The organism is Pedobacter faecalis (assembly GCF_030182585.1).
Taxonomy (GTDB): domain Bacteria; phylum Bacteroidota; class Bacteroidia; order Sphingobacteriales; family Sphingobacteriaceae; genus Pedobacter; species Pedobacter faecalis.
This window is the reverse complement of record NZ_JARXOW010000002.1, coordinates 288358-403403: the sequence shown is the minus strand read 5'-3', so window position 1 is coordinate 403403 and position 115046 is coordinate 288358. Positions and strand designations below refer to the sequence as shown.

The following is a 115046-nucleotide window of genomic DNA, read 5'->3' as shown; positions in this document are numbered from 1 at the left end:
AAGCAGAACTATGTGTATACAGCGACTCTGTCAAGCGGAACCTTGAGGAAATGCGTATCAGTGTATCCAGATCGCTGAGAACCCTGGCAGAGGAGTTGCCGGAAATTGATGCTTCGGAAAATGATAACGATACAGAGGATGAAGATTAATGAATGTTGTTGAAAACCTGCAGTCTGTGCTCTTACAGCAACTGCCGTCAGAGCTGAATATTTCTTATGTCAGTGGTATATTGCTGATCCGGGATACCACAATTGAATCCGGGAAAGGATACCGGGTAGAAATAATTAAAGAACAGCGCTATTTTCGGGCGGTCTTCGGATTCGAGGACTACGCCCGGCAGCTGGCCGACCATGCTGCCGGCCAGATCTCCGGGGATAAATCTTTCCTTGCTGATTTAGCGATGAAATATCCTGCTTTCAGTGGCCGCATATTCAGACAGACCAGTGAGGACATTTTTGACACTGCCTCTGTTCAGCAGGATCAGTGGTGGCTCGCATTCGAATATATGGCAGGTGATGATGAAAAGGAAATGCTGATCTTTACAGACATTCTCCTTTTCCTGCTGTTCTTTCTGTTTCCTTATCAAACCATCGGTGAAGAAGAAGGCAACTCAGCTGAAGGAGTCACTACAACAGTTGAAAGAAGCAGGTTCAACCGTTCTTTATGCCTTGCCTTCCATGGTTACGATTGTAAGGCCTGTGGACTGAATATGCGTGAAACTTATCGGGGAGTGAAAAACAATTTTATACATATTCATCATCTGAACCCTGTTGCAGCAACAGGAATGACCAAGCCTGATCCAATACGGGACATGGTCCCACTGTGTCCTAATTGTCATGCAGTTGCACATTTGAAAAATCCTCCGTATACTGTACTGGAAATTAAAGAAATGATCAAAGGCAATGGCTGAATATGCTCTCGATAAATATGAATTCAAAAAGTATCTGCTGGAGGAACTGCCGGATACGCGTCAGGAGGAACTGATCTTCTGGAAAAAGAATATTCCCATGCCTGTCGATCTTATTTATAACATTTTTGACAAGCGGGGAACATTATTAAGTACTTATCTGAATCACATCGGGGCTGCCTATCTGTTTGCCTGGATCGGGCAGACAGAGGGCACGGACTGGAGGATATCTTTTTCCGTTCAGCCAACAAAAGAAAATATCGGCCACAAGGTTTCCCTACTGGAACAATTTACCCAATATTTTGACCAGGCAGCAACAGGAGAAATGCTGGCCGGTTTTTCAGAACTTTTTCTGCTCGAGAATTATCACGCAGATCCTGCAGCACTTGTGGAAGCCATCTGCCATGAGGGTAGAAAATACAAAAGGCTTTACTTACCAACCCCCGTTAGGCAAAAATTGCAGGAGATATTTCCGGAACTTTTGCAGTTTATGGCGCTAAGCAACTGGGATATGTTTTCAAATGTAATTGCTGACGAGCTGAAAATATACCGGATGGGTTTTGCAGATGCATTTAACGGGATCTTTATCAAGCTTATTGAATTTGTGCTCCGCTTTTCCGGAACCACACAAAAGAAGTATGTCAGCGCTGCCGGTTATGATCTCCGGCAGGCTAAAGTAAGTCATTTAGCGGAGAGTGAAATAACATATGGAAATGTCAGTGATGGCAGTATCTGGGAACCAGCATATGCATCAGGCAGGACATATGCAGTACTAAATAAGCTTCATCCTTATTGCAATGAGGTGCAAAAAAATGGAGACCAGGCTGAAAGCAGTTTTAGCGAACTTTTGAATGTCATGGCAGAGAAAGAAAATCAAATTCTGCGTGACCGCGACAAGAAAGTAATTGAGACTTTTAGGCAGGATGTGTCAAGGGAGTTAAGGATAAGGGCTGAACAAAAAAGCCAGCAGACCGCATCATAATTATCAAGCAACTTTGTGGCCTTCTTCAAGCCCCCCCATGCGGCGTAAAGTTTGCACGAGCTCTTCACCTACTAATTGAATTAACGGCACTACTACCGAATTGCCAAACTGGCGATAAGCTTGGTTATCAGATACTGGAATCTGGAGGGACCGTAGCTCATCATTAGTATTTATAGGAAATATGGGATACCCCTGTAGCGCTGCGGCTTCTCGTGGTGTTAATCTTCTTGGATTCTTTCCTTCTTGAGGAATAAGGATTTCAGCACCATCTTTGTAATATCTAGCACTTATCGTCCGGGACACACCTTCCAAGTTAGTCATACCAAATCCAAAACCATTTCCTTTTGCTTTGTGCTTAGCAGCATACTCCTGAAGGTAATTCCATAATTTGTCACTAAGAGTATATTTCGGAGCGGCATTGGGCTCAAGAATCGTTCTAAATGTTTGTTTATCTTCAGGCAAAATGACATTACAGAAATCAAACTTAACTTCCCGGCCGAACTGTTTACGGTCAAACCCAACCATGATAATACGTTCCCGATGTTGCGGAACAAAGTGACTACCATCAATAATTTTGAAATCGAGGGAATAATCCAGAGCTTCAAAAGTATCTCTGATTACTTGAAAAGTTTTCTTCTTGTCATGTGAAATCAAATTTTTGACATTTTCAAGAAAAAAAGCTTTTGGGCGATGTTTATCAATAATATCGGCGACGTGGAAGAACAAGTTTCCCTGCTTTTCATCTGCAAAACCATGACTTCGGCCTAAGCTGATTTTCTTAGAGACACCGGCAATAGAAAATGGCTGGCACGGAAATCCTCCACAAATTACATCGAATTTTTCGGGTATAAGATTCTTTATGGCCTCTTTTGTAATGTCTCCAAATGGGTAGTCCCCGTAATTGGCAAAATAAGTCTGCTTAGAAAATTTGTCCCATTCTGAGGTAAAAACGCATCTCCCCCCTAAGTTTTGGAGTGCCATACGGAAACCACCTATTCCTGCAAACAGATCTATAAATGTGAATAACTCTTTGCCATATGCGGGGCCTGGAAATGGAACATCACACTCACCGAACAATTTTTTTTGAACTAAGTTATACAAATATTCAACTGTTGGTTCTTGAAGTTGATTTTGTAACTTATCAACTACCTTAAGTGCATCGCGATAAATCCTCTGCCCAGTCGAGTGAAAATGACTTAAAAGCGCTAGTTCTTGATCTTCCGGCAGTATTATTTTTACTTTTTTAGAGTTCTTCGTTTTATAAACAGTTTCTTCCATGCTCGGTATATACCTTATGTTAACAAACTAACAAAATAACTAGTAATCCACCTAGCTAAATCTTTCCACATGCTAGTTTACAGTCGCAATTTACTAATAATATTAGTAAACCCAGTGATACAATTATTAGTTCTTGACGATTTGACGAATTGCATTCGCCAATTCATTGATCCGATTTGAAAATGATTGTTTTTTTAAATCACACTCCCACACCTCGATGACGCTCCATCCTGCATTGATTAACAACGCCTTTACTGAGAGGTCTTTGTTAATATTACCATTAATTTTAGCTTGCCACCATTCTGTCCTTGTTTTAGGGACAACATAGTATCTACATCCTTCATGTCCATGCCAGAAACATCCATGTACGAAAATAACGGTTTTATATTTGGGCAAAACAATATCCGGCTTACCTGGAAGGTCTTTAACATGCAGCCTGTAACGAAAACCCTGAGCATGAAGAAACTTACGAACCAGCATTTCCGGTTTGGTATTCTTACCGCGGATTTTGCTCATGTTATATGAACGGGTTTCTTTTGAATGTACGTCTGCCATACCGAGTAAACGCAAAAGGTAGCTATCAGATTATAGAAGTTATTATAAACCTTATATACTTTGTATTAATCTCTCTACCCTTTTATCCTTTTGTCCATTAGAGCAAGGTACTTCATTCCATTTTGGTTGCCTATATTCTCCGGCCTTTCAATTTGGAGCACCGAATGAACAGCGTGCATAAATGCTGGAGCTGCCGTAATCAATGCACCAACAGTTCCCGCAACAGGTAGCGCCTGTACGGCGGCTATTAGACCACAAACCGATCCAAAAATGATATCACCAAACCGACTTTCATTCATCATGGCTGAGAGCTGCTTTTTGCTATCTTTCAATTTATCGAGTTTTACGTCGAACAGCGGACTTCCGGCAAGAATATTAGCGTCAAGCGTAATTTCTTCTACCTCATTTCTAAACGTCCTTAAAAGATCAGAATGCCTTTCCTTGAATTTCAGTAATTGTTTCAGATTAATATCCTTTGGAAACGGTATCAATTCGTCCAGAATAGTTTCTCTTTTTTCTTTTTGATTACGACTTTCTCTACGCCACAACTTCGGCTTCACAAAATCAGTAGTTGGCAATCTATTAGTCTTTTCACTTATAACTGAAGCAAGATATTTCATCAGATAATTCCCAATATTACTTTCAACGTTATACCACTGATGATCAATCCTATCTGCTAATCCCATGTCCGTCAAGACGTAGAAGATTTGTTCGTCAAATTTATTGCTATGAATTCTGACCATCTTGTATTTCCTTTCTTGTCCCGCGAACTTTATTTGTGGTCTTTTTATCTTTTGCTGATTATCATTGATATATAGCAAAAAGGGCTTTACTAAATCGAAAGAATTTCCCAAAACATCAAACGGATTAATCGGTGTTACCAGATTTTCGCGCACAAGCTCAAGCATAAAAGGTTCATAATTGCATTCAGGATTGAAGGAATAATCCTGCGGAACAATGGAACCGACATTGTCGTAATATAGTAATGTACGCAACGTCCAATCCGTCCTTGGCAGATTTATATAAGGATAGTAGAGTATTTGACTTGGCATGGTCTGGGTTAATGACGGTATCGCTGTCTAAAATAAAATTAATAAATCTAAACCAGCCACGTGCCGATCAAATTTGTAACATAACCATATTTACATAACTTGGCGAGATGATGTAAGAAGTTAAATGATTCTAGAAGTCGCCATATTGAACATCATTCCCGTGCAAACTGATGCTGTATTTTACTCTTTAAGCCCATCAAGCAGCTCAATGTTTGTTTGATACAACCCCTGATAATAGGCGTACAATTTTTGATCTGCATCAGTAAAATCGGAGTAAGCGTAATGAAGGGTCGAGGTAACACCACTTTCCATTTCGCCTTCAATATAAACGACGGCACCGCCACCAAAGTGCTGGGGAATTTTCTCACTAACAAAAGGCAGCGCATAGAAAGGAAGATTCGGATTTATGGCGATTCGGAATTTTACAACCTTATCCAGCTTCCTTCCTTTATACTCATGTTGTACCACCTTGGTTCGCTTTACTAAAAAGCACTGCTGGCCATTGATCACCGTGTCTTTCTCCTTTACATAATCGGTAGGCTTAACATCCTGCTGCAAATAGGGTTCAATGATAAAGCCCGTACCTCTTTTCGGCTTGTCCACATGAACTTGATACGGCTCAATTGTTTTAGAAGATGGTGCCTGGTCAACGTCAAAAAGCAATCCCACCATCGCTTTCAGATCAGTGAAACAATACCACTTCACCCTTGATCCAGATGAGATCTCTCGATGGGTAGTGGCTCCCGTTCGCGGATCCAATCTTGTTTCACTATTTGAAGTATATAATTTAATTGGTTCTAAAATATAGTTGTTACTTACAAGTAGAGAGTCTGTACGAACCATCCTCTGACCAGCCTTGTTACGCATTTCCATTCTGCTTGTTACCACAACTCCCTTACGCGCTACTTTTTGGTTGTGAGGCGAGGCAGCTCGAGAACTGTTTTGCACGCCCTGGCAAAACGCAAATGGAGCCGTTAAAGGTAGAATAGCTAGTAAGAGCACTTTGTAACAGAGCGTCGTCATAGGAGATTATTTTTTTAAAAATACATTTATTTGTCTGTTCTTGCTAAATTGTAGTTATGAAATCGCTCCAATCTAAACTGTATCTACTAACAGTCCTCGTCCTATGCACCTTCTCAACGCAAGCACAAACTAATTTGTTATGGGAAAAGCTACACGAAATTATTATTCCTAAAGACCGATCTTATCTGGAACGCGAAAGTGTAATAAAGCCGGTTATAATGTTTTCCTACGCGATTGGGACAGATAAACATGGTAAAATTGACACCATTGTTTTTTCCAATTCAATACATCCGAGGGATGCGGAATTTATGCAAATGGATAGGGCAAAAGAGGCTTTAAAAAAGGAAAATCTTCATTTTAAAGCCAACAAAAACACCTTGTTTCTGGGCAATGTACTCATAGCGAATGGCGAACACCAGGAGGTAACAGCAAACGGAATATACTGGGCCTGGTCGAGACTGTATGAGGATATAAAGCCATTGATTGGTAAGAAAAAACTTGTCCTAATGAATCCGATGTATTACCTCTTTTATTATAAGAAGATTATGCATTAGTGTTACTGATCCCGACTAGGATATTTCATTTTTACTCCTGGAATCAAATAAAGTTCCAGCAGCTCATCGCTTTCATATTCGAAAAGACTGTATTCTAGAGCAGCCAGTTTCTTCCGCTCTTCTGCGGAATTTGTCCGCGTCCTCGACATAACGTCATCATATTTATGCTTTTTAGGTAACAAACCGAAGATTGTTGCCTCGGGGTTGTCTTGGTTGCTTCTGTCCTGAGCCGTTGTAGTGGACACAGCAAGGCAGGTTAATATGAGCAGGCTACAGAAGAGTGCTTTCATAAAAGAGCTTTTGAACGTGCCGAATGTAGGTATTTTTTTTAGTAGCAGCGGGAATATTTCCTTAACTTGATGTCCTGATTTCGCTTCAATAACCGAATTGCTCTTTCATGTGTTTCTCAAAAGAATCCATTAAAAGGGATTTTAGCGGGTTCATTTTCTTTACGAGAATCCCACCGTATAATGGCCTGTCCTCATAATTAACCGAGCCACATTTATGTTCAATATCACAATCTGCCTCATGGCACCACCTAGCAAACGTAATACTTCGATGCCGGGCATAAGCATCATCGGATAACAAAAATATAGTAAAGCATTTTCGCCGTGCCTATCGAAGAAATCACCTATGAGTTTTATAATAGTGTTTTTTATTTTATAGTCATACCGGAACTCAAACTTTTTAGCGGCATAACTTCCATCACGTTCAAAACCAAAGCTATAAACGATATGCTCGTTTCCATCTGAATCATAAAGACTGTAATTAGTAAAGAAGGCTGTATATTTTATACCAGAATCTGTCCTAAAATGGTAACCGGATTCATCTACGGTAAGCCTATATTGGGAAGGCAAATTTTATACCTTTTAATTTAGACACATCTTCGCCTTTTTTGATTGCTTCGACAATGCGTTTTTTATCTTCGATCATCTGAACAAAAGAACTCCCAGATGAGGCTTTATCTTTAGTTGACCGATTTTTAGAAACGCTCTTCATAGCTCAAAGATTAAATGAACACAAATATAATTATAATAACATAATTTATCAAATAGCAACAATGTCTGTGCCACCATATAAATGACGTTGATACCCTAATTGGTCTATTGACAAGAAAAAACTTGCGGACTTCTGATCGAATTCTTCAGACTATCATAAGAAGACTTGAGCTGTAAGGTAAACCCTCCTCACAGCTTTTGAACGTTACGGTTATGCATCAATTTCTTAGTAGCAACGGGAATATTTTCCTTAACTTGAAGTCCTGATTTCACCCTGATTCAATCAAATCTGTGATATGAAAACGCTTATTGCTCTTCTCGGCTTCTCTTTGCTCGCTTGTAGCAGCTTATATGCTCAGGCTCAGGCCCAAGAGGAAGAGGTCTATTATTTCGTAGACACGATAAATGTGAACCCTGCCAACAGGGTTGTTTCCATTGGCATGACTGGTCCTCCTGGTGGAAATCGACAACGATACTACACGGTGCACTGCAGATGTTTAACGAAGAATGAATATGTGTATCCGATGTTTTATCATCCCATCGATCGTCGGCAGCCGGAAGTGAAATTGAAGGATTTGCCCACGGGAAGATATTTATCCTGGAAGGAACTGGAGAATGGGCTTTACAAGCATCAGCAAAATTTCGACAGTTTTTATGCGCTCACCATCGTTGAAAAATTGCCGGACGGTATGTATATAAAAAACAAGGTAAGGCTTTTTATAATTAAGCAAGTAGTGACGGAATGATTGTTTTTTAAGCTTTAATTGATGACTTCGAACTTAAAGATGAAATTGCCCATGAGAATAATTCATTCAAACCTCACTAATGATGCGCGTTAACCCACTGGTGATACGGCTCTAATAGCGTAAGCTTTCGGTTTTGGTCTCTGGCCGAAAGTACCGGCCAAAGGCTTTTAAAATCGGCTTCGAAAGTATTTTTGTCCATCTTGGTATGACGGGCGTTGGTAAATAGAATTGGGAACAGTATTACCTCGTTTTTATAACTCTTTACATCGGATAGGTTTTTAGCTATGCTTGCTTTCATCCTCTCGCTCGGTTTTAAAACAGCCTTTACCCTCGCACGCATATTTTCGGAGAAATAAACGGTATCGACCAATCCTACACCATTGAATGAGACTGCGACTGATAAAAGAAAAACATTGTCTTCAGGGGCTTTGATTAGCGAATCGAGCAATGCAGTGGTTCGCATAGCTTTGATAATGGGCAACCGTACATCAAAAGGTCTTTTGGTTGGTTTAATGGTATCAATGACAATTTCCTGCTGGTGATCGACCCTTTCGCTTACCTGACTAAATACCAGCTCCCAGGAGAAGATTAAGAATAGAAAAAGCAAGACCTTTTGCATAACCGGTTTAATTTAGTCAATATTTTAGAAGTGTCGCACATATTCTATAACTTGTACTCGTGACTTCGCTCCTATTTATAAAAAATCTCCTCTTAATTGTGGGCCTCGCCGTTATAAGCTGGACTGCTTCAGCGCAGGGGATAGCTTTAGCTGGCGGTGCCAGTTTACAACTACCTGAGAAAATGCGGAAGGCTTCTGAAGCGAGCGTTCGTTCGCTCGTCAAGGAAAGATATGCCGCAGCGGAGAGTTTGACTCGGTTAGTTGGAAACAATCCTGGTAAAATCTACATGGCAGGTGATATACTAGTTTTCCTAAACTCAGCGATTATCGAGAGAGATCCTAAGCTTCTAGAAAAAACAAAACTTGCCAGCGAGGATATGGAACAACAGATCAAAGGTTTCTCTCAAAAAATCGAAAGCATCGGAGATAAAAGGGTGCTTGTGGTAGACCATATATCTGAAGGAATACATTTATACCGCTACACCACAATGAACGAGGCCGGAGATTTGGTGGTCAACGGCTTTGTTCAGTACAAACCCGGACAAGAATCACCGGCAAGAGCCGTTCTTGTAGGTTTGATAAATGGTATAAGTTTTAAACTGTAAGGGAATGAACTGGAGAATGGGCTTTACAAGCATCAGCAAAATTTCGACAGCTTTTTACACCTTTACTGTGGTTGAAAAGCTGCCAGACGGCATGTATATAAAAAACAGGGTCAGGCTTTTTATAATTAAGCAAGTAGTGACGAATTAATCAGTAATCAGTTGGAAGAAGTTAGTCACATCGCCACTCCACGGAGCAGCGATGCGAAACGTACGGCTGTCGCTTTCGCTGCTGCGATTTCCCCATTTAGACAATACCTTCCAACTGTAGGCACGATCTGCAGGCAGATCTACCACCGTTTCAGTAAGGTCTGTTTTGATCACCCAGCCTTCGTCGGATGATATGTTCCCAGCATCTTTGAGAACGGGCCCCAATGTACCGGCCCTGCTGTACCATGCCTTTATGAACTTCCTGCTCTACATCATGTACTATTGGTTGCTGCTCAAAAGATTGATCATGATGGAGCGATGGGTGATGGCCGGACTGAGCGCCATCGTTTTCTCGGCAATCAAGAGCCTGTACGATAAATACCTTGTCACTTTTTTGGCCAGCCAGACAGACTGGTTTGGTGTAAGAGAACAGCAATTTTCTGGGAGCCGGTTTAAGCTGATTGGTTTCCATATTGATTTCGCTTATGCCATGAACTCGAGTTTCCTGATCATGGTAGGCTGCGCGTATGTAATCAAGTCTATACAGCAAAAGGAAGTGATACAACAGATAAAACACAGTAAGCTTCTTTCGGAACTGGTTTACCTGCGGGCCCAACTACAGCCGCATTTCTTTTTTAACACGCTTAATAACATCTACGGCATGGCCATGAAGCAGTCGGCAGCCACGGCACCGATGATCTCCAGGCTTTCTGAGATGATGCGATACATTATCTATAAGGCCGATGGCGAGCAGATTTCACTAAGCCAGGAGGTCGACTTCATAAGCAACTACGTAGAAATTGAACGGATCAGGTATGCGCAGGAAACGGACATCAGTTTTGAGACGCAGGGCGATATAGACCTTTACCAGATAGAGCCTTTACTGCTTTTGCCTTTGGTAGAGAATGCCTTTAAACATGGCCTGGGTGATGGAAGCAGCGAAGGAAAGGTAAGAATACTTTTATGCGTGTATGACGGTCAAATTCATCTTGAACTGGAAAACAGCCTGGCACAGAATACAAAGCCGGCAGAAGGGGGTGTTGGACTGTCTAATCTGCGAAAGAGGCTGGCATTGCTCTATCCGGAACGTCATGAGTTAATCATAAAAAATGATGGAAATACCTATTTTACGAGTTTAAGCCTTTTTGCATGAAGATTGCCTGTATCGTGGTAGACGATGAACCGATTGCCAGGGAGTTGCTGGAAACTTACATAGACAAATGCCCGGAGCTTAGCTTGGCCGGGAGCTGCGCCACGGCGCTGGCTGCTTTCGACCTGCTGCATAGCGAACCTGTGCAGTTGATGTTCCTGGACGTAAAGATGCCCGGGATGAATGGGATTGAATTTTTGTCGGCACTGAAGCATCCGCCCAAGGTAGTTTTTACTACAGCGTACTCGGAACATGCTCATGCCGCGTTTGAACTGGACGCGGCAGATTACCTGCTTAAACCGGTTACCTATGAACGATTCTTAAGAGCGATCCGCAAGGTATTAATGACTGGTGAGGGCCACATCCCGGTTGAGAAACGTTACACTTATTTCCGGGTATCAGGCAAAATGCTGAAGATTGATCATGAAAACCTCACTTATGTGAAAGCGGTTAAGGATTACATCCTATTGCGAACTACGACGGGGAGCCACCTCTGCCATATGAGCATGAAAGCTGTGGAGCAGTTGCTTCCTGCCGGGGAATTTACAAGAACGCACCGTTCGTACCTTATCAATCATGAGCATATCCAGGAGATCAGGAATACTGTTTTGAAGATAGCCGGGGAAGAGATCCCGTTGGGTGAGTCTTACAGGGAAATGGTACTTCAGAAGCTTTTGAGTAAAGTGTAGGTGTGAGGGCCGCAATAATTGTGTTAACTTGTACGCATAACAGGTACACCAATATTGAGCGCTTATTTACCGTATGACAGATTTTAATGGATATATTCAAACGATAAGACTGGCAGCAAAGGATGACCTGCCAGAGGGATACCCTTTCAATATTCCAGTGATTGAAAACTTTAAGGAGTTAAGGCTGCATCCGAAAGTTACTTACTTGATTGGCGATAACGGTATGGGCAAGTCTACCCTGCTTGAGGCTATTGCGGTCGGGCTGGGCTTTAATGCAGAAGGTGGCACTAAAAACTTCAACTTCAGCACGCAGGCAACGCACTCGGATCTGCATAACTATCTGAAGTTTACTAAGGGCGCACATCAGCCGAAAGATGGCTTTTTTCTGCGCGGAGAGAGTTTTTACAACGTAGCTTCGGAGATTGACCGGATCGGCGATGGCATTCACCAGTGGTACGGCGACAAATCACTGCATGAGCAATCGCACGGCGAATCTTTCTGGGCCTTATTTATGAACCGGTTTGGCGGAAATGGTGTGTATATTTTGGACGAACCCGAGTCTGCCCTGTCTGTAACCCGGCAAATGGCGCTGCTGGCACGCATGAATCACCTGGTGAATAAGCGATCGCAATTCATTATTGCCACCCACTCTCCTATTGTGCTGGCCTATCCCGATGCGGATATTTATCAGTTGACGGCTAGTGGCCTTGAAAAGGTACAGTATAGGGATACTGACATTTACCGGCTTTATAAGGCTTTTCTTGACAATCCGGAAGATGTGACAAGGCTTTTGTTGGAAGAGGAACCCGTCGAGTAGTGGGCATGCTGCCCCCTGGCAGGTACCTAATCCTAGACTAATGGCAGTTTAATCAAAGGCTTCTTCGCAAAACCGGGTACCTTTTGTGGATTAGTCCCGAACGAGTCTGCCATTAGTCTGCCATTTGGTGGACACCAGGTAGCACCTTGCCCTTTATGAAGTGAGTAATTAATCGTAGCAAGTGGTGAATTCTTGCAGACATAATTGTATATTGAATTAAATAATACACAATCCATGAAAAGGATATTTGTCTTGTTATTAATGGCTCTTAGCGGTTGCGGAGTTAACGCTGTTGAGGAGTCTGAAACGCTGGCAAAGTCCTTTTTAGCAGATGTGCAGAACAAGGAAATCACAATAGCCGATGTAGCAGCAAAGCACTTGTGCGCGTTGGATGAAAAGGACCAGAAACAGTTGGCATATTTGCAGTTGGAGGCTCTTCGTGGGGAGCTTGCAGGGAAGAAAACTGTGGTTTTGCCCTTAGCGGAAGTTCCCGAGGACGAAAGTACTATTCTGAGTCAGCCTAACGGGCATGTGTACCGGATTTCGGCTGATGGTGTTAGCCCTGTTTTTCTGTTGGTTGAGAGTGACAAAATATCTTCATTTTCTGTGATGAGAAAAGGTTCTGAAGATTCGACAGGGGTGTTTCTAAAGCTTTGTAATTAAGGTGAGTACATTCTTTAGCGTAATTGCAGAATTGATCATGACGCTGATTTTTAAGGTCCTGTTAGAGGGACTTGGCTACGGGACACGCAGACTGTACTATTCGTTTTTTCGGGGGTCTGTGGAAGAGTCTGATAAGGCGTACAGCAAAACGGATACTTTTTCCGGCCTATATTGGAATCTGAATATTCAGGTCGGAGTTTTAGTTGTCGCAATACTATTTGCAGCCGTGTATGCTCTATATAGCTAATTGCTATCAACGCTTTATTAACCAAATTATTATTAACGCAGTAATGGGCGTTAAAAGTAGTGCTACCAAAATTGAACCCCTATATCCGAGCCATGTATCTTCGCCATACTTGCCTGTTTCATGCAAAATGAAAAACATTAACAGAATAAAAAGGGTAATTACGAAACCTTGCATCTAGTTTTTAAATAGTTACCAATATACGCAACCGCCTAAATAAACGGAAAATCAAGAACGTCTTCCGACTAAAGTCGGCTCTCATATACGACAGTTATCGGCTAGTTTGCTCCATCCTCAAGGGTAGCTGGTCTGGGACTGGTCTGGGACTAATCTGGGCTTTGTTCGCAAAACGGGGTACCTTTTGTGGACAAAGCGTGGATATGCCTTTGATTAAGCCCGGTCTTGGTGGACAGGATACTGCATGTGCTCGAAGATTAACCGCAACACAAATAAAGATAAATTAAAGTAAGGCTTTCTTCATAAGTTCTGCGAGTTTAATCCAGATGGCTACGAAGTCATTTGATACTACTAATACATGTTTAAAAATACCAAATCTTGACTGCCCGATCTATACCAGATTGTACAAAAATTTTAACCGTGCTTTCCATTAACCGACCATTGCTGATTTTAGGTCGCCACCGCGTGGCTTCAAGAATTTTAATAATTCTGTTAATACAGCTAGTTTCGTTGGCCTCAACAACACGGAGGCCGCTGATGCTTCCATCCTTTTTAACTACGCCGGTTATCAAAAGATTTGAATCGCATGGCTGTATAGAATTATCCTGTAATATCTGATGCAACGCGGCGGTCAGTTTCGTCAAGTTGTCTTTCAGAACCGGGCGCGGCTGGACTGGACCGCTCATGTGATGTGTCCCCGAGGCTTTATAGAACTCGAAAACATGTGTACTTGAGTCGCGCCGTATGGTTGTAGTAAGTCTATACGGAAGGCCTTCTCTAAAACACTTAGATTTATTCGCATATCTTTCCCGAAGCATTTTAGGATTTGTAAACTCAAAACCAGCGTACTTTTTCTGAAAGAGAAACATATCACCACCAAAGGCAAGATGGAACTGCTCGTCAAGTCTTTCAAACTTATCACCTGGCCTTCGGCGGTACACCTTCACCACTCTGGGGGTATCATTCCAATACTCAACCGACAAATGGGTAACCAGCGGAAAGCTCTTAAAAAGCTTTGAAGAAGAATGCTCAGCCGAACTAACCCTAAAGACACCTTGAATATTGCTTTGTGACCTTGCATGCGGTGATACCAACCCTAAAACAATGACACTAAGAATCAAATACTTACTCATAACTACCTCACATCCTCAGCTGCCTGATCAGCTCAGGCAGCTTCTTGTCGTCGAGCAAGCCTGCCACTACATATCTAATCGTATTGTTCAGGTCTATGATGATATGCATCGGGTAGCTGTCTACTTCAAACATATCATTGGCTTGCTTTCCATCCAGCACGGGCTTAAATGGAAAAGGACCCTTTTTGGCAAACTGGCTTACTACCTCATTGTCTTCATAGGCAATACCCAGGAACTCTACTTTCGGGTTTTGCCTGCGCAACGAGTCTATCAATTTAAATTCATCGATACAGGGCTTGCAGGTTGTCGTCCAGAAGTTGATGTAAGTCAGCTTGTTCTTCTTTTTTTGAAAGCTGACGTCTTCGCCATCGAAAGTTTTTAGCGAAGTAACAGGCAGGGTTTTCCCTATGTAGTTGAAGGGCGTTTTTTCCTTTTTTACAAGGCGATAAATTTCTCCACCTGAACTACGCTCCCACCGGGCCAGGTATTTAGACGTGGCGATAGAATCGTTAAAACGCCGAAGCGGAATTTCATCTCCTTGCTCTGAAAGCAATTTACCTTTCTTGGGTACCTCCCCAAGTGGGCTGCCGATCATAACAATCGAGCCCTCAGACACCACAATTTCTTTTCTTGCAGATGCAGCTGAGGCACTTTGAGAACCGGTTTGGGCCATACAAGTAGTGCTAAATAATAATGATACGACGAACGCGTAGACAGGTGTTAAATGTTTCATATCTCACTTCCAGTAATCGATAGGGAACTTTTCCGGAAAGTACTTCTGGAATTCGCTTTTCATGTTATGACTGGCAAAGTTGTCGTCTTGTATTTTTCCATCGGCAGTTACCAGTACGTAGCGGGGGATTCCGTTAAATTTGAATAGTTCCCGCAAGGCCAGGTAGTCGTCGGCCGGAATCCTGTGGGTATTCGTCATCAGGTTCTTTTTGGTGTAATCTTCATAGAATACTGCCGCGGTACTTTCACTGTCGGTTACAAACACATATTCAAAATCCGGATTGTCTTTATACTTGGTCCTTAGCGCAAGGCTGCTCTCTATCCCTGCCCTACAAGGTCCGCACCATTCTGCCCAGAAATCGACAATGAGTACTTTTCCTTTAGAGGGGCCAATGATCTTTTTAAACACGGCCGCTGCAGGGGTATTAGGAAGTTCGTATGCTACATTGCCTAGCTTATATCTTTCATAGGCGGCGTTCATTTCGCTAAGTACGAAGGGGTCGCGCATGGCTTTTGATAAGGCCGCTGTTTCGTCAGCAAACGTTCGTTCTTTATATTGGTAAAACCTAAAGTTAGAAGTTAACGCCCGCAATTTGGCTATGTCGTAAACCAGGTTAGTTTTCTTATTATTAGCTAGGTATGCAGAATCAAGTTGTTTATACCCAAATTTGTTAGCCTGATGTAGAAGCTGTCGCTGGAACGCAGGCGAAAATTCGAAGCGGTTTACAAAGGTGGAGAAATCGTTTGAAACAAGCAGGCTTTGATCGTTCATATCGATCTTTTTTAAATAGTCAAAATAATCTGCCCGCATAGGCATTTTCAGGATCGCGTTATCTGGTTCCTGTTTCTGGTAGTAACTACGGTTGCTTTCGTAATCAAACAAATACACGGCGTAGTCGAGGTCAACCTGGCTTTCGATCAGTCTTCTAACGTTCTTTGAGGTTCGCTTTGCGTTCATGGCGCTGTCGGCCACCCTCCTCGCCTTATCCCATTCCTGGAGCTGGACCTTTTTAAAGTCTTCGGGAGCCTGGGTTTTCACGTAATCGTTCAACTTATTGTAGTCAGGCCGAGGTGTCTCAATAGCAGCCAGTTGTTCGTTGATAACTTTATTGACGCCAAGATATTTAGGGTTCTGGAAATCAAGAATTAGGCCTGTTGTGGTTCCTGGCTCTGCGTAGAATTTTATGGTGTGATTGTTTAAATATATACTGGATCGGATGGGATGTATTCCGAGCATGGCGCATTCAAATCTTCCGTCAGGATATATTCTTACTGTTGTCGGAAAATCTTGCCTTATGATGTTATTGGCGTGGTAGATAATGCCGCTGGCGTAGCCCGAGCTTCTATCATAGCCTTTGATGTAGCCGACGATCTTAATGGAGTCGCGCAGGAAAAAAGCTTTTGACCTGGCTTTAGATTTTTTAAAAGCCGTTTTTTCAGATAGCCATTTCTGGATGTGCGCCGGTACATCGGTGTCTAGTTGTTCTTTGGTTTGTGCATTTGCAGTAAATACAAAAAAGAGGAGTGCAAGCGTACTGAGGTATTTCATGAGATTTGGTTAATTATCAAGTGAATATACAAATTATTTCGTATTCGATAACGTTTTTTACGTATCTTGGATAGACCTTAACGTATCTAAACATGACTACACGCCTTAAACTTTTAACAATCTCCCTATCCCTGGTTGTCGCTTCTTGCAGCAATTATCGCGAAGATCACAGCATTTTGCTGGAATCGCCGGGTTCGCCTGAACGTTATAGCAGTAAACTCACTAACTCGTTGTCTTCAGAAGATGCTTCTGAAATGACCTATGTGATTAATAGTTACTTCGAAGAAGGAGGTAAAAAGTATGTGACTGTTAAAGTATTTGGTGATGGCATACGTGCAGAAATCCCATTACTGATCAACAAAGAAGAGTCGCTGGCAGGTGTTATACGCACAAAGGGAGTAAGCTACCGCGGTGCAGAACTGCGTGGCCTGCAACTGGCAAAGGTTGCTGATCCGGTGGCGAAGTTTGGGATTGCTGATGTAGACTGGATTCTCGACTAAATAGGTGGATGTCGCTTTCACCCCCTTGTTTTGTCTTATAAGGCACAGCTGTTGAGTTCAGTTAGAGACTATCTTTGAGTTAATCAATCTTAACTGTATGTCGCAAACTAAAAACCCGAGCACCAATCTGGAAGTGGCAAGGCTCTTTTCCTCAGGTGCTTTTGATCAGGCTGCCCACCGTTTGGCTAAAAACGTAGAATTTCATATTTATGAAGATGATAAGCATCTGATGGGTCAAGATGATGTGATGGAGTTTTGCCGTGACATTGCTGCTTACTTTAGCTCCGTTGATACAGACTTCCGGGAATATGGCTGTCTGGAAGCGGGAAATAAGGTGGTTGTTTATGGTTATGCGACATTTAAGCGAGATGGCCGACTTGTAAATAGTGTTAACTCCTGCGATGTTTATGAGTTCAATGGCGATGGCTTTGTGGAGAAGATTCATTCTTATTGTAACTCCAAGCCGGAGCCGAAAAAAGGACCTACGCTACTCTCCTATCTGATCTGTAGTGGGGTGTTATAGAAATTAACCGTTTCAAGTTCAGATTTTTCAAGTACCTTTCGGTAAATTATTAGCGTAGATGAACAGAGGCGTGAAGACGGTTATTGCCGGCACAGGAAGTTATATTCCGGAGAAAGTGGTGAGTGGAGAGGATTTTTTGAATGCAAGCTTTTTCGAAAACGGTGTATTGCTGGAGAAAGAAAATGCGGAGGTGGTGCAGAAGTTTTCTGAAATAACCGGTATTGTGGAGAGAAGGTATGCGGCGGAAGATCAGGTAACGAGCCACATTGGGGCTATAGCGGCTGAGCGGGCGATAGAGGACTCGGGCGTGGATAAGGAGTCGATCGACTATATCATATGCTGTCACAACTTCGGCGATATGCTGCCCGGAAGCAACAGGATTGATATGCTGCCCTCGCTGGCTTCTAAAATAAAGATGATTCTGGAAATTCAGAACCCTGATTGCGTGGCTTATGATTTGATTTTCGGTTGCCCGGGCTGGGTGCAGGGTGCTATTCAGGCAGATTACTATATCAAAAGCGGCGACGCCAAAGCAGTTCTGGTTATAGGTGCGGAAACGCTAAGCAGGATTATCGATCCGCACGACCGCGACAGCATGATATTTGCAGACGGCGCCGGGGCGGTGGTTTTCAGTGCAGGCGAAGAGCGCGAAGAGGCGGGTATTTTGTCGCACAAGACACAGACACATGCGGTTGAGTTTGGCGGACTCCTCACGATGGGCAGGTGCGCCAGACCAGACGCTCCGGACGAAAACTACTATATGAAAATGCAGGGCCGGAAATTGTACGAGTTTGCCGTATCAAATGTTCCGCAGGTGATTAAAAAAGCGATCGACAAAGCCGGATTAGGTCTTGCTGATATCAGCATCGTGTTTATCCATCAGGCCAACGACAAGATGGATGCGGCTATCATGAAAAGGTTGTTTAAGTTATACGGCCTGGATATGGTGCCGGAAAAACTGGTGCCCATGACCATCGCATGGCTGGGCAACAGTTCAGTGGCTACGGTTCCTACGTTGCTTGATCTGGTTAAAAACGGTAAGGTTGAGGGCTATGGGATCAGCAAGGGCGACATCGGCGTATTCGCTTCTGTTGGCGCAGGAATGAACATCAATGCCTTTATTTACCGCTTTTAATCAGGCTCAAATTTTATCTTCTTTCGTTATAAACACCTACTTCTGCAAGAACGGGTGGCTTGCTGAACCCACTGATCGTCAGTTTTAACCTTTCTGCCCAAACGCGATCAAAACGGAAGATGGTGATACGACCGGCTTCAACTTGCTCTGCTTTGAGCGGATGCCATTGCCCCGCTGCATAATACTGCAACTGGTAGTTGCTATCTCCTTGTCTGCCCTCAGTAACCACCACCATGTTAAATGCTTGTGCTTTTTCAAAGTTTAGCTCGTACCAGGGCGACTTAACCTCACGGTTAGACACCCAGCTGCTGCCGAAATTGTCGTCGTTTGCGAAATCCATGATGTTCATGTCGTCCGACCAGCTGCTGTTGCTTTTCACGTGCTTCGCGATGTTGCTGGATATGATCGGAGCCGCATGTGCAGGAACTTTGGGAAGTCCGGCAGGCTTTTGATAGATCTTACCAATCTCTTTTAATGCTACCAGGGCGTTTTCATCGATCAGTCCGTCGCTGTTTGGCGCAACATTTAAGATGAAGTTGCAGTAGGCTCCGTTGTAAGGTGCAATGAACTTATTGACAAGCTCGTTGACGTCTTTTACGGGCGTGGTTGGAAAGGATGTTTTCCAGAACCAGCTGGCCTGCAGAGGCAGACAAGCCAATGCCGGAAGCTTATTGTGCTCTTTGGAGATGAACTGACCTGCGCCTTGCTCGTAAGATTTGATGTCAGTATAAAACAGTGCTTCAGCCGGATATTTCGCGGCGTTAAGGTCCATAACCAGGCAATTGGGCTGAAGGGATTTCACCAGGTGATAAATGTCTTCGAAAGGGACGTCGTCGTACGAAATTCTCGACCATGGTGCATCCCATCCATCTATCACCAGTGCGGTGATCTCTCCATAATTGCTCAGTAATTCTGTAATTTGGTCTTTGATCATTTGGATATGCTCTGGTGTGATCTGATTGGGCCGGATGCCATGATGTGTGTCGAGAATAGAATAGTACAGCATCACTTTCAGACCGTTTTTGCGGAACGCGTCGGCGTATTCTTTAACCACATCACGCTTATGGGGCGTGTTCATCACATTGTATGCCGTGGTTTTTGTATTCCAGATGGGAAAGCCACTATGGTGTTTTGTGGTTAAACAGCCATAAGTCATGTTGGCCGATTTGGCGGCCTTGGCCCACTGATCAGCATCGAACTTAGGCGATTTGAAAAGCGAGAGCGCAGCATTTGGGTCAGACCAGTCCTGATCCATAAACGTAGGCATGCCGTAATGAATAAACATACCGAAGCCTAGGTCTACAAATTCCTGCTGAAGCTGGGGAAGAGGTCGGGGGGCCGACTTCTGCTGTGACAGGGCTTGTTGTGCATGGGTAATGGCCAGCACGAGGGTCAAGGCCATGAAAATTCTTTTGATCATATGTGTGGTTTTAAGCTGAGTCAAATCTAGCTATTGGGTATCACGAATTTATCGAACAGATCCGTAACAGATGCTTAATGAAAACTTAACGGCACACAACTAACCAAAACTTAAGCTATTTTTAGGGATTGATATCATCGTAATGACCGGCCGGATATATAAAATAGTGGTGCTGATCAGCTTTCTGATCCTTGTTGGTGTACAGCTAAAGCTAATCTATAACACGTATACGCTGCTCGACCGGGATTTCAACCTGAAGGAGAAGAAGCTGCTCAACGACGAGTATGGAAAGAGCATTCCTAATGATAAAGTTTACACAGGCGGGGGCCGGATCTTAGATTCAATCCTGAAGGATAAAATGCCTGCACTAAAAGCTGCATATCTCCGTGACAAAAATGAATTCAGAAAACTTGCCCGGCAAACCAGCAATATTATATTGAGCAAACTAACTGCAGGGAGCACGATGGACAGTGTTTTTCGCTCTATTGTGAAGCGAAACGGACTGGACACTAGTTTGCATTATCTGCTGACTGTTCAGGCTTTAGAGATTAATTTTGATCAGCGGATCGGTGACATCACCATTTTTAAAAAGGTGCCCTACGGGGCGGTTATCGATGGCAATCTGCGCAGTCCTACGCCCGAAAACCGCGTGACCAGCCTGGCCGTAAGCGGCTCGCTGCTGTACGATTACCGAATCACTTTTTATCTGTTTGCCGACTATCCAAATCGCTCATCCAGGGTCGCCTACCAGATGCTTCCTACATTTTCGCTCGTCGTCCTTTGTATTCTGATCATCATTGGCATCAATTACTACACCTATGTAAGCTGGATGCGCCAGAAGAAGGATGCTGCCATGAAATCGGATTTTCTGAACAGCATAAAACATGAATTTAATACGCCGGTTACGACCATTATGGTGGCAGGTAAAAGTCTGGCCGAGGATGAGGTCCTCTCCGATCGCGATCGTGTGAAAGCGCTGGGCCAGATCATCGAGCGGCAGGCCAGGCGCCTGCATACGCATATCAACCAGATGCTGGAGGTATCTATGCTCCAGGAAAAGATTCACATGGAGGAAACCGATCTGAACGAAGCAATCAGCATATTGATGGAGGATTACAGGTTAAAACTTCGGCCGTCCGACGAGCTGTTATTTAAGCGGCATCCGGCCAAACTTCTGGTTCCGATAGATCGTTTCGTGTTTTCGACCATGATGCAGAATATGCTCGACAACGCCTTTAAGCATAATTCTAAAGCGGAAAGAAGCACCGTAATAACTATAGAAGAAAATAGTGAGCACTTTGTGCTTGGTATCAGCGACAATGGCAATGGTATTGAGCAAAATGCCCGCGATATGATATTTAATAAATTTTACAGATTGCCCCGCAACAGCACGCTGCCGGGTCTGGGTTTGGGCTTGTACTATGTAAAACAATGCCTTGACATCCACGGCTGGGACATTAAGTTAGATTCCGAGCTCGGCCAGGGCACTACTTTCCTGATATATATTCCCAAGTATCTGCTAGAAGAATTGTGATGTACGACATCGTTTTAATTGAAGATGAGCCCGATTTGGGAACCGTTGTTTCCAGCTTCCTGAAAATGAGGGGTTTCAGCGTCATTTGGTTTCAAACTGCCAATGAAGCGCTTGGCTACTACCGAAAGCATGTTATGGCCAACCGTTTACTCATCATTGATGTGCAGCTGCCGGATATGAATGGTTTTGATCTGGCCGCGCGGGTGCAAGAATTAAATCAGCATCAGATATTTCTCTTTTTGACGGCTCATAGTGAAAAAGGCAACAGGCTCCGCGGCCTCAACCTTGGGGCTATTGATTATATTTCGAAGCCTTTTGAAATTGATGAGCTGGTGCTTCGGGTCAGCAACATTTTAAAGACCTTCTCGCCAGCCCCGCCCGATCATGGGGAAGCTGATCGGCAACAAACGGACTTTGGCGACCTGACGTACTATCATGACCAGTTGCTTGTTTTGCTGCCGGGCGGCAGGGAGGTATCGCTGACGCGCAGAGAATCTGAATTGCTAAACTATTTGATAAAGCATCCGAACCGGGTAGTAAGGAAGAGTGATGTTTTAATGGCCTTGTGGGGCAGCGACGATTACTTTAACGGGAAAAGCCTGGAGGTTTTTATTTCAAGATTACGTGGTTTTTTTAAAGCATCGGAGCTGGTTTCTATTGAAAATGTTTACGGACTGGGTTATATCCTGAAGATAAAAAAAGCGGGGAATGATCATTCCGATACATTCCCCACCATCTAAATTAACGCTCTCGTATATATTACGCCCTCGCGGCCGCTTTATTATATAGACTTTAAAATATTTCTCTTATTAGCCCCCAAGTGGCTTGAAATAATTGAGATTTTCCCTTTCTTTACAGTTTTCCGACAAACAGACTATTTATTCAAACATGGAAGGACTACTGACTAGTATTAACGACTTAATCTGGAGCAATGCGCTCATTATCTTGTGCATGGGTACAGGCATATATTTCTCTATCGTAACCCGGTTTCTGCAGGTGCGGTACATCAAGGAAATGTGGCGCCTGTTGTTCGATGGAAAAAGCTCAGACAAAGGGGTTAGTTCTTTTCAGGCTTTTGCGATTGCCATCTCCGGACGCATTGGTACCGGTAATATTGCCGGCGTAGCCACGGCCATTGCTATGGGCGGGCCGGGCGCGGTGTTTTGGATGTGGCTGATCGCTTTTTTGGGTGCTGCTTCTGCTTTTATTGAGGCTACACTCGGACAGATCTATAAGCAGGTTAAAAACGGGGAGTACCGCGGGGGACCGTCCTATTATATTGAAAAAGGTTTGGGCCTTAAATGGTATGCGGTTCTCTTTGCGGTGGCCACGGTTTTAAGTACGGCCTTTTTCCTTCCGGGTGTACAAAGCAACAGTATCGCGCTCAGCATGCAGAACGCCTTTGATATTCCCGTAGCATATACGGGGGCTGCCGTTGTCATTTTACTGGCGCTGATCATTTTTGGCGGTGTAAAGCGGATCGGTAAAGTAGCTGAGATCATAGTTCCGTTTATGGCGGGCGGCTATATTTTAATGGCAATTGTGATTATGCTGATGAACATCGCAGAGATACCATCGGTGATCGGTCTGATCTTCCGGTCGGCCTTCGATCTGGAACCAGCCTTTGCTGGCATATTTGGTATGGCTGTAGCCTGGGGTGTGAAGCGCGGCATTTACTCCAATGAGGCCGGACAGGGTACTGCTCCGCACGCTGCAGCGGCAGCGGAAGTTAGCCACCCTGCAAAGCAAGGACTGGTGCAGGCCTTTTCGGTTTACATCGATACCCTATTTGTGTGTACTGCAACGGCCTTTATGATCCTCTTTACCGGAAAATACAATGTGCTTAATCCTGATGGCAACTTTTTAGTGGAAAATTTGCCTGGTGCGAAGATCGGTGCGGAGTATACGCAACAAGCGATAAGCTCGCATTTCCCTGCGCTGGGCTCTGGCTTTGTGGCTGTGTCCTTGCTGTTTTTTGCTTTTACGACCATTATGGCCTATTACTATATTGCGGAAACGAACTTGAGTTATCTGGATAAAAAAGGCAATAAATGGGCAATTAACATCCTGCGCCTGTTATTGTTGTTCTCTACTTTTTACGGATCGGTTAAAACCGCAGAGGCCGCGTGGACATTAGGGGATATTGGTGTCGGTATGATGGCCTGGCTAAACGTTATCGCTATTCTGCTGCTGCGCAAACCTGCACTGAAGGCACTCAAAGATTACCAGCAGCAGCGCAAGGCGGGTAAGGACCCGGTATTTGATGCCAGGGCAGCGGGAATTGAGAATACGAGCGAGTGGTAAAAGAACAGTTGCAGCAACTACTTCTCGATATTGTTATCACGAACGCTGATTGCTGCAAGCCGCCTTTCTACGACGAGCTGCGATTCTCTTAAACATTCCAGGTAGTTCTCCAATAGGTATGGATTTTCAAACTCATCAAAAATAACCGACCTGAGTGCGGTTTGAACATTATGAGCCTTTAATTTGCAGTCTTCTAATAAATCTATCTTGACCATTTAACTGAGAGTTTACAAGCGTTTCTACGAAAATACTCAGAATTCCCCAAAATACCCCATCGTTGGGCAAATAAATTTATTTTTGGCTAAACAATCGCTTTATTGCCCCCATCAGCTTACTTTGTGCAATTGGCTCGAGCAGTGATCCGTCCGATTGCTGTATGTCTTCCAGGTCTATTCCTGTAGGCAATTGCTTTGGATATAGAATGATAAAACTGTTTTGCTCAAAATAACGCGAAAGATAGTGCGGCAGCTTTTGCATCTGCGGGAGGTACGAAGCCGTCAGTTTCCGCGCTGCCACAATAACCATCAGGTCATTAGCCTTTACCGTCTTACCTAAGATCAGGAAGTCTTCCCAGTTGTTAAACTCATGGTAAGCTGCGTTGGCGGCCGATTTCTGCTTGGCGAGTACCGACTTGATTGCGGCCAGCGTGTGCTTTGATCCGTAGAACAGAATGCTCATGCCCGCTTCGCCAGCCAGGACGAGGGAGCGCTGAACCCAGTGACTGAAGCCGGGCTCTGACTCTGCATTTTGGGGAGCCAGCACAATAAGCCGCTTAAGCGTATTGAGCGGCTGAACGGCCTTGTACACATATATGGTATCGTGGAAACGCCGCACAGTACTCTCCACCGTCTGTCCGAAAAACTCTGTTGCATTTGCGTTCTTATGCAGACCAACCACCAGGTCGCTGATCTGATGTTCCCTGGCGGTGTACACAATTCCGTTGCTTACGGAGGCGTCGTGCCGGGATATCGGTATAAGCTGCTGCTCAACCGCAGCGGCATGAACCAGGGCCCTGTCGAGAATACGGATCTGCGCCTTGCTGATTCTTGGCAGCTGTTTATCGTCGATCACATTAAGCGCATACAGCGGCGAGGTGAGGGCTTTCTGCCGCAACATGAAACCAAGATCAAGCAGATCGGCCATCAGCTCGGGGTGCGACAGGGAAACGAGGACCCTTTGGTCAGGCCCTGTTACCGGCTCGGCGGGGTCTTCAAGTGCCAGGGTACGCGCGGCGCGTTCGACGACAAACGAACTAACGGCGCAACTTACCAAAATAAGAAGGATCGTACCATTCAGCACATCCTCATTCAGCAGGCGGATGGGTTCTCCGGCGGGTGTCTCGCCAGTGATGATGTTGTACCCTACGAGGATGATGGCCAGTGTAGCTGCCGCGTGAGAAGAGCTTAAACCGAAGATCAGGTTACCCTCCACCGGCCGCAATTTAAATGCTTTGGCGGTGATGACGGCCGCGAGGTATTTGGACGCCAGAGATACGACGATGATCACGCCGGCAACCTTCATTGCTCCCCAGCCTTTGAAGAGCACGCTCACGTCGACAAGCATTCCTACGCTGATCAAGAAGAATGGGATAAACAGCGCATTGCCTACAAAATCGATCCGATTCATTAAAGGTGAAGTATGCGGCACAAACTTGTTGAGCACCAATCCGGAGAAGAATGCACCGATAATGGATTCCATACCCGCTGCTTCGGCCATAAAGGCGGCCAGAAATACCATCCCAAGCACAAAAATATACTGTGACACACTATCATCGAACTTCTTAAAGAACCAACGGATAATGATCGGAAATACGAAAAGCACGATACCCACGAAAACAAAAGAGGACACACCGAGTCTGATCCAGAACAAACTGGACACATCGCCCTTGCTGCTGCCCGCGACACCGGCAAGAATAAGAAGGGCAAGCACATCAGTGATCATGGTCCCGCCCACCGTCATGGTTACGGCGCGGTTCTGTACAATCCCGTACTTACTTGCGATGGGATAGGCAATAAGGGTATGTGTGGAGAACATACTGGCCAGAAGCAGGGATGCCATAAAATCAAAATTCAGAACATAATAGCTGGCCAGGGAGCCCAGACCCAGGGGGATAAGAAAGGTAGTAAGTCCGAATACAAGGATCTTGCCTTTATTCTTCTTGAACTCACCCAGATCTATTTCAAGTCCGGCCAGGAACATGATATAAAGCAACCCCACTGTACCGAACAATAGGATACTGCTATCCCTGCGCAGCAGGTTGAGCCCATAGGGCCCTACCAGCGTACCAGCCAGGATAAGCCCAATAATGTGCGGGATGCGTATTTTATTGAAGAGAATAGGCGCAAAGAGAATGATAAAGAGCACCAGCGAGAAAATAATCACCGGGTTGGTTAGCGGCAAAGTAAACTCCAGGGAAGATAAAATCAGCATATCGTCAGAGTTTGTCGTTGCTATCCATCAATTCAGCACTAACGTCATATACGATGCGGCAGTCGGCCTGCGTTATAAAACGCTTCCCCTCCATCTTGCCCGCCGCGGGCGGAAGCATGGCAACCGTAATCGTGGCAGTCTGCACGTTGGCCGGATCTTCGAGCTGAAGGCCCCTGCTGGTAAAAACACCAGTATAAGTGCGGCTGAGCTTACCTTTGTCCAGGACCTGCACCATGATAGATTCTTTGGTATATGAGATCAGCCATTGCTCCGATTTGCTATCGCCTACTGCCGACCCGTCGCAGTTCGTTTCTGTGCACTTCATGCTAACACGCCAGCGGCCGATAAGTGCGGGGTTGTACAAACCAAGGTTTAAGGTATCTGCCTGCAGACTATCGACCTGTCTTTGCAGACCATAGATGGTTGTCTCCTTCTCGGCAAGCAGGGCTTGAAGGTCTTTCACTTCGCTGCGAACAGTTTTCAGATCATCCATAAGTTTCTGTGTCTCCTGTGCCGGTTGCCCACCGCAGCTCCATAAAATGAGAGAAAACACAGCCATGAAAAGCAAATCTCGTATCCTCATATGGCCAAAGCTAAAAAAAACGCATTTATTATACGCAGTTTAAAAAAACTTATATATCTCTGGGAAAATGAAAAATTTATTCTATCATTGACTTGGTCGCGCTGCGCCACAACCAAATCTAACCAAATGAACGGCAAACCCCTGTTGAACGAGTCTGAACTGCTGGCAAAAATTGCCGATGGGAACGAGCGTGCCTTCCGGGATCTGTTTGACTACTATCAGCAGTATGTGTATACCTTTGCCTTGAAAATTTCGCGTTCAGATACCGATGCCGAGGAGATTGTACAGGACATTTTCCTGAAGGTATGGTCGGGCCGCAGGCAGCTGCCCGGTATCGGGAATTTCGGGGCTTATCTTAACCGACTAGTCCGCAACCATACGTTCAACCTGCTGCGCCACGAGGCAATCGTTATGAAGGTAAAGACCCAAATAAGCCTCAGTGCAACGGAAAACGACCTGGGTACACAGCAGGCGCTTGATTACCGCGAAACGAAGGAACTTCTGGACAATGTGGTAAGCAAACTGCCCGAACAGCAGCGCCGTGTATACGCGCTGTGCCATTTCGAGGGACTTAGCTATGATGAGGTTGCAGCTAAACTTAACATCTCTCCTGCCACCGTTCACTATCATATGAAGCAGGCGCTGGCAACCATCCGCACGCATTTCAGGCATTATGCGCTGGTTTGTTCCGCACTGATTATCTTTTTTTTAAAAAATTTTTAGAACGACCTACCCCAGGCCTCAGCTGAAGTGTCAGTGTTTATAGGGCAGCACTTAATGCTGTGTAACCCTGAACCAAATATATGACCGAACACCACGAACGACTGACTACGTTGTTTTCTAAATATCTATCAAAAGAGCTGAATGAGGAAGAACGCCTCGAATTTCTCTCTTATGTACAGAATCCGGCTTATACCCAGCAAATAGATCATTTAATTTCCCACAGTTATGAACACCCGGAAACGCTGCACAGCCTCGATCGCACTGCGGGAGATAGAATTTTCGGGTCTGTCGTTGCTGATCGCCCGCAAAAAAGTTCCCGCCTGATCGGCCTGTGGCCGCGTCTTTCAGCAGCCGTCGCAGTGGGTATTCTGCTTGTTGGCGTAGTCCTTTGGAATAATAACAGCTCTGAACAGACTCAGCGTGATGCCTACCAAAACGACATTACTTCCGGTGTTACCGGGGCTACGCTGACACTAGCAAACGGGAAGAAAGTGAGGCTGGGCGATGTTAAGACTGGCGAAGTGGCTAAAGAAGCTGGCGTAATCATTAAGAAGTCGGAAAGCGGCGATGTTGTTTATGAGATCGTGGGCAATACCGGCGAAAGCGAGGGAACCAATACGTTGTCGACCACCAACGGCGAAACCTATAAGCTGCGCCTTCCAGACGGCTCATATGTGTGGCTCAATTCAGCTTCGAGCTTAACCTATTCGTCCAGACTGATCAAAGGCGGCAAACGAAGGGTCTCACTGACAGGTGAAGGCTATTTTGAAATCGCCAGGGATGCTGCCCACCCTTTTGTGGTTACGACGAGCAAACAAGAGGTGGAAGTACTGGGCACGCATTTTAACCTGAACAGCTATGGCAACGAAGCACTTGTGACCACAACCCTGATAGAAGGCTCTGTACTTGTCAGATCGGGCAGGTCGACGCAGATACTTAAGCCAGGCGAACAGGCCCTGAACGACGGAAAAGCGCTACGTGTGAGCGAAGTAAATATTGACAATGTGGTCGACTGGAAAAATGGCGACTTTAACCTGGATGAATTGGATTTCCGCCTGGCCATGCGCAAGATTGCCCGGTGGTACAACGTAGATGTTGTTTATGAAGCCTCTGTACCTTCAAACATCAGATCTGGTGGCTGGATTTCGAGAAGCAAGAACCTCTCGGAAATTCTAAAGCACATCGAATCATCAGGGCAGGTCAGTTTTAAGATAGAGGGAAGAAAGGTGTATGTAGCTAAAGGAAAATAAATTGTTTACCCAAAATGCATAAAAAATATACTCAGAGTACAGCACTAAAATAAGCAAACCAGAAGTGAAGCACTTCTGGCTGCGTTTGGACAACTTATAATTTTACAAGTGTTAACCACAGAATGCCAACACGTTTCCAGCGCCGGAGGCATACTGCTTTAGAACCAAATTAACCAAATGTATCGATTTTATACCAAACCTGGTATAACGGCCTCGTTATACCTTAAACTATGGCGAACTATGCGACTGATTACCATTATAATCGTAGCATCCCTAATGCAGGTCAGTGCCGCTACCTTAGGCCAGCGGATAACCATCACGCAGGACCGTATGTCGCTGAAATCTGCCTTTAAGGAAATCAGAAAGCAAAGCGGCTTCGACTTTTATTATGAAGGGGGAATCATTTCAAACAACCAGCTGAAGGACCTGAACCTCCGGAATGTGACCGTTGATGAAGCCTTAAGAACTGTACTCAAAGACCTGCCCCTCACCTACGTGATCGAGAATAAGAACATCACCATCCGGAAAGCGGGGAGCAACTTTCTCCGCAATCTCGTAACCAGCTTCAGGGCTATCAATGTAAGGGGGAAGATCGTTGACGAAAACGACCAGCCCCTTATTGGCGCTACGGTGGGATTAAAAGGAAAAGGGAGATCAGTTAAGACGGACCAAAACGGAGCTTTTTACATGGAAAATGTTGCTGAAGACGATAAACTTGTGATCAGCTACATTGGCTATGAACTCATGGAAGTTAACGCGGCCCCTGATATGGGCAGCATTAAGCTGGTGCGCACAACCAGCGACCTGAACGAGGTTGTGGTAGTGGGCTATGGTACCATGCAAAAAAAGGATCTTACAGGCTCAGTTACACAAATTATCCCCGACCGGATTGCCAATGAAAACCCGAAGACCGTACAAGACATCCTTCGCGGAACGCCTGGTTTGCGGGTAGGTTATAATCCTTCGGCTAAAGGAGGCGGCGAGATAGAGATTCGCGGCAGGCGATCGGTTTACGACGAAGGGGGCCACAACAGTCCATTGCTTATTCTAGATGGTATGATCTTTTATGGCGAGCTTTCAGAAATAAATCCCGATGATATTGCCCAGATAGACATCCTCAAAGATGCTTCTGCGGCTGCTATTTATGGGGCAAAGGCTGCGAGCGGGGTGATCATCATCACCACGAAGAAAGGGAAGCCCGGAAAGCCGGTGATCAATATGACGATGAACGTGGGCTCGACAGGGTTGAGCGATTATCGCGACCGTTTTGATACGGAAGCCTATCTGCAGCACCGCCAGGACTGGTTTACAAAAAACACCTATGGACTTAACCCGGCAACCAATGTGTACGAAGCTTATCAAACCGGAGTTTATGCCTCGCAACCTGGGTTTTTTATGCGACCGGACCAGCTCCCGTCCAGCATTTCTTTGGACACCTGGCGGGGCTATACCGAAAACCAGGCAGACCAGTCGGACCTGAACATATGGGCACAACGCCTCGGCCTGGTAGGCAACGCCCTGCAAAACTTTCTGGATGGAAAGACGGTAGACTGGGCCGACAGAACGTTCCGTACGGGCTTTAACCAGGATTATAACGCAAGCGTTAGCGGTGCCGGCGACAGGATCAATTATTACCTGTCTATGGGATATCTGCGCAATCAGGGCGTAGTGGTAAGCGACGACTACCGGTCGGTACGCAGCAATATGAAGATTGATGCTAAAGTGAACAACTGGCTGGAACTTGGCGCTAACGTGAACTTTCAGGACCGTTCAGATGGGAACGTGGACATAGATATCGACCAGTCGCTGCGCAATAGTCCCTTTGCGGATTATTACGACGAAACCGGTAATCCCGGACAGTTTCCTTTAAATGAAAAGTATAGCCAGCGCGGCTATAACTATGACTTCCAGAAACAATATCTTGAACTTGAGAAGGGATACACTGTGGTCAACACGATCTTGAATGCAAACGTTAAACTGCCACTGGGGATTACCTACTCTTTCAATTTCTCTCCGCGCTATCAAAACTTTTACGACCGGTATTTTATGTCGGCCAATCTGCCCGGATCTGATCCTGCCACCCGCGGAGCTAACCGGGAACAATCGAAAAGTCTGAACTGGTCGCTCAACAACACGCTGGCCTGGGATCATACCTTTAAAAAGAAGCACCATGTTATCCTTACCCTGGTACAGGAGGCCGAACAGAACAGGTTCTGGAGGGATCGGATAGAGGCCAGAAAAATATTGCCTTCCGACGTGCTCGGATTTCACAATACGAAGAACGGCAGTAAAGAAAACAGTACCTTTTCAAGCGAGGATAATGAGCAATCGGCCGACGGCCTGCTTGCCCGTTTGTTTTATTCTTATGACGACCGTTATCTGATCACCACTTCGGTGCGGAGGGATGGCTACTCGGCATTCGGAACCTCCAATCCCTATGCTGTTTTTCCTTCCATGGCCGTAGCATGGTCATTCACCAACGAGAAGTTTTTTAAATGGGGCCATATCATGAACAGCGGTAAACTCCGGGTGTCATACGGCGAAAACGGAAACCGGTCACTCGCCAACCCCTACATAGCGCTTTCCAACCTGTCCGAAGGCGGCGGTAAGATGCAGGGCTATTTAAATTCGGCGGGCGAACAGATCTTATACCGCTACCTGATGGCCGACAGGCTGGCAAACCCCTTCCTGCAATGGGAAAAGACAGCATCATGGAACTTTGGTCTTGATTTCGGATTCCTCGGTAATCGGTTGACCGGCAGCCTGGAATACTACAATATGAAAACTCATGATATGATCATGAAAGAGCGTTTACCAAGCTTCACAGGCTTTACCAATATCACAACAAACTTGGGGCGGGTAGACAACAGCGGAATTGAGTTTGCACTTAATACTGTCAATATGCGCAGAAACGCTTTCGAGTGGTCCAGCACCTTCGGGTTCTCGTACAACAAAAACAAGATTACCCATTTGTATTACGACTATGAGGATGTGCTCGACGCCAACGGTAATGTTATCGGAAGAAGGGAAATGGACGACCAGCCCAACGGCTGGTTCATAGATCGTCCTATTGGTGTCATCTGGGATTACCGTGTTACTGGCATATGGCAGGCAAACGAGGCGGAGGAAGCCAAGAAATACGGACAGGTACCTGGGGATCCGAAGGTGGCCAACAGCTACACTGCCGACGATGAAATCAACGCCGATGGTACAGCTAAACCTGTATATAACAACAAGGACAAAGAGTTTCTGGGTGAAACGTCTCCCCCGTACCGCTGGTCGCTACGCAACGATTTTTCGCTTTGGAAAGACCTGAGCGTTTCCTTTAATATTTATGCATACACCGGCCATAAAAGCTTGTTTGGCGAATACCTGAATAATGATGATGACGGCGGACGCATGGCCTATGCCTTAATCAACCTGCCGCGCAAAGCGTACTGGACCCCAGAAAATCCGACCAATGAATTCGGACGTATTGAGGCAAAGGGACCTGTTGGCGCAGCCGGGGCGCAGCGTTTGTACGATCGGTCTTTCGTACGGCTCGACAATGTATCTGTTGCTTATACCCTGCCCAGTAAATGGACGTCCAGATGGGACCTTAACCGTGTCAGGGTATATGGAACGGTGCGCAATGTTGCCACCTGGACTAAAGAATGGACTTACGGCGATCCTGAAACGCAAAGCCCCGATAATGGCCAGGGATGGGCTACGCGTGTATTTACGCTCGGCTTAAATCTCGTTTTCTAACTATTAATCGACCGACATGAAAAAGTTAACTCAAAAAATTAATCGCTTTAAAAGATATCTCATCGTTTTTGCTGGCAGCGCAACACTGCTAAGTGGATGTAAACGGGAGTTTCTAAACCCCGAACCTCTATCATTTTACGAGCCGTCGGCCACATTTACCACCTTATCAGGCCTTATGTCGGCCCAGGCCATATGCGACCGGCATCTAAAACTCTATTGGGCAACAGACCACAATGAGATGCTTACGCTGGGAACGGAATATATTTTTTCAGACCTGATGGTTGCTAGCGCTACAGATAAGCGCAATATGCTTGCTGATGTGGCCAACATGCTGACCCCAACAAGCGAAACATCCTATCAGAATATAGACCGGACCAATAGCATCTGGTATTTCTGGGAGGAAACCTATAAAGGGATTATGTATGCCAATACGATCATTCAGTATGCAGATAAAGTTGAAGGCCTTGACGAAAACACCAAGAATGAGTATGTAGGCCGGGCTTACTTCCACCGCGCATTCAGGTATATGGCGCTGACGTTTCAGTTTGGCGATGTGCCGCTGGTAACCAAGCTTCTTGAAGTGCCTAAACAAAACTATCGCAGCACAAAACAGGAAGCCATTCTAAAAATGATTACCAGAGACATGGAGCTTGCGGTGCAATGGGTTCCAGATCAGAGCGCAATGAGCCTGGTGGGTATGGTAAACAAAGGTGCCTGCAGGATGCTGCTTGCTAAATGCTACCTGGCTTTGGGTGAATACGAAAAAGCAAAAGAACAAACCGATATCCTGATCGATCAGTCGGGTTATTCACTGATGACCAATACCTTCGGTACTTTTAACGACGGCGGTGAACCGCTTACCTGGAAAATTACGCGAAACGTTGTATGGGACTTGCACCGGCCAGAGAACAAACTGATTGGGGCAAACCGCGAGGTAATCATGGGTGTGCCCAACAGGGGCGCTAGTGCCGAATCTTTTGTCCAGATGCTGACCATGCGGATCCTTTATCCGTTCGTGTTCGACAACCGTATCCAGACCACAGACGGTAAACAGGCGCTTATGAACATCAGGCGTAATTCGTCCGATTACAATGCGACTTACGATTACATGCGCGCTTTTGGTCGCGGTATCGCCACCTTCCGCCCCACGCACTTCAGCACGCATACCTTATGGAAAGTGAACGGGGTAATGGATGCAACCGATCTGCGTCATAGCGCTGAAAGCGGCAACTGGGTGCGTATGGAAGATTACCGTGTAAACAACAAAGCTTCGGTAGACTTTGGCAAACCTTTGAGACTGTACCATCCCACCTCTGGTAAATTGCTATGCAGTGATACCATAAGAAGGTGGTTTGATGTGCCGCACTATAAATTTTTCCTGGACGACCCGGTTAACGAAGCCAATATCGCTGGCTCCGACGGCTTACGTGGCGCTACAAACGGCTCAAACGCCGATTGGTATGTTTACCGGCTGGCAGAAGCCTACCTGCTTCGTGCCGAGGCAAAATATTATATGAACCCGGCCGACCCATCTATCGCGGAAGACCTGAATATCATCAGGCGACGGGCTAAATGCACTCAGCTGTATACCGGTGCGGTAAGCATTGGCGATATTATGAATGAGCGGGCCCGTGAGTTGTATTGGGAAGAATGGAGAAATGTGGAGCTGACCCGCGTTTCCTTATGCCTGGCACGTAGCGGAAAACCAGACGAATGGGGGAATACCTATACGTTGAACAACTTCGACAAGCAAAGCGGAACCGCACCTGCCGGCGGAAGCTATTGGTTCCAGCGCATTAATCACTATAGCCTGTATAACAAAGGCCCTATCCAGATTAACGCAACGGGCAACAGTAATCCGAATTATACCATGGATAAGAAGAACCTTTACTGGCCCATACCAGACGCCGCTATTACGGCAAACAAGCGAGGTCAGCTAAGTCAGAATTATGGCTATGACGGTTACGACCCTAACACCCCTAAATGGGAAAACTGGGAAGATGCTGTAGCCGACGAGGACAACGTCGATTAAAAAAACGTACCTCCAATAAAAACGGGCATGCGATCACCTCGCATGCCCGTTTTAATTTAGATCGAGCAGTTAGAAATTTGTATTCGCGATCAGCTGACTCCTGGATGAGTCGATAAAATCCAGAATGACTACACCATATTTACCACTCGTGTTATTGGTAAAAAAGGTGCTTACCTTAGGATTTATAAAGTTGGATACCGTGGTGATGCTTGGAATACCGAACAAGCCGGGCTTGTATCCGCTACAGAAATTCAGGTAAAGGCGGTTAGACGTGTCGTTATGCGCATCGTTCAACTGTGTTTGAACGTTTGTCCATTTTGTATTTACATCGTTTATATTATAGAAATCCTGAACTTTCAGGTTAGCTGCAGAATTGTTGATGCTAAACGTGGTGTTATCAGCCCAGGCCGTAGCATCGATTCCTTTAGGGCTTCCGGTGCCAAATCTCCTCAGCAATTTAATCTTGCCGCGGACAGTTCCAAGGTTAGGTATACCGGTACCAAGATCCCATTTAGAGCTGTTTTGCGCTACATAGCTATCAAAAGTCTGCTCAAAACTGCGGGTATTGTTTGAGGGTGTATGCTCCTCCTTCACGCTCATAATAATGGTCTCGGTAGGATTGCTGTTAAGAAAACTGATACAGGCATTCAGCACATCATTGAAATTCAGGTTCTGATAAATGGCACCGTGGTGAATGGCAAAGGCATTATCGATATGCCTGCAGCGGATGTCGAGGAAGCGTACGCCGGCCGACAACTGTTCTGCAATACTGAGATTCTGACACTTGGCAGTACCACCGATGGGCTCGGTACGGGCGCCTGAATCATGCGTACCGGGGATTGACATCTGAGCGATGCTCGTATTGTCGGAAACGGCCCCCATCCAGTTACTAAGTCCGTAGCCCGGCGGGACAACGCCAGCTGCCGATACATTGCTCAAACGCTCGGGTTTAAACTTTTCTACTGGATTGTCTTGTTTTTTGCACGACGCAAAGGCTAGCGCCGCAACCAGGTAAACTGGCAGTCGTAGTTTTAATGTCTTCATACGAAGGTTTTTAGGAATGAAAAAATATTTGGTTATTTACTCATCCTAAAACAGAAACAGACCCCGTTTGGTTTTCTACCATTTGCTTTCTGCTGGACGGCAGTAATAAACATAGCTAAAAAATGATATTTTAATAGTGGCAATTTTAGGCTTAATTTAGCCTCACCGATATGAAGTTTCGATCTGAACATCTTGCCATCATGAAGTACGCCTTGCGGTGGACACTGCTTATTGTTCCAGCGGCTATTGTCATCGGAAGTGCGGTTGCGCTCTTTCTCTGGCTCCTGCATTGGGCAACGCAGTTCCGGTTTCAGCATACCTGGCTGCTTTTTCTATTACCACTGGCAGGCCTGCTTATTCATCTGCTCTATACCACCATCGGTAAATCCTCCGAGAAGGGAAACAACCTCATCATCACGCAGATCAATGACGGCGGAGACGGTATTCCAAGAGTCATGGCGCCGATTATTCTGATTACTACCGTGCTTACCCACCTGTTTGGCGGCTCTGCCGGACGGGAAGGCACTGCTGTCCAAATGGGCGGCGGCATTGCAGATATGTTCCGCAAATGGTTCAGATTAGATGAGGCTGAGACGAAAGTTATGCTTACTGCCGGTATCGCTGCCGGATTTGGAGCCGTGTTTGGCACACCGCTCACAGGCGCAGTATTTGCGCTTGAGGTATTGGTACTGGGCAGGATGCGGTACAATGCGCTGCTTCCGGCGCTCATTGCAAGCATAGTTGGCGATCTCACCGTATCGGCCTGGGGGCTCCATCATGCGGCATATCATATCAACGTTGCAGCACAGTCTGATTATAGCTACGCCAGGTATTTCGCGATAGATCTTCTATTGCTCCTGAAAGTTATTGCAGCCTCTGTAGTATTCGGACTGGTAAGCTGGTTGTTCATTGCCTCGCTCAATGGCGTCAAAGCTTTTTTCGGGCGTTTCTTTACGCATCAATGGATGGTTCCGGTTTTAGGTGGACTTACCATCATTGCGCTTAGTTTTGCGCTTGGTAAACCCGATTATCTGGGGCTGGGCGTGGAAGCCGAATATCCGGGGGCTGTGACGGTCTCCTCAGCTTTTGAGGCCGGAGGAGCAGATGCCTGGAGCTGGCTTTGGAAACTGGTTTACACCTCCATAACGCTCGGCAGCGGCTTTAAGGGCGGCGAGGTAACCCCGCTGTTCTATATCGGGGCTACACTCGGAAATACCTTGTCGGCCATACTAAACGCACCAGTAAGCCTCTTTGCCGCCCTCGGCTTCATTGCGGTGTTTTCTGGTGCTACCAACACGCCCTTAGCATGCACCATTATGGGTGTCGAACTCTTCGGCAGTCAGTATACGCTGTTTTTTGCTGTGGCCTGTTTTACGGCTTATCTTTTTAGCGGCACCGCCGGAATCTACAGTGCCCAAAAGAAACCTGTTGCTGGCAGGCATCATTTCATGGAGTGAAAACCGATGGCATTGCCTTCGGAGTCTTCACAGATGGAACAAAATCCATACTCGCCCAGCGACATCTTTCCGGCGATGACCTTGCCGCCCGCAGCCTCCACCCTGCCCGTCTCAATGTCACAGTCCTCGCTATGAAAATATACCATAGTACCGCCCGGACCTGGCCGGTTCATACCAGAACGTACCAATGTACCGCTGCAGCCCGGCCCCATCATATCGCCGGGAAAAGCTATCATCTCAAAATAATCGTCGCTCCCGGGCTCGGCCTGCATGCTCTCCGGCACCGGGAGGTCAGATAGCTGCACCTGCAGTACGGTTTCGTAAAATTTCTTTGCTCTTGCCAGATCAGAAACGCTGATCTCGGTCCACACAAACGGATTTTTTGCTGTCATATACAAACTTTTAAATGGTTGATCTTAATCTCTAAGTTCGCGAATATCAACGGATTTAGGAGGGTGCGATTAAGACAAAAGAAGGGGCAGATACCGTCGGCCGCGCGACTTCTTACTTTAGCCAAAACTCTATATGCTGCCGGGTTGTTTAATGACAAACATATATCAATGGAAATGGAAGAACAACACCGCACGACTTACCTCGAGCCGCTCCGCGGGAGCGATTTTGAAATCGCAGATCATCAATCGGACATTACCGGCTGGGAAGTGGTCGATACCGATGGTAATGATATCGGCGAAGTTGAAGACCTGATCTTCGACAGCAATGAACTTAAGGTAAGGTACCTGATTGTGAGGCTGTCGGCGGAAATCAGTTCCAGTTCAAAAGCTGTGCTGATGCCGATCGGCGTGGTAGATCTGGATGAGGATGATGACGAAGTGATCGTACCCGGCGTATCTGGAGCTTTCCTGGAGTCGCTGCCCGAATACGAACCAGGTAAGGTGCTTTCGCCTGCCGCAGAACTAGCCATCAGATATGCTTTTTTGGGCGAGAACGCCTTGCCGCATGCCGAAGCGGTGGTCTACGATACCCATCCCTCTGATTTCTACAAGCACCAGCACTTTGACGATGCCCGCCTAAACCGGGGCAGATAATACATGAATACCCTAAAGAAACATCATATGGAAAACGAAAAACAACACAACAGCTCATTGCCTTCAGACGGGCCGGTGAGCAACAGCGAAATGGGCAATAATGATGACCTTACCGGGGCACTTTCGCCTACCGACCCAAAAACGGCGGGCGACGACTCAACCGATGAGGATGCCGCAGATCCCGAAATGGCTGCCAACGATACATCAAAGGGCTTTGACCGCGACCAGGAGGCCTTAGACCTCGGTCTCGACGATGGCGACCTAGACAATGATGTACCTAAGGGTTCATAAACCGCAGGTACGTAAAAGATCGCTAAATAAAAAAAGGATGTCGGCCGACATCCTTTTTTGGTACATATGGTATGCTGTAGCGGCAGCTTACTTAATTTCGATCTGTCGGGCGATGGATTTCGCTTCTTCTCTTTTCGCGATATCGATCTTCAGAATACCATCTGTATAGCTTGCATCTATCTGATTCGGATCGGCACTTTCAGGAAGTGTGAACGATCTTACGAACGAACTGTAGCTGTACTCACGCTTGCTGTAATTCTTTTCCTGATCCTTGTTTTCCATGCTCTGCTCAACCGAAATGTTAAGCATGTTACGGTCGAGATTTAGTTTGAAGTCGCCTTTATTTAAGCCTGGGGCCGCCAGTTCAATATGGAAATGATCCTGGCTTTCGCTGATGTTTACAGCGGGTACCCGGCTGATCATTCGATCTGAGAAAAAGGTGTCGTTGAAAATTGAGTCAAAAACGTCATTAAAGCCTGGCATTAATGCATTGTTTTTTTGTGCTGGATTAAATTTAACCAATGTCATAGGTTTTTCCTCCTTAATTTTTATTAACGATTAAAACTTTGATTAATTAAACTCAGAACCTCAGTTCCGCTTAGCAATTTACAACAGCTGTGCCAATGCTGTTTCGAGCCAGAAACGACGGCTGGAAATGATTTTTTTTCAGCAATGATGAAAATTTTTCAGCCTGATCATGCCAGATTTTCACTATAGGCGGGGCCTCTGTCCAGTTCTATTTAAGATTGATGGGCAAATTGTACAGGACACGCACCGCCCTTCCCCCCTGTACCCCAGGTGTCCATCTGGGCATGCGTTTTACCACCCGAAGCGCCTCTGCATCGAGACGCGGGTGAAGGCTTTCACGTATTCTCGGTTCTACGACATAGCCATCCTGATCTACAACGAACTGAACCACTATGCGTCCTTCCGGACGAGGACGCAGATCGCTCGGGTAGCTGTAACTGTCGCCAATAAATTTATACATCGCCTGAGCTCCACCCGGAAACTCCGGCTGCGACTCGACATTTGTGGCCACTGCTGCATCGCCTGTCGGCAAGCCCACATCCTCAACACTTCCGTTATATGTTTCCTCAAACATCAGGCTCAATCGTGCCGCCCAGATTTCCTGGCGCTTCAGGTCGGAACCGTGACTGGTTGCCTCATCGTAGTCAGACTGCAGCGCGTGAAAATGATTTCTCAGGTATTGCGCAAAAGCTGATCGAATTTCCTCCTTATAGTTTGCCGACCATACCTTCGACGAGAAAAGCTTTTCTGCCCTGTTTGCACAGATGAAACCGATGAGCAGATGACCTTGCTCATGGCTGATCATTTTATCGAAAGGCGGACTGCTAAACTTGTCGCGGTTCAAGTAACTGCTTTCTTTTTTCTGATCCACCTTCGTGATGAATGAAAGCTTAACCTTATTGTCTGCCAGCGTCGTAATGGAATCTAACCGATAATAAATCCGCACGTCGGTAAAAGCGGTTCTTGCGTTACTTTCGGGAGCAGCACCTTTATAATCTTCAGCGGTTAAGTTGGCAATGTCGTGTCGTCTGAGATGCTGGCTTAAGGCTAAATTCGAATACATGAAGACGAAAAGCAGAGAGAGCAAGGTAATAGGTTTGAGCATTAGTATTTGGTTTTGTCTGGTTCGCAATAATAGCAATTTTTCATCAAAACCAATTGGCCGCTGCTGATGTTTGCTTAAAGGAAAACTACTACACTATGAAAAACTCTATCAGATTACCAATGCTGGCTATTGCCGCTGCGATGGCCTACTCATGCGGAAATGCGGAGCGTGGCGACCGCGACGCGGCTTCCACCCAAGTGATTGATTCTATCAGTGATACAACCGAACGTGCGCAGGCTATGACGGCCGACATAGATTTGCCCGGCGATGAAAAGACATTTATCAATGCGGCCGCTACAGGCGGGTTGATGGAGGTTGAAGCAGGCAAAGCGGCACTAACCACCTCTAAAAATGAGTCGGTGAGAAAATTTGCTGAGATGATGGTGAGGGATCATACCAAAGCCAACGCCGAACTGGCCACTATCGCGTCCAAACTAGGCATACAACTGCCTACATCTTTACCTAAGGATAAACAGGCGCACCTAAAGGGCATGCAAAGTCTGAACGACAAAAAGTTCGATGAGCAGTACATGCTTATGATGATCAAAGACCATTCGGCGACTGTAAAACTGTTTACCGAAGGCGCCCGGTTGTCGGATGCCGACGTGAAATCTTTCGCCTCTAAAACTTTACCAGTACTTACCCAGCACTATAACGAGGCGCTTAAAATTGGTAAGACCATGAACCTGAACAATTCCGGCAACGGCGATGATCCGCAGGGCATGAGTCCGGCACCAGGCCATACCAATTAAGCTATAATTTTACAGCAATAAAAAAGCCGGCAAATATGCCGGCCTTTTTGTTATTTAGACTCGTATTAGCGCCTGCTTTTACGGCACGATAAGTAGATGATATAACTCAGGGCAGCGAAAGTGGCTATCTTTACCACCATACCTTTTTTGTTGTGCTTCCACTCGGCTTTCCAGCCTCGTTCGGCAATGATGTTAGGGAAGTGCCCGCGTTTTATATCATCGACCAGCCCTTCCACCACGTTTATCCTGTCGGCCAGAATCAGGGGCAGCCAGTGCCTGTACCTGTCTTCACTATGCCGGAAAGCATAGCGCCTGATCATACCGCTTAGTCCGCTAGGCGGAAGGGTATTCCCAAATACGCGTGGCACTGCAGGGCGCTCTATGGACATCAGCAGTTCCACGTCGACGGGTTGCTGCTCAGAGCGCTCATAATTTATCCGGTTATGATCGTCTCCGGTATAATGCTTCATCGGATAGGTGGGTTCGTTCTCCGGATCAGCGTCCATTCCCCAACCTGGTATATCTCTGTAATTAGTGTTTAACGGTTCCATAATCTTAAGGTTTAGCCGATGGGATCAGCACGGTTTTAATACAATTGTCTAACTTGGATGAGAAGAGCCGGTAGGCATCCGACACCTCTTCGAGCGGAATACGATGCGTGATCAATCCTTTAGGGTTAAGCCTGCCTGACTGCACATGGTCGATCAACCTTGGCAACAGCCGCTTCACGGATGCCTGATTTGCACGGACCGTAATACCTTTATTTAACACGTTTCCAATTGGGATAAGGTTGAACGGCGGGCCGTACACACCTACGATGGAGACGATTCCGCCTTTTTTCACAGAGTTTATCGCCCACTGCAAAGCCGTACCTGAGCCAGCCTGCATCATCATCACCCTGCCGCTGAAGGTCTGTAACGTGTTTCCTTCGGCCTCACAGCCTACACAGTCTATACAAACATCAGCACCGTACCAGTCGGTAATCTTTTTAAGGAACACTACAGGGTCGTTCATTTCCTTGAAGTTATACGCCTCACACTTAGCATAGTTGCGCGCAAATTCCAGGCGATAGTCGACATGGTCTATGATAATTACACGCGAAGGGCCAAAGAACCAGGCACATCTTGCGGCCATAATGCCGATAGGTCCGGCGCCAAATACGACTACCGTATCGCCTTCTTTTATACCTCCCATCTCAGCAGCCTGGTATCCCGTGGGAACCACATCCGTCAGCAAAACAGCATCATCCGGATCCATGTCGGGCGGAATGACTGTAGGGCCAACATCGGCGTAGGGTACTCGGACATATTCTGCCTGTCCGCCATCAAAACCACCTGCAGTGTGTGAATACCCGAAAATACCGCCAACCGCTGTGGCCATAGGGTTCGATTCATGACAGTTACCATACAGGCCCTGCTTGCAGAAATTACATTTTCCGCAGGCAATGTTAAACGGCACCAGTACCTGATCGCCTACTTTCAAATTCTTGACCAGCGGACCAACTTCTTCAACCACACCGGTAAACTCGTGACCAAAAGTCTGGCCCACCCTGGTGTCGGGCACCATACCATGATAAAGATGCAGATCGGAACCGCAGATGCAAGTACGCGTTACCCGGACAATCGCATCTTCCGGGTGAAGTATCTCTGGCATCGGCCTTTGTTCTGCCCTGACCCTATAGGGGCCTCTGTAATTCATTGCTAACATACAATAAGGTTTATAGTGAATAAATCATATAAATACACTGATATATAGAAGGCTTAGCGGCCAAAAAAGTTTTCACTATTTAAACTAAGAGAATGCTACCTGCTCCAGGTCTTTCTGAGGCGGGCCGCACAGCACTTTACCTGATGTGTCGAACCTGCCGCCATGACACGGACAATCCCAGCTTTTTTCAGCGGCATTGAAATTAACGATACATCCTGCGTGCGTACATACGGGACTCAGCGCAGTAACCTTACCGCCTGCGTCTTTGTAAACCGCAAGGCGGTCGCCATCAAATTCCACTACCTTTCCTTCGCCTGGCTTCAGATCGGCCACCGCCTCAAGCTCCTCGGTTCCGAAACGATCGGCCACAAACCGCCAGGCTACATCAGCGTTCTCCTTTACAAATTCAGAGAAGCCTGCGATAGGCTTAAGCCGCGAAGGACTATAAAGCTGCGAATATGGATTTTCTATGCCGAGAATCTGATCGCTGATGATCTTTCCAGAGATCGTTCCGAAGATCATCCCATTACCGTTAAAACCTGTAGCGATATAAACTTGCTCGTCGGCAGCCGCCATCGAACCTATATACGGGAGGCCGTCGACCGGCACATAATATTGCGACGACCAGCGATAGTCGATACTTTCCACCTCATAATACTGCCGGAGATAAGACTCCAGGTTCGCAAAGGCTTCTTCGGGATTATCGTGACCGGTCTTATGGTCTTCTCCACCAACGATCAGATACTTCTGACCTTCTATTTCATGCGTACGGAAATAATGATAAGGCTCCTGCATATCGTAGGTCAGACTGCCTGGATACTGTTCATTTTTAAGTCTGGCGCCGATCACATAACTCCGGTATGGCGCGCAGCGCAAACTAAAAGCAGTAATTCCCGGCGGCAGATGTGTAGCATAAACCACGTTACGGCCTTTTATCTGAGCTTTATCCGTAACCACCTCACTCAGCCCGTCTTTACTTTTACGATTGGTCACAAAAGCATTCTCCAGTACGATGCCGCCCATATCGGTAAATGCCTTGGCCAGGGTTGCCAGATATTTCATCGGGTGAAACTGTGCCTGATTGCCAAACCTGATCACGCTTTCGAAAGGAACCGTCACCCCGTTTTCACTGGCTTCCTCCACTTCCACCCCAGCTTCAGCGGAAGACTCCAGGATCTCTTTTAATTCCTTGGTTTCACGCTCATTTTCTGAGTACAGATACCCGTCTTTACACTCGAAATCGCAATCTGCCTGATATTTGTCGATATAGCCCTTAATGATGCCCATGGCCTCTTTACCAGTTTGGGCGACAAGCTTAGCCGCTTCTTTACTGAAGTCGCTCTCAATCTGAGGGTAAGTTGTGTCGAAAAAGGTGTTCAGGTGCGCGCTGGTTCCTCCTGTAGTGCCATAGCCAACGTTGCCAGCTTCGAGTACGATACATTTCTGACCCGCCTGTTGAAGCATCAAGGCAGTGGTTATACCCGTTATCCCGGCGCCAATGATAACGGTGTCGAATATTTCAGTGAGATTGGTCGCGGCGCCGACCTCTGGCTTTCCGATGGTTTGCCAGGGACTTGCAGTAATGCTATCCCTTAATATATTCTTTTTCATATCGCTTTTCATAGTTCTTTAGAAACCCTGAAAAGCGATCATTTGTTTAAATCATGTTTTTTTGCATTGCAGCGCGGATCAGGCTTGCAGAATTGCGTGCACCTGTTTTCTTTAAAAGCGCCTGCCGGTGTCCCTCTACCGTACGCTTGCTTAGAAATATTTTATCGGCTATTTCAGCGTTGGTGAGTCCGTCGGCAATCAGCTTTAACACCTCCATCTCACGATCCGTGAATTCTTCAGCGTCGTATGTATCTTCGGTTCGTCTGGCGGCCGGTAATCTTTCCAGAAGCCTAAAAGCAAGTTCAGAACAGATATATCGCTGGCCACCTGCCACAAACTTGATGGCAAAAGTAAGCTCCTGGGCATCTGCATTTTTGAAGAGATAACCCGCAGCACCACCCGCAATAGCTGCAGCAATTTGCTTCTCATCGTCTATCATCGACAGGAAAACTACCCTGACATCCGGATATTTAGCTTTGACTTGCTGAAGCATTTCGAAACCGTCCATTATTGGCATCGTGATGTCAGACAAGATCACATCAGCAGTAGTATTGTCGCCCAACAGTTCCAATACGGACTGTCCGTTTCTGGCCTCGGCGACAATATGGAGATCCGGGTCGTCGCTCAACAGCAATTTTATACCGGCACGAACGATTTGATGGTCTTCAGCGAGGATGATATTAATCATTATTGATGATCCTTTTATATTGAGTTAGAATTGTTAATAGTTTTCGGAATATTCTTCTGCAATATTAATCTTTTTAGCGATTCGGATTTTTTGATGATATACGCGTTTTTTCCCGTTTTTATACGCTTAAAACAAGCACAAACCGCAAACAGCGTTTTATTACGCTTTCTGCGATTATTATAAAACAAGAATCTCGCAAAAGTGTTTTAACGACGATAATCACTAACTTATGAAAACCGTTCAAAAAACCATCGACGCTGGCGCATTCTCAAAACCTTTAGCTCACGGCGGGCCTAAACAAGAGAGCAAAATTGAAAAAGAGGTTAAGTCTAAGAACTTCAAAAAGCCATCCCGGCCCGATTATAAGCTGCGGCTGCTGTAGCCGGCATGTTGGCAGATTGTCAAAAATACGCCAACTCCCTACTTCATAGTGTGGTTTCAATACCTTTGCTGAAAACACACTATGAATACGTTATCAATTTTCAGAAAAGTTGCCGTTGCTGAAGGGATTTCATACATCCTGCTTATATTCATCGCCATGCCGCTCAAGTACTGGCTTGATATGCCTGAAGCGGTGAAATACACGGGCTGGGCACATGGCGTACTGTTCATGCTCTATGTTGTAGTGCTTATTATGGCATGGCAGGAATATAAATGGAACTTTAAACGGGTTGCGCTCTTTGGATTTGCATCACTTCTGCCCTTTGCTCCGTTTTGGGTAGACAAGCAATTGAAAGAAGATAATTAAAATATTCTTTGATAATAGCGAAGCAATGTATACATTTGCGTCCCGCTAAACAGCAAATGCCTTGGTGGCGGAATTGGTAGACGCGCTGGTCTCAAACACCTGTGGGAAACCGTGCCGGTTCGACTCCGGCCCAAGGTACAAGAATGGAGTTAGTTCTTTTATAGAGCTAACTCCATTTCTTTTTCACTCCAAATTTATTGTTAATGTGGCAGATAAATCTGAAGGCCAAGTTCATTTTAGCGGTTCCACTTTTCCCGGAATACCCACTTTCGCGAAGATATTGGGTTTGATTTGATCTAATTGTTCAAAGACTCTTCAATCATTAATTCGACAGCCTCTTGCTGATCCCTGTTGTGAGCTTGAAAGTTCTTCCATAGAATATTTCCGAACTGGTCAATTAAAAAGTTTACCGGCGCGCTGCCATTATTCTGTAAGTTTCCTTTGTCCCAGCTATTTGACACCTTTAGAGGCAAAAATGTATAACCAGTGTTCTTAATAAAAGGCAGTACAGCTAGATGGATGCCAACACTCATCGGAAATTTTCTACGCCATTTCTCATATTGTGTGATTACAATAGTTGAATCGATATCTCGGAACGCCTTTTGATAAGCAGCATGAACTGACGCGCTTTCGGGATACAGTTCGACATTCTCGATCAACTTTTCGACGCCAACCACTAATGTTTTCACATGTTGTGAAAAAAGGCTAAGCGAGATAGTCATTAGATATGCAAGACAACATGATGTCCGCACTAATTTCTTATTTTTCATTAAGTTTCGGGAGAAGCAAATCCAATACAGAAACCGAAGTTTTTTTTTTGGGGGGGGGGGTGATAAAGTTTTTAGAAGAACGCTAAGCATAGATGATAGGTTTTATTAGTCATCAACTCTTTGTACGCCAATCCGCAAAACATTTGAGCGTTGACAAAAGATAATAATTAATCCAAGATACTAATATCCAAACCATTACACGTAATTTTTTCTCCATTTTTTTCTTAGTGTAAATATTAATCGGCACCACTCAGTAAAACAGAACCCATTGATTATAACAAAAAGCCCTTGCGTCTCTGCAAGGGCTTATACTTTAAAGTCCAATAATCTTAATCAGTATTGAAAGAATGATTTAAATAGATCGCCAGCTATCGCTTCAGTGCGCTAAAGTTTTCGGCATACCGGCATGGGTCATCAAGGAGTAAGAAATATTTCAGGTACCGCAAATACCGCGTTCACGTCTATCGGCTTAATACCAATTATGTTAATTGGCCCAACATAGAAAGCACATAATTTAACGTCAAGCCTATCCTTCCAAATAACACTTCCTGTAATCCGGTCAGTTTCCGGATAGCAATCTATATGCTCGACCCATCTAAATTCTACATGTTCGCGGGGGGCGACGTCTATATCCGGCCACGATCCGGCCATATGAGTTACCGCAGTCATTGATTGTCTGAATAATTCAAACCCATCCTCAGCCCCAGGGTTCGGATTTTTAGGAATAATATGCGGGTGACCGACAGGACTGCGTATAACGTTGAACTCTGAAAAGTCATGGGTGTTATAGAACTCAGATACGGTGCGGCCATAAAAATGAGGTTTCTGATGCACCATCGAGCACCATTTATGATTGCAAGGCCCTGTATGGCTTTTTATAAGGCATACGGGAGATTCAATATTTGGCTGAGGAACAGGGATCACCCTGATTTTTTCATTTACAGCTTCAACCTGACCAGGGAACTGTTGACCTGCTAAGCATAACTTAGCAGGTTGATTTTTACAATTGTTGTTTCGCATAACATTGTTAAAAAAATCCTGGGTGCTGCGAAACAACAATTAACTCTTTACAGAGGTAAATCAGATACGGCTCCAAACCGCTCACCCAGGAATATTGTTAAAATGATTCTACTTGAATTGTACCTCTTTTAAGTTTGTAAGTCTATTAATTATTATTTCGCACAACTAAGATGCAAACTTTCTATAGAATTCCAAAAATTATCAGAATTTTTTAGTCCAAAATGTCTAAAACCCATATTTACCGGCTTGCTCTTCGTAATAGCCATTTTTCAAATCTGCATTCACGTTAAACTTCGCTTCCTTTAAACGCTCTACCATATCAATGATATTTTCCTTCATTGCAGGCTTCGAGATGCTTTTGAAATACTGTTCTACCAATTTGGATATACTAATCTTATTGTTTTCAGAATATTGTTTGACGCGGGACAATAAGGATTCATCAATTGTTAAATTCAATCTGGCTTTCATAAAACAAATATTCGCATAATTTATTTAAGTGTATATATTTACGCTTGGATGTTTTAAGCAACGTTGCGGAGCTCATATGGTCGAATACCCCTAACCGCACTCTGTTTCCTCAAAAAATCTCAGCCGCTATCACAAGCCAACAAACACAACATAATCAAGTCACCTCGTTCGTAATAACCAGGATATATTTAGATAATAAGTGCATAATAAGTAGAGGGTTGATATATCGTTGGTATATCCTTGGCATATGGTTGGTATATCGTTGATATATCGATTAGATATACCAACGATATGTCAATGATAGCTTAACCATAAGCCATTTATCTAGTTATTATCTACTTATTATCTAAAAATAATGGAGTTATTAGCAACTACTTGTTCAGCTTTCGCTATAGATGAGTCTTGGTAATCTTCAGTCTGTATGAATTATTTGACTAGAAATCCTAAACTACTCACCAAAAGTCATTTTAGATAAAAACTGTTGTTACCGGTGGTTGTCTCTGTGTGTATTATAAAATCGAAGTCCGCAAGAAGGTTGCCGTGTGCAAATTGCCTATCCGTCACACCGTATCCTAGTAACCTGTAACTATACGCTGGAGAACGGTTATTTTTTACTTTGGAAGATTCCAGAAAAAATATTGGTATACCTGTTGAAGAAAAATAGTATTCAAAATCTGTATTCTGTGGTTTTACAATGATGTTTCTATTCGTCACTTTACCAGCGGTCGGATTAAACCCGGTAAAGTATCCTGTTGAAGTAGTTTGACCCACCACCGCATAACTTTCTTTTAACTTTTTCTTCAAAAAATACCCCACAGACTTTGAATAAATACTGGGCGTTTTTTGCAGATGTGCGTTGTGTGCCCAAAGTATAATATTATTTTCTCCGGTAACATTATTAACAATGTTTAATGCCATCAGGGAATCTCTTAGCAACGAGAGCTTACTCATGCTCAAGGAATCGTTTGTTAGAACAAGGTTGTTTAGTTTCAGAAATTGATTGTAGCTTTCAATGTATTGATTTAGCTGTGAATCCTTATTACTGTTCGCCTGCATATTATCTATGACTTCTTTGCTTATCGCATTTAATTCTGAGAAAGTTGAAGGGTCAATACTGTGCGAATAAAGCTCGTTATTCAGTTTTGTATAAGCCTTAATGAGACCTTGAATTTTTTTGGCGTTCAAACCCTTTCTGAGTTGGTCTGTCTTATACAGATATTCTAGACTTCCAAAAGGGCTTTGAAAATCAAACCCAAAGAATTTAATTTTTGAGACCGCGTGCTTATTATCATCTTTGAGGCTTTCTACCAGCGATTCAAATTCAGAGCACTCAAAGGTGTATTGGCGAAAGCTCTTTAAAATTTCCTTCAAGTCACCTCTTCCTTCCAGCACATAGCCGTTTAAATTTTCTACTTCCGCAAACGGTGCTTCCAGGCCGACTAAGTTATATCCATATTCACGGCTCAATGTAATAATAAGGGCTTTTTTTGTTTGAAAAAATTCATGTGTACCGTGAGTTTGTTCTCCAATACCTAAAACTTTGAATTTCCTTAACTTATTGAATACACTTTGTTTGTATTCATTATGGCCTTTGTAGAAACCCCCTGTATCAATGGGAACTACATGGTTCTTAATTTCAGTGAGGATAGCCGGTCCATCTTGAGCAAAAGATGAATTAACTGTTGTAAATAGCATACAAATCAGAGAGAGGCAGAGATTTTTCATATAAACAAAAGCTTGTTTGTGGAAAGATGCGATTGCTTAGAAAATTCCATAAAATAACACACACATGCTTTATAAGAATGTATAAGAATCAGCAAAGCCTGGTCATTTAGTAAAAATATCTAATGGCTTGCCCTGAGCAAGGTCGGCATACTTAATAAACCAACCATTTAAGGGAGCGCCCCCAATGGTAAGTTTTGAGATATTCTTCCCTTTTCCTCTTTTGTTGATCGTAAATACTTTGCCATTGCCAAGTTGCATTTCAACTTTGTCAAAAATAGGTACAGATACGATGTATTCAGGGTCTGCGGGAGAATAAGGATATATGCCCATGGCGTTTAATACGTACCAGCCTGTAAGTGACCCATAATCGTCCATCCCTGCAAGGGCAAGTCCTTCAGGCCCCATGCCGAAATAATCTGACATGAGTTTGTTGAGTATGGCCTGTGACTTCTCGGGTTTATTCACAAAATAGTAGAGGTAAGGATAACCGAAGTCGGGTTGGTTTCCCATACAGAATTGTCCGAGAAATACCGAGAGGTTATCTTTAGCATAGCCGCCCCAGGGAACGGAAAAAAGTGAGTCTATTTTAAGTTCAAAATCGCGGGGACTTTGATATAAGGATATCAGTCCCTTGGTATCCTGTGGGACAAAGAAGGAGGCCTGCCAGGCATTTGCTTCCCGATACATAAATTCATAGTAAGGGTAGCCCGGATCAAACGGGCTAACCCATTTTCCATCGGCGAGACGCCCCCTCATGAAGCCGGTCTGTGCATCGAAAACATTCCGGTAGTTCTGGCTCCGTTTCATCATGATGTTATAAGTATCATTGTCGCCCAAGGCTTTTGCCAGTTGTGCGATGGAGTAATCAGAATAGGCAAACTCAAGCGTCTTGGTAGTGCCGGCGGTAGACACCGTTTCGGTGGTAGGGTTCTTGATATCCGCTTCTGGCAGATAGCCTAATTTCAGGTATTGGCCGTTATGGGGTCTTGGTCCCCTAACACCTTCGCCCGTTGGGGTATTGGCATTGTTAAGCATAAGGCGATAGGCTTCCTTAACGTCGTAGTCCCTTATTCCGCGGGCGTAAGCACCGGCGATATAGGTCGACGCGAAATCGCCATGGAATGACGTGGGCAGAAATCCGGAACGCTCGCCATTGAGGATCATAGATCTGATAACATTATTACTTACCTCCGGCTCAATTAAATCCAGAACGGGGAGCTGGGTACGAAAAACATCCCAGAGTGCGGGACTTGCATAAGTTTCGAACCCCGGATTGCTCTGGACAAGCCCGCCTGTTTTGCCATCGGCATCGCTGGTTATGCTCGGGTAACAGAACTGCCTGTACAGACATGAATAGAACATGGATTTTTGCTTCTCTGTTCCGCCTGTAACCTTGATTTTACCGAGGAGTTGTTCCCAGGTTTTATCTGCTTCGCTATACACCTGATCAAAGTCCTTGTTGGCAATCTCCGCGTCATAGTTAGCTTTTGCACCCTCGGGGCTGACTCGTGAGAGGGTAATTTTAAGCTCGAGCGGGCGATTGGAGTTCTCAAAGGTAATTACGGTAACATCGAGGTTTCCGGTGAGTTTTCGCTGGCCCCCGGCGCCCTGCCCGCTGCGCGGAATTTCTGGCTGATTCGGATTTCGTTTGTGTGCATCGATGCTTTTTATCTTATGGTTCATCACGGCATAGAAATAGAGATTGCCCTGCCTTCCGGTTACCGCGTAGTCGCCTGCCCGACTGAGTTCCCAGGTGCTGCTTCCCCCACCAGCACGAACAAGATCGAACGCCAGTTTCTTGGCCTGACCGCCTGTATACGTATATTTATGATATGCGGCTCGTTTTGTGGCCGTAAGCTGAGCCTTTACCTTATAGCGTTCCAGCACGACCTCATAATATCCGGGTCGCGCCACCTCCGTGGAGTGACTGTAGACAGAAGCAAAATCATCTGCCGTAAAATCCGTTCCCTCCAAAGGCATCACCGGTATGTTAAGGTCGCCCCAATGGTTTCCGCTCGTTTGCGCAATCGCCTTTATGGTATTTACCTCGTACTCATATCCACTGCCGCTGCCATAGGTGGTCACCGGCACCACCTGTACCATGCCGTGCGGCACTGTAGCGCCGGGGCCTGTAAGGCCATTCCAGGTGCGCCATGGCGGGTTGTAGCCTAAAAGCGCGGAATCGGTCAGCACCGTGGTACCCAATAAAGGGTTGACATAATTTGTTAAGCGGACTTGCTTTTGTCCGAAACTCAGCATTGGAAAAAAGAGCAACGCCATGACAAAAATATTCCTCGCAGCGGAAAAGAGCGATCGCAGGTAAGTAAGGTTCATATCTGGTTTTTTTGTGTATACACCCCAATATCGTATATTAATCGTTGTGGGATGATTAAAAATAGGTAAAAATGAAAATGCTTAAAAATTTGATAGTCTTTGTCTTACTATTATTACATCAGGTCTGTGCGACTGCACAGGGGCAACATCTCTCCAAACACCTTTTTGGGAAAATCGACGGACAGGAGATTTATGAATACGTATTAACCAACGCACAAGGTATGCAGGTGAAGCTCATAAGTTATGGAGCTACAATTACGGATATCCGTGTTCCCGACAGAAACGGAGTTTTGAGCAGCGTTGTGTTAGGGTTCGATTCGCTTCATGCGTACACATCCCCTCGCAACCCCTTAATGGGCGCCATAGTAGGTCGTGTGGCCAACCGCATTGCTAAAGGGCGATTTACCATCGGGGCTCAGGAGTATATCCTGAGCTCGAATATTCACGGCGGTAAACTTGGCTTTGATAAAAGGATCTGGAATGTAGAAGAGATCAGGAAGGGCGACGGGCCTGGCATAAGAATGAGTTACCTAAGCCGGGACGGAGAAGAAGGCTATCCTGGAAATCTTGAAGTAAGCGTGGTTTACACGCTGACCAGCAAAAATGAACTGAAGATGGATTATACGGCTATTACCGACCGGCCTACGCATGTAAACCTTACCAATCACACTTATTTTAATCTCTCAGGCGGAAGTCCGGCGACTGTTTTGGATACGGAATTACGCATCCTGTCTGACAAATACCTGGAGGCCGACAGAAACAATATCCCCTCTGGGAAAATCCTGCCTGTAAATGGGACAGCATTGGATTTCTCCAGGGCACAAGCGATTGGCAAGCGGATAAAGGACGAGCACCCAGCATTGAAAATAGGTAACGGCTATGATCTTACTTATGTGTTGAAAAATCAGTCCGGGAAGTTAAGACTCGCTGCGCAGGCTTACGAGCCGCACTCTGGCCGTGTGTTGAAAGCCTACTCTACCGAGCCGGGATTGGTGTTTTATACAGGAAATCACCTGAACCCCGGCTTAACAGGCAGACAGCAGCAGCCCATGACGAGATACGGGGGTTTTTGCCTGGAATTTCAGCATTATCCTGACGCTCCCAATCAACGGGCATTCCCCAGCACATTGCTAAAGCCAGGTGAAGTTTACCGCTCGCAGACGGTCTACGAATTTACGAATCGGTAAAAAACACCATAACTCAGGTAAGCAATACCATTATTACCGATCAATATCAGGTAACTTTGTGGTATGAAAAATGAGATTCCTATATACGATATCAGCAGCTTCACAGGCTTTCGTAAGGAAGACATCATTGTGAGCCGGTTTGGCCCCTATTCTAAAACGCATCAGCATTTACATTACGCCCATCGGCATAGCTTCTATCATGTCGTACTTTTTACAGAAGGATCCGGACATCATTCCATTGATTTCGAGAACTTTGAGGTTAAGCCCTGGCAAATCTATTTTATGATTCCCGGGCAGGTACACAGCTGGAGCTTTACCGGGGCGGTCGACGGCTACGTGGTTAACTTTTCCAGTAATTACTTTCAGTCCTTTTTACTGCTTACCGATTATCTGCAAAAGTTCAGTTTCTTCTCAGGCGTTGTCAGGGATTCCGTTTTGGAAGTCCCTGAGGATTGTCGCCGGGCCATAGGCGGGATATTCGAGGAGCTGCTCATCGCAGGAAATCAAAGCAAGCGGTTTAGCGACGACTATATCAGAATACTGTTGTTAAAAATGTTTATCATGCTGTCTGACCTGGTTGCTGAAAAGCCCGACGCTTACGTTACATCGTACAACTATACCCTGCTCAAGAATTTTCAGCAACTGATTGAACGGAACTTCGCTGAACTCAGACTGCCTAAGGCCTATGCGGAACTGTTGTACATTACGCCTAATCATCTGAATGCCTTATGTAACGATCTGTTAGGCATGCCGGCCGGCGAAGTGATCCGGAACAGGGTGGTGCTTGAAGCTAAAAGACTGCTCGTAAATCTCGATCTCCCGATCAGCGAAATCTCCATGCAACTGAACTTTAACGACAACTCCTATTTTACGAAGTTCTTCAAGAAGTATGTAGGTCAGACACCGGAAGAATTTAGAAAACATACTTTAAAAAAATAAGACGATGAAGCCTTTAAAAATTGATACGAGTTCAGAATTTTCGGCAGCGATGCACGCCAAATGCCCAAGATGCAGAAGAGGAAACATGTTCGACGGACCAATGTACGGTTTTAAGCTTCAGAAAATGCATGTCACGTGCCCGCATTGCGGACTAAGATTTGAACGTGAGCCGGGGTACTTTTACGTTTCGATGTTTATCAGCTATGCCATGAACGTGGCGGAGATCATATCGATTGCTGTAGCCACCTACGTTTTAACGGGCAACCTGGAAAACATGTGGCTGTATATTGCCACCATATTTCCGGCAGTACTCATCCTTTCGCCCTTCAACTACCGCTTTTCGCGGGTAATACTGCTCTACTGGCTTACACCCGGACTGCATTATAATCCGGAAATGAGCAGGGACGCGTAAGGCAAGTAACGACACGTCTGCAAGACTCGTAAGCTAGAACGCAGCCCGCCTGGCGCTTACTTGAAATAATTTTCCTATTTTAGGGAACCGTTTTACGCGATGTAAAACGCGGAACCTATAGTTAACACACAAATGATGAACAAAACCAAACTCTTCGGGCTGCTAACCCTAGTGGCCTGCGGTTCGCTTGCCAATCCGGCCGGCGCGCAGGACCGAAAGGCCCCAGCCTACCCCCTCATTACCCACAATCCAAACTTTAGTATCTGGTCGAGCACCGATAAGCTGAACGAGTCGGCCACCCAGCACTGGACTGGCGCAGATCATTCGCTTTTAGGTATGATCAACGTAGACGGCACGATTTACCGTTTTATGGGCAAAGAGGCGCCCAACTACCAAACCGTGGTTGCTGCCTCCGACGATGCGCCATACCAGGTAAAATATACCGAGAAGGAGCCTGAGGGCGACTGGCAGTCGGCCGATTACGATGCATCAAGCTGGCGTACAGGTGCTGCCCCAATCGGGGATGATGCGAAAACGGCAAAAACCATGTGGAAATCGCACGACATCTGGGTGAGAAGAACTTTTGACGTAACAAACCCGGAGTCTGTAAACGAGCTTTATCTAAAGCTGAACCATGATGATAACATCAACCTGTACCTGAACGGGAAGAAGATTTATACCAAGGTGGGCTGGACATCGAACTTTCAGTACATCGCGCTTAGCGACAGCGATAAGCGTGCCTTGAAAAAAGGCAAAAACGTGATCGCGATACACCTGGTAAACACGGCGGGAGGCCGCTATCTCGATTTCGGACTTTCCAATAAACTGAAAGACGAGTCGGGCGCCGTACAACTTGCCAGGCAGACGAACGTAGAGTTTAAGGCAACCCAAACCGTTTATGATTTTACTTGCGGAAAGGTAGATTTGAAACTGACCTTTACGTCTCCCCTGTTGATGGATGATCTGGGTGTGCTTGCACGTCCGGTATCTTATGTGACCTACCAGGTAAAAGCCAACGACAACAAAGCGCACCAGGTAAAAGTATTTATGAGTGCCTCTTCGGATATTGCCGTGTATCGCCCGGCGCAGGAGGTAACGGCGCAAAAATACAGCACAGCCAAACTAAATATCCTTAAAACCGGTACCGTCGAGCAGCCCGTACTGCAAAAGGCCGCCGATGATATGCGTATCGACTGGGGTTATTTTTATGTAGCTGCGCCTAAAACGGCTGGAGCCATTCAATTTATTACGCCTCAGAAGAATGCAGCAGATGCGTTCAGAAAAGGCATTGTAACCACCACGGCTCAAAAAGGTCGTTCGCTGGCACTGAATACCATCATTCCTTTTGGAAGCGTGAACAGTACGCCGGTTGAGAAATATATCCAGCTGGCTTACGATGAGATCTATTCCATTCAGTACTTTAAGAGGAACCTCAGACCATGGTGGAATACATCGGGTAAGGAAACCATTGAGGGACAAATGACGGATGCTTCGAACGCTTACAAAGCTGTTTTGGCAAAGTGCGAGGCATTCAACAAAACTGTTTATGCGGATGCCCTGAAATCTGGCGGCAAGGATTACGCGGAATTATGTAACCTGGCATACCGTCAGAGTATTGCCGCTCATACCCTCGTGAAAAGTCCGGAACGGGAAATCCTTTGGTTGTCTAAGGAAAACAACAGCGGTGGCTTTATCAACACGGTAGACGTGACCTACCCATCGGCTCCGCTATACCTGATCTACAACCCTCAGCTGCTGCAGGGCATGCTGAACGGTATTTTCTATTTCAGCGAGAGCGGTAAATATCCGCATCCATGGGCTGCGCACGACCTTGGCACGTACCCTCTGGCCAACGGACAAACCTACGGCGAGCCTATGCCGGTGGAGGAGTCGGGCAACATGATTATCCTTACCGCAGCCATCGCAAAGGCACAGGGAAATGCGAATTATGCTAAAAAGCACTGGAAAACTTTGACGACCTGGGCAGACTATCTGACCAGGGAGGGACTGGATCCGAAAACACAATTGTGTACTGACGACTTCGCGGGCCACCTGGCCAGAAACGCGAACCTTTCTGTAAAAGCTATTGTAGGTATTGCCTGCTATGCGCAATTGGCAGAGTCTCTAGGTTACAGCGAGACCGCAAAAAAATACCGTGACATTGCTAAGTCCATGGTACCTCAGTGGATGCAAATGGCAGACGCGGGAGATCACTATGCGCTGACTTTCGACAACAAGAATACCTGGAGTCAGAAGTATAACCTGGTTTGGGATAAAGTATTGAACTTAGACCTTTTCCCTCAAAAGGTGTACGACACGGAGATCAAATACTACCTGACCAAGCAAAACCGGTACGGACTGCCTTTAGACAGCAGAAAGGCCTACACCAAGAACGACTGGATCTTGTGGACAGCCACCTTTACGAGCAATGAGAAGGACTTCAAAGCCCTGGTTGCACCGGTTTACAAGCATGCGGTAGAAACCGAGTCGAGAGTACCTCTAAACGACTTCTACGATACCAACACGGGTATTCGTGATAACTTTAAAGCGAGAAGTGTGGTGGGCGGCTTTTATATGAAGCTGTTCTCCGACAAACTGAACCGCGTTAATGGCAGTCTTCCAGGCAAATAACCACCTGGCTATGCAATTAAAAAGCCCTTGTCTCAGACAAGGGCTTTTTTTGTTACTTCGGGTTTTATACCATGGCTTTGCTGATGTTACCTCTCAGCCTTTGCAAATATTTCCCTCGGTAATACAAGTCTTTGATCTTTTGCAGCGTTATCGCCCGCGCTTCCCCTTCTTGTTGCGCAAACTCCTGAAAGCGCTCGTCGAGGTGGGCTGACAGCCCTTGTTCGATTGCCGCCACTTCCTGGTCGAGCAAGGCAAGGCGCTCTGCATCGGGTTCCATACTTAGATCCATGAGCGATTCATTGATATCCATCATATCCATCAGGAAATCCTGAGGTAGAGCGTAGTTTTCGCCCTCACTAATCACACCTTCCAGTTCAAGCACATACTGAATCAGGCGCTCCCTGTTGCTCAGCACCTGGTAGGCTTTGTTGTTCAGTGTACTGAGCTCCAAAACCTCCGACTGCTTCTCCTCACTTTCATTGATGTAAAAGTCGGGGTGATAACGCTTGCTCAGCGCATAATACTGCTGCTTAACGAGCTCCTGATCGGGATTGAAGCTCAGCGGTAGCCCGTAAAAAGCAAAATAATCTGTCATCGCTACTGCATTATCGCTTTAAATATATCGTTGCCCAGCACAAATACCATGAGCGACAGCAACAATACAAAGCCCACAATCTGCGCCCGCTCCATAAACTTATCGCCCAGGGGCTTGCCTTTGATCATCTCAATGATTAGAAATACGACGTGACCACCGTCTAGCGCCGGAATAGGAAGCAGGTTCATGAAGGCCAGTGCAATAGAGATAAAACCGGTTGAAGCCCAGAACCTGGCCCATATCCATTCACCTCCGTAAACCTTACGCGCAATCTCTACAGGGCCTGAAAATGCCTTGTTGGCATGTATCTTTCCGGTAAGCACCTTCCAGATGCCCTTTCCATTGTCGCTAAACACCTTCCAGGCCTGATTTATTCCTATCGGCAGCGACTCAAACAATCCGTAGTGAATGGTTTGCTCGCGAAGTTCGTTTGCATGATTGAAATAGACGCCGATGGTACCGGCTGTATCTACGGGGATGGTTAAGCTAAGCTGCTCGCCGCCGCGCATGATGTCAAACGTAACCGGCTTGGCTTTATTCTGCTTGACGATCCTTTTAACATCAACGTCATATTTTACGGGCTGACCATTAACTGCAAGCACCTTATCCCCCTTACGCACTCCGGCTTTATACGCAGGCATTGTTTCAGGAATGCTATCGAGCGTTGTAGATACCAGCGGCATCCTGCTGATGAATTCTTCAATACCAAGGTCAGAAACCTTGTTTAATATATTGTCGGGCACTTTAATGTCCAGTGCCTTGCCATCGCGGATCACTGTAAGGTTCGTATTGCCTAGCAGCACTTGAGAACTGATCAATTCATCAAAACGGATCACCTTCTTTCCGTTAACGGCCACAACCTTATCGCCCTGCTTTAAACCAATCTCCTTGCCGATAACACCAGGATTAATACCCGCAACCGTTGAATTCGGGATAAAACTTTCGCCGTATTTGAACGTCAGCATCCAGAAAATCAGGATACCTACCACAATATTCACAATTACACCGCCCAGCATAACGATGAGCCGCTGCCATGCAGGTTTTGAACGGAACTCCCAGGGCTGTGCGGGTTGCTTCATCTGCTCGGTATCCATAGATTCATCGATCATCCCAGCGATTTTCACATAGCCGCCCAAGGGCAGCCAGCCGATTCCGTACTCGCAGTCGCCCCTCTTTATGCTGAACAACTTCACGCCCCAGGCATCAAAGAAAAGGTAGAACTTTTCTACCTTAATTCCGAATGCCCGTGCCGCAAGGAAGTGCCCCAGCTCGTGCAAAATAACCAGTATCGATAATCCCAGGAGTAACTGGGCCGCCATAATCAGTCCGCTCATATCTTAGTCTAATATTTTATGTTTTGAGTTAAATAAGCTTGTTTTGTTACCAAGTCGCCGGCAAATATACGGGTATAGCTGTCGGTTTCTAAATAATTATCGAGGCTTGGCTTTTCTATAAAGGGGATATCTTCCATACAACGCTCAATCACGTCGCTCATTTGCAGAAAGCCGATCTGGTCGTTTAAAAAGGCATTGACCACAACTTCGTTGGCCGCATTGATGATACAAGGCATATTGCCGCCCTTCCTGAGCGCATGGTATGCCAGCTGCAGGTTGCGGAAGGTATGCATGTCAGGTTTGGAGAACGTGAACTCCGGATAATCCATAAAACTAAAACGTTCGTAGCTGCTCGTTATTCTGCCTGGATAGGCTAAAGCATAGTGGATTGGCAGCTTCATATCGGGCAAACCCATCTGGGCTTTTATAGAACCATCGGTAAATTGCACCAGTGAATGTACGATAGATTGAGGGTGAACAATGACGTCGATCTGATCCGGGTCAAGACCAAACAGCCAGCGTGCTTCGATCACCTCCAGTCCTTTATTCATCAACGAAGCAGAATCGATGGTGATCTTTGCGCCCATGGTCCAGTTTGGATGCTTTAAAGCCGCAGCTTTAGTCACCCCCGACAGTGCTTCGCGATCCTTTCCCCTGAACGGGCCACCCGATGCAGTCAGGTAAATCTTTTCTACCGGATTACCTTCCTCACCTACCAGGCACTGGTAAATAGCCGAATGCTCGGAATCAACCGGAATGATCTTTACGCCATGCTGCTGCGCAAGCTGCGTCACGATGTCGCCTGCAACAACAAGCGTTTCTTTGTTGGCCAGCGCAATGTCCTTCCCGGCCTCAATGGCAGAAATGGTAGGCTGTAAGCCCGCAGCGCCCACCAGCGCGGTAAGCACCAGCTCGGCCTGAGGCAATGCCGCTGCTTCGCACAGCGCCTGCTGACCGGTCAGTACCTTGATGCCCGGCAAGGCTGCTTTTACTTCGCCGTAGCACTGGTTCTCACCAATCACTACCAGGTCCGGCTTAAACTTTTGCGCCTGACTGATCAGAAGTTTGGCGTTCGAATGCGCGGTAAGCGCGCAGACGCGGTACAAATCTGCGTGGGCTTCAACAACCTCCAAGGCCTGGGTCCCGATAGAGCCCGTTGCACCTAGTATAGATATATTCTTCAATGTATAAACGCGATTAAATCATCCGCAATCTTCCTGTCATTAGCCAGTCGCGGCACCTTGTTTTGCCCTCCCAGTTTACCCTGCGAGCGCATATAATTGACAAAAGCATCTTTTTCCAAAGGTCTTATAATTAACGGCTGCAGGATTTTCCCTTCAATCAGGTCAAAATAGTAAATATTCTTCTTTTGTAGTGCCTCATCTACCTTTTTGCTGAAAGCAGGAAGATCGGCCGGCGGCCTGGAAAACTCTATAAACCATTCGTGATAAGGAAGTTCTCCGGCTTCAACCGCTATGCGGGGCGCTACCGTAAATTCTGTGATACCAACCCCTTCTTTATTAGCTACGCTAAGCAGTGCGTGCTCCACTTCTTCACCGATCACATGCTCGCCAAAAGCCGATATAAAATGCTTGATGCGTCCTGTAACCACGATCTTATAGGGATTGAGGGACACAAACTTAACTGTATCGCCAATGCTGTAACCCCATAGCCCGGCATTGGTGTTCAGAATCAGCGCATAATTCTTATCAAGTTCCACATCCTTCAGGCTAATCCGTTGAGGGTTATCATTGTAATACTCGTCGGCCGGCACAAACTCATAAAAAATCCCAGCATCTGCGAGCAGCAGCAAGCCCTTATCGCTCTGAGAATCCTGGTACGCAATAAAGCCTTCGGAAGCCGGATAGGTCTCTATCGCATCGATGCGTTCGCCAATACTGGCTTCGATCTTTGCACGGTATGGTTCAAAATTGACGCCTCCGTAAACATACAAGCTAAAATTCGGGAATATATCTTTTATGGGTTTGCCACCCGATTGCTGTATCAGACGATCAAAATACATCTGTACCCAGGGCGGGATTCCGGAGATCAGCCGCATGTCTTCATTCACCGTCTCGGAAACAATGGCATCTACTTTCTGCTCCCAATCTTCAATACAGTTGGTGGCAAACGAAGGCAGCCTGTTTTTTTGCAGATAGGCCGGGACCAGGTTGGCCACAATACCCGAGAGCCTGCCCACTTTAATGCCATGCTTTTCGCTAAGCAGGGGGCTGCCCTGCAGGAAAATCATCTTTCCGTTCACAAAATCGGCTTTGCCGGTTTCATGGATATAGGTCAACAAAGCGTTCCTGGCTGCTTTTATGTGCTCAGGCATAGATTCTTTGGAGATCGGGATATACTTAACACCCGAGGTAGTACCTGAAGTCTTGGCCAGGTAGGCAGGCTTTCCCTTCCACAACACGTCGGCTTCGCCAGCTATCACGCGGTCTACATACGGACGAAGCTCCTCATAGTCGCGAACAGGAACCAAGTGCTTAAAATCACTGTAGTTCTTGATAGAGGAAAACTGATGGTCGCACCCAAAGGCCGTATGCTGCGCCTTGCGTATCAGCATACGTAGCGTTTCCTCCTGCGCCTTAACAGCGTCCTTCTTCCATTTGTCGATACCCCGCATTACCAGGGCGGCAAATGGTTTGCTTAATGCCGCTTTCCAGCCCATAAAAATATGTTAAACGATATTATGAATAATATCCGGTTCTCCATTGTCCTGATACTCGCTCATCATTTTACGGTAGGCCACAGTGAGGGCCACACTGGAAAGCGGGACAACAATGAACGAACTGAGGATATTGACGAAAAAGGCCACAAAAGGCCAGTGTATGTAACTGAAAAATAAGTAAAGCAAATGAAAACTTAGCAAAATGAGCAGCAGCAGCAGAATCTTGGTAAAGTTGCCCCTTGTGGTGGCCAGACTATATTTAATAGAGGCGAAGGGCGGCAGGTTCTTGTCCAGGATAAAGAACGGAAAGAACGAAATCCTGATCCAGGTAATGAATATGGCTACAATGCCTACTGAAATGGCGACATTGGTGATCACTTCCATACGTATGCCTGTATAAATGAAAGGAAAGGCAAGCAGTATTACCAGCGTATAAACGCCCACAATACACAACATAAAATATAGAGTGGCTACCAGGAACCTGATAATATGCCTGCGGGTAGGGATAGTACTTACAATACTTACATCATGCTCCTCATCGTCAAGCAAATGAAATATATACCTGAACAGCGACAAGTTGATGGTAAAGTAAAACATAGCGAAAATAAAGGCCATCAGAATACTTAGACCCTTACTTACGTCTTTCAGAAAAAACGCCATCAGTCCCGAAGCATTCGAGGTGATGAACATCAGAAAGCATAAGGTAGCAATAGAGAAGTAATTTCGCTTGGTTACCGTCCAGGCTTTGCCGATCACTTCATTAACAGCAAAGGTACTTTCCTTTAAAAAATCAATCATTGTTTAAATACTACTCTCTTTATAAAATCCTGCATAAAACCAAGTCCATACGCTGTGAGCTGTATAAACGAAGCAACAACACTCAAAATTGCAACTTTTAACGACTTGTTGACAACGCAGGCGTGAAAAAATATCAACATAAAGTATACCAGTATCAAAATGTTGGCAGTAAATGCCAGCGGCAGACGAAACACATTGAAAAGTATGGTAAGGCCTGCAAAACAGGTGAAGGCCGCAGGAAAGAAATGTACGAGTTTTAGTTCGGCCGGGAAATGCTTATACACATTGATGCGTGCGCGACCGAAAAAGTGAAGTTGTTTGTAAAACTGCATGAAGCTGGTTCGGCGCTTATGATACACATAGGCATCAGGTATCAAACCTATCTTAAAACCTGCCTCATGGATTCTGATGCTGTATTCAATGTCTTCCCCCAGCCTGGTCAGGATAAATCCGCCGACTTTCTCCCAGACCTGACGCGATACGCCCATATTAAAACTGCGTGGATGAAACTGTCCGATATGCTTCCGGTTTCCGCGGATCCCGCCTGTGGTAAAGGGTGAAGTCATCGAATAACTGATGGCTTTTTGGACTGGTGTAAAACTGCCATGCGCCGCATCGGGGCCACCATAGGCGTCTAACTTGTGCTCATACAGATAGTCACGCACGGTTTCCAGATAGGTGGAAGGGATCAGGCAGTCTGAATCGAAAATAACAAAGTAATCTCCCGAGGCACGCTCAAAACCGAAGTTACGGCTAAAACCCTGTCCCGAGTTCGGCTTCACATAATATTTAATATCCAGTACATTGCTGTATTTCTGTACGATAGCCGCCGCATCGTTCACCGATCCGTCTTCTATAACGAGCACTTCAAACTGCATATAGCTCTGTTTGGTGAGTGTATGCAACAGCTCGTCGATCTCCTGCGGGCGATTGTAAAGCGGAATTATGATGGAAAAAAACATGTGTTAATGAAGTTCCCTTTCAATAAGATACTGGTTCCGTTCCGGTGCGTTACGGGTAACGAGTTCTGCAACAAAACCAGTTAAAAACAGCTGTGAACCTACAATAATGGCCACAAGTGCGATATAGAATAAAGGCTGGTCGGTCACATCCCTCCGATAGGGTATGCCGGCCGACAAATGATATAGCTTCTCGCCGATAAGCCAGAGCGCCATAAAAGTACCCATCAGAAAACTCAATACGCCAAGTGAACCAAAAAAGTGCATGGGTCTTTTGCCAAACTTACCCACAAAGAAAATGGACAGCAGATCCAGGAAACCATTAATAAAGCGGCTCAGACCAAACTTGGTGACGCCATACTTACGCGCCCGGTGTTCTACCACCTGCTCCCCGATCTTTTTAAATCCTGCCCATTTCGCAATTACCGGTATGTACCTGTGCATTTCGCCGTAAACCTCTATGGTCTTAATCACATCTTTGCGATACGCCTTCAAACCACAATTAAAATCATTCAGTTTGATGCCCGACATGCGCCTGGTAGCCGCATTGAACAGTTTGGTAGGGATCGTCTTGGTTACCGGATCATAGCGTTTCTTTTTCCATCCGGAGATCAGGTCAAACTTTTCTTCTTTAATCCTGCGGTAAAGTTCCGGGATCTCATCCGGACTATCCTGCAGGTCGGCATCCATGGTAACTACCACATCGCCCTGAGCAGCCTCAAAGGCGACGTTCAGGGCAGCCGATTTGCCATAGTTCCTTCTGAATTTAATGGCCCGTATGGCGGGGTATTGTTTTTTAAGATCTTCTATAACAGCCCAGGAATTGTCTGTACTCCCATCGTCTACAAAAACAACTTCATAAGTGAAGCGGTGCTCATGCATCACCCTGGCTATCCAGGCGGCTAGCTCAGGGAGCGACTCATCTTCATTATATAAGGGAATTACAACAGATATATCCATTTGCGCATTGCACTTAGTCAACGTGCAAACTTAGACAAAAAAACAAAATAATTATGCACCATAACTTCCCAGCTGAAACGTTCGCGGGTAAATGAAATAATGGAAGTGGCGAGCGCTGTTTTGTCGGCCGCACCGGGCTCAAAGTTATTTAGTTCGTTGATCCATCTCTCCGCATTTCCGGGCGGCAGCAAGATGCCATTCTTCCCGGGTATGACGGCATCCGTTATACCCCCGCTTGCCGCGGCAAAAACCGGAAGGCCATACATGCAGGCCTCCAGACAAACAAGACCGAAACCCTCCATATCGCCGTCAACCTCAATATTTGGCATCACAAAGGCGTCGGCTCCGGCAAAAACTGTATTAATATCTGCCCGCGGCAAACCCTGCAGGCGGTAGACTCTCTGCGACAGCGTACTGCCTTTCAGCAACTTGTCTATCATACGGGCGTCGCCCGGATAGCCGAGGAACAACTCAACCCGCGCTCTGAGGAACCCGGGCAATATGGCCAACAGACGGTCGGTCGCCGTGTTCCAGGCTCCAGGGGAAATCAGCAGTACCAATACGTCGTGATTTAAACCTGGCACCACATTCCGCAGGAACCAGGAAAATCCTTTACGTTTCACCGCGCGGCCCATCGCCAGTAACACTTGCTTTCCTCCTGGGTCAATGGCATATTTGTTCAGCAACAACGCCTCCAGTTCCGGCCGGGCCGCCGGATGTTTTTCACTGGTATCAACGCCATTGTTGATCACAACGATCTTTTCCTTACTGATTCCCCTTATGATGCAAGCCTCGGCAGTAGCACGGCTCACTGCAATGATCAGGTCGAAACGGTTGAACCTTGGTAAAATCATACGCTGGTAAATCCATCCCGGGAACACTACGTCTAGCCCGTGCATCGTTACACAACGCCTTAGATGTGCATAGCCGGTATGCATTAAGCTTACCGCAGCAATCAATCCGTCGTTAAAGTGGATTACGGATATTTGCGGATTCTCCCTTAATACAGCCAGGATACGGCTGTTCAAGGTTGACAAGAACCTTAATCGCCCGCCCCCTTCATAAACGATCGTATGTACCCGGGCATAACGGGACATGCCCTGTATTAACTCATAGCTCTGTTTTTCCATGCCGCCTATTGAAGGTGGATACTTGTGGGTTACAAACAATATTTCCATCTCATGCCTCCTGCATTCTTAAAAAAAGCGAAGTAAATGACGAGCCCGAGAAGCACCCAGAACAGTTGCCTGGCCCTGCGCAAAATGGACGCTGTAATCCATATACCCGCACCCTGTACGCCGATAATGAGCAGCATTATCTTATTACCGTACTCTTCTACGCCTAGCTGACCGGGAATAAATGCGCCGGCCGATTTAAATAGAATGACACCCATATCTACCATCATCGCCTGCAGGGCGCTGATGTGAATGTCAAGCATATCAAGAATCAGCCAAAACTCCATGGCACCAACAACCCAGTGTAGGGTGGCTAACAGGAGCGACCATAAGAGCAGGATTTTATGCAGGCGAAGCTGCATTTTCATTGTCTCGAATGTTTCACGCAGCCGCCTGTTACCCGATTTTTTTCCTATAAAATACAGAATCATCGCTGCTACACCGATCAATACGACTCCGGCGATCAAATACCGTGGGTAAGGCCCATAGGGTAGCGCCAATTGTTTACCCCTCAAGGCCAGCAAAGTGACTGCGGTGAACAGCATCAACTGACTGATGACCATAATTGCCCTTGACAGGATAACAGAACTACCGGCAGCGCCGCCGGCTATGCCTGCTTGTTTAAGAAGCTTAACTTTTAGCCAGTCGCCCCCAACCACACTTACCGGATTAAACACACCGAAGGTTTCGCCTGTGTGGCGGATGATGAACAGGCGGAAAAGGGAAAGCTTTTTTGCAGAACTGCCAAGACAGCATTGCCAGCTCAGGGTACCCAGAACATACGCGCAAAGCGTAATACCCAGTAGTAACAAAAACTTAGGACCAATACTGCCTACAGCAGCCAAGGCCAGCGTCAAGTCGGCCGCACGGATGTACATCACCAAAGAAGTCAGGGTGATCAGCATCAGCAGTATCGTTAGCCAGCGCCTCACGAAACGCGGCAACTATCTTTCTCCCTCCGGTCTGCAAGTAAGCTCACTTCATCAAAGTAAGCCGTAGCTAACTGATCCCAGTCGAGCCCGAAGCACTGTGCAAGGCCGGCGGCGGAAAACTGCCTGGCCAACTGGCGGTCATTCAACAACCTGCGAATGCGCATTACATAATGGTCGGCATCATACGGGGCACACTTAAACCCGTTTACACCATCCTTAATAAAGTCGGCCGAACCCCCACCATCTGCAATAATGCAGGGCAGCCCCGAAGCCATCGCTTCGAGCACGACGTTTCCGTAGGTTTCCGACACAGAGGGGAATAGGAAAATACTTGCACTGGCATACAAGGCGGACAACGCATCGTGTCCGAGCTTACCTACAAAGACCGCACGTTTCATGCGGCTTTGGCATGCACGCTTTGCAATACCGTCGCCCGCAACAATAAAATTAACGTCTAGTCCGGCGCCCTGCACCCCATCATATATTTTAAACAGCGTCTCCAGGTTTTTTTCCCATACCAGGCGACTGGCAAAAAGGATAGCGGGGCGGTTGTTACCGGTTAACCGCTCTATAACGCGAGCGTCGCGTTTATCCGGTGAAAAGAGCCTGGCATTAATTCCCCGTTTCCAAAGTTTCATGCGGTTCGAGTCCACCCCATATCTCTTCAGCTCAGTCATGATACTGGTTGACGGCACATAAATGGTATCGCATCTGTTATAAAAAAGCTTTTGGTTATCCGCCAGCATCTGCTTCACCTTTTCAATCAAAAAAGGCGCATATTTTAAGTAGTAATCTATATACGACACGAAGTGCGTATGATAAATGGTCATTACCGGGAGCCCCTGCCGGTTGGCATATTTCAGGGCGAATCCTCCGAGCAGCGAGGGAGTGGCAATATGAACCAGGTCGGGCATAAACTCCCGGAGCCTCTTTTTTAGCTGTTTTTTCATCAGGCCCGGTAAGGCCATGGTATATGTAGCGTTGATGGGCAGTGTAACTATTGGAAGTTTAATGCATTCAAACTCCACAAGCTTGTCAGGCCCTACCCCGCAAAAGAAGAGAAACTCAAAGCGGGAGGGATCAATTCTCTTGATCAGTTGAAACATCGTGCGGGCAGCCCCGTCAAAGTCCTCCACCAGAATTTCAGCAAAAAAAGCAACCTTAATCTTTTTCATCATTTAAGGCCTTTAAGAATTCGACGATGTCTTTTATTTCCTGTCTGGAAAGGTTCAAAGGATCGGCCGACAAGGTCTGGTTATCCAGAGCAATTCCAATCCCCGCCCCGCCTCCGCGATTATAGAAATCGAGAACCTCTTCCAAAGTTTGATACACGCCATTGTGCATGTATGGCGCCGTGCGCGCTACATTTCGTAGCGTAGGTGTCTTAAATGCAAACCGGTACTGCGGATACGGGTTCAGTGTGTATCTTCCTCCGTCCGGGTCAACCTTTGCGCCGACAGTATCGGCGGCGGCTGGCACGCCTAATACTTCACCTTCACTTTTTTGAAACAAGGGTGCCGGGGTGCCATTATATAAAGGTGCAAAATGGCAACTTCCGCATTTTGCCTTGCCCATAAACAAATTATACCCCCGCTTCTCTGCCGCACTTAATTTGGATCGGTCGCCCCGCAGATATTGATCTGTCCGCGACGAAAAGGGTGCAAGTGAGCGAATGTAAGAAGCGATGGCATGCTGTATCCTCCAGGGCGTAGCCTTCTGAGAAGTGTCGCCATAAGCGGCTTTGAAAGCAGGTACATAGACACCTGTGCGGTTGATCTCGCGGGCAGCATCCTCCAGCGACCCGTCCATTTCGTTTTTATGATGAACCACGTCCAGCGCCTGATCTTCTAAGGAGGCTGCCTTCAGGTCGTAAAAGAACGCGCGTTGCATACCGGCATACAGCAAGCTAGGCGTATTACGCAAAAGAGATTGCCTGCCGTTAATTCCCGCGGCAGTCTTCAGTCCGTCAGTGAAAGCCATAGACTCCCGGTGGCAACTGGCGCAGCTCCGGTCATTTTTCTTAGAGAGCAGGGCACTGTTAAACAACGTTTTACCCAGGCTAACCTTGGCATCAGAAATAAACTCTGTGTGGTTACTTGTAAAGCGGTTTACGTCGAACGCCTGCTTCTGAAACATCGTTACGGCCGAATCTTGCAAGGCCGAACCGCTTGCGGCAGTCTCGATGTCCAACTGTTTACGAAGTTTTGCCAGGCTTTCACTTACCTTTTGCACATGTACCGCAGTAAATGTAAGCCGGTCGAACGCATTAAAATCTTTAGCCTTATTGAGGTAAGCGATTGCCTCTTCAAGATTGCTTTTTAGTTGCCCGTGACCAGGGTAAGTCTCTATGGCCTGCATCATTCCCGACAACGCCGCCGAGGCCTCGGGAAGCGACGTGAGTGCCGCCGGACTGTCGAAGCCGGTAATACCGAGACTTATAATACGAAATACCTCCAGCCGCATGGCATCAAATAACTGTGCATCGGTAATCTGGTATTCCGCATTGTACCGCACAGCCCGCTTCAGGTCGACCTGCATCTTTTTGATCTCGTTGATCAGCTCTGCCCTGCTTTCTGCAGTTTGCTTCCCAAAAATAAGTTCTTCCATGACCTGAAAGCCCGTTGGTGGCTCTACCAGATTCTCCCCAAGTTCAATTTCATCAATGGGTGGCCCGTTTACGAGCACCGCAGTCTTCGGGAAAAAATACTCGAAATAGTATTCGATCCGCTTGTATTGTTCCCTGGCCCTGGCAAGAGATAATTTCATTTTTTGGCTGTCGCCCCCTTCGGCAGCGGGCAGCAAGTCTCCATCTACCACCTCCTGCAAACGCTTCAGCTCCTGCTCAAAAATTGCCTTAACGTTTTCAGCTGTATCTTGCTGTGCTGTTTTACAAGCTTGTAGCCCAAAAAGCAAAACAACGCAGGCCAGGCCTGCGTTGAAAAATCTATTGATCATCAATATGTTATCTAGCTATGCCACGTACAATAACCACCTGGCCACCTTCGCTATTGTTTGTCAGACGAGTCGTTCCGCCGTCGGCATTGCGATACTTATTGTCTGTCCAGGTATGCGGGTGCAGGTTTACTGCAAAGGTTCCAGGGATACCGGTAAGATCTGACACGTCGTACATCGCACCGTATTCCCAGGTGCTCAACTGCAGATTTTTGGCAGGGTTATACTTAGCGCTGAATGCTGCATCATTACGTCTGTGATCCATTTGAAGCATGGCTTTCAAGGTTTTGTTCCCCATTGCAAACTGCCAGATCGTACCATCATGATTGTTGTTCTTATAGAACGAGTCACCATCCTCCTGGATGTACACATAATTCTCCGTTACACAAAGGTTATCAGGGTTTACAATGCTGCTGCCCGGGCTGTCATTTCCGTCTACCGCTACCTCTAGTTTACCTCTCAGCGGATCGTTAGCGTCGAGCACAAGCTTATACACGCGGCCCCACATCGTTTTGCCTGTTACCGGGGTAATCTTATCGGCCTGGCTAACACCTGTTGCCGTGAAATAAACCTCCCGTCCATTTGCAGCGCTTCCCTTACGATAATCGATATCCTCTACCCGTGCCAGCATCAATGCCTTCTTGTCGATGGTCTGCTGCTGCAATTGTGCACCTGTACTTGTTTTCACATTGTCGAGTTCCACAAACTCTACATTATAGCTCCGGCCCTTCACCATATTCGTCTCTACAGGGTCGTTGTTGTCCCGTTTCATCACGTAAAGCTTACCGTTGTTCAGATCGCCTTGCGCGGAAACGTACATGGCCAGCTGACCGTCGCTCTCATCTTCACCAATAAGGATAACAGATTTGCCAGGAAAGCTACCTTTAGGGAGAGGTACAGCATTTTCAGCGCTCCAGCGTCCCAGCGCCTGCAGCGTACGCTGATTATTCTTTTTATCGGCCGGCGCCAGAGGATCTATGGCGTGGATCATTGATTCTGCACCGCTCTCTCCAGCGGTAAGAAAGACTGGCTTGGCGAAACCATGCTCCTCCGGTGTTGCCATGGTAGCTGAGCAAAGGCGCGTCATACCACCATCGGAATCAACAATGTACTCACCCTTCACAGGCTTGAAGTTTTTATCCAGGTATACGCGTGAAACCGATTGCAGTATCTCATGATTGTTGATCATAATGAAACCGTTGCCTGCGGGATCTTTAATAATGCCAGCCCCGTCAGGCTGTGCGCCAAAAATAAAGTTGGGCGATTCAGGAAGTACATCGTCACTGCTGATCAGCGTCGTGATCTTCAGGCTTTCAAAACCGGGCATGGTTTTGAGCAGCGAGGGGTTTACAGAATAGTCTTTCAGTTCAACCGGGACGATCGGGTTGGTATCATCGTTCTTTTCCTTGTCCTTTTTACAGGCACTAAGCATGATTGTTGCAGTAAAAGCAAACACCGCTGCGTGAAGCGTGTGTCGGTTAAGTAGGTTTTTTGTCATGTCTGATGTTATATGCAGACAAACCTAGGGTATCGGTATAACCTCAATTTAAAAATGATGTTAAAAATAACTACCGTTTCGGGCAAACGAAGAGCGCCAGCGCAGACCAAAATCCGGCTCCTGCTAAAGGTCGCTCAAATGAATGGAAAAAACATCCTTAAGTGCCCGCTTTGCCGCATGATAGCCACACATGCCGTGAACGCCTCCTCCCGGCGGCGTAGAGGAGGAACAGATGTAAAGGCCTTTGGCCGAACTGCGGTATGGAGACATGCGCAGTGCCGGCCTGGTAAATAGCTGCGCCAGATCAATCACTCCCCCGTTGATATCACCGCCGATATAATTTGGATTGTATTCCTGCATCTGCGCCGTGTTCATCGTATGGCGGGCCAGGATCAGGTCGCGGAAGCCAGGCGCGAACCGTTCCACCTGGCCTTCTATAGCTGTAGTCATATCTTTGGTCGACCCATAGGGTACGTGGCAATAGGCCCAGGCGGTGTGCTTACCTGAAGGTGCCCGCGAGTCGTCGAACAGACTTTGCTGGGCAAGGAGTACAAAAGGCCTATCTGCATGTTTGCCCTGCCAGCATTCCCGCTCCGAAAACTCAATTTCCTCCATGGTGTTGCCTATATGAACGGTTCCTGCACGTCTCGCTTCTGCTGCTGTAAAAGGAACAGGGCCATCCAGTGCCCAATCTATTTTAAATACGCCCATACCGTAACGGTAACGCTCGAGCTGCCATTTGTAAATGGTCGAAAATCTGTGTCCGGCAATCTGCAGCATTTGCCGGGGGGTAACATCAAAAAGAACCGTCTTGGCGGTTGGAAGTTCGTCCAGACTGCGTACATACCAGTTGGTTTCGATGCGCCCGCCCAGACTGAGGAAGTAAGAAGAAAGCGCAGCGGCTATTTCGCCCGAGCCCCCAGCAGGCACGGGCCAGCCTTTGAGGTGTGCCGCAGCCATAAGTACCAGGCCAATCGCCGAGGTGCTTAGGTTGCTGAGCGGCTGTATCGAATGTGCTGCCATACCTGCCCACAGTCCGCGGGCCTTTGCCGTTTTGAAACGCCGCGACAGATAAGTGGCAGATGTGAGTGCCTTTAAGCCAAATGAGGCCAGCTTCAATGGATGCTTCGGAAAACGAAGCGGCCCGAGTACATCAGCCGCCAGATCGGGCCAGTCTTCCACAACAGGTCCCATTAGTTTTAAATACCTGCGCTCGTCGGCGCCCAGGCAGCGGGCTGTATCTCTCAGCGAACTGCTCAATACGGCCGCGGTCCCGTCGTCGAACGGATGGGCAGCGGCCAGCTCCGGGTAAAGGTAAGTTAACCCATGGTCGGACAGTGGCAGTGTCTGAAAGAAAGGTGAACCCACAGCAAGTGGGTGTATCGCCGAACATACGTCGTGCATAAAACCCGGAAGGGTGAGTTCGGCCGACCGCAATCCGCCGCCTATTTTATCCTTGCCTTCGATAAGTAGCACAGAGAGCCCTTCCTGCTGAAGGGTGATGGCGGCGGCCAGTCCGTTCGGCCCCGATCCTACAACAATGGCATCGTACGCGGTTTTGCTCATGACTCAATATCTGGGTGATTACTCAGTGCCTGGTGAAGATAACCAAAATCTCTTCTGGCCCGGTTTATGAATTGATTTTTTTCAATAGATTTGAGATGTTATGCAAAAGATATACATGGGAGACGCAGGCCCGAAAGTTTCGCCTGCCGTTTATGGTTTTTACAGATGGGATGACGTGGCCGACACATCAAAAACGTTGCGCAGGATTGTGGAACTCTGCCTGGAGCTCGGCATCAACACCTTTGAGCACAGCGACCATTACGGGAATTTTACCTGCGAAGAGTTGTTCGGCAACCTTATACAGGAGGGCGTAGTAAAACGCTCGGAAGTTGTGTTGTTTACCAAATGCGGATTAAACGTTCCGCATGCCGAAAATCCTGGCGTGCGCATCAGGCATTATAACACCTCCGCCAGCCAGATTACCAGCAGCGTAGAGCGTTCCCTGAAGAAGCTTAAGACAGATTACCTGGATATCCTGCTGCTCGACAAGCTCGACCCGATCTCTAACCTGGAGGAGACCGCCCTGACACTGGAAAAGCTTAAAGACTCCGGAAAAATAAAGAACATCGGCGTTGCTAATTTTACGGTATTCCAGCACCAGTTGCTGGCTTCATACCTCAACAAGCCGATCGTAACCAATCACATTGAACTTAACCTGCTCAACACGAAAGCTCTGGAAAACGGGCAGATCGACTATATCAAACAGCGCTACATGCGTCCTCTGGCTTATGCCCCCCTTGCTGAAGGACGGATCGCTGAGGGCAAAGATCCTCAGGCCGTAGCTGTAAGGAAGAAACTTGAGGAACTGAGCAGCAAATACAACGCAGACATCGAATCACTGGCCATTGCCTGGCTTAACAAGCTGGGTGCCCTGCCACTGATCGGAACACGCAACGAACAGCGCATCAGGAATATTGCCAATGCATTTTCGATCGATCTGGACCATCAGGACTGGTACGATCTGTATAATGTATCTACCGAAGGAGCATAAAAAAAGCCGGTCGCAAGACCGGCTTTTTTTAAATAAATTTTATTCCTCGTCGAACTGCAGATGCGGCGGAGGACTCTTTTTAAAGATAGCTGCAAAGATCAATGCTCCTATAAAGTACATCACCAGTTGTATACCCAGGCCTACCACCATCTGTGAAAAACTTGGGTCGAACTGCTTTTCCATATCGGCACTCTGCTTGCGCATAGCTTCATCGATGTCGTCCTGATCCATATTCATCGACTTGAGCATTCCCTCAGTCTTTTCATAGATAATTGCCTTCATACGTTCCGGGTATGTAGTATCAATATATTTCCCAAAGGCTATCGTAAAGAAGTAGACCACTACCGCTGAAATCATAAACATCACAAAAATGTGTGTAAGCGCCTGCCCGAAGGTCCAATATCCTCCGATCTTTTTACGCATGTCCAGGATCAGCGCTATGGCAATAAGCAGACCCACGATCATCTGGCCTATAAACATGATCGTCGATCCCATCATATCGGGAAGGACATAGTTGGTGAAAAGAAACAGGACAATACTTACCGCAGCCATAATAAGCCCGTTTTTAATAGATTCCTGTTTGATATTGACGTTCGTCGCAGTTGTTTCCATAATTTCTTTCAGATTACTTATTAAAGTTAGCAATCAATGCGTAAACCGCCACATCAAAAGTTTTATTTTCACTGTACTTTTCGATCTCGCTTTCCAGTTTCAGATCACCTCCCGGCTCTAAGAAGAAGCTCATGAACGAAACAAACAGTTCCCTGATCTCCTCCGTCTCCGGGATTTGCAATGCATGCCTGCAGATGTCCTGTACGCTGCTTTCCGCAAGCTGCTGATTGCTGATCAGCTCCTCGTAAATGTGGAACTCATCCTGAAACTCGTCCTCTTCCACCAGCAAAAACTCCTTCAGGAAGTCGCCAAGTTCCGGCTCTATATCCTCATCGTGACATTCATTGATGTACAGCAGCAGGTTAAGCAGTTCAGTACCCCGGTCGAGCGTCTGTTCCTCAATAGCTTCCCACTCTGGTGAATCGAGGTAATCTTCCTCCAGTTTCTTTACGTCGCTTGCAAAGAAATTGATCATCAGCAAATCAAAATAGGTTTCCCGAAGCTCTTCAAAAGCCGGGTAATCGTCCATAGCCGCATCAAAGGCATCTACCTTTTCCATAAAGCCTGCTTCCATGTCGAACACGCCGACCAGTTTATCCATTAGGCTAGCAGATTCCTGACCGCTTACCCGCGTAAAGCTTTCCAATGATGCCGTCAGAGCGGCCTTTACATGATTATCCATAGGTTTCTATTTGACTATTGTTGCATACCAACCTTACCTTACCGGTAAGCGTTTTGTTCATCAGCGGCGTGTTGGCGGATTTTGAACGGTTATTCTCTTCTGTATAGGTCCACGCCCCGACAGGATCGTAAAGTACCACATTAGCGGCGGTATCCTCGGTGATGACCGGGACTTCCAGCTTAAGGAGGTTCCTTGGATTCAGGGCAAGCACACGTGCAATCTCCTCTCCTTCTAGTCCGGCCTGAAGTAATAAAGAGAGCGTAGTTTGCAATCCTGTAACCCCATACGAGGCAATTTCAAACTCTACTGCCTTAAATTCGATCTCATGCGGACGATGCTGCGATACCACCGCGTCTATCGTTCCGTCTTTCAGTCCACGCCGCAAAGCCTCTACATCTGCCTGGCCCCGCAACGGTGGCTTTACTTTATAATTGCTGTCAAAATCGTTCAGCAGTTCCTCTGTCCACACCAAATGATGTGCAGCTACATCGCAGGAGACCTTCAGGCCCTTAGCTTTAGCGCTGCGCATCAGTTCCACAGCACCTGCGGTTGATATGGTGCTGATGTGTACGGGCGCCTCGTAGTGTTCGGCAAGGAACAGGTCGCGGCTAACGTGCATTTCCTCGGCCAGGGCCGGAATGCCTTTCATGCCCAGCAGGACACTTGTGCCGCTCTCATTCACCTGAGATTTACCGGCTATCGACTTATTCTCCGGGTAGGTCATAATAAGACTACCAAAACCTTTGGCATACTGCATGGCCCTGCTCATGAAACCATCATCAGCAATCGGCTTATCGCCATCCGTAAAAGCAACCGCCCCGGCAAGCTTCATATCGTACATCTCTGCGAGTTCCTTGCCTTCGCGGTTCTGGCTCACTGCACCAAGCGGGTACACGCTCACCAAACCACCACTGGCGCGGTTCTTTATATATTCCACCTGAGCTTTCGATTGCACGACCGGCGCCGTATCGGGCAGTACAGCAATACCCGTGAAGCCCCCTGCCGCCGCCGCTGCAGTGGCCGTAGTGATGTCTTCACGCGTTTCATAACCCGGATCGCCCACGGAACAGTTGAGATCAAAGAACCCGGGAGAGAGCACCAGACCTTTGCCTTCTATCACCTCAACATCCTTTGTGACATCTGCTGCAGTACCCGCCGCGGACACTGCCGTAATCCTGCCGGCCTCTATACGCACATCACATTGCTGCCCGTTATATTTGCTGTTCGGATCGGCTATCGTTACGCTCTTTAAGAGAAGGTTCATCATACTAAATTATCGTTTTATTTACTTGTTTGTTGCTTGCATCATAAAATCGGATCAGCAATACCTCTGCGATCAGGCAAAGTATCGCGAAAATAGCACAAAGTTTCCAGAACTCTGTAGCTTCGCCCCTGGTATGTATGCTGATGGAGCCGGTATCGGTTTTCGCATTCAAAAGACGCCCATGTGCCTTACCCGCCAGCGTGCGCAGCTCACTATCGGACGCATAAGTCATGTCCGACTCCAGCCGGTTGTCGTTAAAAGCCAATACTGCCAAGGTAGAATCGCCGAGTTTCAGATCGTAAAATCCCGCCTCGCGAATCTGGTCGGCCACGTACAAGGTTGTTTTACCCGGGCTCTGCCGTACCTCCGGGATCACCTCAAAAGTGCCTGTCGACAATCTCGGTACCTGCTTGTCGGGCAAACTGATTCTTCCAGTCTCGAGCAGGTTGTCTCGCCCCGCAATATAGAACAGTGGCTGCGGCCTGGAACTGCTAAACGCAGCCTTAAACATCAGTGGCAGAAAAATCGGATGCCGGGCCAGGTTGCTATCCTCCTCACTTAGCGATACCGCCGAGAGGTATACACGCCCGTCGCCCAGAAGATAACCTGAGAGTAAACCTCTGTTCAGCGGCAGGCTTAGGATATTTTGCCGGCCCAGCTTTCCTGCAGGACCATACTCGAAATACCGCGTGACCTGCGGCAGATCCATTTGGGCAGGTATCTGCTCAAACACATCATCAAACAGCTCACTGCTCAGATCGGCAGAACTGCGCAGTGAGGCTTCCTTGTGAAGTTCTTTTACCTGTGGCAATGAAAGTCCCGCCAGAAAGGCATTGTGCACGGGGGGCTCTATCTCCGTATCTGGAAAAATAATCAGGGAAGCCCCGCTCTGCACCTGTGTTTTCAGCTCTGCGGCCAGCCCGGCAGAAAGCTGCTTCAGGCCGGACACCACGATAAGTTGATAATTCCCTAGCGCTGAATACTGGATGTTGCCTTCCGGCATCTCCTTAAGCTCAAAGTATGGATCTGATCTGAAAAGGGAACGGATCACGGGACTGGACAAATCGCCGCTGATGTGCAGTACAGGCATTTTTGTGCTTACCGGAAAACTGAAGTTCAGCACGTCGTCGAAGGTAAGCGGATAATCCGTGATGCGAAGTTCTGCCTTTTGCCAGGCTGCATTGAGGCCGCTGAACGATAAGGTGTCTTTTACTGTTCGTAAGGCGGGAACGGATACCGTTCGTACGGCTTTCTGCCGACCGCCTATACTAAGTTTCAAGGGTACCTGCTCGGCGTCCTCCATTCCGAAATTTTTAAGTTGAACAACGAGTTGCACAGGCTGGCCGGGCCGATGTACGGGCGACAAGCTCCAGAGGGTGTCGACAGTTATATTCGGCTGACTGTTGGCGTCCAGCTTTACAAAATGATAACCGGCAGCCGGCACGAATCCGGCAACCGGCTTCTTCCCTAAAAAGCTCTTTTGAAAATCGGACAAGAGGTAAAACACCTGGTTTTGTGCTTTAACCGCGTCAGTTTGCTGACGGTAGATGACCTGCTGCAAATTTCGGGAGGAAGGCGAGATATTCACTTCTGCCAGCAGATCGATGAATTCCTGGCGGTCGACCAGCCGCTGGTGCCTGCCCTCAAAATCATTGGTAATGAGTTGAAACCGGTCGTTCAGTCCGTACGTCTTGGCAATCTCCGCAGCTTTTCGCTTAGCCTCGTCGAGCAGCGTACCCTCCCGGTTCAGCGTTTGCATACTATAGGAATTGTCGACATAAACACTCACCACCGTACGCGCATCGGGACTGACCGCCTGGTTACCCGCGGATATATAAGGACGGGCAAATGCAAGTACAAGAAATACAATGGCCAGGATCCGGCTCAACAGCACGAGCCGGTGTTTCAATTTCCTGCCCGTTGCATGCTCCTGCTGCAGCGACACCAGAAACTGGACATTACTAAAATAAACGCGCTTTAACTTCCTGAAATTGAAAAGATGAATTACAATAGGAATTGCTATTGCCCCCAGTGCGAAAAGGAAACCTGGATATAGGAAATTCATTAAAAATCAAAGGTAAGTATTCGGGCTTAAGTTTGGTAAATTTATTGTGTGGTACTTTCAAGGCGCCGAAGTGCCTTTAACGAATCCTGGTTGTCGGGGTTAAGTTGTACCGACTTCCGGTACATATCAAGCGCATCGGCCTGCTGCCCGATTTGCTCCAAAGCCTCAGCATAACTGTTAAAGGCATTGTCGCTTGCCGGGAATAAAAAACAGTTGATCTTGAAGACCTCAAGAGCCTTTTGCTGAATCTTATCATGCAGCAGAGCGTACCCCAGGTTGTTTATGTCGTTTTCGTTTAGGGTATAGTTAAGCGTGTCATTGCGAAGCTTCATGAGTAGTTTCGCTGCAGCGTCAGCCTTCATTGTCATGAGCCAGCGACCGTACAAGCGGGCAAGATTCTTTTTTGAGGGTACAACCTGCCGCCCGTTCAGCAGCCGTAGACCGTTCAAGGCATTATTATAAATTCCTTCACTGCCCATATTGTCTAGAATGATCACCGTTGACGCCGAGCTGGGATCAAACAAAAGGATAGTGACCGCACCCGACATTCCGCCCGCATGGAACAACGTTCCCGCTCTGGGGCTTTGGTTGAAGACAAACCATCCCAAGCCGTTTACGGTGCTGCCCATACTTCCAATGTTCATCCATACGGCATTTGGCCGACCGTTCTGTAAACTGGTGCCTGTCGTCGCATGAGTCACCATAGCCGGGGACACCAAACGTCCGCCGAAAAATGCCTGGCTAAATTTGAGCAGATCCCGGCATGTGCTGACAATGTTACTATGCCCGTAAGCGCGTTCCGTATAGTCGCCCCCACTATTGTCTACCCTTTCACGGTATGGTGCATACCTTTTAGGGTAGTCATAATTGCGTGCCTGCCAAATTCTCTCGTCTTTTTGCGACATGCGGAGATAGGTATGCTCCATGCCCGCAGGGCTCCATATATACCTATTCAGATAATGTGGAAAACCGAGACCAGACACCTTTTCGACCAAAGTAGCTAGCAATTCGAAGCCAAGATTGCTGTACCACCACTTTTCACCAGGCTTTAGCTTTAACTTCACTTTCGCTTCAGCAAGCATAGCTACGAGGTCGGCGTTGCAGTGTCGGCGCCCCAGCCTGCGTTCAAAGGCTGCCTGGGCGTCCGACAAATCCTGATCTGAAAGCCCGGAACTGTGAGAAAGCAATTGCGCGATCGTAATATCTTTGTATGGAAACTGAGGGAAGTAATGGGAGAAGCGCTCACTCAGATTCAGCTTTCCGGTTTCAGCCAGTTGCATAATGGCGACAGCAGTAAAAGGTTTTGATAGAGAGGCCAGCTGAAATGCTGTAGCCGCTTCATTACGTCGCTTATGTTGTATGCTGGCCCAACCAAAATATCGCTCATAAAGCACCTGTCCTTTGGACGCCACCAGTACACCCCCGTTCAAGCGGCCCTCGGCCGCCAGGCTGGAATAGAAGCTATCAAGCCTAGCGGGTAAATGTTGCGCGGCGACATTTCCAAACAGACCAAGCATCGATAAAAGCAGAACAATTTTTTTCATGCCGTAAAACTAAGCCAGATCATACTTTAAAAATAGAACAGGATTTGCCTGCCCATGGAACTTACCAACGTTCAAAAGCCTTGGGCAGGAGGCCGGTATTCGCTTTAAACGCCCTGATAAAATGACTTTGGTCAGCAAACCCACACATTAAGGCGACAGTAGTGAGCGAATATTTGCCCGACCTGATCAGTGCAACGGCCCGGCCAACCTTCAATTTTCGGGTATATGAACTTAGCGTTCCGCTAAAATATCGGCTGAATGACTTTGAGATGGTAATCGGGTGTACGCCTGCAGCCTCCGCAATTTCAACTAGGCCAGGCCATCTGTACCAGTTATCCTCCAGAAACGTCCGTACCACAGCAACCCAATCTGGCTCCAACCTTCCCAGGGGGGCACTTGCCGCAGCCCCAAGGATCATTGTAGCCGTCTGCTGCAGATCGGCACCGGGATAAAAAAGTTCATGTAAAACTCTGATAATATCGGCCGCCTGTAACCCCCGTCCTGCTACAGCTTTTTCCAATTGTATCGGCGTTAGTCCGCTCATTAAAAAAAAATCCTCACTCAGTTCAAGATTGATGTTGCGCGAAGGAAACAGCGTATGATCATTTCGGTGAAGTTCCCCATGGTGGTAGAAAACCACTTGCCCGCTGCTGAGTTGCAACTCCCTCCGTGGACGCTTTTCGAGGTTACCGCCATTGAGAACAAGCGTGAGGTGCGCACAATGGTGCGAATGCCAGCCTGAATATACGGGCTGCCTGTAGCTCGTATCAACAATCGTAAGGCCGTCTGACTCAAACCGCGTTATGTTCTCCCCAAGATATTCACCTTTGCCTAGTGTGACCATCGACGCTAAGATAAGAACTTTGCGTCGGGATATGGCAAGCATACCGGCAATAGTCAGTACCTGGGTGAATTAGAGATTCCGCCGATTTAATTGTGAAAAGCTGTTTTGATTTCACAAAGCGTTTTTTATATTTGCATCGCCTCGGAGATGCTAGTCATTGTTGATAAGGAACTTAAATAAGTTATGAATACAATTTTGAACCATCACTTACATTTTCATCATCGCCTGGCGGCGATGTAATATGTAATGTTTTGTACTTCAAAACTTGTTTCGACTTTATTTCTTGTTCATTAATTCAATAATTCTAAAAGCATATAGTGAAAACACTCAAAATAGCTATCCAGAAATCGGGTAGATTAAACGAAAAATCAGTAGAGATCCTTAAAAATTGTGGTTTGTCTTTCGAGAACTACAAGAGCTCGTTAATATCCTCTGTCACCAATTTTCCGCTGGAGATACTCTTCCTTCGTGATGATGATATCCCGGAATATGTGCAGGACGGCATTGCCGATCTGGGTATTGTTGGTGAAAATGTGATTGTAGAGGCGGGCGCTGAGGTGACCTACCTGCAGCGGCTTGGCTTCGGTAAATGCACCCTGAAGATTGCCGTGCCTAACGACAGCAGCATTACCGAGGTGAGCCAGTTGAAGGGCAAGGCGATTGCAACCTCCTACCCGGTTATCCTGGAGAAGTACCTTAAGGAAAATAATGTGGATGCTGAAGTGCGCACCATATCCGGATCGGTAGAGATCGGCCCGGGCCTGGGGTTAAGCGATGCGATCTGCGATATTGTGTCGACCGGCGGAACACTGAAAAGCAATGGTCTGAAACCTTTCTCGGAAGTGATGAAATCGGAAGCCGTGCTGATTGGCAAGGAGGGGTCTGACCTGCTGCCGGAAGTTCAGGAACTCCTGCAAAGGATACGTTCTGTACTACGCGCCAAGGAGACAAAATATGTGGTATTGAACGTGGCAAAAAGCAACCTGCAAAAAATCGTGGACCTGCTGCCAGGCGTGAAAAGTCCGACCGTAGTGCCTTTGTTTGACGAGGATTGGGTGGCTGTGCACTCAGTCATCGCAGAGCATGATTTCTGGGAGAAAATAAACCTTTTAAAGGCAGCCGGTGCACAGGGAATAATGGTGATGCCGATAGAAAAAATCATTGCATAAGCATTAACTATTAATTAATAATAAAATATAAATCATTGAAAATCTACAGATATACTGATTTATCTAAAGAGGAAATTGAATCGATTTGCCTACGCCAGCTTGAAGACGATGCCAGTATACAGCAACAGGTTGAAACTATTGTAAAGCGGGTAAAAGTGGAAGGTGACACGGCCTTGTTCGACTATGCCAAACAGTTTGACAGGGTGGAAATGGAGCGTCTTTGGTTGGGTCCTGAAGAGCTTGAAATGATAGCAGCTTCTATTCCCGCAGAGGGCAAACGGGCTATCGATATCGCTTACGAAAACATCCGGGCATTTCACGCTGCACAGGCTTGCCGCGAGGAGAAGATTGACACGATGCCCGGGATAACCTGCTGGAGGGAAAGCCGAGCGATAGATCGTGTTGGTTTGTACGTCCCGGGCGGATCGGCTGTACTGCCGAGTACTTTCCTGATGCTAGGCGTTCCGGCAACGCTGGCAGGCTGCCGGGAGATTGTGGTATGTTCTCCTCCGCAAAAGGATGGCAAGACGAACTGCTATGTGGCCTATGTGGCGATGAAGCTCGGTATTGAGCGAATATACCTCATCGGCGGCGCGCAGGCTGTAGCAGCGATGGCCTTCGGTACGGAGACTGTACCCCAGGTTTACAAGATCTTCGGGCCGGGCAATCGCTATGTGACTCAGGCTAAACAATTGGTACAGTCGGCCGCCGGAACTGCGATTGATATGCCTGCTGGTCCATCGGAGGTTTTGGTACTTGCGGATGAGACTGCCAATCCGTCATACTTAGCATCCGACCTGCTTGCACAGGCAGAGCATGGTACTGATTCTCAGTCAATTTTGGTGGCTACCTCAAGTTCCATACTAGACGAGACAATGAAGGAACTGGAGGCGCAGCTGGCCGTCTTACCAAGGAGGGATGTAACCGCTAAAGCGATTGCCAACTCGTATGCCGTACTGGTCGATAGCCTCGAACAGGGTATGGAATTCAGCAATGTGTACGCGCCGGAACACCTCATTGTGGCTTCAGAAAAGTATGAGAAACTGCTGCCGCTGATCCGCAATGCGGGTTCGGTATTTCTGGGCAACCTGACGCCGGAGAGCGCGGGCGACTATGCTTCGGGAACTAACCATACGCTTCCGACAAGCGGCTTTGCAAAAGCATACTCAGGGGTATCACTCGACGCTTTCGTTAAGAAAATCACTTTTCAGTATATCGACCGGCAGGGACTGGGGCAGATTGGGCAAACCGTAGAGACACTTGCGGAGGCTGAAGGCCTGCAGGCGCACAGAAACGCGGTGAGCATACGATTAAAAGACATTTAACCATGGACATAACGAGTTTACAGAGAGAAAACATAAAGAACCTGAAGCCTTACTCTACGGCGAGGGACGAATACAAGGGCCAGGCCAGTGTATTTCTGGACGCCAATGAAAACAGCTTTGGTTCACCGCTGAACGGTGAGCTGAGCAGTGCTTTGCAAAAGGACTACAACCGTTATCCTGATCCCCTGCAACTGGATTTGAAGGATGCGATCAGCAAGATTAAAGGGGTGCCGATTGAGAATACTTTCCTGGGCAACGGAAGTGACGAGGCGATAGACCTTCTTTACCGGGCTTTTTGCGAGCCTGGGGTGGACAATGTGATCATCCTCCCCCCAACTTACGGCATGTATGAGGTTTCGGCAGGCATCAACAATGTGGAGGTGCGCCGGGTGAACCTTACGCCCCAGTTTCAACTGGACCTTGACGGCATTGCAGAAGCGATCGATGAGCATACGAAAGTGATCTTTATCTGCTCACCAAACAATCCGACGGGTAATTCAATCATCCGTACAGATATCGAAACCATACTGGCTAATTTTAAGGGTCTTGTGGTAATCGACGAGGCTTATATCAATTACGCCAAGCAGCGCAGTTTTATCCAGGAGCTGACGGAATACCCGAACCTGGTTGTGCTCCAGACCTTCTCAAAGGCGTGGGGACTTGCGGCTTTGCGGCTGGGAATGGCTTTTGCATCGAGACAGGTGATCGATATTTTTAACAAGGTGAAGCCTCCGTACAACATCAATCAAGCTACTCAGGACATTGCCTTAAATGCGCTGAAAAACATTGAACAGGTGAATGAATGGATCAGGGTTACGGTGGCCGACCGGGAGCAACTGATTGCGGACTTGCAGGAGCTGGACAGCGTGCTTAATGTTTATCCTTCAGATGCTAATTTTATACTGGCTAAAGTTAAGGATGCGACCGGAACATATAATGCGCTGGTAGATCAGGGGATTATTATCCGCGATCGCTCTAAGGTAACACTTTGCGAGGGCTGCCTGAGGATTACGATTGGGACACCGGAAGAGAACAAAACGCTGCTGGCAGCGCTAAAAGATATTTAACATGAAAAAAGTACTCTTTATAGACCGTGACGGCACGCTGATCAAAGAACCGGAAGATGAGCAGATTGACTCATTTGCCAAGCTGGAATTTTATCCGCGGGCTTTGTATTACCTGTCGAGGATTGCGGCAGAGCTTGACTACACGCTGGTGATGGTGACCAATCAGGATGGTTTAGGAACGGATTCACATCCGGAGGAGAATTTCTGGCCGGTGCATAATTTCATCATGGACACCTTTGCGGGCGAAGGCGTAGTATTCAGTGAGGTGATTATTGACAAGACCTTTGCGAATGAGAACGCAATTACGCGCAAGCCGAACACGGGTTTGCTGCAGCATTTTCTGGGCGAGGGTTTTGACCTGCCGAATTCTTATGTGATTGGCGACAGGCTCAATGATGTGATCCTGGCGAAGAACCTTGGCGCAAAAGCGATATGGCTGCGTAATAATGACGCCCTAGGATCGGGCGAGATGCTGGAGAAAGCGGAGTCCCTGGGCGCGCATATTTCCCTGGAAACGCAAAAATGGGAAGATATTTACACGATGCTGAAAGCGGGAAGCCGGCGGGTAAAGCATGAGCGTAATACCAATGAGACGAAAATAGCCATCGCTATTGATCTTGACGGTACCGGAAAAGCGGAAGTTTCTACCGGTCTGCATTTCTTTGATCATATGCTGGATCAGATTGCCCGTCACGGCAGTGTAGACCTGAGCATTAAAACGGAGGGCGACCTGCACATCGACGAGCACCATACGATAGAAGACACGGGTATTGCACTGGGTGAGGCTTTTGCAAAAGCCATTGGCAATAAACTCGGCCTGGAAAGATACGGATTCTGTTTGCCGATGGACGATTGTCTGGCCCAGGCGGCGATTGATTTCGGGGGGCGTCCATGGATTGTATGGGATGCGGAATTTAAACGGGAAAAGGTCGGCGATATGCCGACGGAGATGTTCTATCATTTCTTCAAATCGTTTACCGATGCGGCAAAGTGTAACCTGAATATTAAAGCTGAGGGTGAGAATGAGCATCATAAGATAGAGGCGATTTTCAAGGCCTTTGCAAAAGCCATTAAAATGGCGATAAAGCGGGATCCTGAGAAGCTGATACTGCCAAGTACAAAAGGGGTATTATAATTGCTTATCTTTGTGTATTGACTAACGATATGATCGGGATTGTAAACTATGGTGCGGGAAATATCTTTTCCCTGACTTCGGCACTGGAACGACAAGGGATTGCCTACGGGATGGTGAATGAGGAAGCTGATCTGGAAAAGTATACGCACATTATTATTCCTGGTGTGGGCCATGCCGGCGCCGCAATGAAGAAGCTGGAGCAAACGGGACTGATTAAGCCGCTTAAGGCATTAAAAAAGCCTGTTCTGGGTATTTGCGTTGGCATGCAACTGCTCACCGCCCACTCTGAAGAGGGGGATGCTGATATGATGGCTGTGGTTCCGGTAAGAACGCGTTTGTTTGACCGTGAAAAAGGCATTAAGATTCCGCATATGGGCTGGAATAACGTTGCCCACCATAACAATTCGCTGTTTGAGGGCATTGCGCCTGATGCACAATTTTATTTTGTGCATTCGTACTTTATTGAATATAACCCTATTTTTGACATCGCTACAGCGGAGTATGGCCTGCCTTTCTCTGCGGGGGTGCAGAAAGATAACTTTTACGGGGTGCAGTTTCATCCTGAAAAATCCGGGGCAGCCGGCGAACGTTTATTGAAGAACTTTTCAAAATTAGAATGCCCGGAGCGGCTGTAAATTTTAAACTTAAAACACTAAAATGTATATAATTCCTGCAATTGATATACTGGACGGAAAGGTGGTCCGGCTAAGAGAGGGCGACTACGATCAGAAAACAGTGTATGATGTTTCGATAGAAGACATGATTAATACGTACCGCTCTAACGGTACCGAGTTTATACACATCATTGACCTGAATGGCGCCAAAGGCGATTTCAGCAATCAAAAGACTTTATTTGATATCATTAAGAAAACGGACATGCGGGTGCAGTATGGGGGGGGTATACGTACCATACAGCAGGTGACAGACTTGCTTGATGCCGGAATACACCGGGTGATCGTGGGTACGCAGGCCATTACCAATCCTAACTTTCTGAAAGAACTGAGCACGGAAGTGGGCAAGAAATATGACTATGCAAACCGCATCGTGATCGCTATTGATGTGCTTGATGAGGTGATCAAGTATAGCGGCTGGATGGAAAGCTCGCCAATCAAGCTGATGGACTATGTGGATAAGTGCCTGCAGTTGGGCTTTTTCAGATTTTTGTGCACGGACATCAATAAAGACGGCAAGCTTGGCGGTGCGGCGGTAGATCTGTACAGAAAACTGCTCGACCACTCTCCTTTTATCAAGCTGATCGCATCTGGCGGAATCAGTTCCATGGCGGATATTGAAGAACTGGCTAAGCTGGATATCCGCTCGGTAGTGGTGGGTAAAGCCATCTACGAAAATCGCATCTCTATTGAGGAGATTAAGCAATGGAACCTGAAACAGATGACCTCCTTGTAGAGACAGGCATTAGTAGAAAGCATGTTAAGCAAACGCATTATTCCCTGCCTGGATGTTAAGGACGGCCGTACTGTAAAAGGCGTTAATTTTGTTGACCTGAAGGATGCCGGTGACCCTGTGGAATTGGCCTGGCAATACGCGCAGCAGGGTGCTGATGAACTGGTATTCCTGGACATTACGGCTACACATGAACGCCGGGGTACGACCATTGAGATGGTGAAGGCGGTAGCCAGGCAACTGAATATTCCGTTTACCATAGGCGGAGGGATTACTTCCGTTGCTGATGCTGAGGCCCTGCTGAATTCGGGGGCCGACAAGATCAGCATTAATTCTGCGGCGGTCAGGGATCCTTCGCTGATTGCAGAACTGGCAAATGCTTTCGGTGTACAGTTTGTGGTGGTTGCCGTAGACACTAAGCTGGTTGACGGCCGGAACATGGTACACCTGAACGGAGGCAGATTGATTACGGAGCTGCAAACGGAAGACTGGATTATTGAGGCGGAAAGCCTGGGTGCGGGCGAGATTCTACTGACTTCGATGGATCATGACGGCACGAAGAACGGATTTGACTGTCCGCTGCTCGATAAAATATCGCGTTCAATAAACATTCCGGTTATTGCTTCGGGCGGAGCCGGCAAGATGGAACATTTTACAGAGGTGTTCCAGAAAACTGGCGTTGATGCTGCGCTTGCGGCATCTGTATTTCATTTTGGTGAGATACCTATTCCGGAATTAAAGAAAGAACTAAAGAAACACAACATACCTGTAAGGCTGTAATGAAGATAGATTTTGAAAAGACCGGCGGCATGGTTCCGGTGATTATACAGGATGAAAAGACACTTGAAGTGCTCATGCTGGGTTATATGAACCAGGAAGCATGGGATAAGACGCAGGCGGAGGGTAAAGTCACTTTCTTTTCCCGCAGCAAGAAGCGGTTGTGGACCAAAGGCGAGGAAAGCGGCAATTTCCTGTTTGTGAAAGAAACGCATATAGACTGCGATAACGATACCCTGCTGATTAAGGTTAGCCCTGTAGGCCCGACCTGCCATACGGGCTCACGCAGCTGTTTTAAAACGGACTATAACCATAACTTCATCTTTAAGCTGGAACAAATCATTGCCGACAGGTACGAAAACCCTTCTGCTGAGTCTTATGTAAATAAGCTGCGCAACAAAGGCTTAAATAAGATTGCCCAGAAAGTGGGCGAAGAAGGTGTGGAAACGGTGATTGCTGCACTTGCGGAAACAGACTCGGACTTTATCAATGAGAGTTCTGACCTGATCTTTCACCTGCTGGTACTGCTCCGGGAAAAAGGAAAAACTTTGGCCGACCTGGGGCTTAACCTGGAAGGACGTCATAAATAAATATGCTAACCCACCATCATACCTTCGGCGGCCACCAGAACCCGGTATACACGCTGGCCGATGGTGTGGAAGCTGGTACGTTTTACAGCGCCGGTAACGACAAAGGTGTCGTAAAGTGGTCGCTCACCGAGCTGGCTTTCATTAAAGTACTGGTTCCGCTGCAAAGTTCGGTATATGCCATGTGCAGGCATGAGGATACGCTCTTCATCGCTCAAAAAAATGGGCTGATCCTGGTGTTGGATCTAGAGCAAGAAAAGATCATTGCGCGTCTGGCGCATCATCAGAAAGCAGTCTTTGATCTTCGGGTAATCCGTTCTAAAAACGAATTGCTGAGCACCGGTGAAGACGGCACGGTGGCGGTTTGGTCGATTAATGACTTTAGCCTGGTCTACGAGTTTAAGGTGCTTGACAATACCGTACGCGTGATTGCGCTGAGCAGAGATGAAAAGGAACTGGCGCTGGGCTGTAAAGACGGTGTGATCAGGGTATACAATTCTTTCGACTACGGACTTCAACAGGAGATAAAGGCGCATGAATATGCCATCACGGCCCTCTCATATGCCCCAGATGGAACTTACCTGATTTCGGGAAGCAGGGATGCCCGCTTAAAGATCTGGAGCCTTCCTGAGTATCGTGAGGTACAGACGGTCGCCGCACATATGTTCGCCGTATACAGTATTGTGTTTCATCCGGACCTTCCGGTATTTGCTACCTGCAGCCAGGATAAGAGCATTAAATTGTGGAGCGGTCAGGATTTCAGGCTTTACAAGATCTTAAGTCTGGAAAAGGACACAGAAGGCCACAAGCACTCTGTGAACAAGCTCCTGTGGACTCCGGATGGCAAATTTCTGATCTCAACGGGCGACGACCGGCAGGTGATGACCTGGGCGTTTACCGGTCGCCGCTAAACTTCTTTATTGAATACTCACTTTCTTCATGCCTTCCCTTCCGTAAAAGACAGGAAAGTACATCATCTCGGCCTTTGCTGGGTTGAGCGTGTAAACTCCGGAATACCTTGGCAGGAGTTGAATGTTAAAGGTGTATTTTCCCTGGCGAAGCTTTGTGCAGAAGATCGAGGTCTTATGCTTGAAATACTCCCGATGTGTTTCTGCACCCCAATAATTTTGGGGTTTGCTTTCATAAGAGCATCCGGCAGGAATGGGTACTTCGATCATGACATAATCGGCATCTGCACGTACCTCTACTTCTACCCTTAATGTAGTGGAAGTTCCGGCCTTGAGACTTTTCACCACTGTCCCCCCTTGCAGCATCGAGGTATTTACGGTAAAGTCTTTACTGCGCTTGTCGGGATCCGGATTATTGAACTGCTGGAAAGCCGTAAGGTAAACTGGTGTGGTTCCTTTATGGTCGACTGTTAGCTTGGACGCTTCGAACGTCTTCGTATAAGGGAACACATTCACTGTCTCTGTTTTATTCAGCACGATGGCCGGAGGTACAGGCTTTTGGCCGCCCATCATAAGGTCGGGCAGAATCGTTTCCAGAATGAGCGACGATTCATAGGTGTTGCGCCACTGCCCCTCTTTACGCTGCTCCAGAAAGTACCGGATGATGCGGTCGAGTTCTTGCGCGTAGCCATCCTGGCCTTTCAATATTCGGTAGGCCAGCAGGGTATTCTGTATGCTGTTGTCCCAGAAGGCATAATCTGAGCTGCCCCAGTAACTTGCACCGAACATGGTTTGCTTTTTGCGATTAAGGAGCCATTTGATATCTATATCGAGTCCGGCTTTCTGTTTAAGCAACATAAGCTCCAGGGCCTCCTGCAAAGGAATCGAGCGTTTGCTGACCTGCTTGTCGGCCCGCGATATAAATTCTGCTGTATAAGGCTTGTTGTCGAGCATCATCATGAGCTTCAGGATCTGAATCTGTTGGAAGATGGGCTTTGTTTCGATGGTATTCTGGAAATACGCATATAGCGCCATCCTGTCGAGCTGTATGGGGTAACCGGCTTTTTCTGCCATGAGCAATGCTTCAACGACATGGAGACTGATCCATATTTCTTCCTGGCTGTCTCTCCACCAGCCCCAGGTTCCCTGAGGCTTCTTGTTCTCATGAAGTTTTTTAAGCAGCATGCTGATGTTCGGATCTTCCCTAAACGTCTCGCCCAAATACTTGCGCACGGCTTTTTCGAGCAGCAATGCTTTCAGTTTGGAAGCCATCTGTTCGTTGCACAGATACTCATAATTGCGAAGTTTATCGATCTCGTCGAGCAGCACGGGAAAAACGGAGGCCTCTGCACGCAGGGTGATTTTACCCAGACCAGCGTCGAAAGTGTAGCTTACTGAGGTGTCACGGTTAAGCACATCAAAAACACCGCTGGTTTCCGTGGTTCCCTTAGGCAACAAAGGTATTTTCCTGAGTTCCCCGTCGAAGTATCCGTTTTCCTGCTGCATGCTGTACTCGAAACTGAGACTGTCGGCGGCAATAGGGTGACTGCGCTGCATTCCCATTTGCGCAACAATTTTGACGGTGTCGAGCCAGGCGTTTTTAAGATCCACATTTCCTTCCATTAACGGATTGCCGTTGTAGCTAAACCTGCGCTGAACCTGTTCAGTGAAGCTGTTGTAATTCATCAACTTACCTATCATGCTGAGGCTGTCACCTGAAACGGCAAAAGACGGTGATACGAGATTAGCGCTCAACGATTTAAAGGATTTGATGGTTTCTGTTGCCATTCCGCTCTGCTTCCTTCCATTAATCGCGATAACTTGCGCTGACCAACTGGTGATATCATCTGGGAAACGCACTTTGAAACGTGCAATACCCCTATCATCAGTTAGCAGCCTTGGTTGCCAAAAAGCATAGTCGGAGAACCTTGTACGAAGGGTCGGTTTCTGTGGCTCAAGGGTATTTGCCATCCCAGGAAGGCTAGCTCCAGGCACGGTGGTGATTAGAATAACGCCATTCTTACCCGCGCTACCGTAAATGGTCGTTGCTTCAGCACCTCTCAACACATTTAGCGTGGCAATGCTTTCTGCTGGTATGTCTTCAACCCGGCCCTGATAAGGAAGATTGTTGACTATAATGAGCGAGTTTCCCGGCAGCCCCGCGGGAGGCGGCGATACGACATTGAGTCCCCGGACACCCACAGATCCTTTAAGGCCAGGGGCCCCTATCTCAGCGCCTGATACGGTATAGGATGAGCCTGTTGTTTGCTCACGGGATCGCTTAGTGTAACCCCGGACGACAACCTCATTCATTCCATTCCTGACTTCTTTTAGCAGAATAACCATAGCGGAGTCGGCGCGTATAGGGAAATATTTTGTTAGATAACCCGTATGTGTAAATAAGAGGTGCCCTTTATTTGGCCCTTTCAGTGTAAAATATCCTGATTGATCGGCTTTAACGGATGCGCCTATACCAAAGAGCTGTACTCCTGCATCTGCTAACGGAAGTTTCGTATCTGCGTCGAGCACCCGGCCTTTAATGGTGTAGTTTACCGCTGAAGCGGGCAAGTCTTTCGCGTATAGCAGACCTAAGATACGCTGCTGTAATTCAACAGTACTATAACGATCTTCATAAAATGACGCGGTTTTAAATAGGGAATCGATAGCGCTGGTCAGTTCGTTTTGCGGAATAACCAGTTGGTTATTCCAAAGGCGATAGCTGGTTCCATGCCCGGGCACATCGATATCTTTTGCCTCAAAGAAGCTGTTGTCCTGGAAGATATACACAGCGTTGTAACGGCCGGCGGGTAAATGCATCACGTCATTTATATAGTTGCCAGGCACATTCTGAATAAAGTCAGGGTTACCCGGCTGGTAAATAAGCAGGTTTTTGACGTAAGGGCGCCCTTTTGTTACGGAAGAATCGAGATTCATCAGCAACCGTGCCGTTCTAGGTACATTTTCGAAACTGAATGTTTGGAAAAAAGGACTTACACAGCTACGCTGATTGAGCAGCTCGTTCCATATGCTATCTACATCACCTTTCCGCAACGGATATTGCTTATAGTCGGAAGCGAAAGCGGGAGCCGGGACTCTGTTTAGCTCCGGTTCGAAACCAAATGTGCTTCCGTACGACTTCTGTTTGATGAGTCCGGGTTTGAATGTATAGGTATACCCCCACTCTCGCGAAAAGGCATAACTGGAACTGTCTGACCGGATGTCCATGTTCAACCCCCGGTAAGGCCCCAGGAGCTTGTCGGGAGGTACTCCGGGCGACAATTGCGTATAATAGGAGGTCTCCATCCCATCGGCAGAAATGATGGTTTTCCGGCCCCTGAAGTTATCGTGTACGCGAACCATATATCGCATCAGTTCTGCGGCCTCATTGTCAGTTAGCGTATTTAGGCGGCTAACGACCCTCGCCTCTTGGTTTGTGGTGTCAGCTGAAAAACTGATAATGGTTTTCTTACCGGCTTTCAAGGTAACATTATCGTCGGCAATGGTGCGGTTGAGCGTACGGATTCTGATGCTATGTCTGCCTGGTTTTACACGGAACGCGTACCGCTGGAGCTGGTTGGTCTGGCTGAAAAACACCGGTATTTCGTCGATGTAAACAATATGCGCCGGCTGGATGGCTCCGTTTGCCACGGCGAATGGAGCTACTACCGCCATGCTGTCTGCATAGTCTTCTTCAATCAGGTACCTGTCTTTAGTGTTTACAAATCTGAAATACTGGGCAGTGTCCAACTGTAGTTGTTTACCCAGCTTTTCCCAGTCTAACGCGGCTTCCCCTTCGGCACCGAATAGCATAAGTGATTTCGTAGGCGGATAAGACTTCAAGGGCTTATCTGTATGAAAGCCTGGCAGGGCAGGTAAACTGTTAAATCCGAACTTGGTGGTATAGGCCAGGGCGGTCACATCTGTTTGCGGAACCGGCCTCCCCAGATAATCGGTAAGGTTAACCTGCATATTTACTTCCTGTCCGGGATATACCATGCGCGGGGCGTCGAGCTTAACATTGATCCGATCTTGATTAAATCCTGCTTCTGCCTGATCGGTATGCACCAAGCCCCCCCAAACATAACTGATATTAACGGTAGCAATTTTGTCGGACGGCAAACGCAGCGCGGTGTCTAAGCCACTACCATAACCACTGAACAAGACCGATTTGCCTGTATATGCTGTATACCAGAAGGGCACTTTATGCGGATTTGACACCGCGACCGTTAAGGAGTCTTTCGTTTGATTGGCCTCAAGGTTTATGGCAGGATACAGTTGTTGCAGGGATATCCGTGCAAGAGGTTCCGCGTAAGCGGAACTTTCAGTGCTCCGGATAACGTACTGCTCCACCTGTGGATTGAGCTTTATCTTTAGCGGAAGCTGCACAAGGACCGGTTCAGTTCCTTTGCGGTCGACATAGTCGGTGTAAAGCCGTACGGCTTGTCTGGTAACACAATCGTTTAGCAGGTATTCGATTAACAAACTGTCGTTGACAAGCCTGCCCTTGTATTGTGGGTCGGCAGCAACGTACCGAACATATTTTGACGCCTCACGCTTCTCGTTATTGCTGTTCAAGAATTGAAATTGGAGCTGAACGCTCAGGTTAGCCTTCGGAAATATGCTGTCTGGAATCACCAGTTTGGTTTCCCCAACGGGATCCATCGCAAGCTCGGTAGTCCACAAAGTATCCTTAATAAATAAATGGCTGGCTCCATACTTTTCGGCGTAACTGCTTAAGACCTGAATTTTAACCCGTCCATCGGGCACAGCCAGTTCATTTTCGTCGACGGCCTTTAGGTAAGCCACTACAGGGCTACCGGGACTATAAACGGATTTGTTTGTGCGTACGGAGAAATTTACTGACTTAAGTTCATAGTCTTCATAATAGAAAGCTCCGGAATATGCTTTAACCCATTTGCCTTTCACTTCTTCCCGGAGTACGATATGGTAGCGGTTGTCGAGACGAGGCTGCAGGCTGTCGGCCAGCACAAAACTATATTCATAAGCGCCATTGCGGTACGGCGCAATCATGCCGATTACCTTACCGGCTGGGGCTTTGCCATAGTATTCCTGGGTAAGCTCAGCCCGTAGCGGCTTGCCTTTAAGGTCTTTGCCTTTTCCACTCAGCAAATAAGCTTTAAATTTTACGGTATCTAATGGCTTGTATTTCGGTTTGTTAAAAACCATATATCCCTTATAGATATTGGTCTCCCCAACAGGTGTCGTCTTTTTAACTTTGGTTTTTGCTTGTGGCCGAGTCTTAACTGGCTTTTTCGGTACAGATGTTTGGCCAAGGAAGATATTCGTAAAACCCTCATACTGCACTTTGATAAGGTTTTTTTCCCGTGGCTTTCCGGCAGTAAAAGTTTTTGCCCGGGCATCGTATTTAACAGACCGCCCTTCCTTGAACTGAAGTTTTGAAGGATCAATCAGCCGTCCCACAAGGTCGGTGACGCCGAATTTTAAAAGATTGCCGTGGTTGATAAAGTTAAGCCGTAGATTGTGAACAGGCCAATAAACAAAGTCGAGGCCGTTCTTAGCAGCGCTTACAAGCAGGTAGTAGCCAGGCGGAAGATTTGGTTCGTAACTTTCAATATCTTCATAACGGATCGAATCGATCTTTGTATGCAGAAAACCGGGATTGATCAGGTCTCTGTCGTCCTCTTCCTCATCGTCGTCAAGGTCGTAAGTATATGATCCATGGCCATTTGAGAGATCCAGCAGGTTTGACCGCAAGGTTAGTTGCGTAGCTTCATCGGCGCTGAGCTGATAGATATAAGCGAATTTACTGTGGCTGGGGCTCTGCGAGAGTTTACGCTGAGCCAGGGCCCCCAACATTACGCCGGCGAGAAAAATGGTGAGGAAGAGTCGTTGTTTCATGATATTCGGCTTAGCGTTAAATACCGAATATAAGAATTTATAAGTATCTTTTAATGTCGCTGAGTTTGTGTGTGTATCGTCCTAACTCCAGATTATAGATACCCTCCTGATCAATCTGGTCTGTGCGAACCTTGCCCGAGGCATGAATGATGCGATTCTGGTCTAATAAGATACCGACGTGTATAACCCTACCTTCGTCATTGGTAAAGAAAGCGACGTCACTCGTCTGGGCTTCGCTGAGAGACGCCACCGCGGTTCCTTGTTCCGCCTGCTGCCAGGCATCTCTTTTCAATTGAATGCCGTTAAGTCTATATGCGATCTGTACCAGACCGGAACAGTCTATGCCAAAAAGATTTTTACCGCCCCAGAGATAAGAGGCGTTGAGGAAGAACTGTGCATCTTTGATAATATCTGAAGCTTCAGCAGGTGTGCCGTCTTCCTGAAGTATTTTTGGTTGAAACATTACCTGAAACTTCTGATCACCCAGGTAACAGCAACCGCTATCGTACAGGGGGAGACTGCTGCCGGGCGATAGGTGATATAGGCTTCCATCTTCTGCCTGAATGGTGTTTTGAAGGGAGGCAGGCGCCAGGTAGCGGCTGTTGTGATTGGCCAGGTACTGTTCCAGGGTAATCTTGCTGAATTGTTTGAAGTCTGACCATCCGATGTATTCGTCGGCTGCATTACGTACCTGCCACCACTTTTCGGCTTGCTGCAGGATTTCGACATGGTCGCCAAACAATAGCTGTGTGCTGATCTCAGCCTTATCGGACGGCTCGGTGCGAAGCGGCGCTACCGCAACGCGACATATTGCAAAGTGCTGTTCCATATGATTAACAAGTGGTTAAAATTAAACTTTTGAAGCTTAGAAATGTTATATTTATGCTGAAAATTAATCTGGAAGCGCGATGAATATTAAAAAAATACTGATTGCTGTGGATAACAGCACTTGTTCTGAAAAGGCTGCAAGGGTGGGCTATGAAACTGCCAAAACTTTTGGTGCGGAAGTAGCACTTGTAAATATCATTGAACCCGTGCCGGCTAATGTAAATCCGGACCTGACACTTGCGCCGGTATTTCTGGAGACCTATGACAACAGTGAAGAGAATAGCCATCTGCTGCTTAAGGAAATAGAAAACAAGTATGGCCAGGGCGTACCGACAACCTATTTAAGTGTGATTGATACTGCTGCGCACGGTATTATTCAGCAGTCGGATGAATATGGTTCTGACCTGATCGTTATTGGAACTTACGGACGTACCGGATTATACCATTTCCTCATGGGCAGCGTTGCAGAGCACGTTGCACGTAAATCTGCGTGCCCTGTCCTGATCGTTCCAAACAAATACGAGGATAAAGAGGATTAGTTACCCTTCCTGGTGTAACCAGGCTTTTTTGGCAAGAAGTTCTTCTTCGGTTTCACGGATATCTTCGTCATCAACACAGCAGTCTACCGGACATACGGCTGCGCATTGAGGCTCATCATGGAAACCTTTGCATTCTGTACACTTGTCTGATACGATGTAATATACTTCATCAGATCCGGCTTCCTGTGGCGCTTCTGCATCTACCTGTGTATCACCAAAGTCGATTATGCCGCTCAGATTGGTACCATCAGAAAACCTCCAGGCTGTACCTGCATCATAAATCGCATTGTTGGGGCATTCCGGCTCACAAGCCCCGCAGTTAATACACTCGTCTGTTATTTTAATAGCCATTGTTCTTCTATATCTATTGCTAAGCTTACCTTTGCAGTGCAAATATAACACTTAAACTTTAATTTTGTTGAGACTATGCCAATCCTGAACGCTGAAAGGTTAATTATTGCATTTAAAAAACTTGGGGCGTTTATGCTACAGCCGGATGCGGGTTTTGAGACATTAATCGCCTCTGTGAAGCACGTGAACAATTGGTTTACTGAGGACGAGGTCAGGCGCTCCCTACAATCGCTTTCTGACATGCTGAACGAGACCGACCTGCACCACTGGCTTGAGAGCATCAGCATCGGCGAAACACCAAAGCGGGTGGGGCTGATTTTAGCAGGCAACATTCCCCTTGTAGGCTTTCATGATGTGTTATGTGTACTGGCTACCGGAAATACTGCACTCATCAAGTTGTCTTCTTCGGACGACAAATTGCTGCCGGCCCTGCTCTCTGAACTGACCCGCATTGAGCCTTTGCTTGCGGAACGCATCTTATTTACGGAGCGGCTTAAGGACTTTGATGCCGTAATTGCCACGGGAAGTAATAACAGTGCGAGATATTTTGAATATTACTTCAGCCGCGTGCCGCATATCATCAGAAAGAACCGCAATAGCGTAGCGGTGCTTACCGGAGATGAGACGGAAGAGCAAATCGCCGCTTTGGGACACGACATATTTGACTATTTTGGTTTGGGCTGCCGCAATGTTTCGAAAATATACATTCCATCGGACTATGATGTGAGCCATTTCTTTATACCATTGGAGGGCTTTGCCAGCATTGCCGATCACAACAAATACAAAAACAATTACGATTATAATAAGTCGGTATATCTGGTGAACCAGGTTCAGCATCTGGATAATGGATTTTTGCTGCTGAAAGAAGACGAGGCTTTCTCCTCACCGCTAAGCGTGCTGTATTTTGAGCGCTACAACGATCTTGATGTTCTAAGAAATAAATTGAATGAACAGGCTGATAACCTGCAATGCGTGGTGACCCATGCGCCGATGGAGCTCGAAGCGGGCGTGGCTGGGTTTGGACAGAGCCAGCGCCCAAAGCTTTGGGACTATGCAGATAATATAAATACCATTGAATTTTTAAGCACGCTGGATAAATAATGCTATTTTTGAACGGATGTATGTGATTAAAGTAAAAGGTATAGCGAAGATTCCTGATTATGTGCAATTAAGAGATGACAAGTTTACCTTGCTGGCATATTTCAGGGTCGACAGGCCTGACAAGTCTTTAGACAAACTTGGCTTGGGCGATAAGTTGCAGTATATAATGCGTGTAGTACATGATCTCCCGTTCGGGCAGATTGTTAAAATAGATATCTAAAATGGGGAACACAGTTATAAATCTGAGGAAAGTAGATGTATTCCAGCAAAAGCACCTGGTTCTATCTAATGTAAACTTAAGTATTGACAAGGGCGAGTTTGTATTTCTGATCGGACAAACGGGTTCGGGAAAAAGTAGTTTGCTTAAAATTATTTACGGCGACCTTCACATAGGAAATGGCGATGGTTTGGTAGCAGGATTCGACTTGAAGAATCTTGCCATTAAGGATGTGCCGTATCTGCGCCGGAAGCTGGGCATTGTATTTCAGGATTTTCAGTTGCTGACCGACCGCACCATAGAAAAGAATCTGGAATTTGTACTGAAAGCGACGGGCTGGAAGGATAAGGCGCTCATAGACGAGCGTATTAAAGACGTCTTGGAAAAGGTAGGCCTACGGTCAAAAATCCGGAAAATGCCGCATGAGATTTCCGGAGGGGAACAGCAGCGTGTGGTTATTGCCAGGGCTTTGCTTAACAATCCGGAAATTATTCTGGCGGACGAGCCTACGGGAAACCTTGATCCAGATACTTCTGAGGAGATTGTTCTTTTGTTAAAGCAGATCAGTCAGAGTGGTACTGCGGTGATCATGGCCACCCATGATTATCACATTATACGTACCATGCCTTCGCGTATCATTAAGTGTGAGGGCGGCCTGGTGCATGAGGACGCTGAACTTGCGTGACAAAATGACTGACATGTTTCCATTGGCAAAACTTTTGAACTTCACTGGGAAAATGCGACGATAATATGTTTGGTAAGAAGAATAAAAATAATAACGACGATTCGATGACGGAAAGCAATAGAGAGGAACAGCAAGTGGGTACGGAGCAGTTGGGTGAAGAAACTATAACGTCTGACATTCAGACAGAGCAATCTGAAGGACAGACAGAGCAGCAGACTGACGGGGATGCCCTTTCTGCAGAGGAAAAACTGAAACAGGAAAACGCTGCGCTTAATGATAAATATTTACGCTTGTTCGCTGAGTTCGATAATTTTAAACGTCGTACTCAAAAGGAGCGTATTGAACTTCTTCAAACAGCAGGTAAGGATGTGATTATTTCTTTGCTTCCGGTGCTGGACGATTTTGACCGGGCAAATAAGGCCATGGAAACAGCCGCTGACATCAGTTCGATCCGGGAAGGCCTGGCCCTTGTACACACGAAGTTGAAAAGTGTGCTTGGACAGAAAGGTTTGAAGGAAATGGTTAGCATCAACGAGACCTTTGATACGGATAATCATGAGGCCATAACTAAAATACCTGCCCCTAACGAAGAAATGAAAGGCAAGGTTATAGATGAGCTGGAGAAGGGGTATACTTTAAACGATAAGGTTATCCGCTTTGCAAAAGTTGTAGTGGGTAGTTAAGATATGAGCAAGAGAGATTATTATGATGTACTTGGTGTTGGCAGGAGTGCATCGGCTGATGAAATAAAAAAAGCTTATCGCAAACTGGCGATAAAATATCATCCGGATAAAAATCCGGGGGATAAGGTGGCTGAGGATAACTTCAAGGAGGCTGCTGAGGCCTACGAGGTGCTTAGCAATCCTGAAAAGAAGCAGCGTTATGACCAGTTTGGCCATGCCGGTGTAGGCGGTGCCGCAGGCGGAGGATACGGCGGCGGTGGCATGAACATGGAAGATATTTTCAGCCAGTTCGGCGATATTTTTGGTGGTGGGGGAAGTCCGTTTGAAAGTTTCTTTGGCGGTGGTCAGCAATCGCGCGGTGGCAGAAGAGTTGCAAAAGGCAGCAATCTACGCATTAAAGTTAAGCTGACCCTCGAAGAGGTGGCCAATGGCACAGAAAAAAAGATTAAGGTAAACAAACAGGTTAGCTGTAAAACCTGTGATGGCACCGGAGCAAAAGACCGCTCTTCTGTAAGCACCTGTAAAACCTGCGGCGGAAGCGGGGCGGTGCGGAGGGTGACCAATACCATACTGGGTCAAATGCAGACAACATCTACCTGCCCTACATGCAACGGTAGCGGTCAGCAAATTACGGCAAAATGTACTTCTTGCCACGGCGACGGAACGGTTAGAGGCGAAGAAACGATCTCTATTAACATTCCTGCCGGTGTTAGCGACGGTATGCAATTAAGCATGAGCGGAAAAGGTAATGCTGCGCCTCAGGGTGGCATACCTGGGGATCTGATCATCCTGATTGAGGAAATACCGCATGAGTTTCTGAAGCGTGAAGGAAATAATATTGTGTATGATCTTCACCTGTCGATTGTTGATGCAGCGTTAGGTGCCAGTGTTGAAGTGCCTACCATTGACGGAAAAGCTAAAATCAAGATTGAACCTGGGACACAGAGTGGTAAACTGCTCCGCTTGAAAGGCAAGGGTATTCCTGAGGTAAACTCTTACCATCGCGGCGATGAAATCATTCATGTCAATATCTGGACGCCGAAGGCCTTGAATTCTGAGGAGCGGGCGATTTTAGAGCGCTTGCGAGATTCACCAAACTTTAAGCCACAGCCCGGCAAGAACGATAAGAGTTTCTTCGAAAAAATGAAGGAATACTTCGAATAATGAATCAGGCCGCTTAACAGCGGCCTTTTTTTATACAAACTTTCCGCCTACAGTGGTTGTTTTCATTTAAAACTACATGGAAAAACTTCAGCGGGGTGTATACGTATTAGCTTTCTTATTCCTGACTTTCGCAGGACTCTACTTTGCTGCCGAATTTCTGATTCCCGTTGCGCTTGCAGCTGTATTCTCTATGCTTTTTATCCGATTTTGCACGTGGCTGGAAAGCAAAGGCATGGGAAGAGGGCTAGCTTCTTTTTGGTGCATTTTGCTATTCGTATTGGCTATTGCATTAGTAGCGGGACTGCTTGCCTGGCAACTGAACGGCCTGGCCGAGAATATTGACGCGATGAAAGAGCGGGTCACACAGATGTTCTCAAAGCTGCAGGGATGGGTACAGGAGCAGGTAGGTATAAGCCGGAATGAACAAAAGGATATGCTCAAGCAGCAGGCAAAAGGTTCAGGAGGATCTGCAGGCGGCGTGATGGCCGGGTTTGCGAGTACAGTAATGGGTATACTTGTAAATACGGTACTAGTATTGGTCTACATGTTCCTTTTCCTGTTATACCGCTCTCACATTAAGAAGTTTATTGTGAAGCTGGTACCTGGCGAGGACAGAACAAAAGCCGATGGAGTGGTGCATAAGGCCGGCAAAGTGGCTCAACAGTATTTGAGTGGGTTGGGTGCTATGATTGCGGTTCTTTGGGTGATGTACGGCATTGGTTTTAGCGTTGTTGGTGTGGAAAGCGCTATATTTTTCGCGGTTTTGTGTGGTATACTCGAAATTGTCCCGTTTGTAGGAAATTTAACAGGCACATCTGTTACTCTCCTTGCGGTGATTGCCCAGGGCGGTGACTCGAAGATGATACTCGGAGTTGTCATTGTTTATGTCCTGGTACAGTTTATCCAGACCTATATTCTGGAACCACTGATTGTGGGCGAGCAGGTAAACATCAACCCATTGTTTACGATACTGGTCATTGTACTGGGTGAAACTCTTTGGGGCATTCCAGGAATGATCCTGGCCATTCCGCTGCTCGGAATCGTCAAGATCGTATGCGACCATGTACCCGACCTTAAGCCCTATGGGTTTTTGATTGGCACCCAGACGGAAAGAAAGAAGAAAACCGGAATCATCGACAGGGTCAAGTCTGCTTTCGGTAAGAGCTAGAGCGGTGGTCTTGAAACCATGAACTATATTTGCTTCATAAAATCGCTTTAAATGATTGTAGCAGTTATAGACCTTGGCACAAATACTTTTCATCTGATTATCGCAGTGGTTGATGCTGGCCTGATGCGTATCCTTCATAAAGAGACGGTAGGCGTGCAACTCGGCCGAAACCGGATCAACGAAAATATTATTACAGGCGAAGCTTTTACGCAAGGCATAGACACACTCGTTTGTTTTCGCGAGCTAATGGATAGCTATGGGGTTGTTAAAGTGCGTGCCGTCGCAACTTCTGCGATACGTAATGCCCTAAACGGGCAGCAATTCGTGGCCGAAGCGGCCGCTAAGGCTGGTATACATCTGGAAGTCATCAGCGGATTGATAGAAGCAGAACTTATATATGCGGGCGTAAGAGCTACAGGTATAATAGACGCTACTGCGCTCACTATAGATATTGGAGGCGGTAGCACTGAATTTATTATTGGCAATAATCAGAAAATACTTTGGAAAAATAGTTATGATATCGGCGTTGCACGATTGCAACAGGCCTTTTTTCGATCGGATCCTATAAGTGCCGACGACCACCTCGCCATACTCCGTCACATTGAATCTGTGACTTCTGACTTGGAGAAGGCATGCGAAGAACACCGACCGAGGCTGATGATTGGATCTGCAGGAGCTTTTGAAACCTTTGCTGCTTTGCTATATCCCGAGGATACCAGTCCAGCGGCAGCGAAGGAATTAGATATGGCTCGATTCAGATCAGTATCTCAGTGGCTAATGACATCGACCCACCAGGAGCGGGCCAACACAAAGGAAATCATTCCATTGAGGGTAGACATGATCGTTATGGCTACAATATTGACCAATTATGTGATTGACATGGTTAAGCCTGACCGTTTTTATCTCTCGGCCTATGATATGAAAATGGGTATGCTCTATACTATGATTGACGGTAACTGATCAGATGGCAAGCAGCGTCTGGTAAAGCTTTTCAGTAGGCAAACCCATCACGTTGGTATAAGATCCGCTGATGCGCTCCACGCCTACCATCCCTATCCAGTCCTGGATCCCGTACGACCCCGCCTTATCGAGCGGATTATATTGTTCAACGTAATAATTGATCTGTTCATCTGTAAGTTCCCTGAATACTACTTCAGTCTCATCGTAAAATGACAGAATATTACCTCGGTAACTGATGGTTACTCCCGTAAATACATGGTGTACTTCTCCGGATAACTGCTTCAACATCCTCACAGCGTCAGTTGAATCTGCAGGCTTGCCAAGAATCTGTCCCTTTGAAGCTACGATGGTGTCTGCGGTGATCACGATATGATCCGCAGTTTGCTCTGGGAAAGCCATGGCCTTCTTTTCAGAAATGAAAACAGCAATTTCAGCAGGGGCCAAGCCCGCGGGATAGCTTTCATCTACTTCTCTGATCTCAACCTTAAATTCAAGATCCATAGCTTTCATGAGTTCTTGCCTTCGTGGCGACTTAGAGGCCAATATAATGGGGAGTGTCTGCTTATACATTCGCTTTGGGTATATCGCAAAAATAACAAAAGCGGCTTAAGCCGCTTTGTTTTTTATTCGTTATTCAAATATTTCTAACGTTGATTCTCTTGCTGACGTTTCCGAATAGCCTCTCTCCGCTCCTCCTGCAATGCAGTAAATGACTTTTTCTGATCATCGGTTAATACGGCAGTGATTTTTTTGTTTGTTTCTTCATTTGCTTTCATCATTACACCCATAAAACCTTCACGATTGTCTCCCAATGAGTCGCGTAATTTTACCATTTTCTTTCCTTGTTCCAGATACAACGCGTTAACTTTCGCCTTTTGCTCATCTGAAAGTTTCAATCGCTCAGACAACACCTCTGTTTGTCTTTTTGCCCGCTCTTCCGGTGTACCCCCCATGCGGCCACGGCGTTGGCCTTCCTGAGCTTGTGAGGACGCTACTACCGCGAATAACAGTCCACAGATCACTAATAATTTTTTCATGTCGTTTTAATGTTTGTAGCAGTTAGAGCCATTGCTGCTATGTTAGTTTAACGTCATTGAGCAACTTAATTGTTACAATCTTCTTTATTTCGCGGAATCGTTTGCGGAAGGGTTTTCATCAAACCATTTGTTTTGCACCCGCATTACCTTTTCAACGACGTCGCGAACTGCTGCTTTCCCGCCATTACAGGGGGAAATATATTGAGAGATAGCCTTTATTTCCACGGCTGCGTCGGCCGGACATACAGGAAGACCAACCATTTGCATGACCTGATAGTCAGGAATATCATCTCCCATATACAATATTTCATTGGCAGATAAATGATGCCTCGAGATGATATCCTTTAATACAGATACTTTGTCGGACACGCCTAGAAATATCTCTTGTATACCCAAACCATCAAAGCGTCGTCTCATGGCTGCACCGTATCCGCCAGATATCACGGCAATCAGGAAACCGCGTTTTACGGCAAGCTGTAATGCGTAGCCATCTTTGATGTTAAAAGTACGTAAATATTCCCCCGTTTCGGAAGCGATGATATCACCGTTTGTGAGTACACCGTCTACATCAAAGATCAGCGTCTTGATCGCATCGAGTTTTTGCAGAAACATCAGTCCTGATTGTCTCTCCATTCATACACCCAGGCTGATTGAATTTGTTCCAGATGCCCTTCGTTACTCTCTTCCCTTGTGCCTTTAAAATTCGGAAGTTCTAGTACCCAGTCAAGCAATTCGGTAAACCTCACACGGTAAATTTTCGCCTCATTGAATTCGTCACCGAATTTTTCGTACAATTCCTGAGCGATGTCTTCGTAGTCGTTCCAGTAGATAGGTAAAGCAAATTTCTCCTGCATAATATATGGTGCTAATGTTAATGGCCTAAAAATTCTGATTGGTCAGGTATAGTGACCTCAATGTCTCCATCTATAACGACACACTGGCAACCCAACCGAGAGGTAATTCTGGGCCGAACGGCGCGGTCAATGAAGTCCTCTTCTTTGTCAGATATTTCCTGGATATTATCCATACCCCGGAGCACATAGACATGACAGGTGCTGCATCCGCATACGCCTCCGCAATTATGCTGGAGTTCTATTCCGTTATCCAGACAGGCATCAAGCACAGACTCCCCACCTGCTATGGGCAACTCTACCGGCTCCTTCCCTGCCTCTTCAAAGTTTATTTTTAGTTTATAAATACTCATAATTTGTTATCAAAAATACGGAGCAAAAACTGCATTAATAACTAATGTTGCGTTTTTTTAATGCTATTGCTCAAAATCTGGTAAATATTAGACAGTTGTGGGTCGCTACTCAGCATCTCCAGATGGGCATCCATCGATCGCTTATCATTACGTACCGCCGGACCGGTCTGCACGTTTTCTGGTAAATCAGCCTGCACTTTATCTGCGGTTTCTCTGATAAGCGGCCTGATCATATCAAAACTCATTTGATGTTTTTCAAGAATCGTATGACTCAATGTGTAGAGGTGATTTACAAAATTACATGCGAACGCTGCTGCCAAATGAAGTGCCCTCCTTTTCTCAGAATCGATATGATATACCTGACTGCCAAGCTCCGCACCCAAACCACTCAAAAAACGCAAAGTTTCCTCATCCGCGGCTTCCACACATAATGGTACTTCAGCAAAGTCTACTTCTTTTTGTATTGAGAATGTTTGCAGAGGATAAAAAACACCATATCGGGCGTGCCCTGCCAATATGTCGACATTCGTAGCGCCCGAAGTATGAACCACAACGCCTTGTACGCCGACAAGTGTTTCGGCTACTTCAGGGATGGCATCATCTTTAACTGCTATTAGATACAGGTCTGCGGCATCTTCAACTTCATCAAGATTTTCAAGCACTTCGGCGCCTACAATACATGCCAACTCAGAAGCATGACTGGCGCTCCTGCTCCATACCTGGACTATTTCATTGCCTGCAGTCTTGAAGGCCCTTGCCAAGTGAGTAGCAACGTTCCCTGATCCTATACACACCACTCTCATCGGACAGTGCCAACCTCCTTTTGCCGTCTGAATATAGAGATCATAAATCCCACAACCATGATGATCGTTCCCAGCCAGTAAAGGTTTATAAACGGGAACTCTATTGATTTGAAAACCACCCAGTCTTTAGCCTGTTGCGGCTTTTCGAATATCTGCAGCTCCATCTTTCCTTCTTCTGGAAGTATTTTGGTAAAACGGAACCTCAATCCAAGATCATCAATATTACGTGCAAAATCGAATATATTGTTGCCTTTAATCAAGTAGATAGGTTCGGCCTTATACACGCGCCCGTTCACATCTACCTCTAGCGGAAGGCCCACAGCCAAATCTCCTGCAGCGAGTTTTAAATCCTTAGCTTCCGGACTGCTGTTTACTCCCTTTACGGTGATCACTCCACTTGCTGTGTGTATGGTGTCACCAATATTAACATTCACAATCCGCGGTGCCTTATAATTATCTTCCTCGCTGCGTCCTTCATGGTCGGCATGTTCTTCCTGTTCCGCAGGGGCACTCGTTACATGCGTATAAATATCATAGGTAAGATAGTGCTTCGTGTCTGGCGATGGAATCAAACCCATTTTCTCATTAGCTTGGATTTGCGGGTTAAGATCGAAGTCTTCCTTCAGCTCACCGGTACGCTCATCATAGACCTTAAAGTTTAACTTATAAAATGTATTGGGTGCAATAACAGTATCGCTAACATATGTCACCGTATACTTACCCATCTTTTTAGGCTCATTTTTATACAAGACAATGTTTTCTCCCGGTTTCTCCACCTTCTCGAAATCCTTCACAGGAATGAAGTTAGATGCGTTTAGAGAAATAGGCTTATTGGTAGCCGCAGCAACAAGTGCTCCCAACAGAAGCATTGCAAACCCGATATGCGCGACAGCTGCGCCAGCTAGCTTGCGCTTTCCACCAAAGACCTGTCGGAGTATTGTACCATTAGACAATATGGCAAAAATGCAGCTGAATGCTAATAGAATGTACATGAAGTTGTTGTAGATGCCAGCTATGTATACGAACGCAGCCGTCACAATCGCTGAGAACACCAGAGAGGCGATAAGCCCGCTGAAAAACTTGCGTGCATCCGTCCGCTTATATCTCATGAACTGGGAAAAACCGGATATCAGGGTGATGAGCACCGCAAAGGGAGCCTGTCGCTGATTGTAGTATTTTACAGCATCGATAGGCGGGGCGAAGTTGGTACCGAATGCCGCGTTAAAAACCGGTACCGAAGTCGTAAAAATCACCTGGATACAGGCGACGGTAATAACGAGTGCGCCAATAAACATCCAGAATTCCCGAGAATAAGTCTCCTCGTCTTTATTGGTAATCGGAAGCTCTTTCCATCTGACCACAAGAAGTCCCGCGGGAATAAGGAGAAACAGCAGGTTGTAAAGAATCAGGTGACCAAACATTCCGAGATCGGTGAATGAGTGTACCGAGGTATCTCCCAAAATACCGCTTCTTGTTAAAAACGACGCATATAACACAAGCACAAAGCTCAGCAATACCAATGCAATCGCGGTGAAATAGGCGTGACCGGTATTTTTAAAAACAATCATGACATGAACACCGGCAATCAGCGTAAGCCATGGAATCAATGATGCATTCTCTACCGGGTCCCAAGCCCAGAAACCGCCAAAGTTGAGCGCTTCATAGGCCCAAAAGGATCCCATGATAATACCCGCACCTAATATCATCACAGCAAAAAGCGCCCAGGGCATAGCTGGCTTTATCCATTCGGTATATCTCTTTTGCCAAAGCGCGGCTATCGCATAAGAAAAAGGCACTACCATGCTTGCAAACCCCAGGAATAAGGTGGGCGGATGTATAACCATCCAATAATTTTGCAACAGAGGGTTCAGACCACGTCCATCTGTGATAAACTTAAGGTAGTTCTTATAATTCTCCGTGTCAGCGAACACTACTGGAGCCATTTCACGAAGGTTTACCGCTTCTCTTAACAGTATAAAAGGTGAGCTGCCTATTCTTTCACCGAATATGTCAACGCCCAGAAGCATGGAACATAGAAATACCTGCGACAGAGCAACCACCATCATGACTCCATTTTCCCAGGACCTTGCTTTCCGGATCAGTATAACTCCGAGGAGCGACTGCCAGAAGGCCCATAACCAAAAACTGCCCTCCTGCCCTTCCCAAAATGCAGATACGATATAGTATACCGGCAATTCTTTTGAAGAATGGGAATACACATAATAATACTCATTGTTATGGTTCAGGATAAGATAGAACAAGGTGATACCGATACCGATAACACTTACCCAGTTGATCATAAAGGAAACCCGGCCGATTACAGTCCATGAGTGATCGCCAGAATCCTTACTACGCGTGGCAAAACAATAAGCGATGGAGGAAAGCAAAGCGGCACCAAAGGCAAGCACAATAAAAAACTGGCCGATTTTACCGGGAAGGAGGTTTTCTCCAATAAATTGTAAATCCATTAATTACTTTTCTCTACTGTACCATCCTGCTTAACCTCGACAAGGTCGTCGTTATATTTAGATGGACATTTCATCAATATTTTTGAAGCGTAAAATGTGCCTTCCTTCATCTCGCCAATTAGAACAAGCTTTTCGGAGCGTTCAAAGTCTTGCGGTTTGGTTCCTTTATATACCACTTTGTTTATTTTACCCTTTTCATCTCTCATGTAAAAAGCAAAGTGATTGGCATCTTTCCGTGCATCGTAATAGGTGCCTCTGCTTTTTTCCCAATATCCCATAACATGAAACTCTCTGGAATCTTTGGCAGCTTCTGTAAACGTAGAATAGGTACTGGTATCTGCATTCAGACTAACAAGAAAACCCACACAGATTGCTATCGTTATTAAACCAATAATGGCACTTTTCCTCATGTTGTACTAAAAGTTTATAGAACCCATACAAAGATAAAAAATATAAGTGCCCCGGATACATTGCAAGGATCCAATTGCCCGCTGCAGTCATATATTGATAGTTCTCTGACAAAGAATGAAATATCTCACCACCCTACAAAAGAAACGCCTGAAGGTTTTCTCTTCAGGCGTTTGCAGTATATTTGATGCGTGCAGATTATGGCCAGATACCCAGGCTCATATAAGACACGGCAATTTTGTCGATAGCGCCAACAAAGGCAGCAGTTCTAAGGGTCTGTACGCCCGGCTTTGTGATCAGATTCTCCCTGATCTCATGGTACGAGTGGATCATGGTATCTTCCAGGCCGGAGTTTACAAGTTCCAGTTCCGAAGCACCCTTCACAATCATGACCCTGTGTTCCGCTGGAATTTGCTTGCCAGTTAAACTTTCGAGTGTATTGATGAGGTTAGCATTTGAATTTTCGGCATAACGGTTCTCCATACGACCAAAAGCCACGTGCGAGAGATTCTTTAACCATTCAAAATAGGAAACAGTAACACCACCCGCATTGCAATACATGTCCGGGATGATTATTCCACCCATCTCTGTGAATATGGCTTCAGCCTCCGGAGTCGTCGGCCCGTTAGCCCCTTCTGCGATAATTTTGGCTTTAATATTTCTGATATTTGTCTCGGTTATCTGATTTTCGAGTGCTGCAGGAACCAGTATATCGCATGGCTGTTCGAGTCCTTCCATGGAATTCTTGAAATCAGTTGCCCCAGGGAAACCCAGGATTGATCCTGTATTCTTGCGATGAGCGAATACTTCGTCAATATTCAAGCCATTTGCATTGTAAATAGCACCCTCAAATTCGCATATCCCTACTATGGTCGCCCCAAATTCTGCAAGAAATTTCGCTGAATGGTACCCCACATTTCCCAAACCTTGGACTATGACTCGCTTGTTGCCCAGCCCAGCGGTTAAACCGATCTTCTCCATGTCTTCAGCAACGTTAACGCACTCCCTTACCGCATAGGCAACACCCCTTCCGGTAGCTTCCTTACGCCCCCGGATACCGTGCAATGCTATCGGCTTCCCTGTCACGCAACCTAGGGCGTCCAACTGACCCGGGTGCATGGTCATATACGTATCGGCAATCCAGCTCATTTCACGTTCTCCAGAGCCATAGTCAGGCGCTGGGACATCAATACCAGGCCCGATAAAGTTCTTCTTGATTAGTTCGGTAGTATAGCGTCTTGTTATCGTTTCGAGTTCGGCAACAGTATAATTCTTGGTGTTTATAGCAATGCCACCCTTCGCACCACCAAAGGGAACATTAACGATCGCGCACTTATAGGTCATTAGAGCCGCAAGAGCCATCACTTCATCCTCATTCACCATATCGCTGTAGCGGATCCCTCCTTTTGTTGGGTTCATGTGCTGTGAATGCTCTACGCGCCAGGCGTCGATAACCTCGAAACCGTTGCCCCTGCGGATTGGGAACTGGAAACGGTACACGCTGTTACAAGCCTTAATTTGGTTTAACAATCCTTCCGGATGCGAGGTAAATTGTGCTGCACTGTCAAAGTTCTTGCATACGTCTGCAAAAAAATTGGTTTCGTTTGCTGTATTAGCCATTGTTTTTTATGAATTTGAAATAAGTTCCTATTCGGTATGCGTGCAAAATTGCCTAAAAAAAAACGATTAAAACAAGTATCAAAACACTTAGTGTAACTGAAACACTAGGCCGGAAAAACATCAAAAACACAGCCTACAGGCGCTTTTGGTCAACTTTTTAACGAAGAATTCCGCTCAATTTTTTTTAATCTTTTTTCTATGGAAAACAGATAAAGCAGTAATCCTGCCAGAATAAGCACAATGCAGGCTACAACAACATAGATCTTGCCTGAAGCATATACACTTTCTGAAAGTGTGAAACATAGGTTATTTATCATTCTGAAGGTTTTTTTTCTCCAAAAGACGGAGCCGGTAAAAAATGCTGTAAATCCAGCAGCCAATTAGTATCCAACCCACACAGGCAGGATAAAAGATCAATCGCATCCTACTGTCAAGGTCATAGGCATTAAACCCGGGGTTGCCTCCATTTCCAGGGTGCAATGAATCAGAGAGACGCGGCAGTACAAACAAAAGCACGACCATAATGGGAAACGCAAAGACGTTATAGACTGAAGCAATTTTTGCACGCTTCTGTTCTTCATCAATCGCATTGCGCAACACCAGGTAAGCGAAATACAATAACAAGGCGATAGCTGCAAAATTTTGTTTGACATCAAAACTCCATGCCTGACCCCAGGTAAACCTGGCCCAGATAGCGCCCGTCACAATCCCCAGAACACCGTACACTACGCCTACATTGACAGCTTCGACCGCTTTAATATCGTCAACTGAGTTGTTTGTCCTCAGATACTTCACGCTGTGGAAGACGGAAATACTGAAAAGTACAATCATACCAAACCACATAGGAACGTGAAAATAGAGGTTTCTGATACTTTCGTGCAAAATCGGCAGTTGCGGAACGTCAGATAATAAACCGCCGACCGTTGAGTAGACGACGAGTACGGCACCTAATATTTTCCACCAATTGCTAGTCATATATTCTGCGAATATTCTTTTCAGTCGCGCCAAAGGTAAGGAAATAACAACAAAGTAACAGCGCAGACTAAGCCATTGATGATCATTAACAGACCGATCTCATCCGTGCTCACACTGCGATCGAGCCCATCTATTGCGTTCTTCGTAAGCTTGATCAGCAAAACGATAACCGGAATAACGACGGGAAAACTAAGTATCGCCATGAGCATACCACCATTGCCGGCTTTGGAGGCAATGGCCGATATCATTGTGAAGATGGTAGAGAAACTCATGCTGCCCAGCAATGCTGCCAGGAGATAGAGTCCAAGATCACGAGGCACATAGTCAAACACAAGCATATAAAACAATAAGGCTATGACGGTAAGTGCCGACATCAGCAAAACATTGTACAACGTTTTTGATATAATAAGCGCAAGAGGACTGGCCATAGTGTAGATGTACAATTGCCGCCCCCTGCTTTCCTGCAGGAAGCTTTTAGAGATAGCGTTAATAGATGCGAAAAGCATAATAATCCAAAAAAGCGCGTTCCAGGTGAGCGGCGCTGGTCTGACAAAGGAGAGAAAGCAGACAAATACGGTAGATACGACATACAGCAATACTCCATTGAGGGCATATCTGGAGCGCCATTCCAGCAGCGCCTCCTTCATAATCAGATATTTTATCTCTTTAAGCACCGGTTGTAACCTGACTGGTGGGCACTTTTCGCCGTCTCACTGTTGCAAGCACAAAAGCCCCGGCAAAAATGATGTACCAGCCCCATTTGTATTTTACCATGCCCGCGGCCAGGTTCACCAGCTTTTTAAAGTGAAGAAAGCTGAACGAGTCCTGAGCTTGAAAATAAATTCCCGCAAGCGTGATCAGCGCCAGGATGATTGCCGCAACTCCCGCGAAGCGGACTAAAAACGGCTTCGCCAAAAACGCGCCGGCAAATCCGAGCGCAACGAAAATATAGAAGATTACGGCCAACCGCATGTCGATGTCAAAGTAATTCCAGTTGCCTGTAATTGGAATACGCATAAGCGGACTCATGCCACCCGCCGCCATCAATGCTGATCCGATAATTGCCTGCGTTCTCATTGCTTTTACCCTCTGGTGTTGATACCCATTTTGTCCGCGAAATGCGCACAATAGTCGCGCAAATCCTCAATGATTAGCTTTTCTCCCGTTGCTTTCAGAAAGCTATCGCCCATAGTTTGCAAGGTCTCATAAAAAAAACGCTTCATTTCATCTACAGGCATATCTTTGGTCCAAAGGTCAATGCGCATGGAGTTCTTGTAATTGTGGTCCCACAGGGCCAGCATCATCGATTTAACGGCAACCTTTTCCTGGGTCTGTGCATCTGTCGATTCCCATAGGATATTTTCCGGAACGTTGTTATCGTCCAACTCAACTGTAATCTTAATTTCTGCTTGTTTCATTAACTTATACTAGCTTTTACAATAAATACAACAATAATTACAAATAGGATGAGTACGCCTTCCAGCAGCCAGAGCTTTCTAAGCGAAGGAACAAACTTTCTGAAGGCCTGGTCGGACAGAAACGAGACGAAGGCCGACAGAATTGCCAGCGCCGCTATCGTCCACGAAATATCTATATGCTCCGACTGCTGTTCTCCGCCCTTCAGCAACAGCCAGCCCGCCGTTACAAGGCAGAGCGCAGTGACGATGTTTAACGGGGTGAGCCTGACTTTCATGCAACCTATTTTTTAAATTTCTTCTTCTTCCAGGGCGGAACCTTTGACGATTTCTTGCGGGCAGCGGCAGCAATGGCTGCAGCATTCTTCTTTTCGTGGAAGGCTCCTTTAAAATCTGGATTCTCCTTACGCTTCTGATCATCTATAGCTCTGGCCATAGCCTGCTTCTCCTCATACGGGGTTTCTTCAATAAACAGGCCTTGGGGCAAAGGTACAAGAGGAATTTGCTGCCTGATCAGTTTCTGTATTTTTTCAATGTAATATTTTTCGGCAGGCGTACAGAAGGTCAGCGCATCGCCTTTGGCGAAAGCCCTTCCTGTGCGACCGATACGGTGCACATAATCTTCGATAATGATAGGCACATCGAAGTTGATCACATGGCTCACCTCTGAAACATCAATCCCCCTGGCCGCAACATCGGTAGCAACCAGCACCCTGATGTTCCCCTCCTTGAAATCATTGATTGAATTGATACGTGTGTTTTGCCCTTTGTTCGCGTGGATCACGCGCACAGCCTCAGCGCCAAACCGCCGTTCGATAAAGCTGAAAATATTGTCGGCCACCGTTTTCGTCTTACAAAAAATGATCACCCGTTTAAAATCCTCATCATCTTCCATCAGATAACGAAGCAGGTTGATCTTCGTCTTGAAATTAGGCACCTCGTACAAGACCTGTGTAACGGTCGACGCCGGCGTGGCCTGCTGGGCAACTTCAACAATTGTGGGATGCTTCAAAAAATCCCCAGCTATCTTCTGGACCAGATCACTCATGGTTGCAGAGAAAAGCAGGTTTTGCCGCTTGCGGGGTACAACCTCAAGTATGCGATGTATCGAACCGATAAAGCCCATATCCATCATTTTATCCGCCTCGTCCAGCACAAGGAACTTCAGGTACTGCGGATTGATATGCCCTGCCAGGTATAAGTCCAGAAAACGGCCTGGCGTCGAAACCAGAATATCTACGCCTTTACCAAGCTGTTCAATCTGGGTTTTTGGCCCCAGCCCCCCGTATAACACCACTGTCCGGAGGTCGGTATACTTTGCGAAAAGCCTGGTATGTTCGGTAATCTGCATGGCCAGCTCACGCGTTGGAGCCAGAACTAAGGCTCTCGGCGCATCACCCTGTGCATATTTAAGTTTCATGATCATAGGCAGCAGGTACGCCGCTGTTTTCCCGGTCCCTGTTTCAGCTATTCCGAAGAGGTCCTGACCCGATAGTACAGGTGCAATTGCCTTTTCCTGAATGGGCGTTGCGGTGGTAAACCCGGCATCAGCTACGGCATTCAATATTTGTCTGTTCAGGTTGAATTCTTCAAATTCTTTAGGCATTCTGCAAACTTAGGCATTTTTTTACCGGCTGCCTCATGCCCTTTGAAAACCTCAGCTTATTTTCTAAGTTTGACAGCATGAACACCATCCTGATAAAAGGGGCTTCAATTGTAAATGAAGGCCAGATCATTGTTGCAGATGTATTAATTCGCGACGGTTTTATACACAAGATCGCAAGTTCCATAGGGGAACAGGCAGACCAGGAAATCAACGCTGATGGCTTACATCTTTTCCCCGGGATGATTGACGATCAGGTGCATTTCAGGGAGCCGGGGCTAACTCATAAAGCTGACATCTTTACAGAAAGTATGGCTGCAGTTGCCGGAGGGATTACATCCTACATGGAAATGCCCAACACCGTACCTAATACCTTGACCCAATCACTGCTTGCCGATAAATATGCTATCGCGTCAGAAGTGTCACTGGCAAACTATTCCTTCTTTATGGGTGCTTCGAACGACAATCTGGAAGAAGTACTTAAAACAGACCCTGCGAATGTATGCGGCATTAAAGTGTTCATGGGATCGTCTACGGGTAATATGCTTGTGGACAATGAAACCGTGTTAGAGAATATATTTAAACACGCACCGATGCTCGTGGCCACCCACTGCGAAGATGAGGCGACTATCAGAGCTAATATGGCCCGGTTCAAAGCGGACTATGGCGAGAACATTTCAATCGATATGCATCCGCTTATCCGAAGCGCAGAGGCTTGCTATAAATCGTCTTCATTAGCTGTAGAACTTGCAAAAAAATATAACACGAGGCTTCATATCCTTCATATTTCAACGGCCAGGGAGGTTGGCCTGTTCGACAATTCCGTTGGCCTTGCAGCTAAGAAGATTAC

At 46.6% G+C, this 115046-nt stretch carries 116 protein-coding genes and 1 tRNA gene (2 of these 117 only partly in view); 51 read left to right on the top strand and 66 right to left on the bottom strand.

Annotated elements, in window-relative coordinates:
* The 3 genes in view from QEP07_RS15490 to QEP07_RS15480 are tightly spaced (each overlapping or abutting the next) and all read left to right on the top strand, a layout consistent with a single transcriptional unit that may run on beyond the window.
* Nucleotides 1-149: the end of an ATP-binding protein gene (locus tag QEP07_RS15490; RefSeq protein ID WP_285011100.1), read on the top strand. It extends 1507 nt beyond the left edge of the window; the window shows 149 of its 1656 coding nt (coding positions 1508-1656); its start codon lies beyond the left edge, outside the window; it ends in the stop codon at nt 147-149.
* Nucleotides 149-910, top strand: a complete 762-nt coding sequence (locus QEP07_RS15485) for an HNH endonuclease (RefSeq protein WP_285011099.1) — start codon at nt 149-151, stop codon at nt 908-910. Before QEP07_RS15490 ends, QEP07_RS15485 begins: the two co-directional genes overlap by 1 nt.
* On the top strand, nt 903-1889 hold the full coding sequence (locus QEP07_RS15480; protein WP_285011098.1) for a hypothetical protein: 987 nt from the start codon (nt 903-905) through the stop codon (nt 1887-1889). The genes QEP07_RS15485 and QEP07_RS15480 overlap by 8 nt, the downstream gene beginning before the upstream one ends.
* A 3-nt stretch (nt 1890-1892) precedes the next feature.
* Here the strand turns inward: QEP07_RS15480 and dcm are convergent, their stop codons facing one another.
* The 4 genes from dcm to QEP07_RS15460 all read right to left on the bottom strand — a co-directional run bounded on the left by dcm (nt 1893) and on the right by QEP07_RS15460 (nt 5647).
* Nucleotides 1893-3167 (bottom strand): DNA (cytosine-5-)-methyltransferase, encoded by a 1275-nt coding sequence (gene dcm / locus QEP07_RS15475; protein ID WP_285011096.1) that lies wholly within the window; start codon nt 3165-3167, stop codon nt 1893-1895.
* Between the two features lie 126 nt (nt 3168-3293).
* Nucleotides 3294-3722 carry a very short patch repair endonuclease gene (locus QEP07_RS15470; RefSeq protein ID WP_285011094.1) on the bottom strand — a complete coding sequence of 143 codons (429 nt, stop codon included), beginning with the start codon at nt 3720-3722 and terminating at the stop codon, nt 3294-3296.
* A 74-nt stretch (nt 3723-3796) separates the two neighbouring features.
* Nucleotides 3797-4774 (bottom strand): kinase, encoded by a 978-nt coding sequence (locus QEP07_RS15465; RefSeq protein ID WP_285011092.1) that lies wholly within the window; start codon nt 4772-4774, stop codon nt 3797-3799.
* A 180-nt stretch (nt 4775-4954) separates the two neighbouring features.
* The gene (locus QEP07_RS15460; protein WP_285011091.1) at nt 4955-5647 is read right to left on the bottom strand and encodes a hypothetical protein; all 693 of its coding nucleotides are present in this window, start codon (nt 5645-5647) and stop codon (nt 4955-4957) included.
* Between the two features lie 368 nt (nt 5648-6015).
* Here QEP07_RS15460 and QEP07_RS15455 point away from each other — a divergent pair, with 368 nt between their 5' ends.
* Nucleotides 6016-6351, top strand: coding sequence for a hypothetical protein (locus QEP07_RS15455; RefSeq protein ID WP_285011089.1), 336 nt, complete (start codon nt 6016-6018; stop codon nt 6349-6351).
* Nucleotides 6352-6353: 2 nt separating this feature from the next.
* Here QEP07_RS15455 and QEP07_RS15450 read toward each other — a convergent pair whose 3' ends face one another.
* Complete coding sequence (locus QEP07_RS15450; protein WP_285011088.1) at nt 6354-6641, bottom strand: hypothetical protein; 288 nt, start codon at nt 6639-6641, stop codon at nt 6354-6356.
* A 550-nt stretch (nt 6642-7191) separates the two neighbouring features.
* On the bottom strand, nt 7192-7350 hold the full coding sequence (locus QEP07_RS15445; protein ID WP_285011087.1) for a hypothetical protein: 159 nt from the start codon (nt 7348-7350) through the stop codon (nt 7192-7194).
* A 295-nt stretch (nt 7351-7645) separates the two neighbouring features.
* Between QEP07_RS15445 and QEP07_RS15440 the strand changes: the two genes are divergently transcribed.
* On the top strand, nt 7646-8095 hold the full coding sequence (locus QEP07_RS15440; protein WP_285011086.1) for a hypothetical protein: 450 nt from the start codon (nt 7646-7648) through the stop codon (nt 8093-8095).
* A gap of 76 nt (nt 8096-8171) precedes the next feature.
* On the opposite strand, the gene QEP07_RS15435 is transcribed toward QEP07_RS15440, so the two are convergent.
* Complete coding sequence (locus tag QEP07_RS15435) at nt 8172-8714, bottom strand: hypothetical protein (RefSeq protein ID WP_285011083.1); 543 nt, start codon at nt 8712-8714, stop codon at nt 8172-8174.
* Nucleotides 8715-8773: 59 nt separating this feature from the next.
* On the opposite strand from QEP07_RS15435, the gene QEP07_RS15430 reads away from it, so the two are divergent.
* Complete coding sequence (locus tag QEP07_RS15430) at nt 8774-9319, top strand: hypothetical protein (protein ID WP_285011081.1); 546 nt, start codon at nt 8774-8776, stop codon at nt 9317-9319.
* A gap of 144 nt (nt 9320-9463) precedes the next feature.
* On the opposite strand, the gene QEP07_RS15425 is transcribed toward QEP07_RS15430, so the two are convergent.
* Nucleotides 9464-9691, bottom strand: a complete 228-nt coding sequence (locus tag QEP07_RS15425) for a hypothetical protein (RefSeq protein WP_285011079.1) — start codon at nt 9689-9691, stop codon at nt 9464-9466.
* A gap of 28 nt (nt 9692-9719) precedes the next feature.
* On the opposite strand from QEP07_RS15425, the gene QEP07_RS15420 reads away from it, so the two are divergent.
* The 5 genes from QEP07_RS15420 (at nt 9720) to QEP07_RS15400 (ending at nt 13032) form a co-directional block, all read left to right on the top strand.
* Nucleotides 9720-10619, top strand: coding sequence for a sensor histidine kinase (locus QEP07_RS15420; protein ID WP_285011077.1), 900 nt, complete (start codon nt 9720-9722; stop codon nt 10617-10619).
* Nucleotides 10616-11305, top strand: coding sequence for a LytR/AlgR family response regulator transcription factor (locus QEP07_RS15415; RefSeq protein WP_285011075.1), 690 nt, complete (start codon nt 10616-10618; stop codon nt 11303-11305). The genes QEP07_RS15420 and QEP07_RS15415 overlap by 4 nt, the downstream gene beginning before the upstream one ends.
* 73 nt (nt 11306-11378) lie before the next feature.
* Complete coding sequence (locus tag QEP07_RS15410; protein ID WP_285011072.1) at nt 11379-12122, top strand: AAA family ATPase; 744 nt, start codon at nt 11379-11381, stop codon at nt 12120-12122.
* A 234-nt stretch (nt 12123-12356) separates the two neighbouring features.
* On the top strand, nt 12357-12785 hold the full coding sequence (locus QEP07_RS15405; protein ID WP_285011070.1) for a hypothetical protein: 429 nt from the start codon (nt 12357-12359) through the stop codon (nt 12783-12785).
* Between the two features lies 1 nt (nt 12786).
* Nucleotides 12787-13032 carry a hypothetical protein gene (locus QEP07_RS15400; RefSeq protein ID WP_285011069.1) on the top strand — a complete coding sequence of 82 codons (246 nt, stop codon included), beginning with the start codon at nt 12787-12789 and terminating at the stop codon, nt 13030-13032.
* A gap of 536 nt (nt 13033-13568) precedes the next feature.
* Here QEP07_RS15400 and QEP07_RS15395 read toward each other — a convergent pair.
* The 3 genes from QEP07_RS15395 to QEP07_RS15385 are packed head-to-tail and all read right to left on the bottom strand — an operon-like array spanning nt 13569 to nt 16620.
* Nucleotides 13569-14339, bottom strand: a complete 771-nt coding sequence (locus tag QEP07_RS15395; RefSeq protein ID WP_285011068.1) for a hypothetical protein — start codon at nt 14337-14339, stop codon at nt 13569-13571.
* Between the two features lie 7 nt (nt 14340-14346).
* Complete coding sequence (locus QEP07_RS15390; RefSeq protein ID WP_285011066.1) at nt 14347-15072, bottom strand: TlpA family protein disulfide reductase; 726 nt, start codon at nt 15070-15072, stop codon at nt 14347-14349.
* Nucleotides 15073-15075: 3 nt separating this feature from the next.
* Entirely contained in the window at nt 15076-16620 is a 1545-nt protein-coding gene (locus QEP07_RS15385) for a TlpA family protein disulfide reductase (protein WP_285011064.1), read from the bottom strand.
* A 92-nt stretch (nt 16621-16712) separates the two neighbouring features.
* On the opposite strand from QEP07_RS15385, the gene QEP07_RS15380 reads away from it, so the two are divergent.
* From QEP07_RS15380 to QEP07_RS15370, 3 genes are all read left to right on the top strand, one after another.
* Complete coding sequence (locus QEP07_RS15380) at nt 16713-17120, top strand: hypothetical protein (protein WP_285011063.1); 408 nt, start codon at nt 16713-16715, stop codon at nt 17118-17120.
* A 97-nt stretch (nt 17121-17217) separates the two neighbouring features.
* A complete protein-coding gene (locus tag QEP07_RS15375; protein WP_285011061.1) occupies nt 17218-17643 on the top strand; it encodes a hypothetical protein in 426 nt (141 codons plus the stop codon).
* Between the two features lie 58 nt (nt 17644-17701).
* Nucleotides 17702-18778 carry a 3-oxoacyl-ACP synthase III family protein gene (locus QEP07_RS15370; protein ID WP_285011059.1) on the top strand — a complete coding sequence of 359 codons (1077 nt, stop codon included), beginning with the start codon at nt 17702-17704 and terminating at the stop codon, nt 18776-18778.
* Nucleotides 18779-18791: 13 nt separating this feature from the next.
* Here QEP07_RS15370 and QEP07_RS15365 read toward each other — a convergent pair whose 3' ends face one another.
* Nucleotides 18792-20198: an alpha-L-fucosidase gene (locus QEP07_RS15365; RefSeq protein WP_285011057.1), complete on the bottom strand. Its 1407-nt coding sequence runs from the start codon at nt 20196-20198 to the stop codon at nt 18792-18794.
* A gap of 142 nt (nt 20199-20340) precedes the next feature.
* Between QEP07_RS15365 and QEP07_RS15360 the strand changes: the two genes are divergently transcribed.
* From QEP07_RS15360 to QEP07_RS15350, 3 genes are all read left to right on the top strand, one after another.
* Nucleotides 20341-21732 carry a sensor histidine kinase gene (locus QEP07_RS15360; RefSeq protein ID WP_285011055.1) on the top strand — a complete coding sequence of 464 codons (1392 nt, stop codon included), beginning with the start codon at nt 20341-20343 and terminating at the stop codon, nt 21730-21732.
* Nucleotides 21732-22472 carry a response regulator transcription factor gene (locus tag QEP07_RS15355; RefSeq protein ID WP_285011053.1) on the top strand — a complete coding sequence of 247 codons (741 nt, stop codon included), beginning with the start codon at nt 21732-21734 and terminating at the stop codon, nt 22470-22472. The genes QEP07_RS15360 and QEP07_RS15355 overlap by 1 nt, the downstream gene beginning before the upstream one ends.
* A 148-nt stretch (nt 22473-22620) precedes the next feature.
* Nucleotides 22621-24036 carry an alanine/glycine:cation symporter family protein gene (locus tag QEP07_RS15350; protein WP_285011051.1) on the top strand — a complete coding sequence of 472 codons (1416 nt, stop codon included), beginning with the start codon at nt 22621-22623 and terminating at the stop codon, nt 24034-24036.
* Between the two features lie 17 nt (nt 24037-24053).
* On the opposite strand, the gene QEP07_RS15345 is transcribed toward QEP07_RS15350, so the two are convergent.
* The 3 genes from QEP07_RS15345 to QEP07_RS15335 all read right to left on the bottom strand — a co-directional run bounded on the left by QEP07_RS15345 (nt 24054) and on the right by QEP07_RS15335 (nt 27049).
* Nucleotides 24054-24251, bottom strand: coding sequence for a hypothetical protein (locus QEP07_RS15345; RefSeq protein ID WP_285011049.1), 198 nt, complete (start codon nt 24249-24251; stop codon nt 24054-24056).
* Nucleotides 24252-24327: 76 nt separating this feature from the next.
* Nucleotides 24328-26466 (bottom strand): cation:proton antiporter, encoded by a 2139-nt coding sequence (locus QEP07_RS15340; RefSeq protein WP_256007455.1) that lies wholly within the window; start codon nt 26464-26466, stop codon nt 24328-24330.
* Between the two features lie 4 nt (nt 26467-26470).
* On the bottom strand, nt 26471-27049 hold the full coding sequence (locus QEP07_RS15335) for a hypothetical protein (RefSeq protein WP_285011047.1): 579 nt from the start codon (nt 27047-27049) through the stop codon (nt 26471-26473).
* 126 nt (nt 27050-27175) lie between these two features.
* Here QEP07_RS15335 and QEP07_RS15330 point away from each other — a divergent pair, with 126 nt between their 5' ends.
* The 4 genes from QEP07_RS15330 (at nt 27176) to QEP07_RS15315 (ending at nt 34801) form a co-directional block, all read left to right on the top strand.
* The gene (locus QEP07_RS15330; protein WP_285011045.1) at nt 27176-27772 is read left to right on the top strand and encodes an RNA polymerase sigma-70 factor; all 597 of its coding nucleotides are present in this window, start codon (nt 27176-27178) and stop codon (nt 27770-27772) included.
* 80 nt (nt 27773-27852) lie between these two features.
* Nucleotides 27853-29022 (top strand): FecR family protein, encoded by a 1170-nt coding sequence (locus QEP07_RS15325; RefSeq protein WP_285011043.1) that lies wholly within the window; start codon nt 27853-27855, stop codon nt 29020-29022.
* A 240-nt stretch (nt 29023-29262) separates the two neighbouring features.
* Complete coding sequence (locus QEP07_RS15320; RefSeq protein WP_285011041.1) at nt 29263-32769, top strand: SusC/RagA family TonB-linked outer membrane protein; 3507 nt, start codon at nt 29263-29265, stop codon at nt 32767-32769.
* A 16-nt stretch (nt 32770-32785) separates the two neighbouring features.
* Nucleotides 32786-34801 (top strand): RagB/SusD family nutrient uptake outer membrane protein, encoded by a 2016-nt coding sequence (locus tag QEP07_RS15315; protein ID WP_285011039.1) that lies wholly within the window; start codon nt 32786-32788, stop codon nt 34799-34801.
* Nucleotides 34802-34870: 69 nt separating this feature from the next.
* Here the strand turns inward: QEP07_RS15315 and QEP07_RS15310 are convergent, their stop codons facing one another.
* Nucleotides 34871-35845 carry a phosphatidylinositol-specific phospholipase C gene (locus QEP07_RS15310; protein WP_285011037.1) on the bottom strand — a complete coding sequence of 325 codons (975 nt, stop codon included), beginning with the start codon at nt 35843-35845 and terminating at the stop codon, nt 34871-34873.
* Nucleotides 35846-36015: 170 nt separating this feature from the next.
* Between QEP07_RS15310 and QEP07_RS15305 the strand changes: the two genes are divergently transcribed.
* Nucleotides 36016-37302, top strand: a complete 1287-nt coding sequence (locus tag QEP07_RS15305) for a voltage-gated chloride channel family protein (protein ID WP_285011036.1) — start codon at nt 36016-36018, stop codon at nt 37300-37302.
* Here QEP07_RS15305 and QEP07_RS15300 read toward each other — a convergent pair.
* The gene (locus QEP07_RS15300) at nt 37287-37694 is read right to left on the bottom strand and encodes a VOC family protein (RefSeq protein ID WP_285011034.1); all 408 of its coding nucleotides are present in this window, start codon (nt 37692-37694) and stop codon (nt 37287-37289) included. The genes QEP07_RS15305 and QEP07_RS15300 overlap by 16 nt on opposite strands.
* A gap of 168 nt (nt 37695-37862) precedes the next feature.
* Between QEP07_RS15300 and QEP07_RS15295 the strand changes: the two genes are divergently transcribed.
* Both QEP07_RS15295 and QEP07_RS15290 read left to right on the top strand, forming a co-directional pair.
* Nucleotides 37863-38348, top strand: a complete 486-nt coding sequence (locus QEP07_RS15295; protein WP_285011032.1) for a PRC-barrel domain-containing protein — start codon at nt 37863-37865, stop codon at nt 38346-38348.
* 27 nt (nt 38349-38375) lie between these two features.
* The gene (locus QEP07_RS15290; RefSeq protein WP_285011031.1) at nt 38376-38639 is read left to right on the top strand and encodes a hypothetical protein; all 264 of its coding nucleotides are present in this window, start codon (nt 38376-38378) and stop codon (nt 38637-38639) included.
* Between the two features lie 87 nt (nt 38640-38726).
* Here the strand turns inward: QEP07_RS15290 and QEP07_RS15285 are convergent, their stop codons facing one another.
* Both QEP07_RS15285 and QEP07_RS15280 read right to left on the bottom strand, forming a co-directional pair.
* Nucleotides 38727-39167: an Hsp20/alpha crystallin family protein gene (locus QEP07_RS15285; protein WP_285011029.1), complete on the bottom strand. Its 441-nt coding sequence runs from the start codon at nt 39165-39167 to the stop codon at nt 38727-38729.
* A gap of 208 nt (nt 39168-39375) precedes the next feature.
* The gene (locus tag QEP07_RS15280) at nt 39376-40272 is read right to left on the bottom strand and encodes an energy transducer TonB (protein ID WP_285011027.1); all 897 of its coding nucleotides are present in this window, start codon (nt 40270-40272) and stop codon (nt 39376-39378) included.
* A gap of 95 nt (nt 40273-40367) precedes the next feature.
* Between QEP07_RS15280 and QEP07_RS15275 the strand changes: the two genes are divergently transcribed.
* On the top strand, nt 40368-41024 hold the full coding sequence (locus QEP07_RS15275; RefSeq protein ID WP_285011025.1) for a DUF4142 domain-containing protein: 657 nt from the start codon (nt 40368-40370) through the stop codon (nt 41022-41024).
* Between the two features lie 65 nt (nt 41025-41089).
* Here the strand turns inward: QEP07_RS15275 and QEP07_RS15270 are convergent, their stop codons facing one another.
* The 4 genes from QEP07_RS15270 to QEP07_RS15255 all read right to left on the bottom strand — a co-directional run bounded on the left by QEP07_RS15270 (nt 41090) and on the right by QEP07_RS15255 (nt 45030).
* Nucleotides 41090-41575, bottom strand: a complete 486-nt coding sequence (locus QEP07_RS15270) for a hypothetical protein (RefSeq protein WP_285011023.1) — start codon at nt 41573-41575, stop codon at nt 41090-41092.
* Between the two features lie 4 nt (nt 41576-41579).
* On the bottom strand, nt 41580-42731 hold the full coding sequence (locus QEP07_RS15265) for a zinc-dependent alcohol dehydrogenase (RefSeq protein WP_285011021.1): 1152 nt from the start codon (nt 42729-42731) through the stop codon (nt 41580-41582).
* Between the two features lie 84 nt (nt 42732-42815).
* Complete coding sequence (locus tag QEP07_RS15260; RefSeq protein WP_285011020.1) at nt 42816-44342, bottom strand: FAD-dependent oxidoreductase; 1527 nt, start codon at nt 44340-44342, stop codon at nt 42816-42818.
* Between the two features lie 46 nt (nt 44343-44388).
* Nucleotides 44389-45030: a response regulator gene (locus tag QEP07_RS15255; RefSeq protein ID WP_285011019.1), complete on the bottom strand. Its 642-nt coding sequence runs from the start codon at nt 45028-45030 to the stop codon at nt 44389-44391.
* Between the two features lie 229 nt (nt 45031-45259).
* Here QEP07_RS15255 and QEP07_RS15250 point away from each other — a divergent pair, with 229 nt between their 5' ends.
* From QEP07_RS15250 to QEP07_RS15240, 3 genes are all read left to right on the top strand, one after another.
* Entirely contained in the window at nt 45260-45412 is a 153-nt protein-coding gene (locus QEP07_RS15250) for a hypothetical protein (RefSeq protein ID WP_285011017.1), read from the top strand.
* A gap of 81 nt (nt 45413-45493) precedes the next feature.
* Complete coding sequence (locus tag QEP07_RS15245) at nt 45494-45778, top strand: DUF3817 domain-containing protein (protein WP_256007434.1); 285 nt, start codon at nt 45494-45496, stop codon at nt 45776-45778.
* Between the two features lie 58 nt (nt 45779-45836).
* Nucleotides 45837-45916: transfer RNA gene (locus tag QEP07_RS15240), tRNA-Leu, on the top strand.
* A 158-nt stretch (nt 45917-46074) separates the two neighbouring features.
* Here QEP07_RS15240 and QEP07_RS15235 read toward each other — a convergent pair.
* The 5 genes from QEP07_RS15235 to QEP07_RS15215 form a co-directional block, all read right to left on the bottom strand.
* Entirely contained in the window at nt 46075-46548 is a 474-nt protein-coding gene (locus QEP07_RS15235) for a hypothetical protein (protein ID WP_285011015.1), read from the bottom strand.
* A gap of 414 nt (nt 46549-46962) precedes the next feature.
* Entirely contained in the window at nt 46963-47385 is a 423-nt protein-coding gene (locus QEP07_RS15230) for a hypothetical protein (protein ID WP_285011014.1), read from the bottom strand.
* 408 nt (nt 47386-47793) lie between these two features.
* Nucleotides 47794-48036 carry a DUF6364 family protein gene (locus QEP07_RS15225; protein WP_285011012.1) on the bottom strand — a complete coding sequence of 81 codons (243 nt, stop codon included), beginning with the start codon at nt 48034-48036 and terminating at the stop codon, nt 47794-47796.
* A gap of 462 nt (nt 48037-48498) precedes the next feature.
* Entirely contained in the window at nt 48499-49761 is a 1263-nt protein-coding gene (locus tag QEP07_RS15220; RefSeq protein WP_285011010.1) for an erythromycin esterase family protein, read from the bottom strand.
* A 102-nt stretch (nt 49762-49863) separates the two neighbouring features.
* Entirely contained in the window at nt 49864-52095 is a 2232-nt protein-coding gene (locus tag QEP07_RS15215; RefSeq protein WP_285011007.1) for a GH92 family glycosyl hydrolase, read from the bottom strand.
* A gap of 71 nt (nt 52096-52166) precedes the next feature.
* Between QEP07_RS15215 and QEP07_RS15210 the strand changes: the two genes are divergently transcribed.
* The 4 genes from QEP07_RS15210 (at nt 52167) to QEP07_RS15195 (ending at nt 57264) form a co-directional block, all read left to right on the top strand.
* A complete protein-coding gene (locus QEP07_RS15210) occupies nt 52167-53282 on the top strand; it encodes an aldose epimerase family protein (RefSeq protein WP_285011006.1) in 1116 nt (371 codons plus the stop codon).
* A 63-nt stretch (nt 53283-53345) separates the two neighbouring features.
* A complete protein-coding gene (locus tag QEP07_RS15205) occupies nt 53346-54221 on the top strand; it encodes a helix-turn-helix domain-containing protein (protein ID WP_285011004.1) in 876 nt (291 codons plus the stop codon).
* Between the two features lie 4 nt (nt 54222-54225).
* On the top strand, nt 54226-54633 hold the full coding sequence (locus QEP07_RS15200; protein ID WP_285011003.1) for a DUF983 domain-containing protein: 408 nt from the start codon (nt 54226-54228) through the stop codon (nt 54631-54633).
* 135 nt (nt 54634-54768) lie between these two features.
* Entirely contained in the window at nt 54769-57264 is a 2496-nt protein-coding gene (locus QEP07_RS15195) for a glutaminase family protein (RefSeq protein WP_285011150.1), read from the top strand.
* Between the two features lie 64 nt (nt 57265-57328).
* Here QEP07_RS15195 and QEP07_RS15190 read toward each other — a convergent pair whose 3' ends face one another.
* The 13 genes from QEP07_RS15190 to QEP07_RS15130 form a co-directional block, all read right to left on the bottom strand.
* The gene (locus QEP07_RS15190) at nt 57329-57859 is read right to left on the bottom strand and encodes an iron-sulfur cluster co-chaperone HscB C-terminal domain-containing protein (RefSeq protein WP_285011001.1); all 531 of its coding nucleotides are present in this window, start codon (nt 57857-57859) and stop codon (nt 57329-57331) included.
* A 2-nt stretch (nt 57860-57861) separates the two neighbouring features.
* Complete coding sequence (rseP, locus tag QEP07_RS15185) at nt 57862-59193, bottom strand: RIP metalloprotease RseP (protein ID WP_285010999.1); 1332 nt, start codon at nt 59191-59193, stop codon at nt 57862-57864.
* Nucleotides 59194-59201: 8 nt separating this feature from the next.
* Nucleotides 59202-60377 carry a 1-deoxy-D-xylulose-5-phosphate reductoisomerase gene (locus QEP07_RS15180; RefSeq protein WP_285010998.1) on the bottom strand — a complete coding sequence of 392 codons (1176 nt, stop codon included), beginning with the start codon at nt 60375-60377 and terminating at the stop codon, nt 59202-59204.
* On the bottom strand, nt 60374-61873 hold the full coding sequence (locus QEP07_RS15175; RefSeq protein ID WP_285010997.1) for a GH3 auxin-responsive promoter family protein: 1500 nt from the start codon (nt 61871-61873) through the stop codon (nt 60374-60376). The genes QEP07_RS15180 and QEP07_RS15175 overlap by 4 nt, the downstream gene beginning before the upstream one ends.
* A 9-nt stretch (nt 61874-61882) precedes the next feature.
* Nucleotides 61883-62671 carry a hypothetical protein gene (locus QEP07_RS15170; protein WP_285010995.1) on the bottom strand — a complete coding sequence of 263 codons (789 nt, stop codon included), beginning with the start codon at nt 62669-62671 and terminating at the stop codon, nt 61883-61885.
* Nucleotides 62668-63633: a glycosyltransferase family 2 protein gene (locus QEP07_RS15165; RefSeq protein ID WP_285010994.1), complete on the bottom strand. Its 966-nt coding sequence runs from the start codon at nt 63631-63633 to the stop codon at nt 62668-62670. The genes QEP07_RS15170 and QEP07_RS15165 overlap by 4 nt, the downstream gene beginning before the upstream one ends.
* A 3-nt stretch (nt 63634-63636) precedes the next feature.
* Nucleotides 63637-64590, bottom strand: coding sequence for a glycosyltransferase family 2 protein (locus QEP07_RS15160; protein ID WP_285010992.1), 954 nt, complete (start codon nt 64588-64590; stop codon nt 63637-63639).
* A 17-nt stretch (nt 64591-64607) separates the two neighbouring features.
* Nucleotides 64608-65720: a glycosyltransferase family 4 protein gene (locus QEP07_RS15155; protein WP_285010990.1), complete on the bottom strand. Its 1113-nt coding sequence runs from the start codon at nt 65718-65720 to the stop codon at nt 64608-64610.
* Between the two features lie 29 nt (nt 65721-65749).
* Complete coding sequence (locus QEP07_RS15150) at nt 65750-66697, bottom strand: lysylphosphatidylglycerol synthase domain-containing protein (protein ID WP_285010988.1); 948 nt, start codon at nt 66695-66697, stop codon at nt 65750-65752.
* Nucleotides 66694-67875, bottom strand: a complete 1182-nt coding sequence (locus QEP07_RS15145) for a glycosyltransferase family 4 protein (protein ID WP_285010986.1) — start codon at nt 67873-67875, stop codon at nt 66694-66696. Before QEP07_RS15145 ends, QEP07_RS15150 begins: the two co-directional genes overlap by 4 nt.
* Complete coding sequence (locus QEP07_RS15140; RefSeq protein WP_285010984.1) at nt 67859-69652, bottom strand: cytochrome c peroxidase; 1794 nt, start codon at nt 69650-69652, stop codon at nt 67859-67861. The genes QEP07_RS15145 and QEP07_RS15140 overlap by 17 nt, the downstream gene beginning before the upstream one ends.
* Nucleotides 69653-69659: 7 nt before the next feature.
* Nucleotides 69660-71147 carry an alkaline phosphatase PhoX gene (locus QEP07_RS15135; protein ID WP_285010982.1) on the bottom strand — a complete coding sequence of 496 codons (1488 nt, stop codon included), beginning with the start codon at nt 71145-71147 and terminating at the stop codon, nt 69660-69662.
* Between the two features lie 123 nt (nt 71148-71270).
* The gene (locus QEP07_RS15130) at nt 71271-72713 is read right to left on the bottom strand and encodes a phytoene desaturase family protein (RefSeq protein WP_285010981.1); all 1443 of its coding nucleotides are present in this window, start codon (nt 72711-72713) and stop codon (nt 71271-71273) included.
* 100 nt (nt 72714-72813) lie between these two features.
* Here QEP07_RS15130 and QEP07_RS15125 point away from each other — a divergent pair, with 100 nt between their 5' ends.
* The gene (locus QEP07_RS15125; protein WP_256007410.1) at nt 72814-73704 is read left to right on the top strand and encodes an aldo/keto reductase; all 891 of its coding nucleotides are present in this window, start codon (nt 72814-72816) and stop codon (nt 73702-73704) included.
* A gap of 39 nt (nt 73705-73743) precedes the next feature.
* On the opposite strand, the gene QEP07_RS15120 is transcribed toward QEP07_RS15125, so the two are convergent.
* The 6 genes from QEP07_RS15120 to QEP07_RS15095 form a co-directional block, all read right to left on the bottom strand.
* Nucleotides 73744-74316 carry a DUF4199 domain-containing protein gene (locus tag QEP07_RS15120; RefSeq protein WP_256007409.1) on the bottom strand — a complete coding sequence of 191 codons (573 nt, stop codon included), beginning with the start codon at nt 74314-74316 and terminating at the stop codon, nt 73744-73746.
* Nucleotides 74317-74329: 13 nt separating this feature from the next.
* A complete protein-coding gene (locus QEP07_RS15115; protein WP_285010980.1) occupies nt 74330-74998 on the bottom strand; it encodes a hypothetical protein in 669 nt (222 codons plus the stop codon).
* Complete coding sequence (locus QEP07_RS15110) at nt 74991-76262, bottom strand: dihydroorotase (protein ID WP_285011149.1); 1272 nt, start codon at nt 76260-76262, stop codon at nt 74991-74993. The genes QEP07_RS15115 and QEP07_RS15110 overlap by 8 nt, the downstream gene beginning before the upstream one ends.
* A 4-nt stretch (nt 76263-76266) precedes the next feature.
* On the bottom strand, nt 76267-78327 hold the full coding sequence (locus QEP07_RS15105; RefSeq protein WP_285010979.1) for a BatA domain-containing protein: 2061 nt from the start codon (nt 78325-78327) through the stop codon (nt 76267-76269).
* 41 nt (nt 78328-78368) lie between these two features.
* Nucleotides 78369-79871, bottom strand: a complete 1503-nt coding sequence (locus tag QEP07_RS15100; RefSeq protein ID WP_285010977.1) for a serine hydrolase domain-containing protein — start codon at nt 79869-79871, stop codon at nt 78369-78371.
* Nucleotides 79872-79932: 61 nt separating this feature from the next.
* Complete coding sequence (locus QEP07_RS15095; RefSeq protein WP_256007405.1) at nt 79933-80715, bottom strand: helix-turn-helix transcriptional regulator; 783 nt, start codon at nt 80713-80715, stop codon at nt 79933-79935.
* A gap of 317 nt (nt 80716-81032) precedes the next feature.
* On the opposite strand from QEP07_RS15095, the gene hisG reads away from it, so the two are divergent.
* Genes hisG through QEP07_RS15050 form a run of 9 tightly spaced genes read left to right on the top strand, consistent with a single transcriptional unit; the run spans nt 81033 to nt 89090 of the window.
* Nucleotides 81033-81884, top strand: coding sequence for an ATP phosphoribosyltransferase (gene hisG, locus QEP07_RS15090; protein WP_256007404.1), 852 nt, complete (start codon nt 81033-81035; stop codon nt 81882-81884).
* Between the two features lie 35 nt (nt 81885-81919).
* On the top strand, nt 81920-83209 hold the full coding sequence (gene hisD / locus QEP07_RS15085) for a histidinol dehydrogenase (RefSeq protein ID WP_285010976.1): 1290 nt from the start codon (nt 81920-81922) through the stop codon (nt 83207-83209).
* Nucleotides 83210-83211: 2 nt separating this feature from the next.
* Nucleotides 83212-84276 carry a histidinol-phosphate transaminase gene (gene hisC / locus QEP07_RS15080; protein ID WP_285010974.1) on the top strand — a complete coding sequence of 355 codons (1065 nt, stop codon included), beginning with the start codon at nt 83212-83214 and terminating at the stop codon, nt 84274-84276.
* A 1-nt stretch (nt 84277) separates the two neighbouring features.
* Nucleotides 84278-85411: a bifunctional histidinol-phosphatase/imidazoleglycerol-phosphate dehydratase HisB gene (hisB, locus tag QEP07_RS15075; RefSeq protein ID WP_285010972.1), complete on the top strand. Its 1134-nt coding sequence runs from the start codon at nt 84278-84280 to the stop codon at nt 85409-85411.
* A gap of 29 nt (nt 85412-85440) precedes the next feature.
* A complete protein-coding gene (hisH, locus tag QEP07_RS15070; protein WP_285010970.1) occupies nt 85441-86046 on the top strand; it encodes an imidazole glycerol phosphate synthase subunit HisH in 606 nt (201 codons plus the stop codon).
* A 22-nt stretch (nt 86047-86068) separates the two neighbouring features.
* Entirely contained in the window at nt 86069-86818 is a 750-nt protein-coding gene (hisA, locus tag QEP07_RS15065) for a 1-(5-phosphoribosyl)-5-[(5-phosphoribosylamino)methylideneamino]imidazole-4-carboxamide isomerase (RefSeq protein WP_256007399.1), read from the top strand.
* A 21-nt stretch (nt 86819-86839) separates the two neighbouring features.
* A complete protein-coding gene (gene hisF / locus QEP07_RS15060; protein ID WP_285010968.1) occupies nt 86840-87595 on the top strand; it encodes an imidazole glycerol phosphate synthase subunit HisF in 756 nt (251 codons plus the stop codon).
* Nucleotides 87595-88182: a bifunctional phosphoribosyl-AMP cyclohydrolase/phosphoribosyl-ATP diphosphatase HisIE gene (hisIE, locus tag QEP07_RS15055; protein WP_285010966.1), complete on the top strand. Its 588-nt coding sequence runs from the start codon at nt 87595-87597 to the stop codon at nt 88180-88182. Before hisF ends, hisIE begins: the two co-directional genes overlap by 1 nt.
* A 2-nt stretch (nt 88183-88184) precedes the next feature.
* Nucleotides 88185-89090, top strand: coding sequence for a WD40 repeat domain-containing protein (locus QEP07_RS15050; RefSeq protein WP_285010964.1), 906 nt, complete (start codon nt 88185-88187; stop codon nt 89088-89090).
* Between the two features lie 6 nt (nt 89091-89096).
* Here QEP07_RS15050 and QEP07_RS15045 read toward each other — a convergent pair whose 3' ends face one another.
* A complete protein-coding gene (locus tag QEP07_RS15045) occupies nt 89097-94967 on the bottom strand; it encodes an alpha-2-macroglobulin family protein (protein WP_285010962.1) in 5871 nt (1956 codons plus the stop codon).
* Nucleotides 94968-95004: 37 nt separating this feature from the next.
* Complete coding sequence (locus QEP07_RS15040) at nt 95005-95796, bottom strand: C40 family peptidase (protein WP_285010961.1); 792 nt, start codon at nt 95794-95796, stop codon at nt 95005-95007.
* Nucleotides 95797-95875: 79 nt separating this feature from the next.
* Between QEP07_RS15040 and QEP07_RS15035 the strand changes: the two genes are divergently transcribed.
* Entirely contained in the window at nt 95876-96334 is a 459-nt protein-coding gene (locus QEP07_RS15035; protein ID WP_285010959.1) for a universal stress protein, read from the top strand.
* Here the strand turns inward: QEP07_RS15035 and QEP07_RS15030 are convergent, their stop codons facing one another.
* A complete protein-coding gene (locus tag QEP07_RS15030; protein ID WP_256007392.1) occupies nt 96335-96685 on the bottom strand; it encodes a 4Fe-4S dicluster domain-containing protein in 351 nt (116 codons plus the stop codon).
* A gap of 75 nt (nt 96686-96760) precedes the next feature.
* Between QEP07_RS15030 and QEP07_RS15025 the strand changes: the two genes are divergently transcribed.
* The 7 genes from QEP07_RS15025 (at nt 96761) to QEP07_RS14995 (ending at nt 102663) form a co-directional block, all read left to right on the top strand.
* A complete protein-coding gene (locus tag QEP07_RS15025) occupies nt 96761-97786 on the top strand; it encodes an acyl-CoA reductase (RefSeq protein ID WP_285010957.1) in 1026 nt (341 codons plus the stop codon).
* 16 nt (nt 97787-97802) lie between these two features.
* Nucleotides 97803-98006: a fructose-6-phosphate aldolase gene (locus tag QEP07_RS15020; protein ID WP_256007390.1), complete on the top strand. Its 204-nt coding sequence runs from the start codon at nt 97803-97805 to the stop codon at nt 98004-98006.
* A gap of 1 nt (nt 98007) precedes the next feature.
* Nucleotides 98008-98688 carry a cell division ATP-binding protein FtsE gene (locus QEP07_RS15015; RefSeq protein WP_256007389.1) on the top strand — a complete coding sequence of 227 codons (681 nt, stop codon included), beginning with the start codon at nt 98008-98010 and terminating at the stop codon, nt 98686-98688.
* Between the two features lie 104 nt (nt 98689-98792).
* Complete coding sequence (locus QEP07_RS15010; protein WP_285010955.1) at nt 98793-99371, top strand: nucleotide exchange factor GrpE; 579 nt, start codon at nt 98793-98795, stop codon at nt 99369-99371.
* 3 nt (nt 99372-99374) lie between these two features.
* Nucleotides 99375-100535, top strand: coding sequence for a molecular chaperone DnaJ (gene dnaJ / locus QEP07_RS15005; protein ID WP_256007387.1), 1161 nt, complete (start codon nt 99375-99377; stop codon nt 100533-100535).
* 76 nt (nt 100536-100611) lie between these two features.
* Nucleotides 100612-101703 carry an AI-2E family transporter gene (locus QEP07_RS15000; protein ID WP_285010954.1) on the top strand — a complete coding sequence of 364 codons (1092 nt, stop codon included), beginning with the start codon at nt 100612-100614 and terminating at the stop codon, nt 101701-101703.
* 51 nt (nt 101704-101754) lie between these two features.
* Nucleotides 101755-102663, top strand: coding sequence for a Ppx/GppA phosphatase family protein (locus QEP07_RS14995; RefSeq protein ID WP_285010952.1), 909 nt, complete (start codon nt 101755-101757; stop codon nt 102661-102663).
* Here the strand turns inward: QEP07_RS14995 and QEP07_RS14990 are convergent, their stop codons facing one another.
* The 16 genes from QEP07_RS14990 to QEP07_RS14915 all read right to left on the bottom strand — a co-directional run bounded on the left by QEP07_RS14990 (nt 102664) and on the right by QEP07_RS14915 (nt 114199).
* A complete protein-coding gene (locus tag QEP07_RS14990; RefSeq protein ID WP_256007384.1) occupies nt 102664-103233 on the bottom strand; it encodes a Maf family protein in 570 nt (189 codons plus the stop codon).
* A 74-nt stretch (nt 103234-103307) separates the two neighbouring features.
* Nucleotides 103308-103700, bottom strand: coding sequence for a DUF4890 domain-containing protein (locus QEP07_RS14985; protein WP_285010950.1), 393 nt, complete (start codon nt 103698-103700; stop codon nt 103308-103310).
* A gap of 84 nt (nt 103701-103784) precedes the next feature.
* The gene (locus QEP07_RS14980) at nt 103785-104333 is read right to left on the bottom strand and encodes a KdsC family phosphatase (protein ID WP_285010949.1); all 549 of its coding nucleotides are present in this window, start codon (nt 104331-104333) and stop codon (nt 103785-103787) included.
* Nucleotides 104312-104554, bottom strand: coding sequence for a Fe-S cluster assembly protein IscX (iscX, locus tag QEP07_RS14975; RefSeq protein WP_256007381.1), 243 nt, complete (start codon nt 104552-104554; stop codon nt 104312-104314). The genes QEP07_RS14980 and iscX overlap by 22 nt, the downstream gene beginning before the upstream one ends.
* 17 nt (nt 104555-104571) lie before the next feature.
* On the bottom strand, nt 104572-104904 hold the full coding sequence (locus QEP07_RS14970; RefSeq protein ID WP_256007380.1) for a 2Fe-2S iron-sulfur cluster-binding protein: 333 nt from the start codon (nt 104902-104904) through the stop codon (nt 104572-104574).
* A gap of 41 nt (nt 104905-104945) precedes the next feature.
* Complete coding sequence (locus QEP07_RS14965; protein ID WP_285010948.1) at nt 104946-105707, bottom strand: Rossmann-like and DUF2520 domain-containing protein; 762 nt, start codon at nt 105705-105707, stop codon at nt 104946-104948.
* Nucleotides 105704-108175, bottom strand: coding sequence for a cytochrome c biogenesis protein CcsA (ccsA, locus tag QEP07_RS14960; RefSeq protein WP_285010947.1), 2472 nt, complete (start codon nt 108173-108175; stop codon nt 105704-105706). The genes QEP07_RS14965 and ccsA (QEP07_RS14960) overlap by 4 nt, the downstream gene beginning before the upstream one ends.
* Entirely contained in the window at nt 108175-108585 is a 411-nt protein-coding gene (locus QEP07_RS14955) for a cytochrome c maturation protein CcmE domain-containing protein (protein WP_256007377.1), read from the bottom strand. Before QEP07_RS14955 ends, ccsA (QEP07_RS14960) begins: the two co-directional genes overlap by 1 nt.
* Nucleotides 108586-108781: 196 nt before the next feature.
* Entirely contained in the window at nt 108782-110203 is a 1422-nt protein-coding gene (locus QEP07_RS14950) for a Glu/Leu/Phe/Val family dehydrogenase (protein ID WP_256007376.1), read from the bottom strand.
* A 149-nt stretch (nt 110204-110352) separates the two neighbouring features.
* Complete coding sequence (locus tag QEP07_RS14945; RefSeq protein ID WP_256007375.1) at nt 110353-110520, bottom strand: CcmD family protein; 168 nt, start codon at nt 110518-110520, stop codon at nt 110353-110355.
* The gene (gene ccsA / locus QEP07_RS14940; protein WP_285010946.1) at nt 110510-111178 is read right to left on the bottom strand and encodes a cytochrome c biogenesis protein; all 669 of its coding nucleotides are present in this window, start codon (nt 111176-111178) and stop codon (nt 110510-110512) included. The genes QEP07_RS14945 and ccsA (QEP07_RS14940) overlap by 11 nt, the downstream gene beginning before the upstream one ends.
* 20 nt (nt 111179-111198) lie before the next feature.
* A complete protein-coding gene (locus QEP07_RS14935) occupies nt 111199-111852 on the bottom strand; it encodes a heme exporter protein CcmB (protein ID WP_256007373.1) in 654 nt (217 codons plus the stop codon).
* On the bottom strand, nt 111845-112255 hold the full coding sequence (locus QEP07_RS14930) for a hypothetical protein (protein WP_256007372.1): 411 nt from the start codon (nt 112253-112255) through the stop codon (nt 111845-111847). Before QEP07_RS14930 ends, QEP07_RS14935 begins: the two co-directional genes overlap by 8 nt.
* A 5-nt stretch (nt 112256-112260) precedes the next feature.
* A complete protein-coding gene (gene gldC / locus QEP07_RS14925) occupies nt 112261-112596 on the bottom strand; it encodes a gliding motility protein GldC (protein ID WP_256007371.1) in 336 nt (111 codons plus the stop codon).
* Nucleotides 112596-112871, bottom strand: coding sequence for a hypothetical protein (locus tag QEP07_RS14920; protein WP_256007370.1), 276 nt, complete (start codon nt 112869-112871; stop codon nt 112596-112598). Before QEP07_RS14920 ends, gldC begins: the two co-directional genes overlap by 1 nt.
* A 5-nt stretch (nt 112872-112876) precedes the next feature.
* Nucleotides 112877-114199 carry a DEAD/DEAH box helicase gene (locus QEP07_RS14915; RefSeq protein ID WP_256007369.1) on the bottom strand — a complete coding sequence of 441 codons (1323 nt, stop codon included), beginning with the start codon at nt 114197-114199 and terminating at the stop codon, nt 112877-112879.
* 77 nt (nt 114200-114276) lie between these two features.
* On the opposite strand from QEP07_RS14915, the gene QEP07_RS14910 reads away from it, so the two are divergent.
* Nucleotides 114277-115046, top strand: partial view of a dihydroorotase gene (locus QEP07_RS14910; RefSeq protein WP_285011147.1) — the 5' portion only. 565 nt of this gene lie beyond the right edge of the window; the window shows 770 of its 1335 coding nt (coding positions 1-770); it begins with the start codon at nt 114277-114279; its stop codon lies off the right edge, out of view.

What these genes read in the sequence shown, in the direction of transcription:
- QEP07_RS15485 (WP_285011099.1), top strand. Translation starts at nt 149, where the DNA reads ATGAATGTTGTTGAAAACCTGCAGTCTGTGCTCTTACAGCAACTGCCG.
- QEP07_RS15480 (WP_285011098.1), top strand. Translation starts at nt 903, where the DNA reads ATGGCTGAATATGCTCTCGATAAATATGAATTCAAAAAGTATCTGCTG.
- dcm (WP_285011096.1), bottom strand. Translation starts at nt 3,167, where the DNA reads ATGGAAGAAACTGTTTATAAAACGAAGAACTCTAAAAAAGTAAAAATA.
- QEP07_RS15470 (WP_285011094.1), bottom strand. Translation starts at nt 3,722, where the DNA reads ATGGCAGACGTACATTCAAAAGAAACCCGTTCATATAACATGAGCAAA.
- QEP07_RS15465 (WP_285011092.1), bottom strand. Translation starts at nt 4,774, where the DNA reads ATGCCAAGTCAAATACTCTACTATCCTTATATAAATCTGCCAAGGACG.
- QEP07_RS15460 (WP_285011091.1), bottom strand. Translation starts at nt 5,647, where the DNA reads ATGGAAATGCGTAACAAGGCTGGTCAGAGGATGGTTCGTACAGACTCT.
- QEP07_RS15455 (WP_285011089.1), top strand. Translation starts at nt 6,016, where the DNA reads ATGTTTTCCTACGCGATTGGGACAGATAAACATGGTAAAATTGACACC.
- QEP07_RS15450 (WP_285011088.1), bottom strand. Translation starts at nt 6,641, where the DNA reads ATGAAAGCACTCTTCTGTAGCCTGCTCATATTAACCTGCCTTGCTGTG.
- QEP07_RS15445 (WP_285011087.1), bottom strand. Translation starts at nt 7,350, where the DNA reads ATGAAGAGCGTTTCTAAAAATCGGTCAACTAAAGATAAAGCCTCATCT.
- QEP07_RS15440 (WP_285011086.1), top strand. Translation starts at nt 7,646, where the DNA reads ATGAAAACGCTTATTGCTCTTCTCGGCTTCTCTTTGCTCGCTTGTAGC.
- QEP07_RS15435 (WP_285011083.1), bottom strand. Translation starts at nt 8,714, where the DNA reads ATGCAAAAGGTCTTGCTTTTTCTATTCTTAATCTTCTCCTGGGAGCTG.
- QEP07_RS15420 (WP_285011077.1), top strand. Translation starts at nt 9,720, where the DNA reads ATGAACTTCCTGCTCTACATCATGTACTATTGGTTGCTGCTCAAAAGA.
- QEP07_RS15415 (WP_285011075.1), top strand. Translation starts at nt 10,616, where the DNA reads ATGAAGATTGCCTGTATCGTGGTAGACGATGAACCGATTGCCAGGGAG.
- QEP07_RS15410 (WP_285011072.1), top strand. Translation starts at nt 11,379, where the DNA reads ATGACAGATTTTAATGGATATATTCAAACGATAAGACTGGCAGCAAAG.
- QEP07_RS15405 (WP_285011070.1), top strand. Translation starts at nt 12,357, where the DNA reads ATGAAAAGGATATTTGTCTTGTTATTAATGGCTCTTAGCGGTTGCGGA.
- QEP07_RS15395 (WP_285011068.1), bottom strand. Translation starts at nt 14,339, where the DNA reads ATGAGTAAGTATTTGATTCTTAGTGTCATTGTTTTAGGGTTGGTATCA.
- QEP07_RS15390 (WP_285011066.1), bottom strand. Translation starts at nt 15,072, where the DNA reads ATGAAACATTTAACACCTGTCTACGCGTTCGTCGTATCATTATTATTT.
- QEP07_RS15385 (WP_285011064.1), bottom strand. Translation starts at nt 16,620, where the DNA reads ATGAAATACCTCAGTACGCTTGCACTCCTCTTTTTTGTATTTACTGCA.
- QEP07_RS15380 (WP_285011063.1), top strand. Translation starts at nt 16,713, where the DNA reads ATGACTACACGCCTTAAACTTTTAACAATCTCCCTATCCCTGGTTGTC.
- QEP07_RS15375 (WP_285011061.1), top strand. Translation starts at nt 17,218, where the DNA reads ATGTCGCAAACTAAAAACCCGAGCACCAATCTGGAAGTGGCAAGGCTC.
- QEP07_RS15370 (WP_285011059.1), top strand. Translation starts at nt 17,702, where the DNA reads ATGAACAGAGGCGTGAAGACGGTTATTGCCGGCACAGGAAGTTATATT.
- QEP07_RS15365 (WP_285011057.1), bottom strand. Translation starts at nt 20,198, where the DNA reads ATGATCAAAAGAATTTTCATGGCCTTGACCCTCGTGCTGGCCATTACC.
- QEP07_RS15360 (WP_285011055.1), top strand. Translation starts at nt 20,341, where the DNA reads ATGACCGGCCGGATATATAAAATAGTGGTGCTGATCAGCTTTCTGATC.
- QEP07_RS15355 (WP_285011053.1), top strand. Translation starts at nt 21,732, where the DNA reads ATGTACGACATCGTTTTAATTGAAGATGAGCCCGATTTGGGAACCGTT.
- QEP07_RS15350 (WP_285011051.1), top strand. Translation starts at nt 22,621, where the DNA reads ATGGAAGGACTACTGACTAGTATTAACGACTTAATCTGGAGCAATGCG.
- QEP07_RS15345 (WP_285011049.1), bottom strand. Translation starts at nt 24,251, where the DNA reads ATGGTCAAGATAGATTTATTAGAAGACTGCAAATTAAAGGCTCATAAT.
- QEP07_RS15340 (WP_256007455.1), bottom strand. Translation starts at nt 26,466, where the DNA reads ATGCTGATTTTATCTTCCCTGGAGTTTACTTTGCCGCTAACCAACCCG.
- QEP07_RS15335 (WP_285011047.1), bottom strand. Translation starts at nt 27,049, where the DNA reads ATGAGGATACGAGATTTGCTTTTCATGGCTGTGTTTTCTCTCATTTTA.
- QEP07_RS15330 (WP_285011045.1), top strand. Translation starts at nt 27,176, where the DNA reads ATGAACGGCAAACCCCTGTTGAACGAGTCTGAACTGCTGGCAAAAATT.
- QEP07_RS15325 (WP_285011043.1), top strand. Translation starts at nt 27,853, where the DNA reads ATGACCGAACACCACGAACGACTGACTACGTTGTTTTCTAAATATCTA.
- QEP07_RS15320 (WP_285011041.1), top strand. Translation starts at nt 29,263, where the DNA reads ATGCGACTGATTACCATTATAATCGTAGCATCCCTAATGCAGGTCAGT.
- QEP07_RS15315 (WP_285011039.1), top strand. Translation starts at nt 32,786, where the DNA reads ATGAAAAAGTTAACTCAAAAAATTAATCGCTTTAAAAGATATCTCATC.
- QEP07_RS15310 (WP_285011037.1), bottom strand. Translation starts at nt 35,845, where the DNA reads ATGAAGACATTAAAACTACGACTGCCAGTTTACCTGGTTGCGGCGCTA.
- QEP07_RS15305 (WP_285011036.1), top strand. Translation starts at nt 36,016, where the DNA reads ATGAAGTTTCGATCTGAACATCTTGCCATCATGAAGTACGCCTTGCGG.
- QEP07_RS15300 (WP_285011034.1), bottom strand. Translation starts at nt 37,694, where the DNA reads ATGACAGCAAAAAATCCGTTTGTGTGGACCGAGATCAGCGTTTCTGAT.
- QEP07_RS15295 (WP_285011032.1), top strand. Translation starts at nt 37,863, where the DNA reads ATGGAAATGGAAGAACAACACCGCACGACTTACCTCGAGCCGCTCCGC.
- QEP07_RS15290 (WP_285011031.1), top strand. Translation starts at nt 38,376, where the DNA reads ATGGAAAACGAAAAACAACACAACAGCTCATTGCCTTCAGACGGGCCG.
- QEP07_RS15285 (WP_285011029.1), bottom strand. Translation starts at nt 39,167, where the DNA reads ATGACATTGGTTAAATTTAATCCAGCACAAAAAAACAATGCATTAATG.
- QEP07_RS15280 (WP_285011027.1), bottom strand. Translation starts at nt 40,272, where the DNA reads ATGCTCAAACCTATTACCTTGCTCTCTCTGCTTTTCGTCTTCATGTAT.
- QEP07_RS15275 (WP_285011025.1), top strand. Translation starts at nt 40,368, where the DNA reads ATGAAAAACTCTATCAGATTACCAATGCTGGCTATTGCCGCTGCGATG.
- QEP07_RS15270 (WP_285011023.1), bottom strand. Translation starts at nt 41,575, where the DNA reads ATGGAACCGTTAAACACTAATTACAGAGATATACCAGGTTGGGGAATG.
- QEP07_RS15265 (WP_285011021.1), bottom strand. Translation starts at nt 42,731, where the DNA reads ATGTTAGCAATGAATTACAGAGGCCCCTATAGGGTCAGGGCAGAACAA.
- QEP07_RS15260 (WP_285011020.1), bottom strand. Translation starts at nt 44,342, where the DNA reads ATGAAAAAGAATATATTAAGGGATAGCATTACTGCAAGTCCCTGGCAA.
- QEP07_RS15255 (WP_285011019.1), bottom strand. Translation starts at nt 45,030, where the DNA reads ATGATTAATATCATCCTCGCTGAAGACCATCAAATCGTTCGTGCCGGT.
- QEP07_RS15250 (WP_285011017.1), top strand. Translation starts at nt 45,260, where the DNA reads ATGAAAACCGTTCAAAAAACCATCGACGCTGGCGCATTCTCAAAACCT.
- QEP07_RS15245 (WP_256007434.1), top strand. Translation starts at nt 45,494, where the DNA reads ATGAATACGTTATCAATTTTCAGAAAAGTTGCCGTTGCTGAAGGGATT.
- QEP07_RS15235 (WP_285011015.1), bottom strand. Translation starts at nt 46,548, where the DNA reads ATGAAAAATAAGAAATTAGTGCGGACATCATGTTGTCTTGCATATCTA.
- QEP07_RS15230 (WP_285011014.1), bottom strand. Translation starts at nt 47,385, where the DNA reads ATGGTGCATCAGAAACCTCATTTTTATGGCCGCACCGTATCTGAGTTC.
- QEP07_RS15225 (WP_285011012.1), bottom strand. Translation starts at nt 48,036, where the DNA reads ATGAAAGCCAGATTGAATTTAACAATTGATGAATCCTTATTGTCCCGC.
- QEP07_RS15220 (WP_285011010.1), bottom strand. Translation starts at nt 49,761, where the DNA reads ATGAAAAATCTCTGCCTCTCTCTGATTTGTATGCTATTTACAACAGTT.
- QEP07_RS15215 (WP_285011007.1), bottom strand. Translation starts at nt 52,095, where the DNA reads ATGAACCTTACTTACCTGCGATCGCTCTTTTCCGCTGCGAGGAATATT.
- QEP07_RS15210 (WP_285011006.1), top strand. Translation starts at nt 52,167, where the DNA reads ATGAAAATGCTTAAAAATTTGATAGTCTTTGTCTTACTATTATTACAT.
- QEP07_RS15205 (WP_285011004.1), top strand. Translation starts at nt 53,346, where the DNA reads ATGAAAAATGAGATTCCTATATACGATATCAGCAGCTTCACAGGCTTT.
- QEP07_RS15200 (WP_285011003.1), top strand. Translation starts at nt 54,226, where the DNA reads ATGAAGCCTTTAAAAATTGATACGAGTTCAGAATTTTCGGCAGCGATG.
- QEP07_RS15195 (WP_285011150.1), top strand. Translation starts at nt 54,769, where the DNA reads ATGAACAAAACCAAACTCTTCGGGCTGCTAACCCTAGTGGCCTGCGGT.
- QEP07_RS15190 (WP_285011001.1), bottom strand. Translation starts at nt 57,859, where the DNA reads ATGACAGATTATTTTGCTTTTTACGGGCTACCGCTGAGCTTCAATCCC.
- rseP (WP_285010999.1), bottom strand. Translation starts at nt 59,193, where the DNA reads ATGAGCGGACTGATTATGGCGGCCCAGTTACTCCTGGGATTATCGATA.
- QEP07_RS15175 (WP_285010997.1), bottom strand. Translation starts at nt 61,873, where the DNA reads ATGGGCTGGAAAGCGGCATTAAGCAAACCATTTGCCGCCCTGGTAATG.
- QEP07_RS15170 (WP_285010995.1), bottom strand. Translation starts at nt 62,671, where the DNA reads ATGATTGATTTTTTAAAGGAAAGTACCTTTGCTGTTAATGAAGTGATC.
- QEP07_RS15165 (WP_285010994.1), bottom strand. Translation starts at nt 63,633, where the DNA reads ATGTTTTTTTCCATCATAATTCCGCTTTACAATCGCCCGCAGGAGATC.
- QEP07_RS15160 (WP_285010992.1), bottom strand. Translation starts at nt 64,590, where the DNA reads ATGGATATATCTGTTGTAATTCCCTTATATAATGAAGATGAGTCGCTC.
- QEP07_RS15155 (WP_285010990.1), bottom strand. Translation starts at nt 65,720, where the DNA reads ATGGAAAAACAGAGCTATGAGTTAATACAGGGCATGTCCCGTTATGCC.
- QEP07_RS15145 (WP_285010986.1), bottom strand. Translation starts at nt 67,875, where the DNA reads ATGATGAAAAAGATTAAGGTTGCTTTTTTTGCTGAAATTCTGGTGGAG.
- QEP07_RS15140 (WP_285010984.1), bottom strand. Translation starts at nt 69,652, where the DNA reads ATGATCAATAGATTTTTCAACGCAGGCCTGGCCTGCGTTGTTTTGCTT.
- QEP07_RS15135 (WP_285010982.1), bottom strand. Translation starts at nt 71,147, where the DNA reads ATGACAAAAAACCTACTTAACCGACACACGCTTCACGCAGCGGTGTTT.
- QEP07_RS15130 (WP_285010981.1), bottom strand. Translation starts at nt 72,713, where the DNA reads ATGAGCAAAACCGCGTACGATGCCATTGTTGTAGGATCGGGGCCGAAC.
- QEP07_RS15125 (WP_256007410.1), top strand. Translation starts at nt 72,814, where the DNA reads ATGCAAAAGATATACATGGGAGACGCAGGCCCGAAAGTTTCGCCTGCC.
- QEP07_RS15120 (WP_256007409.1), bottom strand. Translation starts at nt 74,316, where the DNA reads ATGGAAACAACTGCGACGAACGTCAATATCAAACAGGAATCTATTAAA.
- QEP07_RS15115 (WP_285010980.1), bottom strand. Translation starts at nt 74,998, where the DNA reads ATGGATAATCATGTAAAGGCCGCTCTGACGGCATCATTGGAAAGCTTT.
- QEP07_RS15110 (WP_285011149.1), bottom strand. Translation starts at nt 76,262, where the DNA reads ATGAACCTTCTCTTAAAGAGCGTAACGATAGCCGATCCGAACAGCAAA.
- QEP07_RS15105 (WP_285010979.1), bottom strand. Translation starts at nt 78,327, where the DNA reads ATGAATTTCCTATATCCAGGTTTCCTTTTCGCACTGGGGGCAATAGCA.
- QEP07_RS15100 (WP_285010977.1), bottom strand. Translation starts at nt 79,871, where the DNA reads ATGAAAAAAATTGTTCTGCTTTTATCGATGCTTGGTCTGTTTGGAAAT.
- QEP07_RS15095 (WP_256007405.1), bottom strand. Translation starts at nt 80,715, where the DNA reads ATGGTCACACTAGGCAAAGGTGAATATCTTGGGGAGAACATAACGCGG.
- hisC (WP_285010974.1), top strand. Translation starts at nt 83,212, where the DNA reads ATGGACATAACGAGTTTACAGAGAGAAAACATAAAGAACCTGAAGCCT.
- hisB (WP_285010972.1), top strand. Translation starts at nt 84,278, where the DNA reads ATGAAAAAAGTACTCTTTATAGACCGTGACGGCACGCTGATCAAAGAA.
- hisH (WP_285010970.1), top strand. Translation starts at nt 85,441, where the DNA reads ATGATCGGGATTGTAAACTATGGTGCGGGAAATATCTTTTCCCTGACT.
- hisA (WP_256007399.1), top strand. Translation starts at nt 86,069, where the DNA reads ATGTATATAATTCCTGCAATTGATATACTGGACGGAAAGGTGGTCCGG.
- hisF (WP_285010968.1), top strand. Translation starts at nt 86,840, where the DNA reads ATGTTAAGCAAACGCATTATTCCCTGCCTGGATGTTAAGGACGGCCGT.
- hisIE (WP_285010966.1), top strand. Translation starts at nt 87,595, where the DNA reads ATGAAGATAGATTTTGAAAAGACCGGCGGCATGGTTCCGGTGATTATA.
- QEP07_RS15050 (WP_285010964.1), top strand. Translation starts at nt 88,185, where the DNA reads ATGCTAACCCACCATCATACCTTCGGCGGCCACCAGAACCCGGTATAC.
- QEP07_RS15045 (WP_285010962.1), bottom strand. Translation starts at nt 94,967, where the DNA reads ATGAAACAACGACTCTTCCTCACCATTTTTCTCGCCGGCGTAATGTTG.
- QEP07_RS15040 (WP_285010961.1), bottom strand. Translation starts at nt 95,796, where the DNA reads ATGGAACAGCACTTTGCAATATGTCGCGTTGCGGTAGCGCCGCTTCGC.
- QEP07_RS15035 (WP_285010959.1), top strand. Translation starts at nt 95,876, where the DNA reads ATGAATATTAAAAAAATACTGATTGCTGTGGATAACAGCACTTGTTCT.
- QEP07_RS15030 (WP_256007392.1), bottom strand. Translation starts at nt 96,685, where the DNA reads ATGGCTATTAAAATAACAGACGAGTGTATTAACTGCGGGGCTTGTGAG.
- QEP07_RS15025 (WP_285010957.1), top strand. Translation starts at nt 96,761, where the DNA reads ATGCCAATCCTGAACGCTGAAAGGTTAATTATTGCATTTAAAAAACTT.
- QEP07_RS15020 (WP_256007390.1), top strand. Translation starts at nt 97,803, where the DNA reads ATGTATGTGATTAAAGTAAAAGGTATAGCGAAGATTCCTGATTATGTG.
- QEP07_RS15015 (WP_256007389.1), top strand. Translation starts at nt 98,008, where the DNA reads ATGGGGAACACAGTTATAAATCTGAGGAAAGTAGATGTATTCCAGCAA.
- QEP07_RS15010 (WP_285010955.1), top strand. Translation starts at nt 98,793, where the DNA reads ATGACGGAAAGCAATAGAGAGGAACAGCAAGTGGGTACGGAGCAGTTG.
- dnaJ (WP_256007387.1), top strand. Translation starts at nt 99,375, where the DNA reads ATGAGCAAGAGAGATTATTATGATGTACTTGGTGTTGGCAGGAGTGCA.
- QEP07_RS15000 (WP_285010954.1), top strand. Translation starts at nt 100,612, where the DNA reads ATGGAAAAACTTCAGCGGGGTGTATACGTATTAGCTTTCTTATTCCTG.
- QEP07_RS14995 (WP_285010952.1), top strand. Translation starts at nt 101,755, where the DNA reads ATGATTGTAGCAGTTATAGACCTTGGCACAAATACTTTTCATCTGATT.
- QEP07_RS14990 (WP_256007384.1), bottom strand. Translation starts at nt 103,233, where the DNA reads ATGTATAAGCAGACACTCCCCATTATATTGGCCTCTAAGTCGCCACGA.
- QEP07_RS14985 (WP_285010950.1), bottom strand. Translation starts at nt 103,700, where the DNA reads ATGAAAAAATTATTAGTGATCTGTGGACTGTTATTCGCGGTAGTAGCG.
- QEP07_RS14980 (WP_285010949.1), bottom strand. Translation starts at nt 104,333, where the DNA reads ATGGAGAGACAATCAGGACTGATGTTTCTGCAAAAACTCGATGCGATC.
- iscX (WP_256007381.1), bottom strand. Translation starts at nt 104,554, where the DNA reads ATGCAGGAGAAATTTGCTTTACCTATCTACTGGAACGACTACGAAGAC.
- QEP07_RS14970 (WP_256007380.1), bottom strand. Translation starts at nt 104,904, where the DNA reads ATGAGTATTTATAAACTAAAAATAAACTTTGAAGAGGCAGGGAAGGAG.
- QEP07_RS14965 (WP_285010948.1), bottom strand. Translation starts at nt 105,707, where the DNA reads ATGAGAGTGGTGTGTATAGGATCAGGGAACGTTGCTACTCACTTGGCA.
- ccsA (WP_285010947.1), bottom strand. Translation starts at nt 108,175, where the DNA reads ATGGATTTACAATTTATTGGAGAAAACCTCCTTCCCGGTAAAATCGGC.
- QEP07_RS14955 (WP_256007377.1), bottom strand. Translation starts at nt 108,585, where the DNA reads ATGAGGAAAAGTGCCATTATTGGTTTAATAACGATAGCAATCTGTGTG.
- QEP07_RS14950 (WP_256007376.1), bottom strand. Translation starts at nt 110,203, where the DNA reads ATGGCTAATACAGCAAACGAAACCAATTTTTTTGCAGACGTATGCAAG.
- QEP07_RS14945 (WP_256007375.1), bottom strand. Translation starts at nt 110,520, where the DNA reads ATGATAAATAACCTATGTTTCACACTTTCAGAAAGTGTATATGCTTCA.
- ccsA (WP_285010946.1), bottom strand. Translation starts at nt 111,178, where the DNA reads ATGACTAGCAATTGGTGGAAAATATTAGGTGCCGTACTCGTCGTCTAC.
- QEP07_RS14930 (WP_256007372.1), bottom strand. Translation starts at nt 112,255, where the DNA reads ATGAGAACGCAGGCAATTATCGGATCAGCATTGATGGCGGCGGGTGGC.
- gldC (WP_256007371.1), bottom strand. Translation starts at nt 112,596, where the DNA reads ATGAAACAAGCAGAAATTAAGATTACAGTTGAGTTGGACGATAACAAC.
- QEP07_RS14920 (WP_256007370.1), bottom strand. Translation starts at nt 112,871, where the DNA reads ATGAAAGTCAGGCTCACCCCGTTAAACATCGTCACTGCGCTCTGCCTT.
- QEP07_RS14915 (WP_256007369.1), bottom strand. Translation starts at nt 114,199, where the DNA reads ATGCCTAAAGAATTTGAAGAATTCAACCTGAACAGACAAATATTGAAT.